The organism is Arthrobacter sp. B0316-5-4 (assembly GCF_059090325.1).
In genome coordinates, this window is sequence record NZ_JBNHFN010000004.1 from 456,772 (window position 1) to 570,000 (window position 113,229).

At 62.5% G+C, this 113,229-nt stretch carries 111 protein-coding genes and 1 pseudogene; 48 read left to right on the forward strand and 64 right to left on the reverse strand.

The annotated features are described in order from the left end of the window. Positions 1-27: 27 nt before the first annotated feature. From AC5RU9_RS14060 to AC5RU9_RS14070, 3 genes are all read right to left on the reverse strand, one after another. Positions 28-789, reverse strand: a complete 762-nt coding sequence (locus tag AC5RU9_RS14060; RefSeq protein WP_494016912.1) for a tyrosine-protein phosphatase — start codon at positions 787-789, stop codon at positions 28-30. A gap of 91 nt (positions 790-880) precedes the next feature. Then, positions 881-1,327, reverse strand: a complete 447-nt coding sequence (locus tag AC5RU9_RS14065) for a GNAT family N-acetyltransferase (protein WP_494017135.1) — start codon at positions 1,325-1,327, stop codon at positions 881-883. Positions 1,328-1,391: 64 nt separating this feature from the next. Then, positions 1,392-2,234 carry a carbon-nitrogen hydrolase family protein gene (locus AC5RU9_RS14070; RefSeq protein WP_494016913.1) on the reverse strand — a complete coding sequence of 281 codons (843 nt, stop codon included), beginning with the start codon at positions 2,232-2,234 and terminating at the stop codon, positions 1,392-1,394. 332 nt (positions 2,235-2,566) lie between these two features. Here AC5RU9_RS14070 and AC5RU9_RS14075 point away from each other — a divergent pair, with 332 nt between their 5' ends. The 6 genes from AC5RU9_RS14075 (at position 2,567) to AC5RU9_RS14100 (ending at position 10,269) form a co-directional block, all read left to right on the forward strand. Further along, the gene (locus tag AC5RU9_RS14075; protein WP_494016914.1) at positions 2,567-3,757 is read left to right on the forward strand and encodes an ROK family transcriptional regulator; all 1,191 of its coding nucleotides are present in this window, start codon (positions 2,567-2,569) and stop codon (positions 3,755-3,757) included. 130 nt (positions 3,758-3,887) lie between these two features. After that, positions 3,888-5,444: a multiple monosaccharide ABC transporter ATP-binding protein gene (gene mmsA / locus AC5RU9_RS14080; protein WP_211713049.1), complete on the forward strand. Its 1,557-nt coding sequence runs from the start codon at positions 3,888-3,890 to the stop codon at positions 5,442-5,444. 45 nt (positions 5,445-5,489) lie between these two features. Then, entirely contained in the window at positions 5,490-6,758 is a 1,269-nt protein-coding gene (gene mmsB, locus AC5RU9_RS14085) for a multiple monosaccharide ABC transporter permease (protein WP_211713048.1), read from the forward strand. 53 nt (positions 6,759-6,811) lie between these two features. Further along, positions 6,812-7,909 (forward strand): substrate-binding domain-containing protein, encoded by a 1,098-nt coding sequence (locus AC5RU9_RS14090; protein WP_211713047.1) that lies wholly within the window; start codon positions 6,812-6,814, stop codon positions 7,907-7,909. A gap of 195 nt (positions 7,910-8,104) precedes the next feature. Then, on the forward strand, positions 8,105-9,574 hold the full coding sequence (locus tag AC5RU9_RS14095) for an ABC transporter permease (protein ID WP_494016915.1): 1,470 nt from the start codon (positions 8,105-8,107) through the stop codon (positions 9,572-9,574). A gap of 2 nt (positions 9,575-9,576) precedes the next feature. Then, positions 9,577-10,269: an ABC transporter ATP-binding protein gene (locus AC5RU9_RS14100; protein ID WP_309990690.1), complete on the forward strand. Its 693-nt coding sequence runs from the start codon at positions 9,577-9,579 to the stop codon at positions 10,267-10,269. Here AC5RU9_RS14100 and AC5RU9_RS14105 read toward each other — a convergent pair. Genes AC5RU9_RS14105 through AC5RU9_RS14115 form a run of 3 tightly spaced genes read right to left on the reverse strand, consistent with a single transcriptional unit; the run spans position 10,247 to position 13,235 of the window. Then, a complete protein-coding gene (locus tag AC5RU9_RS14105) occupies positions 10,247-11,428 on the reverse strand; it encodes an ABC transporter permease (protein ID WP_494016916.1) in 1,182 nt (393 codons plus the stop codon). The two genes, AC5RU9_RS14100 and AC5RU9_RS14105, sit on opposite strands and share 23 nt — an antisense overlap. After that, positions 11,425-12,147 carry an ABC transporter ATP-binding protein gene (locus AC5RU9_RS14110; RefSeq protein ID WP_494016917.1) on the reverse strand — a complete coding sequence of 241 codons (723 nt, stop codon included), beginning with the start codon at positions 12,145-12,147 and terminating at the stop codon, positions 11,425-11,427. Before AC5RU9_RS14110 ends, AC5RU9_RS14105 begins: the two co-directional genes overlap by 4 nt. Positions 12,148-12,152: 5 nt before the next feature. Continuing rightward, positions 12,153-13,235 carry an efflux RND transporter periplasmic adaptor subunit gene (locus tag AC5RU9_RS14115; RefSeq protein ID WP_494016918.1) on the reverse strand — a complete coding sequence of 361 codons (1,083 nt, stop codon included), beginning with the start codon at positions 13,233-13,235 and terminating at the stop codon, positions 12,153-12,155. A gap of 566 nt (positions 13,236-13,801) precedes the next feature. Here AC5RU9_RS14115 and AC5RU9_RS14120 point away from each other — a divergent pair. Continuing rightward, complete coding sequence (locus tag AC5RU9_RS14120; RefSeq protein WP_494016919.1) at positions 13,802-14,872, forward strand: Gfo/Idh/MocA family protein; 1,071 nt, start codon at positions 13,802-13,804, stop codon at positions 14,870-14,872. A 46-nt stretch (positions 14,873-14,918) separates the two neighbouring features. On the opposite strand, the gene AC5RU9_RS14125 is transcribed toward AC5RU9_RS14120, so the two are convergent. After that, a complete protein-coding gene (locus AC5RU9_RS14125; RefSeq protein WP_494016920.1) occupies positions 14,919-15,356 on the reverse strand; it encodes a DoxX family protein in 438 nt (145 codons plus the stop codon). A gap of 193 nt (positions 15,357-15,549) precedes the next feature. Here AC5RU9_RS14125 and AC5RU9_RS14130 point away from each other — a divergent pair, with 193 nt between their 5' ends. After that, entirely contained in the window at positions 15,550-16,659 is a 1,110-nt protein-coding gene (locus AC5RU9_RS14130) for an FAD-dependent oxidoreductase (RefSeq protein WP_494016921.1), read from the forward strand. Positions 16,660-16,730: 71 nt separating this feature from the next. Here AC5RU9_RS14130 and AC5RU9_RS14135 read toward each other — a convergent pair whose 3' ends face one another. Next, a complete protein-coding gene (locus AC5RU9_RS14135) occupies positions 16,731-18,950 on the reverse strand; it encodes an NADP-dependent isocitrate dehydrogenase (protein WP_494016922.1) in 2,220 nt (739 codons plus the stop codon). A 215-nt stretch (positions 18,951-19,165) separates the two neighbouring features. Between AC5RU9_RS14135 and AC5RU9_RS14140 the strand changes: the two genes are divergently transcribed. Continuing rightward, positions 19,166-20,272 carry a trypsin-like serine peptidase gene (locus AC5RU9_RS14140; RefSeq protein ID WP_494017136.1) on the forward strand — a complete coding sequence of 369 codons (1,107 nt, stop codon included), beginning with the start codon at positions 19,166-19,168 and terminating at the stop codon, positions 20,270-20,272. A gap of 103 nt (positions 20,273-20,375) precedes the next feature. On the opposite strand, the gene purH is transcribed toward AC5RU9_RS14140, so the two are convergent. Continuing rightward, entirely contained in the window at positions 20,376-22,046 is a 1,671-nt protein-coding gene (gene purH, locus AC5RU9_RS14145) for a bifunctional phosphoribosylaminoimidazolecarboxamide formyltransferase/IMP cyclohydrolase (RefSeq protein ID WP_494016923.1), read from the reverse strand. A gap of 382 nt (positions 22,047-22,428) precedes the next feature. Further along, complete coding sequence (locus AC5RU9_RS14150) at positions 22,429-22,983, reverse strand: endonuclease domain-containing protein (protein WP_494016924.1); 555 nt, start codon at positions 22,981-22,983, stop codon at positions 22,429-22,431. A gap of 695 nt (positions 22,984-23,678) precedes the next feature. Here AC5RU9_RS14150 and AC5RU9_RS14155 point away from each other — a divergent pair. The 3 genes from AC5RU9_RS14155 (at position 23,679) to AC5RU9_RS14165 (ending at position 26,969) form a co-directional block, all read left to right on the forward strand. Further along, positions 23,679-24,629 carry an N-acetylglucosamine kinase gene (locus AC5RU9_RS14155; protein ID WP_494016925.1) on the forward strand — a complete coding sequence of 317 codons (951 nt, stop codon included), beginning with the start codon at positions 23,679-23,681 and terminating at the stop codon, positions 24,627-24,629. After that, positions 24,604-25,554: an N-acetylmuramic acid 6-phosphate etherase gene (murQ, locus tag AC5RU9_RS14160; RefSeq protein ID WP_494016926.1), complete on the forward strand. Its 951-nt coding sequence runs from the start codon at positions 24,604-24,606 to the stop codon at positions 25,552-25,554. Before AC5RU9_RS14155 ends, murQ begins: the two co-directional genes overlap by 26 nt. A gap of 62 nt (positions 25,555-25,616) precedes the next feature. Continuing rightward, entirely contained in the window at positions 25,617-26,969 is a 1,353-nt protein-coding gene (locus AC5RU9_RS14165; protein ID WP_211713033.1) for an MFS transporter, read from the forward strand. 65 nt (positions 26,970-27,034) lie between these two features. Here the strand turns inward: AC5RU9_RS14165 and AC5RU9_RS14170 are convergent, their stop codons facing one another. Beyond that, on the reverse strand, positions 27,035-27,970 hold the full coding sequence (locus AC5RU9_RS14170; protein WP_494016927.1) for an endonuclease domain-containing protein: 936 nt from the start codon (positions 27,968-27,970) through the stop codon (positions 27,035-27,037). A gap of 153 nt (positions 27,971-28,123) precedes the next feature. Next, on the reverse strand, positions 28,124-28,687 hold the full coding sequence (purN, locus tag AC5RU9_RS14175; protein WP_494016928.1) for a phosphoribosylglycinamide formyltransferase: 564 nt from the start codon (positions 28,685-28,687) through the stop codon (positions 28,124-28,126). Between the two features lie 11 nt (positions 28,688-28,698). Here purN and AC5RU9_RS14180 point away from each other — a divergent pair, with 11 nt between their 5' ends. Beyond that, positions 28,699-29,148, forward strand: a complete 450-nt coding sequence (locus AC5RU9_RS14180) for a hypothetical protein (protein ID WP_494016929.1) — start codon at positions 28,699-28,701, stop codon at positions 29,146-29,148. Positions 29,149-29,179: 31 nt separating this feature from the next. On the opposite strand, the gene AC5RU9_RS14185 is transcribed toward AC5RU9_RS14180, so the two are convergent. Next, on the reverse strand, positions 29,180-30,511 hold the full coding sequence (locus tag AC5RU9_RS14185) for a cell division protein PerM (protein ID WP_494016930.1): 1,332 nt from the start codon (positions 30,509-30,511) through the stop codon (positions 29,180-29,182). A gap of 512 nt (positions 30,512-31,023) precedes the next feature. On the opposite strand from AC5RU9_RS14185, the gene AC5RU9_RS14190 reads away from it, so the two are divergent. Next, on the forward strand, positions 31,024-32,502 hold the full coding sequence (locus tag AC5RU9_RS14190) for a flotillin family protein (protein WP_494016931.1): 1,479 nt from the start codon (positions 31,024-31,026) through the stop codon (positions 32,500-32,502). Positions 32,503-32,506: 4 nt separating this feature from the next. After that, positions 32,507-32,737, forward strand: coding sequence for an NfeD C-terminal domain-containing protein (locus AC5RU9_RS14195; RefSeq protein ID WP_494016932.1), 231 nt, complete (start codon positions 32,507-32,509; stop codon positions 32,735-32,737). 20 nt (positions 32,738-32,757) lie between these two features. Here AC5RU9_RS14195 and AC5RU9_RS14200 read toward each other — a convergent pair whose 3' ends face one another. The 3 genes from AC5RU9_RS14200 to AC5RU9_RS14210 form a co-directional block, all read right to left on the reverse strand. Next, a complete protein-coding gene (locus AC5RU9_RS14200) occupies positions 32,758-33,135 on the reverse strand; it encodes a hypothetical protein (RefSeq protein WP_211713028.1) in 378 nt (125 codons plus the stop codon). After that, positions 33,132-33,533 carry a J domain-containing protein gene (locus AC5RU9_RS14205; RefSeq protein ID WP_494016933.1) on the reverse strand — a complete coding sequence of 134 codons (402 nt, stop codon included), beginning with the start codon at positions 33,531-33,533 and terminating at the stop codon, positions 33,132-33,134. Before AC5RU9_RS14205 ends, AC5RU9_RS14200 begins: the two co-directional genes overlap by 4 nt. A gap of 227 nt (positions 33,534-33,760) precedes the next feature. Further along, positions 33,761-34,183 carry an Hsp20/alpha crystallin family protein gene (locus AC5RU9_RS14210; protein WP_494016934.1) on the reverse strand — a complete coding sequence of 141 codons (423 nt, stop codon included), beginning with the start codon at positions 34,181-34,183 and terminating at the stop codon, positions 33,761-33,763. Positions 34,184-34,326: 143 nt separating this feature from the next. On the opposite strand from AC5RU9_RS14210, the gene AC5RU9_RS14215 reads away from it, so the two are divergent. Then, positions 34,327-34,767, forward strand: coding sequence for a MerR family transcriptional regulator (locus AC5RU9_RS14215; protein ID WP_494016935.1), 441 nt, complete (start codon positions 34,327-34,329; stop codon positions 34,765-34,767). Between the two features lie 85 nt (positions 34,768-34,852). On the opposite strand, the gene AC5RU9_RS14220 is transcribed toward AC5RU9_RS14215, so the two are convergent. Together AC5RU9_RS14220 and AC5RU9_RS14225 are read right to left on the reverse strand one after the other, a co-directional pair. Continuing rightward, positions 34,853-35,497, reverse strand: coding sequence for an excalibur calcium-binding domain-containing protein (locus AC5RU9_RS14220; RefSeq protein ID WP_494016936.1), 645 nt, complete (start codon positions 35,495-35,497; stop codon positions 34,853-34,855). 135 nt (positions 35,498-35,632) lie between these two features. Then, positions 35,633-37,534, reverse strand: a complete 1,902-nt coding sequence (locus AC5RU9_RS14225) for an FG-GAP-like repeat-containing protein (RefSeq protein ID WP_494016937.1) — start codon at positions 37,532-37,534, stop codon at positions 35,633-35,635. A 157-nt stretch (positions 37,535-37,691) separates the two neighbouring features. Between AC5RU9_RS14225 and AC5RU9_RS14230 the strand changes: the two genes are divergently transcribed. The 3 genes from AC5RU9_RS14230 to AC5RU9_RS14240 all read left to right on the forward strand — a co-directional run bounded on the left by AC5RU9_RS14230 (position 37,692) and on the right by AC5RU9_RS14240 (position 41,129). Next, positions 37,692-38,858: a glycosyltransferase family 4 protein gene (locus AC5RU9_RS14230; RefSeq protein WP_494016938.1), complete on the forward strand. Its 1,167-nt coding sequence runs from the start codon at positions 37,692-37,694 to the stop codon at positions 38,856-38,858. Continuing rightward, a complete protein-coding gene (locus AC5RU9_RS14235; protein WP_494016939.1) occupies positions 38,855-40,252 on the forward strand; it encodes a UDP-glucose dehydrogenase family protein in 1,398 nt (465 codons plus the stop codon). Before AC5RU9_RS14230 ends, AC5RU9_RS14235 begins: the two co-directional genes overlap by 4 nt. 199 nt (positions 40,253-40,451) lie before the next feature. Continuing rightward, positions 40,452-41,129, forward strand: coding sequence for a hypothetical protein (locus tag AC5RU9_RS14240; protein WP_494016940.1), 678 nt, complete (start codon positions 40,452-40,454; stop codon positions 41,127-41,129). A 54-nt stretch (positions 41,130-41,183) separates the two neighbouring features. Here the strand turns inward: AC5RU9_RS14240 and AC5RU9_RS14245 are convergent, their stop codons facing one another. The 3 genes from AC5RU9_RS14245 to AC5RU9_RS14255 form a co-directional block, all read right to left on the reverse strand. Next, the gene (locus AC5RU9_RS14245) at positions 41,184-41,852 is read right to left on the reverse strand and encodes a nucleoside/nucleotide kinase family protein (RefSeq protein ID WP_494016941.1); all 669 of its coding nucleotides are present in this window, start codon (positions 41,850-41,852) and stop codon (positions 41,184-41,186) included. Between the two features lie 258 nt (positions 41,853-42,110). Further along, positions 42,111-43,382, reverse strand: a complete 1,272-nt coding sequence (locus AC5RU9_RS14250) for an APC family permease (protein ID WP_494016942.1) — start codon at positions 43,380-43,382, stop codon at positions 42,111-42,113. A 78-nt stretch (positions 43,383-43,460) separates the two neighbouring features. Beyond that, complete coding sequence (locus AC5RU9_RS14255) at positions 43,461-46,016, reverse strand: helix-turn-helix transcriptional regulator (protein ID WP_494016943.1); 2,556 nt, start codon at positions 46,014-46,016, stop codon at positions 43,461-43,463. 938 nt (positions 46,017-46,954) lie between these two features. Here AC5RU9_RS14255 and AC5RU9_RS14260 point away from each other — a divergent pair. From AC5RU9_RS14260 to AC5RU9_RS14270, 3 genes are all read left to right on the forward strand, one after another. Next, positions 46,955-47,509: a hypothetical protein gene (locus tag AC5RU9_RS14260; RefSeq protein WP_494016944.1), complete on the forward strand. Its 555-nt coding sequence runs from the start codon at positions 46,955-46,957 to the stop codon at positions 47,507-47,509. Between the two features lie 121 nt (positions 47,510-47,630). Next, complete coding sequence (locus tag AC5RU9_RS14265; RefSeq protein ID WP_494016945.1) at positions 47,631-48,212, forward strand: ABC transporter ATP-binding protein; 582 nt, start codon at positions 47,631-47,633, stop codon at positions 48,210-48,212. After that, on the forward strand, positions 48,151-49,146 hold the full coding sequence (locus tag AC5RU9_RS14270) for a hypothetical protein (protein WP_494016946.1): 996 nt from the start codon (positions 48,151-48,153) through the stop codon (positions 49,144-49,146). The genes AC5RU9_RS14265 and AC5RU9_RS14270 overlap by 62 nt, the downstream gene beginning before the upstream one ends. Positions 49,147-49,215: 69 nt before the next feature. On the opposite strand, the gene cspE is transcribed toward AC5RU9_RS14270, so the two are convergent. After that, positions 49,216-49,419 (reverse strand): transcription antiterminator/RNA stability regulator CspE, encoded by a 204-nt coding sequence (cspE, locus tag AC5RU9_RS14275; RefSeq protein ID WP_011773907.1) that lies wholly within the window; start codon positions 49,417-49,419, stop codon positions 49,216-49,218. Between the two features lie 395 nt (positions 49,420-49,814). On the opposite strand from cspE, the gene AC5RU9_RS14280 reads away from it, so the two are divergent. The 3 genes from AC5RU9_RS14280 (at position 49,815) to AC5RU9_RS14290 (ending at position 52,400) form a co-directional block, all read left to right on the forward strand. Beyond that, the gene (locus tag AC5RU9_RS14280) at positions 49,815-51,074 is read left to right on the forward strand and encodes a flavin-containing monooxygenase (RefSeq protein ID WP_494016947.1); all 1,260 of its coding nucleotides are present in this window, start codon (positions 49,815-49,817) and stop codon (positions 51,072-51,074) included. A gap of 21 nt (positions 51,075-51,095) precedes the next feature. Beyond that, positions 51,096-51,470, forward strand: coding sequence for a TfoX/Sxy family protein (locus AC5RU9_RS14285; RefSeq protein ID WP_494016948.1), 375 nt, complete (start codon positions 51,096-51,098; stop codon positions 51,468-51,470). 78 nt (positions 51,471-51,548) lie between these two features. Further along, positions 51,549-52,400: an SDR family NAD(P)-dependent oxidoreductase gene (locus AC5RU9_RS14290; protein ID WP_494016949.1), complete on the forward strand. Its 852-nt coding sequence runs from the start codon at positions 51,549-51,551 to the stop codon at positions 52,398-52,400. A gap of 16 nt (positions 52,401-52,416) precedes the next feature. Here the strand turns inward: AC5RU9_RS14290 and AC5RU9_RS14295 are convergent, their stop codons facing one another. Together AC5RU9_RS14295 and AC5RU9_RS14300 are read right to left on the reverse strand one after the other, a co-directional pair. Beyond that, positions 52,417-53,808, reverse strand: a complete 1,392-nt coding sequence (locus AC5RU9_RS14295) for an APC family permease (RefSeq protein WP_494016950.1) — start codon at positions 53,806-53,808, stop codon at positions 52,417-52,419. Positions 53,809-54,246: 438 nt separating this feature from the next. Next, positions 54,247-54,864, reverse strand: coding sequence for an Rv1352/Rv1906c domain-containing protein (locus AC5RU9_RS14300; RefSeq protein WP_494016951.1), 618 nt, complete (start codon positions 54,862-54,864; stop codon positions 54,247-54,249). Positions 54,865-55,256: 392 nt separating this feature from the next. Here AC5RU9_RS14300 and AC5RU9_RS14305 point away from each other — a divergent pair, with 392 nt between their 5' ends. After that, positions 55,257-55,448 (forward strand): hypothetical protein, encoded by a 192-nt coding sequence (locus AC5RU9_RS14305; protein WP_494016952.1) that lies wholly within the window; start codon positions 55,257-55,259, stop codon positions 55,446-55,448. Here AC5RU9_RS14305 and AC5RU9_RS14310 read toward each other — a convergent pair. The 3 genes from AC5RU9_RS14310 to AC5RU9_RS14320 all read right to left on the reverse strand — a co-directional run bounded on the left by AC5RU9_RS14310 (position 55,429) and on the right by AC5RU9_RS14320 (position 62,922). Further along, positions 55,429-56,676, reverse strand: coding sequence for an McrC family protein (locus AC5RU9_RS14310; RefSeq protein ID WP_494016953.1), 1,248 nt, complete (start codon positions 56,674-56,676; stop codon positions 55,429-55,431). The genes AC5RU9_RS14305 and AC5RU9_RS14310 overlap by 20 nt on opposite strands. Next, positions 56,676-59,603, reverse strand: a complete 2,928-nt coding sequence (locus AC5RU9_RS14315; RefSeq protein WP_494016954.1) for an McrB family protein — start codon at positions 59,601-59,603, stop codon at positions 56,676-56,678. Before AC5RU9_RS14315 ends, AC5RU9_RS14310 begins: the two co-directional genes overlap by 1 nt. A gap of 247 nt (positions 59,604-59,850) precedes the next feature. Then, a complete protein-coding gene (locus AC5RU9_RS14320; protein WP_494017137.1) occupies positions 59,851-62,922 on the reverse strand; it encodes a DEAD/DEAH box helicase in 3,072 nt (1,023 codons plus the stop codon). Positions 62,923-63,129: 207 nt separating this feature from the next. Between AC5RU9_RS14320 and AC5RU9_RS14325 the strand changes: the two genes are divergently transcribed. Beyond that, positions 63,130-63,636, forward strand: coding sequence for a DUF6650 family protein (locus AC5RU9_RS14325; RefSeq protein WP_494016955.1), 507 nt, complete (start codon positions 63,130-63,132; stop codon positions 63,634-63,636). 359 nt (positions 63,637-63,995) lie between these two features. Here AC5RU9_RS14325 and AC5RU9_RS14330 read toward each other — a convergent pair. Next, positions 63,996-64,361, reverse strand: a pseudogene (locus AC5RU9_RS14330) (DUF8548 family protein); the annotation flags it as partial. Positions 64,362-64,410: 49 nt separating this feature from the next. After that, positions 64,411-64,719, reverse strand: coding sequence for a DUF8548 family protein (locus tag AC5RU9_RS14335; RefSeq protein WP_494016956.1), 309 nt, complete (start codon positions 64,717-64,719; stop codon positions 64,411-64,413). 209 nt (positions 64,720-64,928) lie between these two features. On the opposite strand from AC5RU9_RS14335, the gene AC5RU9_RS14340 reads away from it, so the two are divergent. After that, positions 64,929-65,303, forward strand: coding sequence for a hypothetical protein (locus AC5RU9_RS14340; RefSeq protein WP_494016957.1), 375 nt, complete (start codon positions 64,929-64,931; stop codon positions 65,301-65,303). A 176-nt stretch (positions 65,304-65,479) separates the two neighbouring features. After that, positions 65,480-66,070, forward strand: a complete 591-nt coding sequence (locus AC5RU9_RS14345; protein ID WP_494016958.1) for a hypothetical protein — start codon at positions 65,480-65,482, stop codon at positions 66,068-66,070. A 69-nt stretch (positions 66,071-66,139) separates the two neighbouring features. On the opposite strand, the gene AC5RU9_RS14350 is transcribed toward AC5RU9_RS14345, so the two are convergent. Together AC5RU9_RS14350 and AC5RU9_RS14355 are read right to left on the reverse strand one after the other, a co-directional pair. Continuing rightward, positions 66,140-66,334 (reverse strand): hypothetical protein, encoded by a 195-nt coding sequence (locus tag AC5RU9_RS14350; protein ID WP_494016959.1) that lies wholly within the window; start codon positions 66,332-66,334, stop codon positions 66,140-66,142. Between the two features lie 9 nt (positions 66,335-66,343). Next, complete coding sequence (locus AC5RU9_RS14355) at positions 66,344-66,796, reverse strand: hypothetical protein (RefSeq protein ID WP_494016960.1); 453 nt, start codon at positions 66,794-66,796, stop codon at positions 66,344-66,346. A 207-nt stretch (positions 66,797-67,003) separates the two neighbouring features. Between AC5RU9_RS14355 and AC5RU9_RS14360 the strand changes: the two genes are divergently transcribed. The 5 genes from AC5RU9_RS14360 (at position 67,004) to AC5RU9_RS14380 (ending at position 69,791) form a co-directional block, all read left to right on the forward strand. Continuing rightward, positions 67,004-67,336: an ArsR/SmtB family transcription factor gene (locus tag AC5RU9_RS14360; protein ID WP_494016961.1), complete on the forward strand. Its 333-nt coding sequence runs from the start codon at positions 67,004-67,006 to the stop codon at positions 67,334-67,336. Beyond that, the gene (locus AC5RU9_RS14365) at positions 67,329-67,736 is read left to right on the forward strand and encodes an SRPBCC family protein (RefSeq protein WP_494016962.1); all 408 of its coding nucleotides are present in this window, start codon (positions 67,329-67,331) and stop codon (positions 67,734-67,736) included. The genes AC5RU9_RS14360 and AC5RU9_RS14365 overlap by 8 nt, the downstream gene beginning before the upstream one ends. Before the next feature lie 104 nt (positions 67,737-67,840). Next, the gene (locus tag AC5RU9_RS14370; RefSeq protein ID WP_494016963.1) at positions 67,841-68,908 is read left to right on the forward strand and encodes a hypothetical protein; all 1,068 of its coding nucleotides are present in this window, start codon (positions 67,841-67,843) and stop codon (positions 68,906-68,908) included. Between the two features lie 45 nt (positions 68,909-68,953). Then, entirely contained in the window at positions 68,954-69,505 is a 552-nt protein-coding gene (locus AC5RU9_RS14375) for a hypothetical protein (protein WP_494016964.1), read from the forward strand. A 46-nt stretch (positions 69,506-69,551) separates the two neighbouring features. Next, entirely contained in the window at positions 69,552-69,791 is a 240-nt protein-coding gene (locus AC5RU9_RS14380) for a PLDc N-terminal domain-containing protein (RefSeq protein ID WP_494016965.1), read from the forward strand. Positions 69,792-69,857: 66 nt separating this feature from the next. Here AC5RU9_RS14380 and AC5RU9_RS14385 read toward each other — a convergent pair whose 3' ends face one another. Then, a complete protein-coding gene (locus AC5RU9_RS14385; RefSeq protein WP_494016966.1) occupies positions 69,858-70,163 on the reverse strand; it encodes a winged helix-turn-helix domain-containing protein in 306 nt (101 codons plus the stop codon). After that, positions 70,160-70,603 carry a hypothetical protein gene (locus tag AC5RU9_RS14390; protein ID WP_494016967.1) on the reverse strand — a complete coding sequence of 148 codons (444 nt, stop codon included), beginning with the start codon at positions 70,601-70,603 and terminating at the stop codon, positions 70,160-70,162. Before AC5RU9_RS14390 ends, AC5RU9_RS14385 begins: the two co-directional genes overlap by 4 nt. 182 nt (positions 70,604-70,785) lie before the next feature. Between AC5RU9_RS14390 and AC5RU9_RS14395 the strand changes: the two genes are divergently transcribed. Beyond that, positions 70,786-71,973, forward strand: coding sequence for a TerC/Alx family metal homeostasis membrane protein (locus tag AC5RU9_RS14395; RefSeq protein ID WP_416405055.1), 1,188 nt, complete (start codon positions 70,786-70,788; stop codon positions 71,971-71,973). Positions 71,974-72,031: 58 nt separating this feature from the next. On the opposite strand, the gene AC5RU9_RS14400 is transcribed toward AC5RU9_RS14395, so the two are convergent. From AC5RU9_RS14400 to AC5RU9_RS14425, 6 genes are all read right to left on the reverse strand, one after another. Further along, the gene (locus AC5RU9_RS14400; protein WP_494016968.1) at positions 72,032-72,484 is read right to left on the reverse strand and encodes an SRPBCC domain-containing protein; all 453 of its coding nucleotides are present in this window, start codon (positions 72,482-72,484) and stop codon (positions 72,032-72,034) included. Positions 72,485-72,486: 2 nt separating this feature from the next. Next, positions 72,487-72,825, reverse strand: coding sequence for a YciI family protein (locus AC5RU9_RS14405; protein WP_494016969.1), 339 nt, complete (start codon positions 72,823-72,825; stop codon positions 72,487-72,489). A 29-nt stretch (positions 72,826-72,854) separates the two neighbouring features. After that, the gene (locus AC5RU9_RS14410; protein ID WP_494016970.1) at positions 72,855-73,835 is read right to left on the reverse strand and encodes a TIGR03086 family metal-binding protein; all 981 of its coding nucleotides are present in this window, start codon (positions 73,833-73,835) and stop codon (positions 72,855-72,857) included. Between the two features lie 22 nt (positions 73,836-73,857). Then, a complete protein-coding gene (locus AC5RU9_RS14415; protein WP_494016971.1) occupies positions 73,858-74,211 on the reverse strand; it encodes an ArsR/SmtB family transcription factor in 354 nt (117 codons plus the stop codon). 193 nt (positions 74,212-74,404) lie between these two features. After that, on the reverse strand, positions 74,405-75,769 hold the full coding sequence (locus AC5RU9_RS14420) for an MFS transporter (protein ID WP_494016972.1): 1,365 nt from the start codon (positions 75,767-75,769) through the stop codon (positions 74,405-74,407). A 132-nt stretch (positions 75,770-75,901) separates the two neighbouring features. Next, complete coding sequence (locus tag AC5RU9_RS14425; protein WP_494016973.1) at positions 75,902-76,639, reverse strand: ANTAR domain-containing protein; 738 nt, start codon at positions 76,637-76,639, stop codon at positions 75,902-75,904. 269 nt (positions 76,640-76,908) lie between these two features. Here AC5RU9_RS14425 and AC5RU9_RS14430 point away from each other — a divergent pair, with 269 nt between their 5' ends. Both AC5RU9_RS14430 and AC5RU9_RS14435 read left to right on the forward strand, forming a co-directional pair. Then, a complete protein-coding gene (locus AC5RU9_RS14430) occupies positions 76,909-77,319 on the forward strand; it encodes a hypothetical protein (RefSeq protein WP_494016974.1) in 411 nt (136 codons plus the stop codon). 157 nt (positions 77,320-77,476) lie between these two features. Then, on the forward strand, positions 77,477-77,977 hold the full coding sequence (locus tag AC5RU9_RS14435) for a GNAT family N-acetyltransferase (protein WP_494016975.1): 501 nt from the start codon (positions 77,477-77,479) through the stop codon (positions 77,975-77,977). 22 nt (positions 77,978-77,999) lie between these two features. Here the strand turns inward: AC5RU9_RS14435 and AC5RU9_RS14440 are convergent, their stop codons facing one another. Continuing rightward, positions 78,000-78,689, reverse strand: a complete 690-nt coding sequence (locus AC5RU9_RS14440; RefSeq protein WP_494016976.1) for a hypothetical protein — start codon at positions 78,687-78,689, stop codon at positions 78,000-78,002. Between the two features lie 90 nt (positions 78,690-78,779). On the opposite strand from AC5RU9_RS14440, the gene AC5RU9_RS14445 reads away from it, so the two are divergent. The 3 genes from AC5RU9_RS14445 (at position 78,780) to AC5RU9_RS14455 (ending at position 80,521) form a co-directional block, all read left to right on the forward strand. Further along, positions 78,780-79,211 carry a VOC family protein gene (locus tag AC5RU9_RS14445; RefSeq protein WP_494016977.1) on the forward strand — a complete coding sequence of 144 codons (432 nt, stop codon included), beginning with the start codon at positions 78,780-78,782 and terminating at the stop codon, positions 79,209-79,211. Beyond that, positions 79,208-79,705 (forward strand): DinB family protein, encoded by a 498-nt coding sequence (locus tag AC5RU9_RS14450; RefSeq protein WP_494016978.1) that lies wholly within the window; start codon positions 79,208-79,210, stop codon positions 79,703-79,705. Before AC5RU9_RS14445 ends, AC5RU9_RS14450 begins: the two co-directional genes overlap by 4 nt. A gap of 63 nt (positions 79,706-79,768) precedes the next feature. Further along, on the forward strand, positions 79,769-80,521 hold the full coding sequence (locus tag AC5RU9_RS14455; protein ID WP_494016979.1) for an ArsR/SmtB family transcription factor: 753 nt from the start codon (positions 79,769-79,771) through the stop codon (positions 80,519-80,521). Positions 80,522-80,591: 70 nt separating this feature from the next. On the opposite strand, the gene AC5RU9_RS14460 is transcribed toward AC5RU9_RS14455, so the two are convergent. Both AC5RU9_RS14460 and AC5RU9_RS14465 read right to left on the reverse strand, forming a co-directional pair. After that, positions 80,592-81,593, reverse strand: coding sequence for a nucleoside hydrolase (locus AC5RU9_RS14460; protein WP_494016980.1), 1,002 nt, complete (start codon positions 81,591-81,593; stop codon positions 80,592-80,594). 82 nt (positions 81,594-81,675) lie between these two features. Then, positions 81,676-83,151: an MFS transporter gene (locus AC5RU9_RS14465; RefSeq protein WP_494016981.1), complete on the reverse strand. Its 1,476-nt coding sequence runs from the start codon at positions 83,149-83,151 to the stop codon at positions 81,676-81,678. Between the two features lie 135 nt (positions 83,152-83,286). On the opposite strand from AC5RU9_RS14465, the gene AC5RU9_RS14470 reads away from it, so the two are divergent. The 4 genes from AC5RU9_RS14470 to AC5RU9_RS14485 all read left to right on the forward strand — a co-directional run bounded on the left by AC5RU9_RS14470 (position 83,287) and on the right by AC5RU9_RS14485 (position 85,699). Continuing rightward, complete coding sequence (locus AC5RU9_RS14470; RefSeq protein ID WP_309990498.1) at positions 83,287-84,060, forward strand: GntR family transcriptional regulator; 774 nt, start codon at positions 83,287-83,289, stop codon at positions 84,058-84,060. A 23-nt stretch (positions 84,061-84,083) separates the two neighbouring features. Beyond that, positions 84,084-84,974: a ribokinase gene (locus tag AC5RU9_RS14475; protein WP_494016982.1), complete on the forward strand. Its 891-nt coding sequence runs from the start codon at positions 84,084-84,086 to the stop codon at positions 84,972-84,974. Between the two features lie 69 nt (positions 84,975-85,043). Beyond that, positions 85,044-85,310 carry a type II toxin-antitoxin system Phd/YefM family antitoxin gene (locus AC5RU9_RS14480; protein ID WP_235519096.1) on the forward strand — a complete coding sequence of 89 codons (267 nt, stop codon included), beginning with the start codon at positions 85,044-85,046 and terminating at the stop codon, positions 85,308-85,310. Beyond that, entirely contained in the window at positions 85,307-85,699 is a 393-nt protein-coding gene (locus AC5RU9_RS14485; RefSeq protein WP_494016983.1) for a type II toxin-antitoxin system VapC family toxin, read from the forward strand. The genes AC5RU9_RS14480 and AC5RU9_RS14485 overlap by 4 nt, the downstream gene beginning before the upstream one ends. A 5-nt stretch (positions 85,700-85,704) precedes the next feature. Here AC5RU9_RS14485 and AC5RU9_RS14490 read toward each other — a convergent pair whose 3' ends face one another. From AC5RU9_RS14490 to AC5RU9_RS14500, 3 genes are all read right to left on the reverse strand, one after another. Beyond that, positions 85,705-85,989 carry an acylphosphatase gene (locus AC5RU9_RS14490; protein WP_494016984.1) on the reverse strand — a complete coding sequence of 95 codons (285 nt, stop codon included), beginning with the start codon at positions 85,987-85,989 and terminating at the stop codon, positions 85,705-85,707. Positions 85,990-86,082: 93 nt separating this feature from the next. Next, a complete protein-coding gene (locus tag AC5RU9_RS14495) occupies positions 86,083-86,961 on the reverse strand; it encodes a pullulanase X25 domain-containing protein (RefSeq protein WP_494016985.1) in 879 nt (292 codons plus the stop codon). 155 nt (positions 86,962-87,116) lie between these two features. Next, positions 87,117-88,148, reverse strand: a complete 1,032-nt coding sequence (locus AC5RU9_RS14500) for an adenosine deaminase (protein WP_494016986.1) — start codon at positions 88,146-88,148, stop codon at positions 87,117-87,119. A gap of 82 nt (positions 88,149-88,230) precedes the next feature. Here AC5RU9_RS14500 and AC5RU9_RS14505 point away from each other — a divergent pair, with 82 nt between their 5' ends. The 3 genes from AC5RU9_RS14505 (at position 88,231) to AC5RU9_RS14515 (ending at position 90,603) form a co-directional block, all read left to right on the forward strand. Then, the gene (locus tag AC5RU9_RS14505) at positions 88,231-89,139 is read left to right on the forward strand and encodes an MSMEG_6728 family protein (RefSeq protein ID WP_494016987.1); all 909 of its coding nucleotides are present in this window, start codon (positions 88,231-88,233) and stop codon (positions 89,137-89,139) included. Positions 89,140-89,248: 109 nt separating this feature from the next. Further along, entirely contained in the window at positions 89,249-89,611 is a 363-nt protein-coding gene (locus tag AC5RU9_RS14510) for a DUF1622 domain-containing protein (RefSeq protein WP_211712963.1), read from the forward strand. Further along, a complete protein-coding gene (locus AC5RU9_RS14515) occupies positions 89,608-90,603 on the forward strand; it encodes an alpha/beta hydrolase (protein WP_494017138.1) in 996 nt (331 codons plus the stop codon). Before AC5RU9_RS14510 ends, AC5RU9_RS14515 begins: the two co-directional genes overlap by 4 nt. Here AC5RU9_RS14515 and AC5RU9_RS14520 read toward each other — a convergent pair. The 5 genes from AC5RU9_RS14520 to AC5RU9_RS14540 form a co-directional block, all read right to left on the reverse strand. After that, positions 90,600-93,173, reverse strand: a complete 2,574-nt coding sequence (locus AC5RU9_RS14520; protein ID WP_494016988.1) for a DUF4132 domain-containing protein — start codon at positions 93,171-93,173, stop codon at positions 90,600-90,602. The two genes, AC5RU9_RS14515 and AC5RU9_RS14520, sit on opposite strands and share 4 nt — an antisense overlap. A gap of 5 nt (positions 93,174-93,178) precedes the next feature. Continuing rightward, positions 93,179-93,580 (reverse strand): hypothetical protein, encoded by a 402-nt coding sequence (locus AC5RU9_RS14525; protein WP_494016989.1) that lies wholly within the window; start codon positions 93,578-93,580, stop codon positions 93,179-93,181. Positions 93,581-93,696: 116 nt separating this feature from the next. Further along, a complete protein-coding gene (locus AC5RU9_RS14530; protein WP_494016990.1) occupies positions 93,697-96,138 on the reverse strand; it encodes a Tex family protein in 2,442 nt (813 codons plus the stop codon). Positions 96,139-96,309: 171 nt separating this feature from the next. After that, the gene (locus AC5RU9_RS14535; protein ID WP_211712958.1) at positions 96,310-96,744 is read right to left on the reverse strand and encodes a CBS domain-containing protein; all 435 of its coding nucleotides are present in this window, start codon (positions 96,742-96,744) and stop codon (positions 96,310-96,312) included. Between the two features lie 95 nt (positions 96,745-96,839). After that, positions 96,840-97,292, reverse strand: coding sequence for a nucleoside deaminase (locus AC5RU9_RS14540; protein WP_494016991.1), 453 nt, complete (start codon positions 97,290-97,292; stop codon positions 96,840-96,842). A gap of 98 nt (positions 97,293-97,390) precedes the next feature. On the opposite strand from AC5RU9_RS14540, the gene AC5RU9_RS14545 reads away from it, so the two are divergent. After that, positions 97,391-100,981 carry a TM0106 family RecB-like putative nuclease gene (locus tag AC5RU9_RS14545; RefSeq protein WP_494016992.1) on the forward strand — a complete coding sequence of 1,197 codons (3,591 nt, stop codon included), beginning with the start codon at positions 97,391-97,393 and terminating at the stop codon, positions 100,979-100,981. On the opposite strand, the gene AC5RU9_RS14550 is transcribed toward AC5RU9_RS14545, so the two are convergent. From AC5RU9_RS14550 to AC5RU9_RS14615, 14 genes are all read right to left on the reverse strand, one after another. Further along, on the reverse strand, positions 100,965-101,768 hold the full coding sequence (locus AC5RU9_RS14550) for a triose-phosphate isomerase family protein (RefSeq protein WP_494016993.1): 804 nt from the start codon (positions 101,766-101,768) through the stop codon (positions 100,965-100,967). The two genes, AC5RU9_RS14545 and AC5RU9_RS14550, sit on opposite strands and share 17 nt — an antisense overlap. 2 nt (positions 101,769-101,770) lie before the next feature. Then, complete coding sequence (locus AC5RU9_RS14555) at positions 101,771-103,120, reverse strand: MFS transporter (protein WP_494016994.1); 1,350 nt, start codon at positions 103,118-103,120, stop codon at positions 101,771-101,773. Positions 103,121-103,265: 145 nt separating this feature from the next. Further along, positions 103,266-104,030, reverse strand: a complete 765-nt coding sequence (locus AC5RU9_RS14560) for an SDR family NAD(P)-dependent oxidoreductase (RefSeq protein WP_494016995.1) — start codon at positions 104,028-104,030, stop codon at positions 103,266-103,268. Between the two features lie 20 nt (positions 104,031-104,050). Further along, entirely contained in the window at positions 104,051-105,040 is a 990-nt protein-coding gene (locus AC5RU9_RS14565; RefSeq protein ID WP_211712952.1) for a 3-hydroxyacyl-CoA dehydrogenase family protein, read from the reverse strand. A gap of 2 nt (positions 105,041-105,042) precedes the next feature. Beyond that, a complete protein-coding gene (locus AC5RU9_RS14570) occupies positions 105,043-105,525 on the reverse strand; it encodes a ribose-5-phosphate isomerase (RefSeq protein ID WP_211712951.1) in 483 nt (160 codons plus the stop codon). Between the two features lie 2 nt (positions 105,526-105,527). Next, entirely contained in the window at positions 105,528-107,276 is a 1,749-nt protein-coding gene (gene dhaL / locus AC5RU9_RS14575; RefSeq protein WP_494016996.1) for a dihydroxyacetone kinase subunit DhaL, read from the reverse strand. Positions 107,277-107,280: 4 nt separating this feature from the next. Next, complete coding sequence (locus AC5RU9_RS14580; protein WP_494016997.1) at positions 107,281-108,282, reverse strand: sugar phosphate isomerase/epimerase family protein; 1,002 nt, start codon at positions 108,280-108,282, stop codon at positions 107,281-107,283. A gap of 271 nt (positions 108,283-108,553) precedes the next feature. Then, positions 108,554-109,246, reverse strand: coding sequence for a GntR family transcriptional regulator (locus AC5RU9_RS14585; protein ID WP_494016998.1), 693 nt, complete (start codon positions 109,244-109,246; stop codon positions 108,554-108,556). A 142-nt stretch (positions 109,247-109,388) separates the two neighbouring features. Further along, on the reverse strand, positions 109,389-110,459 hold the full coding sequence (locus AC5RU9_RS14590) for an alkene reductase (protein WP_494016999.1): 1,071 nt from the start codon (positions 110,457-110,459) through the stop codon (positions 109,389-109,391). Between the two features lie 79 nt (positions 110,460-110,538). Continuing rightward, on the reverse strand, positions 110,539-111,189 hold the full coding sequence (locus AC5RU9_RS14595; protein WP_494017000.1) for a hypothetical protein: 651 nt from the start codon (positions 111,187-111,189) through the stop codon (positions 110,539-110,541). A gap of 73 nt (positions 111,190-111,262) precedes the next feature. Then, positions 111,263-111,886, reverse strand: coding sequence for an SIS domain-containing protein (locus tag AC5RU9_RS14600; RefSeq protein WP_307843811.1), 624 nt, complete (start codon positions 111,884-111,886; stop codon positions 111,263-111,265). A gap of 27 nt (positions 111,887-111,913) precedes the next feature. Next, a complete protein-coding gene (locus AC5RU9_RS14605) occupies positions 111,914-112,390 on the reverse strand; it encodes a hypothetical protein (RefSeq protein WP_494017001.1) in 477 nt (158 codons plus the stop codon). A gap of 110 nt (positions 112,391-112,500) precedes the next feature. Continuing rightward, positions 112,501-112,926 carry a hypothetical protein gene (locus AC5RU9_RS14610; RefSeq protein ID WP_494017139.1) on the reverse strand — a complete coding sequence of 142 codons (426 nt, stop codon included), beginning with the start codon at positions 112,924-112,926 and terminating at the stop codon, positions 112,501-112,503. A gap of 86 nt (positions 112,927-113,012) precedes the next feature. Then, positions 113,013-113,216: a hypothetical protein gene (locus AC5RU9_RS14615; protein WP_494017002.1), complete on the reverse strand. Its 204-nt coding sequence runs from the start codon at positions 113,214-113,216 to the stop codon at positions 113,013-113,015. Positions 113,217-113,229 lie beyond the last annotated feature (13 nt).

The window sequence follows — 113,229 nt, forward strand, 5'->3', positions numbered from 1 at the left end:
CGACGAATTCAGGCGGTTGCCACAGCTTTAGATCGCAGATCCTGCAGGACGGCAGTCGACGCTACCGCGCCAGGAAGCAAGTGCTGCGCGGTCTTCGTCATTAAGCCCTGCAGCCGTAATAAAAACGTCCAAGTCGAAGCCAGCCAGAGCGGCTCGAAACGCTCCCTCTGTGGTCGTTCCGTGGCGCACGCAGAGTTCATTGAGCTCGGGTTCGGCACTGTTTCGATTGCTGCTGGCAGAACGTATATCCCCAAGTCTCACGGTTTCCAGATAATCGTGAACAATAGCCTCGTGTTGGACCCTCACCGCCGACAGCAGAAGCATGGAGATAATCCCGGTTCTATCCCTGCCGCCCATGCAATGGAAAAGGACGCCGCCTGATGGCGCATTCAGGATCGAAGAAAGAGCTGAGCCGGCACGTTCAGGCATTGCCGTGAGATACGGCAGGAAATAGAGGGCCGTGCCCACCAAGCCGCTGTCCCAGTAGCTTGCCCAGAAATCCGTGTTCTCCAAGCCGTCGAGATCAACGTGGACGGTTGTGAGCCAAGGGGGTCGCTCCTTTATATCCATCTCCCGCTCCCGTTGTTGGCGCAGGTCGACCACTGTGCGGATCCCGGCGTCGTAGATGGATTGCCACCCGCTTACGGTGAGCAAGTCGACATTTTCACTGCGGAAGAATATCCCACGAGGCGTCAAGGTCCCGTCGGCACGCTGGAGCCCTCCTAGGTCACGGCCATTGAGTAGCCCGTCAGCGTGCAGGGTGCGGTCTTCGCCAGCGGATTTTTCCATGCCCCCAGTAAAGCAAGCCAACCCGCTCAAACGGAGTCACGCACCGCGACCCTAAGCGGATCCCTATTTTGGGATGAGCGGACGGATGCCGTCAGTCGAATCTGATGAAGGCTCTGACCGATCCTCCTTGGAATTCCTCGGCCTGGGTGTAGCCGAGCGCTTCGTAGAACGCTTTCTGCTTCGGCTCGTCGTCGGTGATCAGGACTTTCTGCCGCACATGCGGGTACTCCCCCAGTGCCCGTTCAGCGAGGGCTCGTCCTATACCTCTTCTCTGATGCGACGGCCGAACAAGAATGTCCTGGAGGTAGCAAATCGAGGCACCATCGGAAATGACACGCGCCAGTCCAACCAGCGTCTCGCCGTCATGAGCCGCCACGAGTGTGGAAGATCCTTCCAGCGCTCGTACTAGATTGGCAGGGGCCTTCGTGTAAGTAAGCCATTCCACCGCACGGTATAACTCAAGAACTTCACTGAGTGGCAGGTCTTGGGCCCTAACTACGTTGATGGCAGTCATGCTCCATCCAAACACGCAGCACATTGGTGGGGCGACCTCCAACAGCGCACCCCTAAGGCGGTTCCCGAGACGCTACACAGCACTCCGTCTAGGAACCGCGCTGCTCCCACCGGCTGTAGAGGTCCGGGCGGCGTTCGCGAAGGTACGGAACATCATCCCGGGAAGCTTTTACCGTCTCTGTGCCCACCTCGGCGAACAGCAGCGCGGCGGACTCCCCCGCGGCGGCGAGCAATGAACCATCCGGTCCGGCCACCACGCTGCCGCCCAGGAAGTTGTACACGTCCTCGTGCCCGGAGTGGTTGGCATAGGCCACGTTGAGCTGGCTTTCCAAGGCGCGGGCCCGGATGAGGACCTGCGGGACGTTCTCGAATCCGGCGGACAGCGCCGTCGGCACGAGCAGGAGTTCGGCACCCCTTGTTGCGGCGGCCCTGACGGCTTCCGGGAATTCGACGTCGTAGCAGATCAGCATCGATGTCCGGATTCCATTGAAATCGACGACGGCGGGAGGTTCTTGGGCGCCCACGAACGCCTTGTGTTCCTCCGGGCCGAAGAGGTGGACCTTGGCATAATTGAGGACCTCGGAGCCGGTTGCGTCCAGCAAAGTAGCCGTAATATTCCAGGCGCTGTGAGCAGCACGCGACTCTGCGCCGTCGTGCGTTTCCTCCCCCGACGCCAGGGCGGGAAGGCTGTAGACCAGGCCAATGCCGTGGGACCGGGCGATCCCGGCGAGGCGTTCCCGGATGCCAGGCAGTGTGGCGGGGTCCAGTTCAGCGTGGAGTCGCAGGGGTGCGTATCCAACGGGGAAGAGCTCTGGTGTGAGGAGCAGCCCGGCCCCGGCGTGGGCGGCTCGCTGCGCGGCGTCGTCGATGGTGCGCAGGTTCGCCTCGACATCCATGACGGAAGCGTTTGCCTGCAGGACTGAGAGCAGCATCTTTACCACCTAGGTTTTCGCCTCATCCCGACGCTCATCCGAGAGCCCCGGGCTTTTCGTGATTCAAGCTTAGGCTCGTGGGCCGTGCGCAGGCTGAGGCGATTGGACCCGCGCACTTCCAAAATGGGACGCATTGCCCGCTCCCGTCGCGTTGTGAGGCCCACTCTGCACGCTACGGCGCGAACTTACCCTGCAAAGCGGGCCCCGCAACGCATAGAGAGCTTCACAAGGGGTACATATCCGGTGTTCTTGTGTTGGAGTATGTCGGGGAAGGTTGACTCGCTGTGTTCACTTCTTGACTACAAGGATGCTTGTGGGGCAATCTTCTTGTCATGCCCGCTACACAGCGCTCAACGAAGAGCCACCCTCGAAAACCCGGCTCGCAGTCGGCGCTCCGCCACCTCAATCAACAGCGCATCATCGAGTGCTTGCTGAGCGGGCCATCCACGCAGGCAGAGCTTTCCCGCCAGACCGGCCTCTCCACGGCAACGGTGTCCAACATCGTGAAAATCATGCAGGACGCCGGCTTGGTCTCCACGGAGCCCACCACGAGTTCAGGCCGCCGGGCAACCAACGTGAGGCTGAACAGCAACGGTGCGGTCGCCGTCGGAATCGATTTTGGGCGCCGTCACCTCCGGGTGGTCCTGGCGTCACTGGGCTATCACGTCATTGCCGAGGATTACATCGAATTGCCGCTGGGTCACCAGGCAGAAGAAGGCATTGAAGCGGCGGTCCAGCTGCTGGAAAAGCTGCTCCACGAAAACGGCATCGACCGCACCGCAGTGGTGGGAGCGGGCGCCGGGATTCCCGGGCCAATCGACCGGCGCACAGGCACCGTGGCCCAAGGTGCCATCCTGCCTGAATGGGTGGGCATCGACATCCTCCACCGGCTGGAGGAAGCACTGAATTGCCCCGTGTTTGTTGATAACGACGCCAACTTGGGTGCGTTGTCCGAGGTGACCTGGGGACCGCACAGTGGCGTCTCCAACCTGATGTTCCTCAAGATCGGATCCGGCATCGGCGCGGGACTGATTCTCAACGGTTTTCCCTATTACGGCAATGTGGGAATTACCGGCGAAATCGGCCACGCAACCATCCACGAGCACGGACTGGTGTGCCGGTGCGGGAACAGGGGTTGCCTCGAAACGATCGCCTCCACAACCACCATGATCGAGCTGCTGGGACGCGGCCAAGAGACGCTCTTGACGCCCCAGGACATCGTCCGCAATTGCCTTGCCGGCGACTCGGCGACACAGCGGGTGGTGGACGACGCCGGCCTGGCCGTGGGCCGCGCTTTAGGCAACGTGTCCAACCTGATCAACCCCGAGGTGATCGTGGTCGGTGGCCCGCTTGCCGGGCTGGGCGACCTGTTGCTGGACCCGATCCGGCGCGGCCTCGTCAGGCACGCCGTGCCCGTCGTGGGCGAGACAACACACCTCGCCATGTCCTCGCTGGGGGCACGTGCAGAGGCCTTGGGAGCAGCCGCTTTGGTGTTCCAACACGCGGGTATTACCGGCAGGTAACGAAATCGTTAGCTGGATGATGCGTTCAAGTCTTGACGACAAGCCGGGTGATCCAGTTTACTTTTTCATCAGACAGCTCCGCCGTTTGCGGGGCCGACAACGAAGTCATGCATTGGAGGCGTAAGGGCTGATGACATCCCTCGACACGCAAGGTGATCCCATCCTTTTGGAGATGCGATCGATCACGAAGGAATTCCCGGGCGTGAAGGCCTTGTCGAATGTGAGCCTCCGAGTGATGGCCGGCGAAATCCACGCCATCTGCGGTGAAAACGGAGCAGGGAAATCCACCCTCATGAAGGTCCTCTCCGGCGTTTATCCGTACGGGAGCTACACGGGCGACATCGTTTACCAGGCCCAGACACAGCAGTTCAAGGACATCCGCGCCAGCGAGGCAGCGGGCATCGTGATCATCCACCAGGAATTGGCACTGATCCCCGAACTGTCCATCATGGAGAACATCTTCCTGGGCAACGAACCCACCAAATGGGGCGTCATTGACTGGGCGGAAGCGCGCAAGCGTTCCCTGGAACTGCTGGCCCGCGTGGGCCTGCGGGACGACCCCGATACCCCCATCAAGGAAATCGGCGTCGGCAAGCAGCAGCTCGTGGAAATCGCGAAGGCGCTCAACAAGTCCGTACGCCTGCTGATCCTTGATGAGCCCACCGCGGCACTGAACGAGTCCGACTCGCAGCACCTGCTGGACCTGATCCTTGGCCTGAAGGGCAAGGGCATCACCTCGATCATCATTTCCCACAAGCTCAACGAGATCGAACAGATCGCCGATGAGATCACCATCATCCGCGACGGCAAGTCGATCGAGACCTTAAACGTCAAGCGCGACGGCGTGGACGAAGACCGCATCATCAAGGGCATGGTGGGCAGGACGCTCGAATCGCGCTTCCCGGACCACGAACCCAAGATCGGTGAGGTCTTCTTCGAGGTCAAGGACTGGACCGTGGGACATCCCCAAATCCAAGACCGCCTGATCTGCAAGGGCTCCAACTTCTACGTACGGCGAGGCGAGATTGTGGGCTTCGCTGGCCTGATGGGCGCCGGGCGGACCGAGCTGGCCCGTTCCCTGTTCGGCCACTCCTACGGCCGCTTCATCAAGGGCCAGGTCTACAAGGATGGCAAGCCGGTGAACCTCCGCAGCGTTCGGGCAGCGATCGACGCCGGACTCGGTTACGTCACCGAGGACCGCAAGTCCCTGGGCCTAAACCTGTTGGATGACATCAAGACCACCACTGTGGCAGCGGCCCTGGACAAGATCAGCAATTACTCGGTGGTGGATACCCGCAAGGAGTTTTCCGTCGCGGAGGAATACCGCAAGTCGCTGCGCACCAAGACCCCCTCGGTTGAGGAAGGCGTAGCCAAGCTTTCCGGTGGTAACCAGCAAAAGGTGGTGCTGGCCAAGTGGATGTTCACCGATCCGGACCTCCTGATCCTGGACGAACCCACCCGTGGAATCGACGTGGGCGCCAAGTACGAGATTTACGGCATCATCCAGAGGCTCGCGAACCAGGGCAAGGGAGTGATTGTCATTTCCTCGGAGCTTCCTGAGCTCCTGGGCCTGTCCGACCGTATTTACACCATCTTCGAAGGCGCCATCACAGGCGTCCTGGACAAGAACGAAGCAGACCAGGAAAGCCTCATGAAACTCATGACTTCCGCCCGCAAGACCGCCTGACCCGTTGGCCCAGACTTACCCCTTCCTGACACAAGGACCAAAACAATGAACGCGCTCAAGAAGCTATTTGGTGGCAATACCCGCCAGTTCGGCATGATCTTCGCCCTGGTGGCACTTATCGTCTTCTTCCAGATCTTCACCGAGGGACGCACGCTGACCCCCGGCAACGTGATCAACCTGTTCAACGGCAACTCCTACATCCTGATCCTGGCCATCGGCATGGTGCTGGTCATCATCGCCGGCCACATCGATCTTTCCGTAGGCTCGGTAGCCGCTTTCGTGGGCGTCTTCGTGGCTCTCGCGATGCGGGACTGGGGCTTCCCCTGGTGGGTCGGTGTGCTCTTCGGCCTGTTCCTGGGAGCGGTGATCGGTGCCTGGCAAGGTTTCTGGGTGGCCTACGTGGGTATACCTGCCTTTATCGTGACCCTGGCCGGCATGCTGCTTTTCCGTGGCTTCAACCAGTTCGTGGGCAAGTCCAACACCATTCCGGTCCCCAAGGAATTCCAGTTCATCGGTTCCGGTTACCTTCCCGAGATTGGGCCGAACACCGGCTTCAATAACCTCACAGTGCTTATTGGCCTGGTAGCCGTCGCCTTCGTGATCATCATGTCCCTGCGTGCCCGTGCCGCCGCCAAGGCCCTTGGCGCCGAAGTTCCGGAGCTCTGGGTTGAGGTCACCAAGCTGGTCCTGATCTGCGGCGCGATCCTCTACGCAACGTACTTGTTCGCCACGGGCCGTCCCGGCACCTCCTTCCCCATCCCCGGCCTGATCCTGGCTGTCCTGGTCCTCATCTACGGCTTCATCGCCGACAAGACGGTCCTCGGCCGCCACGTCTACGCGGTGGGTGGCAACCGCCACGCAGCCGAACTTTCCGGCGTCCAGTCCAAGAAGGTCAACTTCATGGTCATGATGAACATGTCCATCCTGGCTGGCCTGGCCGGCATGATCTTCGTAGCCCGCTCCACCGCATCGGGTCCGTTCGACGGTGTCGGTTGGGAACTGGATGCCATCGCCGCAGTCTTCATCGGTGGTGCTGCCGTTACCGGTGGTGTTGGTACGGTTATCGGCTCGATCGTCGGTGGCCTGGTGATGGCTGTCCTGAACAACGGCCTCCAGCTCCTCGGCGTTGGCGCCGACCTCACCCAGATCATCAAGGGCCTGGTCCTCCTGGCAGCCGTCGCCTTCGATGTCTACAACAAGTCCCAGGGCAAGCGCTCCATCACCGGGATGTTGATGAAGAACTTCCAGCGCAACAACGAAATCAAGCCCGACGAAGCCACCTCCACCAAAGAGGTCATTTCCAAGGAAGCCTGACCGGTTTCCGCACGACTCGCTCCACCCCACCCACACAGAAAGTGAACCAAGATATGCGAATGTTTGGTAAAGCAGGAAAGGCAGCAGCAGTCGCTGCCATCGCGGCACTGGCGCTGACGGCCTGCGGCCGCACTGACAGCGGCTCAAGCAGCAGCACAGCTGGCGGGGAAGCGTTCCCCAAGGACTCGCTGATCGGCGTCGCACTTCCGCAGAAGACCAGTGAGAACTGGGTCCTGGCGGAGAAGCTGTTCAACGACGGCCTCACCGGCGCCGGCTTCAAGGCCGACGTCCAGTTCGCCAACGGCGGCGTGTCCGAGCAGCAGAACCAGATCAGTGCCATGGTCACCAAGGGTGCCAAGGTGATCATTGTGGGTGCCATCGACGGCGCCCAGCTGGGTACGCAGCTCAAGCAGGCCAAGGATTCCGGCGCAACGGTCATCGCTTATGACCGCCTGCTCCTGAACACCGAGAACGTGGACTACTACGTGGCCTACGACAACTTCAAGGTTGGTGTCCTCCAGGGCCAGGCCCTGCTGGACGGCATGAAGGCCAAGAAGCCCTCCGGCCCGTACAACATTGAGCTCTTCGCCGGTTCCCCCGACGATGCCAACGCGAAGGTCTTCTTCGACGGCGCCATGAGCGTCCTGAAGCCGAAGATCGACGACGGCACCCTCAAGGTAGTTTCCGGCCAGACCTCGTTCGAGCAGGCTGTTACCCAGGGTTGGAAGGCTGAAAACGCCCAGCGTCGCGCTGATACGCTGCTCACCGGCAGCTACGGCACCGCTTCACTGGACGGCGTCCTGTCCCCGAACGACACCCTGGCCCGTGCAGTGCTGACGTCCGTCAAGGCCGCCGGCAAGCCGCTCCCGGTTGTCACCGGCCAGGACTCCGAGGTTGAGTCCGTCAAGTCGATCATGGCTGGTGAGCAGTACTCCACCATCAACAAGGACACCCGCAAGCTCGTTGAGCACGCCATCACCATGGTGAAGGACCTCCAGGCAGGTAAGCAGCTGGAGATCAACGACAAGGACTCCTACAACAACGGCGTCAAGACCGTCCCGGCCTTCCTCCTGCCGCCACAGATCGTGACCAAGGAGAACGTCAAGACCGCTTACGTTGACGATCCGGTATTGGGCCCGATCACCAAGTAACACCGCAACACAGCAAGCCCGGTCCGCCACACAGGCGGGCCGGGCTTTTGCTTTGGCAGCCCACGCTTTCAACGCCCACGCTTTCACAGCCCACGCATAGCTTCGGCTGGTGCGCCGCACAGCAGCGCTCAGCAATGTTGGACCTGCGGCCCGCGCTCGAGCGGGCCGGACAATCTGCAGGTCCAGAGGAGAAACGTGAGCGTCCTTGCCCGAAGCGTAGGCAATGCCTTCCGCAACAAGATCAGAACGGCGGCGGTTGTTGCCGTCCTGGCCGTAGCCATCGGCTTGGCGTTGGCCATGCTCGTGGCCAATCAGGCCGTGGGTGCCAAGGTCCAGGAGCTCAACGCCTCCGTGGGCACCACCCTTACCGTCAACCCGGCAGGGGGCCAGGGCTTCGAAGGCGGCGGTGAACCACTCACGACGGCGGAAGCCCAGACCGCGGCATCGGTCGCCAACGTGACATCAGTTGTGGGAACCAAGGCGCTGCGGCTCCAGACCGCGGGCACGACGACGGGAAGCACCGGAGCGACCACCGGCACCACCCAGCAGGCCGGCCCGGGTGGCGGGTTCGGTCCGGGCGGGCAGCAGGCAACAGTGAGTACCAACCTGACGGCCGCCGTCGACGCCGGTACTTTGGGCACCCGCAACAGTTCCACCGGAACAACAGGCACTAGCGGTACCACCACCCAGCCGACCCGCACCTTGCCCATCACGGCAACTGGTATCGGCGCCGAGGTGGACACCACCGGCAAGGCCTTGAACCTGACCAGCGGAACCGGCCTGGGCGACTACAGCACAGCAGCAGCCACCGCATTGGTGGGCACCTCCCTGGCCCAGAAGAACAACCTCACCGTGGGCTCAACCTTCACTGTCCAGGACAAAACGTTCACCGTCGCTGGCATCTTCGACGCAGGCACCACGTTCGGCAACAACGCCGTCTACGTGACGCTGCCCGAAGCCCAGGCGCTGGCCGGAACCCCGGATGAACTCTCCACCATGATCGTCACGGTCAACAGCATGGAGAACGTGGACAGCACCAAGACCGCCGTCCAAAACGCACTGGGCACGGACAAAGCGGACGTCACCCAGGGCCAACGCAACCTCGAAACAGCCGTCAGCTCCCTGGACAGCGTCAAGAACATCTCACTGATCGCCTTCATTGCCGCCCTGGCGACAGCTGGAATTATCATCCTGCTCATCATGGTGATGCTGGTCCGCGAGCGCCGCCGCGAGATCGGCGTCCTCAAGGCGATCGGCGCCCCGAACCGGACCATCGGCCTGCAGTTCGTACTGGAGTCCCTGGTGCTTGTGGCCCTTGGCAGCGTGGTGGGTGCCGTCATTGCTTCACTGGCCAGCGGCGGCATCGCTTCCGCGCTGATCAGTTCCAACACAACCACGACGGCGGCCACCACCACCCAGCGCGGCGGCGGGCTCGCCGGAGCCGTACCGAACGGTGCAGTGCCCGGTGGCGGGTTCCCGCGCGGCGGGCAGGGCGGTCCGTTCGGCGGCGCATCCCAGTTGCTGACCTCCGTTACGGCAAGCGTCTCCCCCGGCGTCCTCGCTGCCGGCATTGCAGCTGTGTTCGCCGTGGCAATCATCGGCGCCCTGGTCCCTGCCCTGCTGACCGCCCGCATCCGTCCCATCGAAGTACTCCGAGGAGAATAGCCGTGATTGTAGTCAAGGACTTGGTCCGTCAGTTCAAGTCCGGCGACCGGACCATCAAGCCGGTCAACGGCGTGAGCTTCGAACTTGAAAAGGGTTCGCTAGCATCCATCGTCGGCAAGAGCGGCAGCGGCAAGAGCACACTGTTGTCCCTCCTCGGCGCGCTGGACAAGCCCACTTCGGGAGACGTCGTCGTGGACGGCGTCAGCCTGGCGGGCCTACCGGACGGCAAACTGACCGAGTACCGTCGCCGGGACATCGGTTTTGTGTTCCAGCAGTTCAACCTGATCCCCAACCTCAGCGCCGTGGACAACGTCATGCTGCCCATGGAGTTCGCCGGTGTCCGAAAGTCGGCCCGTTTGCAGCGGGCCAAGGAGCTGCTGGAGCAGGTTCAACTGGATCCGGAGAAGCAGTCGCGCAGGACCAACAGGCTCTCCGGCGGCGAGCAGCAGCGCGTGGCCATTGCGCGGGCGCTGGCCAACGAACCCAAGCTGATCCTCGCCGATGAGCCCACCGGAAACCTTGATGAGCAAACCGGTGAGCACATCATCGAACTCCTCAGCTCACTGAGCCGCGACCACAACACCACCATCCTGGTGGTTACCCACGACCGCAGCCTGGCACAGAAGACCGAACGCTGCTTCCGGCTTCAGCAGGGTCGGCTCACGGAGGAGGCTAGAAGCGGATCGCGTCGATAACCTTGACGCGCACCGCCACCAGGGCAGGAATTGCTCCGGCGAGTGCGCCCACAAGGACGGCGGCACCGAACCCCAGCAGTGCTGCGTCGATGGGAAAGGCCGGATATTCGGTGAGTCCCGGCGCCACCTTCGATTCGATCCAGGGGTGTTTGACCACCGCGACGGCGAGCATCACTCCGGCGATCCCCGCAACAGCGGTGGCCACCACGGATTCCATCATGACGCCAACGAAGATGCGGCCCGATGTCGCTCCGAAGCTGCGCCGGATGCCGATTTCCCGCACCCGGTAACGAACGGTGACCATGGAGATGTTCAGCATGCCCACCGCGCCAAGCAGCAGCACCAGCCCGGCAACTCCGCCCACCACCAACTGCACGGGAGCCAACGGGTCGCCCCAGGCCGCGTAGTCAACCCGGTTGGCTTGGGCGTAGTAGCCGGGGAACTGTCCTTGGAGGTCGGCGGTGATTGCTCCCATGAGGGTGTCCGCTTGTTCCTCGCCCACCCATAGTTTGAACTCCGACATTTGCGGTTGCATGCCCGTCATGGCCGCGCCTTCGGTCAGGATGAACGCCGCAGGTGGCATGTCCGGATAGACGTCGGGCACCACTCCGATGATCACGGCCGTTGCCGGCTGGTCCCCTGGAATGGTGACTGTGGGGTGGGTGGTCAGGTTGGGCCTGCCCGCTTGGTTGTAGAACGCTTCGGAAACCACGACGGCGGGGGCCAGCCTTTGGCCGTCATCGGCAGCGAACCAGCTTCCTTGCAGGAGCGGGACGCGGTGGATGGTGCCATAGCCGATGTCCACGATGGTCATGCTCACCGGGGTCACTCCGCGGGGAAACTGGAACCCGGCCTGGGTCTGGCCCATGTGGGTGGAGGTGGTGATGCCGTAGCGCTGCTGGATCCCCTGGTACACCTTTTCGATCTTTGCCGGGTCCGGCGGGGTGGGGCCGTTGACGCTCAGGGCCAGCGTGGCAACCCTTCCCCCGTTGCGCTCGGACTGCACTTTGTAGCCTTCGCGGGCCAGGTTTCCCACGCCCACCACGGAGGTCAGGGCAGCTACGGACAGGGCAACACCCATGAGTGCCAGAAGGATTCTTACCTTGTTGATCCGGAGTTCCTGCCACGCTTCAACCAACGTGGAGACGAGGCCCGTCATGCGGACACCCCCGCTTCAGCGAGCGTGAGCGGGCTGAGAACCCCTGCATCCAGGCGATAGCAAGCCCGGGCCAGCGCTGCCACGTTGGTGTCGTGGGTGATGGTGACCAGGGCCGCGGCGGTTTCCGTGGCGACGGTGTCCAGCAGCGCCATGACCGACTGACCGGTCTCAACGTCCAGGGCACCCGTCGGCTCGTCGGCAAGGATGAGCCGGGGCCGGCGGACCAAGGCCCGAGCAATGGCAACGCGCTGCTGCTCACCGCCGGAGAGCATGTTGGGCATGGTGTTGGCACGGGCCGCGAGACCCACCCGGTCCAGCATGTCCATGGCCAGTTCCCGTCGACGCCAGAACTCCCGTCCTTTGGCGTAGAACAGCGGCGTGATCACGTTGTCCAACGCGGTACGCCCCGGCAGCAGGTTGAACTGCTGGAACACGAAACCTACGGTTGATCCCCGGAGGCGGGCGCGGGCGTTGTTGCCCAAACGGTCAGCGGGCTGGCCCAGGAACTCCAACTCCCCCGACGTCGGAACGTCCAACAGGCCCAGAAGGTTGAGCAAGGTGGATTTGCCGCACCCTGAACGACCCACGATCGCTGTGTGGTCTCCGCTGTGGACCTCCAAGTCGATGCCCTTGAGGATGTGAAGTTGTTGTTCATCCGGCAAGGTGACGGACCGGGTGACCGACCTGAGGCTGACGAGTGTTTCCTTGAGTTGTTCCATTGCCGCTAACCCGCCGGGGCCACGGCAACCTGCCCCGGACCCATAGGCCCTTGGACAGCCGGCGCGCCGGGTACGAATTCAAGAACCTGCTCGCCTTCGGCCAGCCCCGAGGTCACTTCCACCACCGAGCCGTCATTTAGCCCCAACTGGACCGTGCGCTGCTCGGGTGCGGCCCCTGCCCCAGCCGGCCCTGCGATCCAGACGATCCCGTCCTTCACGCTTCCCTTGACCGAGGTCAACGGGACAGTGACCACATCCGGCGCGACGCCCGCGCTGACTGTCATGGTGGCTCCCAGGCCAGCGAAGACCTGTTGGCCGGACGGGACGGCACAGCTCAGCGTTCCCGTCGGAGTGCCGCCCTCCTCGGGTTGGCTCGGCGCGCCCGGGCCGGCAACAGCCATGCCCACCCCCATTCCAGCACCTCCACCGCTGGCGACGGAACCGCCCGAGCCGGTGCCGCCGTCGTCGGACGCGTTGTTCTTGAGCGTCACTTCGGTGCACTGGAACGGCGCCGGGCCGCCCACCAAGGCGATTTCTGCCGGACCGGGCTTGCCGAGGAGCCGGTACTGCTGGGCAGCGGTCACTGAACCCGCCACGGTGTAGGTGCCGGGATCGATCTTGCCCACGGACTCACCAACGGTCACTTGCTGGTCGATGAGCGTGGAGAGTGACTGCAGGGTTCCTGCGCTGGGAGCCAGGATGTCCAAGTAGTCGTAGACCGGCTTCGGCGGGGTACCGTCCTTGGAAGGGGCGGCGTTGACGGCCCGCTCGGCCTTGACCTGGAACAGTGCGTCGCCCTTGGCAACGGTGGCACCCTGATCAACGAAGACCTTGATGACTTTACCGGCCGAGGTGCTGCGGACGGTGTCGGCTGCGTCGCTCTGGACTGTGCCCTTGATCTGTACGGTGTTAGTGACCGTGGCCCGCGTGGCCGGGACCACCGGAATGTCCACTTGGGCCAGCGGTGCCGGCTCGGATGCCGCAGACTCCATGCCATCAACAAAAGCGATCTTGACCAAGGCCACCGCGATAATCGCGAATACGGCCAACCAGGCAACCGGCAAAATGACGCGCCGAAAAATACCCATCCCTGCTCCATTTCGGTAACTCCCCACAGAACCTCTGCGAGGGATGATGGCCTAAGCCTAGGCGAGGAAATTCGCGTCGCCGGGCATTCGTGTGACTTGACAGAAGGCTTACCGTGTCGCGATCGTCCCGGACTGGTGCACCCGTTCCCGCCGGGCGCACCCCACATTCCCCGCGAGCGCACCCGTTCCCGCCGAGCGCACCCCACGTTCCCCGCGTGCGCACCCGTTTCCGCCGGGCGCACCTCACGTTCCCCGCGGGCGCACCCGTTCCCGCGGAGCGCACCAGAGGTTACGGGGGCGAGGGGCGCGAAAGGGTGCGGCACCCGCACACACGAACCCACGCACACACGAAACCCCGCACACTCCAAACCCCGCACACTCCAAGTCCGAGCCCCGCCCTGCATCGTGCGAGCGCACCCGTTCCCGCCGGACGCACCCCACGTTCCCCGCGGGCGCACCCGTTCCCGCCCCGTGCACCAGAGGTTACGGGGGCGGACGGCGCGAAAGGGTGCGGCACCCCATTGGCTTAGCCGCCAACCCTCGCCCTGAATGAGAGGATGAATCGCATGACTCTCCCCATAGCCAGGCCGTGGCTGTTCGAGCAAACCAACCAGGATCCACAGGCAGCTACAGGCCGTCCATTGCGGTGGGGTGTGGTGTCCACGGGCAACATCGCCAACAGCGTGTCCCAGGACCTGGCGCTGCTGGAAGACGCTGAGCTGTACGCAGTAAGTTCACGGACCCAAGCGGCGGCGGATACGTTCGCCGGTGCGCTCGGCTTCGCCAAGGGTTACGGTGACGACGGCGGTGTTACCGGCTACCAGCGGTTGTTCGCCGACCCCGCAGTGGATGTGGTGTACATCGCCACTCCGCATGCCCAGCACTTCCAAATCGCCTCGGCCGCGCTCCGGGCCAGCAAGCACGTCCTCTGCGAGAAGGCCCTGACCATCAACGCCCGCGAAGCGTCCGAACTGGTGAAGCTGGCCCGGGAAAACAACGTGTTCTTCATGGAGGCAGTCTGGAGCCGCTTCCTCCCGAGCATGCAACGCGCCTTCGAGATCGCCGCCTCCGGCGAGCTTGGGGACATCCAGTGGGTCAGCGCAGATCTGGGGTTCCCGGCACCCTACGATCCGACCGCCCGCATCTGGGCCCTCAACGATGGCGGCGGGGCGCTCCTGGACATCACCGTCTATCCCCTGCTCTGGGCACTTGGCACGCTGGGCTTCCCGCAGTCGGTCACCGCCGTCGGGTCGCTGAACGAGGATGGCGTGGACACCCAGAACGCCCTGACGCTCGGGTACGCCGACGGTGCGCAGGCGCAACTGACGTCGTCCCTGATGGCCCACGGGCCCCGCACCGCCACTGTTGCCGGCGGATTGGGCTTCCTGCAGACCGTCGGTTCGGTGAATAACCCGCGTGAACTGCTGGTCAAGGTCGGTTGGGACGAGCCGCGGCACGAGCACTTTGATGTGGTGGGCATCGGCTACACGTACGAGCTCCGCGAAGTAACGCGATGCGTGCAGCAGGGCCTCACGGAAAGCCCTGTCATGCCGCTGGAAGACTCGGTCAACGTCATGCGCCTTTTCGACGGGGTGCGCTCACAGCTGGGCATCCGCTACCCGAACGACGCACGGTGACTGCCCGCGCGGGTGACTGCCGCCGTCGTGATTTAACCCGGGTGCGTTAACGACCCCGCGTCGGCTGACGCGCTAATTTACGGTCCAGGGAGAGCGCGCCGGGACCCAGGAACACGAACGCCACCGAGATCGCGAAATAGATGATCAGGAGTTCGGCCGTCACGCCGGACGCGTCGGTCAGCAGCGGTTTGCCCGCCTCCGTCACGAACCAGATCGACGCGAACAGGATCGCAGCGAGGAACCCGGCCACCCGGGTCAGCGCACCCAGGACCAGCAACGTGCCAAGGCCGAGTTCTCCGGCGATGACCAACCAGGCGATGAGTTCGGGCTTCTGGACACCCATGGCGGCCACGGACGCGGCGAAAGCTGCGTGTCCGGCCATGAGCTTCTGCAGGCCGTGGACCACCATGAGCGCACCAAACACCACGCGCAGGATGGTGACGCCGCGGGAGGATGACTGGGGAGAGGGGTGAAGGAATTTCACGCCTACCAATCTTCCATGTCCTCGGCCAAGGCGCCAACCAAGCAAACCCCGCCCCACCCAACTGAGTGGCAGCAGAGCGCGTTTTCAGCTCTCAAAACGCGCTCTGCTGCTACCCAGTTGGGTGAGTAGGGGCAGAATGGAACGAGGCCCACGCTTGGGCATGGTTTTGTGGTGAGTGACGGACGGAGCGGGAATGCAGGTAGACGTTGTAGTTGTTGGTGGAGGAGCCATGGGATCGGCTGCCGCGTGGCAACTGTCCCGTTCCGGACACTCGGTGGTCCTCCTGGAACGGTTCGAGGCCGGCCACCACATCGGCGCGTCCCACGGCGCAACCCGCAACTTCAACACCGCCTACGCCGAGGCCGACTACCTGGACCTCCTGGCTGAATCCAAGACCCTCTGGGACGAACTTGCAGCGGAGTACGGCGCCCCGCTGCTGGACCTGGTGGGGCTTGCGAACCACGGCAACATCCCCAAGCTGGAGGTAATCCGCGAAGCCCACCAGGAACGCGGCATCGAGAGCTATTTCATTTCCGCGGACGACGCCGCCAATCGCTGGCAAGGCATGAACTTCGCCACCGACGTCCTCTTCGTGCCCGGGTCGGGGCGGATACGCTCTGCCGATGCCTTGGTGGCGCTGCGGCAATCCGCCGAAGCACACGGCGCCGTTTTCAAATACTCGACGCCGGTCCGGGACATCCGCGTGGACGGCGCCGAATCGGTGGTTGTGGTGACCGAAGAAACCGAATACAGGGCCAACCGGGTGGTGGTCACGGCCGGGGCATGGACCCCCAAAGTCATCAAGGACCACGCCAAACTCCCTGCACTGGTGGTCACCCAGGAGCAACCCGCCCATTTCACCCCGACGGACAACACCCTGGTCTGGCCCAGCTTCAACCACAACCCGGACCCGGATCCCAACAATGAGCTCTACGAATACTGGTTCAGCCCCGTGTACGGCATGCTCACCCCCGGCGAAGGCGTCAAGGCGGGCTGGCATGGTGTCGGCCCCGTCATGGACCCCGATGAGCGCACGTTCGAGCCCATCCCCCAGCAGCTCGAAGCCTTGGTGCGCTACGCAGAAGAGTGGCTTCCCGGCGTCGACCCTGCCACCGCGGTTCCCATCAGCTGCACGTACACCACCACCCCCACCGAAGACTTCGTGCTGGACCGCTTCGGTCCGCTGGTGGTGGGCGCCGGTTTCTCGGGCCACGGCTTCAAGTTCACGCCGGCTATTGGCCGGGTGTTGAAGGACATCGTCGACGGCGGGACGGCACCCGCGCGGTTCCTCGCCGACCGCTAGGAGTAAACCCGGCGGCGGACGCGAAAAGACCCCGCAAGCATGATGATGCTTGCGGGGTCTTTTTGCGTGGCTTAGCCCAGGGTCGCGAGGACCTTGTTGAACGTAGCCGACGGGCGCATGATTTCAGCGGCCTTGGCAGCGTCCGGACGGTAGTAACCGCCCAGGTCGAGGCCGGGACCCTGTACTGCGGCCAACTCGCCAACAATGGTGTCCTCGTTGGTGGTCAGGGCTTCAGCGATTGCCGCGAAGTCCTTGGCCAGCTCTGCGTCCTCGGTCTGCTTGGCCAGTTCCTGGGCCCAGTAAGTGGCCAGGTAGTAGTGGCTTCCGCGGTTGTCCAGCTCGCCGACGCTGCGGCGCGGGGACTTGTTTTCCAGCAGGAACGTACCCGTGGCGCGGTCCAGCGTGTCAGCGAGAACCTGTGCGCGGGCGTTGCCCGTGGTGGTGGCAAGGTGCTCGAAGCTCACGGCCAGGGCAAGGAACTCGCCCAGGCTGTCCCAACGGAGGTGGTTTTCCTTGACCAACTGCTGGACGTGCTTGGGAGCGGAGCCACCGGCGCCGGTCTCGAACAGGCCGCCACCGTTGATCAGCGGAACGATGGAGAGCATCTTGGCGCTGGTACCGAGCTCAAGGATCGGGAACAAGTCCGTGAGGTAGTCGCGGAGGACGTTGCCCGTGACGGAGATGGTGTCCTCACCCTTGCGGATGCGCTCCAAGGTGAAGGCCGTGGCCTCAACCGGGGAGAGGATCTCGATCTGCAGGCCCTCGGTGTCGTGTTCCTTGAGGTACTCGTCAACCTTGGCGATCAGGTTGGCGTCGTGCGCACGGGTCTTGTCCAGCCAGAACACGGCCGGGGTCTGGGACGCGCGGGCACGGGTGACAGCCAGCTTGACCCAGTCGCGGACCGGGACATCCTTGGTCTGGCAGGCGCGCCAGATGTCGCCCGGGGAGACTTCGTGCTCGATGAGGACCTTGCCGGCGCTGTTGACCAGCTGGACCGTGCCCGGAACCTCGATTTCGAAGGTCTTGTCGTGGCTGCCGTATTCTTCGGCGGCCTGCGCCATGAGGCCCACGTTGGGGACGGTGCCCATGGTGGTGGGATCAAACGCACCGTTGGCGCGGCAGTCATCCAGGACAACCTGGTAGACACCGGCGTAGGAGCTGTCCGGAAGGACGGCCAGGGTGTCGGCTTCCTTGCCGTCCGGGCCCCACATGTGGCCGGACGAGCGGATCATGGCGGGCATGGAAGCGTCCACGATGATGTCGGAAGGGACGTGCAGGCTGGTGATGCCCTTGTCGGAGTCCACCATGGCCAGCGCCGGACCATCTTCGAGGCCCTTGGTGATGGCAGCCTTCACGCCTTCGCGGACGTCTTCCGGGAGGTCTTCGAGACCGTTGAGGATGGCGGCCAGGCCGTTGTTGGGGCTGATGCCGGCGGCAGCGAGCTGCTTGCCGTAGGTGTCGAACAGCTCGGAGAAGTAAGCCTTGACCACGTGGCCGAAGATGATGGGGTCGGAGACCTTCATCATGGTTGCCTTCAGGTGGGCGGAGAAGAGGATGCCCTCTTCCTTGGCGCGGGCAACCTGTGCTTTGAGGAATTCGTCCAATGCTGCTGCGCGCAGGACGGTGCCGTCCACGATTTCGCCGGCCAGGACCGGGAAGTCCTTCTTCAGGACCTTGACGGAGCCGTCTTCACGGACGAGCTGGATGGTGAGGGAGTCATCCTTGTCCAGGACAACGGACTTCTCGTTGGAGCGGAAGTCATTCTCGCCCATCGTGGCGACGTTGGTCTTGGAATCGGAGCTCCAGGCACCCATGGAGTGCGGGTTCTGGCGGGCGTAGTTCTTCACCGACAGCGGCGCGCGGCGGTCGGAGTTGCCTTCGCGCAGTACCGGGTTCACTGCGGAGCCCTTGATCTTGTCGTAGCGCGAGCGGATGTCCGTCTCGGTGTCCGAGGAAGGGTTGTCCGGGTAGTCCGGAAGGGCGTAGCCCTGGGCCTGGAGTTCGGCGATGGCAGCCTTGAGCTGCGGCACGGAGGCACTGATGTTGGGCAGCTTGATGATGTTGGCTTCCGGCTGCTTTGCCAGTTCACCAAGTTCAGCAAGGGCGTTGCCGGTGCGCTGCTCTTCGGTCAGGAAATCGCCGAAAACGGCGATGATGCGGCCGGCCAGCGAAATATCGCGGGTCTCCACCTCTACACCTGCGGTCGAGGCATACGCTTCCACAATCGGCAGGAATGAGTAGGTTGCCAGCATCGGCGCTTCGTCTGTGTGGGTATAGATAATCTTGGCCATTGGCGGGGTTCTCCCTGAAAGTCTGCAGATTTCAACATCTCTAACTTACCCGAGCAGACCGTTTTGGCGGCTCTTCGTGTCCGGGATCACTCTGCGCGTTACCGCCCGGGAAAGCGATTTACGCCCGACGGCGACCTGACCGCCGCCGCTGCCGACCGCCGTCGTACGCCCCCTCCAGTAGCACGACAAGAAGTGACAGCAAAATATCACAAACTCTGAAACATCTCTTTACAAACTTGTCATACGCGCGATACCTTCGATTCCGTCAGTCGGCGGTCGCCATCACTGGCCGCCTCACTCCCTCGATAGGTAGGAACAACGTGACGAAAACCAAGACCCTGGCCACAAGCCTGCTGAGTCTGTCTGCTGCCGCGATCCTGGCGCTGGTTGGAACCACCAGTGCAAACGCGGCACCGGTCAACACCACAGACACCAGCGGCGCTGCGGTCAGCAGCCATGCAGCGTCCGACGCCGGCGCTGCAGACTACTGGACGCCGGAACGCATGAAGAACGCCAAATCCGGCGACATCCTCGCGGCCAAAGCACTGGACCGCGGAAAGCTCCTCAACCTCGGCAAAGCCCCGGTCACCGAAGCCCCGGGCGCCATCAGCAGCATCGAAGGCCAACAGGCCGCCACCGACTCCAAGGCCATCAACCTGAAGGTCAACCAGAGCGAAACACCGGTCAAGCACATCGGCAAGATCTTCTTCACCCTGGGCGGCGCCAACTACGTCTGCTCCGGCAACTCCGTGACCGCGGCAAACAAGAGCACCGTCTCCACCGCCGGCCACTGCGTCAACGAAGGACCCGGCGCTTACGCCACCAACTTCGTGTTCGTACCGGCATACCTCAACGGCGCAGCACCTTACGGGAAGTGGACGGCAAAGGCGCTGTACTCCCCCACCCAGTGGGCCTCCAACGGCAACATGCAGTACGACACCGCGTTCGCCGTCATGAACACCCTCAACGGCCAGAAGCTCGCCGACGTCGTGGGCTCCTCCGGCGTCCAGTTCAACGCCGCACGTGGCCTGAGCTACAAGTCCTTCGGCTACCCGGCCGCCTCCCCGTTCAACGGCGAATCGCTCAAGAGCTGCTCCGGAACCGCCACCAACGACCCCTACAACCCGCAGTTCGCAACCCAGGGAATCCCCTGCAACATGACCGGTGGCTCCTCGGGCGGTCCGTGGTTCATCGGCAACAGCTCCACCGGCTACCAGAACTCCATCAACAGCTACGGCTATGGCAGCAACTCCACCACCATGTACGGCCCCTACTGGGGCACCGTGATCCAGTCCACCTACAACACCGCGGCGGCTTCGTAACCGAATTAGCAAGTCCCTGTTAAGTACGACGGCGGCCGTCCCCTTCCGGGGGCGGCCGCCGTTGCGTTGTGCTGCTTTTCAGGCGCGCCAGGCGCCTGGTGTCCTAGTGGAAGAAGTGGCGTGCGCCGGTGAAGTACATGGTGATCCCGGCAGCGTTGGCTGCGGCGATGACTTCCTCGTCACGGACGGAACCGCCCGGCTGGACGACTGCGCGGACACCAGCGTTGATCAGGATCTCCAGGCCGTCGGCAAACGGGAAGAACGCATCCGATGCCGCAACGGCACCGCGTGCGCGCTCAGGTGCGTCGGCACCGCTGGCGTTGGACGCGCCGCCAGCACCTTCGACGTCGGACTCCACCGAAACGCCCAGCGTGTTGGCGCGCTCGACGGCCAGTCGGCAGGAATCCAGGCGGTTGACCTGGCCCATGCCGATGCCCACTGCGGCGCCGTGGTTCGCGAGCAGGATGGCGTTGGACTTGGCTGCGCGGCAGGCGGTCCAGGCGAAGGCGAGGTCCGCGAGGGTTGCCTCGTCGGCAGCTTCGCCAGCGGCGAGGGTCCAGTTGGCGGGGTTGTCGCCGTCGGCGTCAACCTTGTCGGACATCTGGACCAGGACACCGCCGGAAACCTGGCGCATCTCGGACGGGTAGCGGCCGTAGCCTTCAGGCAGGGCGAGCAGGCGGATGTTCTTCTTCTTGGAGAGGATCTCCACGGCTTCGGGCTCGAAGTCCGGGGCGATGACAACCTCAGTGAAGATGTCCGCGACCGTGCGAGCCATGCCGGCAGTAACCGTGCGGTTCGCTGCGATGACGCCGCCGAAAGCGGAGACGGGGTCGCAGGCGTGGGCCTTGGCGTGGGCGTCGGCGATGGGGTCTGCAGCGTCGGCGGAACCAACAGCTACGCCACACGGGTTGGCGTGCTTGATGATCGCGACGGCTGGCTCAGCGAAGTCGAAGGCAGCGCGGAGGGCGGCATCGGCGTCGACGAAGTTGTTGTAGCTCATGGCCTTGCCGTGCAGCTGGTCGGCCTGGGCGATGCCGGCGGGGGCAGCCTTGTCCACGTACAGTGCGGCCTGCTGGTGCGGGTTTTCGCCGTAGCGGAGGACCTCGGAACGCTCCAGCGCGAGGCCGGCGTAGGCGGGCCAGTCGATGATGCCATCCCCGTCTTCGTCCAGGAACTGGCTGGCAGTCCAGGAAGCAACAGCATTGTCGTAGCTGGCCGTGTGCGCGAAGGCCTTGGCAGCCAGGCGGCGACGGGTGTTCAGGTCGAAGCCCCCGTGAGCTGCGGCATCGACTACTGCGCCGTAGAAGTTGGGGTCCGTGACAATGGCGACGGCGGCGTGGTTCTTCGCTGCCGAACGCACCATCGCGGGGCCTCCGATGTCGATCTGCTCAACAACGTCGTCCTGCGCTGCGCCGGACTTCACGGTCTCGACGAACGGGTACAGGTTCACCACCACGAGGTCGAAGGTTTCGATCTCCATGCCTGCGAGGGTTTCCATGTGCGCCGGGACGCGACGGTCGGCCAGGATGCCGCCGTGCACGCGCGGGTGCAGGGTCTTGACGCGGCCGTCCAGCATTTCCGGGGAGCCGGTGACTTCTTCGACTTCCTTCACCGGGATGCCTGCGGCGGCGATCTTCTTGGCGGTGGAGCCGGTGGAAACAATGGCGACGCCGGCTGCGTGCAGGCCCTTCGCGAGCTCCTCCAGTCCCGTCTTGTCGTAAACCGAGATCAGTGCACGGCGGATGGGAACACGGTCAAGCTGCGTCAAGCTCACAAAAGTCTCCGTCTTAGTTCGCGTAGATGTCGCGGGTGGTGTCGCGGGTGTGGGATACGGAGAGTTTATCGCGTTTCGCTCGTTGGCTCGTTTTTGCGTCCTTGGGGCCTCGGGGCTCTTGCGTTGCGAGGCCCGCTCCGCAGGGCAACCCGCCCCATCCCCTGCACACCAGGCCCCACAAGTCGGGGCTCTTGCGTTGCGAGGCCCACTCCGCAGGGCAACCCGCCCCATCCCCTGCACACCAGGCCCCACAAGTCGGAGCCCCTGCGTTGCGAGGCCCACTCCGCAGGGTTACCCCGCCCCATTCCGTGCACACCAGGCCCCACAAGCTGGGGCCCTTGCGTTGCGAGGCCCACTCCGCAGGGCAACCCCCGCGAGAGAATTACGACGCCGGGCCTCGCCACCCGCGCGACACCAACGCATCGCGCACCTTACGTTCGGCGTTGGCCCATCCACCTTTCATCTGGACATCGGAGAACCTGAGCACGATCCAGCCCATAGCTCGAAGCCGGTCGTCACGTTCGATGTCTTTTCCCCACTGCACGGGGTCGGAGCGATGATGGTCCCCCTCATACTCCATGGCGATTTTGTACTCCATGTACTGGAGGTCCGGCGTGGATACATACCGCCCGTGTTCATCGAAGACGGGTTGCGTGACTGCTGGCTCCGGCAGACCGGCGTCGACGATTTTCAACCGCAGCCGGGATTCCTGCGGCGAGTCGACCCCAACGCGGAGCAACGGCAGTATCTCCCGGGCCATCCTGATTCCCTTGACCTTCGGTCGCCGGTCGATGACTTCCTGGATCGCCTCGATCGAGGACAACGGATTCCCCCGAGCCAACAAAAAGTCGCCGGCAGCCACCAGGGAAGACCGCCCCATATGCCGGGCCAAATCCAACCAGGTCCACTCGGGCGACGTCAGCTGGACCCCGTTCACTACACGAACATCCTTGGCCAAGAGCGGAGCCCGATGACCCACCACACCGCGTCGCTTTACCCTGCCAATCTCGTGTCGTCGCGTCACATGAATAACGCCGTTGTTGCCCTCTTCCTCCAGATATATCGGAAGCGGGATCGACCAGAGGAGCGCAGAAGTCACATGGCTGACCGCACATCTGGGCGTGACGGCCGTGTGCAGCCGTGCGAGTAGCGCCACATTGGGACTATCGCTTCGATTAAGCCTGATGCCCCGGCTGGGTGTGACCAGGCCTGCCGACTGAAGCCTCCCGCGTGGCACGCCAGCCGCGTACGCATCTCTGACAAGGAAGCCTGCCGGGTCGATCTCCGACGGCAGAGGCATGGGTTTTCGCATTGGACCATGCTTGCCGGAATCGGTCAGCGGCGTTCTGTTATCCACAGATTTGGCCCTGAGGGGCGCTGTGACTGTTCCTCCACAGAAATCGCGCCCCCGTTGCGAGGCCCACTCTGCACGCTCAGCGCGACCCAAACCCTGCAGATCAGGCCCCGCAACGGAGAGCCCAAGCACTGCGAGGCCCACTCTGCACGCCAAGCGCGGCCCATACCCTGCAAAGCAGGCCTCACAACGGAGAGCGCGCGCACTGCGAGGCCCACTCTGCACGCTAAGCGCGCCCCAAACCCTGCAAAGCAGGCCCCGCAACATAGGGTTGTGCCATGGAAGACCCCCAGGATGTCGTTCTTGTTGCCGATGTAGGGAAGAGCCGGTGCCGCGTGGAGTTGCGCCGCGGTTCGGAGTTGCTGGGCGCCGCGGACCAGCACGGCTTCCCGGGAGTGCATGTGGACAACGGCCCCACCCTCGCGTTCGATCTCCTGCTTGAGACCGTTGCACTGCTCCCGCCGGGCCTCCCCCTCACCACGGTCACAGGCATCGGGGCTGCCGTGGCCGGCGTCGAAGCCTCTGCACAGAAGTCACAGGAGCTCGCCACCATGTTGTCCCAACGTTTCGGCGTCCCGGCAGCGGTCCTCTCCGATGCCACCGCCGCCCAACTCGGCGCGCTCCAGGGCGCCCCCGGAACCGCGTTGATCGTGGGCACCGGTGCCGTCGCTTTCCGCTTCGACGAGTTGGGGGTCCTCCACCGGGCCGACGGCTGGGGTCCCTACCTCGGCGATCGCGGCAGCGGCCGTTGGATAGGCCAGCAGGGTCTTCAGGCAGTTCTCGAAGCGCACGACGGCGGCCCGGCCACATCGTTGTCGGCCGCGGCTGGCCCTCTGGTCGAGTCCCCGGAAATGCTCCCGGGATGGCTTGCCGAACAAGAAAACCCCTACAGGGCGATGGCCCGTTTCGCGCCGCTGGTTCTGCAGGCAGCGGAGGCGGGTGACGCCGTCGCACTTAACATCGTTGGTGAGGCGTGCGGCATCCTGACGGCGACAGTGCAAAGAGCCGCCAGCGACGGTGCGGGCAATAAACAGCGTGTGGCGCTGCTGGGCGGAGTGGTGGGATCGGACTTCTTCGCGGCGCTCTTGCGCAAGTCCCTCGCTTCGGCTGGGATTGAGGTGGTGGTCCCGCTGGGCGATGGCTTGGACGGTGCTGCCCTCGCTGCGACGCGCCGCGGGCTCATCCAGGAAAGGTACATCCACCGTGACGGAACAAACTGGCCCGACTGACGCCGACAAACTTGCGGGCCTGCGCACGGAACTCGCCGGATTACAGACCGAAGCCACCGCCGAGGGCCTGGAGAACCTGGACATCCTGGGCACCGAGGAACTCGTGGCCGCCATGCTGGCACACACTGCAGGGGTGCACGCTGCCGTTGAAGCGGCCAGTCCCGCGATTGTCCAAACGGTCGACGCCGTTGCGGAGCGACTCCAGCGCGATGGTCGCCTTTTGTATGTGGGCGCCGGAACGGCCGGTCGGCTGGGTGTGCTCGACGCGAGCGAGTGCCCGCCAACGTTCGGCACGCCGCCGGGTCTGGTGGTCGGACTGATCGCCGGGGGTACCAAAGCGATCCAACATCCGGTGGAGTACGCCGAGGACAACGCAACTGCCGGCGCGCGCGACCTGCACGATATCAGCGTGACCGAAGCGGACGCCGTCGTCGGTATCACTGCCTCCGGGAGGACGCCGTACGTGATCGGCGCGCTTGAGGAGGCACGGAAGCGCGGTGCGTTTACGGCGTCGCTGGCGTGCAACAAGGGTTCGGCAGTGAGCCATGTGGCCGATGCGGCGATCGAGGTTGTGGTGGGTCCGGAGTTCATCGCCGGCTCAACCAGGCTGAACTCGGGCACTGCCCAGAAACTTGTCCTCAACATGATCAGCACGTTGGTAATGGTGAAGCTCGGCAAGACGTACGGGAACCTCATGGTCGATCTGCGTGCCACGAACGAGAAGCTGCTTGCCCGATCGCAGCGGACCGTGCAGCACGCCACCGGCGTTTCGGCGCAGGAAGCGGCTGCGGCGTTGGACTCCGTTGGCGGCTCCGTTAAGGCAGCAATTCTGGTGCTCCTCACGGGCATCGAAGCCTCCGCGGCGAAGGGCGCGCTTGAGGAAGCGGGCGGTTTCCTGCGCAGGGCCATCGAGAACCAGAAGTAACGTTGGCCGGGAGGGCCTAAGGTGTTGGCCGGCAGGGCCTAAAGTTGCATGCAGGAGGCCCTATGAATACATACACAACCGTGCCCAGCGGCGAACAAGTGGTGCAGGAACTGCCGTGGCGGTGGAAGGTCCAAGGCAAGATCTTCGTCATCGGCGGCCTTGGATTCATGTTCGACGCCTGGGACGTGACGCTCAACGGCATCCTGATCCCGTTGCTGTCCAAGCACTGGTCCCTGCAACCCGCTGACGCTGCCTGGATTGGGACAGCCAACCTGATCGGGATGGCTGTGGGTGCGTTCGCGTGGGGCACCATTGCCGACACCATCGGGCGCCGGAAGGCGTTCACGGCCACCCTCCTGATCTTCAGCATCTTCACGGTTCTTGGCGCATTCTCACCGGACATCGTGTGGTTCTGCATTTTCCGTTTCATGGCTGGATTCGGCCTGGGCGGCTGCATCCCCGTTGACTACGCCTTGGTGGGTGAGTTCACGCCACGCAAGCAAAGAGGCAAAGTCCTCACGGCCATGGATGGCTGGTGGCCGGTGGGGGCGGCGCTGTGTGGTTTCCTGTCTGCGTGGCTCGTGGCAGCTTTCGGCGACTGGCGGCTCACCATGCTGATCATGGTGCTGCCCGCGTTGCTCGTGTTCTGGGTGCGCCGATCGGTCCCCGAGTCGCCGTTGTTCCTGATCCGCAAGGGCCGGCGTGCTGAAGCTGCGGCTGTCATCGACGGCTTGGTCGACGCCACGGGTGCCGAGCCGCGGGCCTACAGTTTGCCGGAGCCGCAGGCCGCACCACGGCTCTCGGCCGGCAGCGCGTGGACGCAACTTCAAAAGATCTGGCAGTTCAACTGGAAGATCACCACCACGGCCTGGGCCTTGTTCTTCTCCGTGCTTCTTGTCTATTACCTGTCGCTGACCTGGATGCCACGGATTCTCATCGGCGCCGGGTTCGAGGAATACAAGGCGTTCGTCACGACGGCGGGTATGGCCGCCGTCGGGCTTTTGGGCGTGGTGGTTGCTGCGCTGCTGGTGGAGCGGGTGGGCCGCAAGTGGATCCTGGCCATCACCGGTCCCCTGTCCGCGGTAACGCTGGTGATCGTGGCGCTTGTGGTGGACGTTCCCTCGGCTGCCGTGTTCTGGCTGCTGGTGTTCGGGTTCGTGGTCCAGGTGGCCATACCGGTGCTGTACGCCTACGTGTCCGAGCTGTATCCCACCGAGCTTCGCGGCTCCGGCTTCGGCTGGGCCTCGACGTTCTCCCGCATCGGCGCGGGCTTTGGGCCCCTGGTGTTTGCGTCGTTCTTCTGGCCGGAGTTTGGGTTGGCGACGTCGTTTGCCCTTGCCGGCGGCCTGGTGCTTGTCTCCGTGCTGTGGATGGCGTTCTTCGCGCCGGAAACCAAGCAGCGCACCCTCGACTAACCTGCCCACCCAACTAGGGGACAGCTATTGCTCTACTGAGTGCCCAGAAGGACGTTTGCTGTCCCCTAGTTGGATGGCCACCCTTGTTGTTCCAGCGCCCGCCGCACCTTGCGCACCGCGGTGACTGCGCCCGTGGACATATGCCGCTTCGAGATCCGAACCAGGATCCACCCCGCGCGGCTGTAATCCTCTTCGCGGGCAATGTCCCTGACGATTTGCTCCGCGTCCGAATGCCCCTCCCCCTCGTATTCGACGCCGACCCGCCACTCGCGATAGCCGAGATCAGGTTGACGTACGACGCCGGGACCCAGTTCCGTACGAACGTTGACTTGCGCCGTGGGCAGCCCAGCCCGCTCCAGTGCTAGCCTCAGCCGCGTTTCAGGAGCGGAATCGGCACCCACTACCGCCTGCTCCAAAGCGAGGCGGGCCTTGCGGATTCCCGGTGTCCCCCAGTGTCGGTCCAGCATCTCTTCAAGGCCATCCGTGGTGCAATATGGCTCCGATCGGTCTTCGAATTCCGGCCTCGGAATACGGAGCAAATGATCGGCCACTACAGTGATTTCGTCGATGTCCATCTTCCGGGAGCAGTCCAGCCATGTCCGGGCTCGACTGGTAACGAAAAGTCCGTTGAGCGTGGTGATTTCGTCCTCGAAGAATTGTCCCTTGTGCGCAATGACACCCCTGCGGCGTACTCGCCCCAGTGTGTCGGGCCTTGAAATGTGAATGCCTGGTTCATGGCTCTTGGGAAGGAATCCGGGGAATTTCCAGAGCAGGAAGGCCGTGGCATGCGAAGCCGCGGAGAACCGGGTCACCAAAGTCAGGGGCCGGGTACGATCAGCGAGCGACGTTTCTCCGCCTGCCTGGGGAACGCGGATCTGCCGGCTCGGTATTTCCAAGTCTCTGTACTTCAGGCGCCCAACTGATACACCGGCGTCGAGCGCTTCCTGACTGGTGAACGGCGCGGAAGCCAAGTTCAGCGGCAGCGGCTTGGGGATCTTCATGAGCCCATGCTGGCAAAAGTGCCGAGTGCGTGGGGCGTTATCCACAGGCCCAGGGCCACAACGGGAAACTGGGGGACAGCTCCGGCTCCATTGGGGGCTCAGACCGGCGTTATCTGTCCCCTAGTTGGGCGCGGGTGCGGGTCCGGGTCCGGGCTAGTGAGCGGCGAGGTCTGCGAGGGTTTGGACCAGCAGCCGGCGCTCCACGATCTTGATGCGCTCGTGCAGGGTTTCCTCGGTGTCCTCCGGAAGCACGGAGACGGCTTCCTGGGCGATGATGGGGCCCGTGTCCACGCCGGCGTCGGCCCAGTGGACGGTGCAGCCGGTGACTTTCACGCCGTAGGCCATCGCGTCGCGGACACCGTGGGCGCCAGGGAAGGACGGGAGCAAGGCAGGGTGGGTGTTGACGTACTTGCCACCGAAGGCATCGATGAAGTCGGCGCTGACGATCCTCATGAATCCGGAGGAAACCACCACGTCCGGGCTGTAGGAAAGCACCTTGTCGCGCAGGGCAGCGTCCCACTCCGCGCGGGTTTCGAAGGAGTTGAAGTTCACCACGAACGTCTCGATGCCCGCTTCGTCGGAACGCTCCACGCCGTACGTGTCGGGCCGGTCCGCACCCACAGCGGCGATCTCGACGTCCAGTTCACCCGACTTCACGGCGTCGATGACAGCCTGAAGATTGGAACCGGTACCGGAGACGAGGACAACAATGCGCATTGCACTAGCTTATGGGCGGCTCGCGTAGGCTGGAAAACATGAATCCCGACGTCGGTCCCAAGCCGAGCCAGCAATCCCGCTCCGAGGCCGAAAAGTCCACGCTCGGCGTGACCCAGATCCTGTTCCGCGCGTTCCTTTTGACGGCCCTTGGCGCGTTCTTCGTGTTCTCCCTGAACGTGGATTACGTCTGGCTGAGCGCCATCCTCACCCTCGCCGCCGGGGTGTTGGGCGTGGTGGTGCTGGTGCGGACAGTGAAGTTCAAGCAGCCCCGCCTCATCCTGTTCGGGACCATCTCAGGCCTGATCGTCACCGCCGTGATGTGCCTGCTCATCCTGACGTCGGTGCTCTTCTTCAACCAGGTCAGCACGTACCAGGATTGTTCTCGTAGTGCCCTCACGGAATCCGCGAAGACGCAGTGCCTGACCCAGTTGGAAAAGTCCATGCCGGGCCCGATGCGCTGACCGGCGTCCGCTTAAGCGGCCGCTGACCCGCTCAGGCGTGTTCGTCGTCGTACGCTGCTTCGTCGAGGTTCGCCTCGCGCAGCTTCTGGCGGCGTTCCAGCCAGGGCCCCACTGCGTAACCAATCACGACGCCGATCCCCACTTCGGCGGCCAGCCAGACTGCCGTCCACAGCGGGTGGGGTCCGATTTCCGTGAGCCGGCCAATGCCCGCGGAACCGCGGGCGATCCACGCCATGGCCCCGCCCAACAGCCCTGCGACAGCGCCAATGAACGCGCCGAGGAACAGCGTTGATGCCGCCGCGGTGAACCAACGGGTTTTGATCTTGATGGAGAGCCATTCGTCGAAGTGGTTTTCGCCTTCGCGCAGGAACCACCAGCCTGCCAATATTCCGGCGACCACCGGCAGCGCCAGGGCGGCTGAACCGAAGTCGAGCTGTCCGGCCGGGAGCCCTCCCAAAATGGGTACGGCGGGGAGCGGTCCAACCACGGTGCCCAGTGGACCTGCCGTGGAGCCGACCCCCAAAGAGAAGCCCGCGCCGGAGGACCAGGAAAGCGCAAAGATGACGAGGTTTGGCAGAAAGCCGAGCTGCGCGATCGTGAGTACGGCACCGCCCAGTGCACCGGCCTGGATACCCTCGTAGACGGCAATAATGTCCGTCCAATGCCACACGATGGTGACGGCGAGCAGTACCGCCGACAGGCCCACGGCGGCCATGATCGCCACAAAACCGGCCTTCAACGCGGAGCCCACATAGGAGCCTGCCCACCGTGAATGCTGGCTGGTCTTCGAGAGCCACGCGACGGCGTCGACGCCAATGAGCCGGCTCCAGGAACCGGCCTCGCGGCGGGCACCGACGATCATGCCCAGGGCAAAGGAAATCAGCGGGATCATCATGGCGTACCAGAGGTTGATAACCACTTCCGGTGTACGGCACACGAACCCGGTAGCCGTCCCGAACGCGGCGTACACCACGAACGCGCCCATGAATGCCTGCCACAGCTGGTCCGTGTACGAGGCACGGGCAAGCCGACGGCCCGCACGCCAAGCCAACAGGAACGGGATGAGCGTCAGACCCAGCGGGTGCAGGGACAACAGGCCCGATCCCGGTTGCGCCGCCGTTCCCATGTCCACATGCGCGAGTTCCAGGGGCACACCGTGGATCAACAGCCAGGCTTGGCCGGCCAGACGGGCCAGGGAGTCGACGTTCCGGTCCTGAAAACCGTCGGTCGCCCACACCCCCACCAGCGGCAACACCACAACAATGGCCGAAATGAACGCCGACTGAGCCGCTTCCAAACCGCCCTGCAGCCAAAGGGGCATTGGGAGGCCACGGTTTCCGGTCTGATCAGCGCGCAGTTTCATCGTGATCTATCGTGCCATGGTGGGCAGCACTCGCCCGTCAGACTCCCCCGAAATACCGCGAATTCCTGCGCTTTTTCCCGTGGGCCGCCGTAAGATGGGAGGTGTTCTCCCGGGGCAGATGACCGCCCCCAACTGATGTTGAAAGACCCGGAAACAATCGAAGCCGGGAACTAGGAGCGGCCAATGGATAGGTGTCACAACTTCTAAACGGAAAGTCGTACTAGCAGCTGGTGCAGCCACCTTCGGATTCTTTTCCCAGGCTGCACCAGCCTTCTTTTTCCCTGGCCCTCCCTTCCTGGCCTCCGCTGCTTCGTTGAGGGGTGACGTCTCGCCGCTTCGCCGAGGGGCGACGGCGTCGCCGCTTTGGGCTCACCAAGTAGCCACACAAATGACGCACAAATGTGCTGGACTTCCCTGCTTCAGCGCAACGAGACTGTGTACACGAGCAACCATTTGGCCTATTGGGGGTCAACCAAAGTGTGTCGCTCACACCGTCTGAAGGGACAAGGTCAATGGACGACCTCGCAGCTTTCTTTCCCCTGATCGCCATCATTCTGGGCGTGGTGCTCGTGATCGGCTTCATTTGGCTGGCCACCAAGGCGATGTGGAAGGTGGCGGAACCGAACGAGGCCCTCATTATCTCGGGGCTGACGCGCGGAACCCTCGAAAATACCGACGGCATGGACTTCAAAATCGTCACCGGCAAGGGCGCATTGGTGGTCCCGGGACTGCAGACGGTTCGCAGCCTGGCCTTGACCCTGAACGAAACCGAACTCAAGGTTTCCTGCGTGACTTCGCAGGGCATCCAAGTGATCGTGGACGGAGTGGTGATCTACAAGATCGGCGACGCTCCCCCGTTCATCGCCAACGCGGCCCGGCGGTTCCTGGGCCAGCAGCCCAAGATGGAAAGCCAGGTCTACAACGTGTTCGAGGGGCACCTGCGCTCAATCATCGGCAGCATGACCGTGGAGGAAATCATCCGCGAGCGTGACAAGCTCGCCTCTTTGGTTCGCAGTGCCAGCGGGGTCGAGATGGAGAAGCTGGGCCTGGTGGTCGATTCACTGCAGATCAAGGACTTGCAGGATCCCACGGGCTACATCCAGAACCTGGCCAAGCCGCACATAGCGCAGGTCAAGATGGAGGCCCGCATTGCCGAGGCCACCAGCAACCGGGAAGCGGCAGAGAAGGAAGCAGAAGCGGCGGCCCTGATCGCTGATGCGCAGAGCCTTTCCGCCATCAAGCAATCGGCAGCCCAGGCGAACGCGGAGCAAGCCCGTGCCCAGGCAGCGCAAGCAGGGCCGCTGGCCGACGCTACCGCCCGGCAGCAAGTGGTGGTCCAAGAGACCGAAGTGGCCAAGCTTGAGGCCGACCGCGAAGAGCAAAAACTGCAGACCACCATCCGTAAGCCCGCCGACGCCCGGGCCTACGCCCAACGCACCGACGCAGAGGCCAAGAAGGCAGCTGACATCAGCGCCGCGGAAGCACTGGCTAAGCGCACCGAACTCGAGGCCCAGGCCAATGCCCGCCGAGTGGAGCTCGAAGCCCAGGCCAACGCGGGAGCGGCGGCAGCCATGGCCGGCGCAACACGCGTCACGGGTGAAGCCGAAGCAGCGGCGACGACGGCACGCGGCAATGCGGCTGCCTCCGCCGTGAAGGCCAAGGCGTTGGCTGAAGCTGAGGGCATCAAGGCCCGCGGTGAAGCGCTCGAAACCAACCAGGACGCCGTCATTTCGCAGCAGATCGCTGAGAACATGCCGGCTATTGTGTCGGCAGCGGCGGAGCCGTTCTCACGAATTGGGCAGCTGACCGTACTCAATGGTGGCGAGGGGCTGAACAGCATGGTGGGTGGCATCCTGTCCCAGGTGGGGAACTTCCTGCCGTCGCTGGCCTCGGCGTTGCGGGGCAAAGAGACGCCCGCTGCTGCTCCCCGTCCAGCTCCCGTGAAAGCTCCGCCGGCGCCAGCTCCCTCCGCCAAGGACCCAGATGCATAGAGAGGTGGATCGTAGCCTCACCGGAAAGATCGGCCGGGTCACGGGCACGGTCGCGCCCGGGACCATCGGTGAAGTCATGCTTCCTTTCCACGGCGGCACCAGTGCGTTCTTCGCCTACCCGTTTGATAAGACGAGCGTTTTCCCCGTCGGGGAGAAGGTACTGGTGATCTACTTCGAGCCGCCGCAATCCGTGTACGTCGACGAGCTGCCGGACGTCCTCCAGGGTAAGGGGTAGCCGCCTCGCGAGGCACGCGGTCACAACTGCGGCCCGTAGATGAACTCCTTGGCGTGGTTGACGGCCTTTTTGAAGGCGTCGTTCCGGAGTGACACCTGTTCCTGCGATCCCCCAGCACTTGGCTCAATGAAGGTGGTGGGCCCTGGGCGGAGCATCCAGATGTCCCCGGCCGGCGGCAAATAGAAGACGCCGAAGGAACGGTGTTCCGGGTCGTCGGTCCAAATGGGCACCACGGCCACCGCGGCACCTGTATCCGGGTTGATCCACTGGGCGCGAGGCATCGGTTGCTCCAGCACTTCAGGGTCGAGGAACGGCGCAGTCCCCCTTCCCCAGCGCTTCTCGAACCGTTCGTAGAACGCTGGAATGATGTGGCCGTCGTAGGGACGCCATGCGCTCATGAATGTCTCCTTGGAAGTCGGGTACTTCGGGGCAGGGGCTCCCATCGGGCCGGGCCAAACGACAGCGGCCCCTGCTCCGAGGTAGGACCGGGGGTAGCTACTGGCGATCGATGGAAACGGACCTTCACAGGCGTCCCGCGATCACCGGATGGAGCACTGGACCGCCGCTCACGGTCGTAAGCCGCCCGCTTTCCTGGGTCCGACAAAACGACGTACGCCTGCATGATGGCATGCAGTTCCTGGACGTCGCCCGCTGAGGGGGTGCCGCCGTCGTCGGCTGCTTGGCGCGTGTCCGGGTGGTGGGTGCGCAGCAGCGAGCGGTAGGCGCGGGCTATCTCGCGCGGGGTGGCATCGGGCGTCACGTGCAGGGTTGCGTAGTGGTCTGGCTGGGTGTTCACTGCTGGTTCCGGGTGGGATGCGGTGGATGGGAGATGGCCCCCGGCCGAAGCCGAGGGCCATCCGATCGGGAGGCGACGTCAGGGGCCGCGTTTTTCTCTGCGCGACAAGCGCTGTGGCGTGGCACGAAGCCTGCGCCCATTTTTCCGATGCTGCGGCCGATCCGAAGCTCCCGTCCTGCACTCCGCTGAGGGCCACCCCCGGGCGAACCCTCAGCGGAGAGGGCGGACTATGCGTTGATTTCCTGTCGTTGCTCGTTGGACGTGATTTCGATGCGCCGGGGCTTGGCCTTCTCGGCGACGGGGATGCGGAGTGTCAGCACACCTGCGTCGTAGCTGGCCTTGACGCCGTCGGTGTCCAGGGTGTCGCCCAGGATCAGTTGGCGGCTGAAGACGCCTTGGGGGCGTTCGGCGGCGATCAGTTCGGTGTTCTCGCCCGCTGGCGACTTACGTTCTGCCTTGACGGTCAGGACGTTGCGCTCGACGTCGAGGTCCACCGATTCAGGGTTCACACCGGGCAGGTCGAAAGCGACCACAAACTCTTCGCCGTCCTGCCAGGCGTCCATCGGCATGCCGGCGGGGCGTGCTGTTGTGCCAAAAACCTGTTGGGCGAGCCTGTCGAATTCGCGGAACGGGTCAGTGCGCATCAGCATTTTGTTCTCACTCCTTAGATCTTGATGCTGACTCTTCTATTGCGCCAGCCTTCCTGATCTGTGTTGGCTGGTATAGATTTTTTATAGCACTGGTGAGAGAGTGGTGCAAGTAGGTTTTCGGAAGAATTTTGGAGAGGTTTCGGATGGCTGCTTCGGACAGTTCCGCTGGAGGGCACGACGGCGGATTGGGCGCCGCTGTTGCCGGCGGCGGCACTGGCGGCGCTGATGGCCGGGACGCCCGGGGCGTCTACGCGATCTCGGTGGCGGCAGAACTCGTTGGCACGGGGCAGCAGAACATCCGCCAATATGAACGCAAGGGCCTGCTCACCCCGGGCCGCACGGACGGCGGCACCCGTCGCTACAGCGAGGACGACCTCACCACGTTGCGACGGATCGGGGTGCTCCTGGATGAAGGGCTGAACCTGGCCGGCGTAAAGCTCGTGCTGGAGTTGGAAGCTCAGAATCGTGGGCTGACGAAGGACAACCATGGCCTCACGCAGGACAACCGGGAACTACGGGCGGACAACAAGGGGCTGCGGAAGGATTTGAAGGCTGCGCGGGAAAGTTCAGCTGCTGTCGAATGATCGGGCAGGCGGCTCAGCACTGATAATAAAAAGTGGCCGCCCCAGAAAAGGAGCGGCCACATTCATCGTTCAGTCGACGTACTACTTACTTTTCGCAGCCCACGCCGTCGCCATCTTTATCGAGGTGTGACCCGTAGCCAGGCTGACCCACTCGAATGGGAGCAGCACCGGCGGCACGAACTGCCGCGCAATTCTTGTAGTACGTCGCGGGCGGTGCCACCGGCGGCGCTACAGGCGGCGCTTGGACAACGGGAGGCTGAGCAGGCACAACCGGAACCACCGGCGGAGCCTCGACGACTGCCGGAGGCGGCACGACGACTGCCGGAGTTTCAACTACGGGCGGAGCGACCAACTTGACCGGTTCCTGAATCGGAGTTGGCGTCGGTGTGGGAGTTGGTGTCGCAGTTTCGTCCGTGAGATGGCGCACCCCAAGTTTCACCTTGGAGTCTTTCGCAACCTGGACGGCTGGCAGCGGATCCTGACTGACAACCTGCCAGTTCTTCTTGGACAGGATGGTCTTACCGTCGTTGACGTCCTCAGCATCTACTTTGAGGCCGAGGTCTTTGAGCTGATCAGTTGCTTTGTCGAGGGTGAGTCCGCCAACGTCGGGCATGGTGATCGTCTGCTCAGCGACAGCTGTAGCACTCGCCGCGGACTGGGCGGATGTAGCTTTGCTACAGCCAGTCAGCGCAATACAAGTGAGCACGAAAAGTGCAAATAACTTCTTCAAAATGTCCCCTTTTTTGAAGCGATGCCAAAGCTCTTGAAAGGCCTGAGTGCCAAACTTCGGAGGGCTCGCTCGGTCAAAAGGTAACAGTGCACCGCCCGTTTAGTGGCGGTGCACCAAAACTACGCGTAACAAATGTCAGATTATCGCTGTCATCACATTCCACCCGGCCCCAACCTGCTTCGCCGTGGGCCACGCCGATCCCCCTTGGCCGGAGTACAACCACAGGCCACCGCCGGAGTCCCGGGCCAACAGATCAGCCCGCCCGTCGCCGTCGAAATCACCGGGGCCAACCAGCGAGTTCATCGCGTTCCAGCCTTGGCCTGTCACTTGGCGGGGCAGCCATCCGCCGGTTCCCTTGGGCGGGTACAACCACAAGGTCCCAGCGCTGTCGCGGGCCACGAGGTCGGTCACGCCGTCGCCGTTGAAGTCGTCGGCACCAGTGATTTCAGACAACGCCGACCAGCCCGAATCGGCCCACATCCTGGGCAACCAGCCACCCTTTCCGTCGCCGCGGTACAGCCACAAGGCCCCGCCACGGTCGCGGGCCACGACGTCCCCAAAGCCAGCGCCAAAGAAGTTGATGGGCTCGATGGCGCTCATGTTTTCCCAGCCGCTGCCAACCAGCACCCGGGTTCCGAGTCCGCCGGCACCGTTGCCCGGGTAGAGCCACAGGAGACCACCGCCGTCGCGCGCCAGAACGTCGGCAAACGAATCGCCGTTGAAGTCGCCCGGCGCGATCAGGGCCGTCATGACATTCCAGCCCTGCCCGACCTGGACGCGCTGGAGCCATCCGCCCGATCCGTTCCCCGGGTACAGCCACAAAGCCCCTGACACGTCCCGCGCCAACACGTCAGGATGCGAATCACCGTTGAAGTCGTTCTTCACGGGCGCTGCAACAGAGCCGTCAATCACGGACACGGAGGCACTTCCGTTGTTGGAGACGTAGACCTTGCCGGTGTTCGGGTTGACCGCGGCGTCCAGGGGATCCTGTCCGGAGAACACGGCGGAGAAGCGGTTGTCGCCATCCACCACGGTGACTCCCCTCCCTTGCAGGAGCGCGTAAGCCTTGTTGCCTCTGGTGTTGACCAGCATGTCGGTGACGCGAGAGGGAGTTCGCAGTTTGGCGACTTGTGTCTTTGTGGCTGGGTCAATGACCTGCACGAACCCGTCGAGGCCCCCGCTGTCCCCGGCGACGTATACGGTGTTGGTCACCGGATTCACTGCCAGTTTGCCCACGTTGTTAGTGGTCGGAATCGTGTCAGTAATGGTGTCCGTCATGCCGTCAACCACGCGCACCCCGGCACCATACTTGCCCAGGGTGGTGAAGTAGATCTTGTTCGTGGTTTCGTTGATGGCCAAGTCCAAGATGCCGCCGGGGCCGATGCTGATGGTCGAGGTCACCACACCACCAGCGCCAATCACCTTGATGACTCCGCCACCCAAAATGTAGACCTTGCCGGTGGTCGAGTTCACCGCGATCTCCTGGGCGCCGGCTACCGGCAAAGCAGTGGCGGTGAGGGTGGCGCCGTCGATCACTTTCACGCCGTTCTGCCACGCTACGTAGGTCTTGTTCGTCACCGGGTTCACTGCAAGCTTGCCCGGGTTCGCGCCGACGGGAACCGAGGTCGCGGCACGAGTAGCACCATCGACCACGGCCACGGCCCCACCGATTTCGCTGACGAAAACCTTGTTCGTCACCGGGTTCACCGCGACGTCCACCGGCATGTCCCCCGAGTACAGGCGGCCACTGGAGAGCTCGCCGTCAACCACCTCGACACCGTCAAAGGTGGCCACATAGGCCTTGTTGGTGGCCGGGTTCACGGCGATACTCGTGGGACGCTCGCCGACGGGGACAACGCGGGTGAGATCGTCCGCTATAGCGGGCGAACCCAAGGTTCCCGACAACAGCCCCAGCGCCAGTCCGACGGCGACAGTTCCCGCCGCTGCCCGGCGTCGCCGTCGTAAGCCAACCCGCCGTCGTGAGCCCAGTCGCGAACCCTCAAAAGGCGCGCGCGAAACATCCCCAGCAGCAACCATGGCAGAACCCCCAGATCATCGACGCCCCAGTACGTCGTAGAACGCCAGCCTACAACCGCGCACGGACAAAACTAAGAACCACCTGTTAACCAACTCTTCCTCCACAGGCCACCCGATCGAACCCGCACCGCCAACCGCCCCGACCACCGTTGAAGGCGTGAGGATCGCAATCGTCGCCGAATCATTCCTGCCGCTGATGAATGGGGTAACCCACTCGATACTGCGGGTGCTGGAGCATCTGCAAGAGCGTGGGGATGAGGTGATGGTGATCGCGCCGTCGACGTCGGACACTGATGTTTCGAGCGTCGAGAAGGGTGCGTATGTGCACCGGCTTCCCTCGGTGCCGCTGGCCGGTTACACGAATGTGCGGGTTGCGTTGGGTGGTGTGAATCGGGTCAAGCGAATCCTTGCCGATTTCTCGCCCGACGTGGTGCATCTCGCTTCCCCCTTCGTCCTCGGCTGGCGCGCCGTGCAGGCCGCCCACCAGCTCGGCATCCCGAGCGTGGCGATCTACCAAACTGAGGTTCCCAGCTACGCCGCCCGGTACGGCGTGCCGTTCCTGGAGAACTGGGCATGGAACCGCGTGGACAACATCCACCTCCTGGCTACCCGAACCCTTGTGCCGTCCACTTTCGCGCTGAACCAGTTGCGCGGACGCGGCATCCTGCGCGTGGACATGTGGCGACGCGGTGTGGATACCGCGCGTTTCAACCCCACCAAACGTTCGACGGCGTGGCGCAGCTCAGTAGCGCCCGACGGTCACCGCATCATCGGCTACGTCGGCCGGCTCGCCGTGGAGAAACAGGTTGAGGACCTCGCCGTGCTCGCGGATTTGCCGAACACGAAGCTGGTGATTGTGGGCGATGGACCGCAGCGTGCCTCTCTTGAAGCTGCGTTGCCCGGCGCTGTGTTTACTGGATTCCTGGGCGGCGATGCCCTCGCCGAAGCCGTTGCCTCCTTTGACCTTTTCGTCCATCCCGGCGAGTTCGAAACCTTCTGCCAGACCATCCAGGAAGCCATGGCTTCAGGCGTTCCTGTGGTGGCTACCGGACGCGGCGGCCCCTTGGACCTCGTGGAAAACTCGCGCACCGGCTGGCTCTACGAGCCGGGAAACCTCAAACAACTGCGCGACTACGTGCAGGACCTGATGGGCGACGACGCCAAGCGCCGTGCGTTCGCAACGGCAGCAACCGCGTCGGTCCAGGGCAGGACGTGGCCTGTGCTCAGCGCCGACCTTGTCCGCCACTACAACGAAGTCATCGCCTCCTTCTCCCGGGAAAACGGCCCCACCGAATTGACCTCCAGCAAAGGACCCACCTCATGAAGATTTCCGTGATCGGCTGCGGCTACCTCGGCGCAGTTCACGCAGCGACGCTCGCTTCGATGGGCCACACTGTGGTGGGTATCGACGTCGACTCCTCCAAAGTGGAACAACTCAACAAGGCACTGGCCCCCTTCCACGAGCCGGGCCTGGACGAACTCCTCCGTGATGGCCGCACGACCGGACGGCTCCAGTTCACCACGGACTTCTCCCTCGCAGCGGATGCCCAAGTGCACTTCCTCTGTGTGGGCACCCCGCAGTCCAAGACCTCGGACACCGCGGACCTGTCCTACCTGATGGGCGCCACGAAGAGCCTCCTGCCGCACCTGGCCAAGGGAGCCGCCGTCGTCGGTAAATCGACGGTGCCGGTAGGCACGGTGGAGAAGCTGCGCGACCTGCTGGCACGACGCTCCGACGTGCTGCTCGGCTGGAACCCCGAGTTCCTTCGCCAAGGCACTGCCGTCAAGGACTCGCTGGTTCCGGATCGGCTGGTTTACGGCGTCCCGGGTGGCAAGGACGCCGCTGCCGGGATCCCCGTCACCGCCGTGCTGGATGCCGTTTACGAACCCCTGATCAGCGCCGGGATCCCGCGCCTTGTCTGCAACTTCGCGACCGCGGAGCTGATCAAGTCGGCGTCGAACGCGTTCCTGGCCACGAAGGTCAGTTTCATCAACGCAATGGCTGAGCTGTGCGACGCGTCGGGCGCCGACGTGAGCGAGCTCAGCGAGGCGATGGGCCTGGACCCCCGCATCGGCAACCGGTACCTGCACGCCGGGCTCGGCTTCGGCGGCGGCTGTCTGCCGAAGGACATCCGGTCGTTCCGCGCCCAGGCACGTGAGCTTTCGGTGCCTTCGGTGGACGAGTGGATGGCATTGGTTGATTCGGTGAACCTCGATCAGCGCTCCCGCGCAGTGGAAGTCGCCCGCGAAATGTGCCGCGGCTTCCTGTCCGGGCGCACCGTGACCATCCTCGGCGCCGCCTTCAAGCCCGACACCGACGACATCCGCGACTCCCCCGCCCTGGACGTCGCCCAGCAACTCGCCTCCGCCGGCGCGCACGTCACCGTCACCGACCCCAAAGCCATCAACAACGCCTGGATCCGCTACCCGCAAATCCGCTTCGAAGCCTCCACCAAACGCGCCCTCGAAGGCGCCGAGCTGGTGCTGCTGCTCACGGAATGGGACGAATACGTCTCGCTGTCGGCTTCGGTTGCCGGATCACTCGTACGACGCCGGATGGTGCTGGACGCTCGCAACGTACTGGACGCTGAAGCCTGGCGGAGCGCCGGGTGGACGGTCCGCGGGTTGGGCACGGGTGCTGGTTTGGCTGAAGAGCGTGGGGCTGGGGCACCTGCGGCTGATCAGGCTGGCGGGCGGCGGAAGCACGCGAGGGCTTGATGCGCGGACTGTACGGAAGCAGTCGCTCGTAACTTTCGCTCCATGCAAAGTCATAGATAACTTCCTCTCCCTTTGCCGTTCAGCCGGTGTTATGGTCGCAACACGCGCCATCGCATCGGCGCATCTAAAAGGGGGCATTACATTGAAAAAGGGTGCAATTCGCACGTCCAAAAATAAGCATTTCCGGCGCAAGTCTTCCTTGACCCAAGGCAGTAAATCGCTCGCGCTGATCGCCTTAGGCTCTGTCATTGTCCTGCTGACGGCCTGTGGACAAGGGTCCACAACCACCGCCAGTTCGGTAAGCACGTCCAAGTCCTCGCCATCGTCAACACCGACACCAACTCCGAGCAAGGTCGCCGGAACAACCTGCACAACAGAGAAGGCCACGCAGGTGGGTGCCGGTGACACCTATGTATGTGGCACGGATCAATCCGGAAAATTGGTGTGGTTGGACTCAGCAACTGCCCGCAAACTTTCGGATCAGCGCGCTGCCGAAGCAGCAACCAAGGCTGCAGCGGACAAGGCCGCCGCCGATAAAGCAGCTGCTGATAAGGCCGCGGCCGACAAAGTCGCTGCGGACAAGGCAGCAGCGGACAAGGCGGCAGCAGATCAGGCCGCAGCCGCCCAAGCTGCGGCGGCTAAGGCGGCTGCTGACAAGGCTGCAGCCGCGGTAGTTCCCAAGGCCGTTGTCCCAGCACCACAAGCCCAGAGTGGCTGCGATCCGAACTACAGCGGCTGCGTTCCTATAGCCTCGGATGTCGACTGCGCAGGCGGCAAGGGCAATGGTCCCGCGTATGTTCGGGGTCCCGTGACGGTCATTGGCTCGGACATCTACAAGCTCGACTCGGACGGCGACGGGATCGGCTGCGAAAAGTAGCATTTTCTGTGGGGCGGGCGTGGCTTCAATAGCCATGGCCGCCCCACACCGCCATCAGCGTCGGCTCGTGGCTGCATCGCTCACGGATATGAGCCTGGGCTCGTCCGGATAAGTGTTGTCGATAACTCTGGTTGCGCGCGACCACGGCTCCGCGTTCTCAAAGTAGAGACGCTGCCCGCCAACATAACGGCGCATTGATGGATGTTCCGGGTCAGGGTTGCCGCCGTCCCGTATGGACATACGTCGTGCTGTCTCGGTGAAGGGGACATCGAGGAAGATCGAGTAGTCCCACTGGCCCATCAGCTCGTCCCGGTGAAGGAACATCCCTTCGACCAGCACCAACGCGTCCTCCGGTGCTTGCCGTCGAGGCAACTCAAGTCTTTGGTTCCGACGGGCATCTGTGACTGCGGGGCGATACATTCCGTCCCCGCCTCTTCGCAGCGGAGTCAGAACGTTGTCCTGAAAGGCCGCATAGTCGTACGTGTCGAGCCAGAACCCTTCCGGCGACGTCCGTCCTCTCCGGTGCCGGGCTTCCTGCAGGTTGAGGAAATCGTCGAGGTGGATAGTCACGACCGGCCTGCCCCGCATCACGGACACAAGTTCATTAGCGAACGTTGTCTTGCCGCTCCCGTCGGCCCCATCAACGGCAATGAGGCGCCGGCCCGCGCCGAGCTCCGCAATTTCTCTTGAGAGGAACTGCAGTAGTTCCGCTCTGCCAGCCAAGACGCTTTCCCCAATCATCGGACCATCGTGGCACACGATGACCTCATCCCCCACCACCTAGGGAAGCCAAATCTCTACTCATCTTGGGCTAAGAACCACACAGGCCAGGCATGATCAGCACCTATTTGCCGCTTCCCACCACCTAGCCCGAGGAACCAGCCATAGTCTCTTCATGTGCCTCTGGGGCGGGATCCCGGTGTCCGGCGGGAAACCCCACCCGCCCCGGCGTCGGAGGTACAACGGCACGGCTCCACCCGACTACCCCCAGGTGGAGTCGTGCCCAGCCCGTCGAAGTCTAAGCAGTCGGTACACGATGCCCACCACGAATATGAGGACACCAAGCCCCACAGACAGCGGGGGCAGCGTCGCCACAAGCACCACGCACGCTACGGCTCCAGCGACCTGCAAGACCTTCGGGTAGCGGCGATCCGCGGCCGGCTGGGTGAACGCCGCGATGTTGGCTACCAAGTAGTAGAGCAGCACCCCGAAAGAAGAGAACCCGATGGCACCCCGCAGGTCGGCTACGGCAACGATGATGCAGATGACCACCGCCAGCGTCATTTCGGCACGATGCGGGACCTTGTATTTCGGGTGGACGGCGGCGAGCGCGTGCGGCAGGTCGTGCTCACGGGCCATCGCCAGGCTTGTCCTCCCCAACCCGGTGATCAGAGCCAGCAACGCGCCAAGCGAAGCGATCGCAGCTCCGACGCGGACCACGGGAGCAGCCCACGCAAAGGTTCCCTGTTCGACGGCGGCGGCGAGCGGCGTCGTATTTTCCGCGATACCGTCAGGACCGAGCGCGGCCAACAGCGTGACAGCGATGACCGCGTAAACCAGGATCGTGATCCCAAGCGCGATGCTGATGGCCCGTGGGATGGTGCGGCGTGGCTCCCGAACTTCCTCGCCCATCGTTGCAATCCGCGCGTAGCCAGCGAAAGCAAAAAACAGCAACCCGGCAGACTGCAGAATCCCGTACCAGCCGTGTGCCAGCAGCCCGTCGCCCACCAGGTTGCCGAAGTCCGGCCCGGAGCCGCCCCACACCGCACCTACCGCGATGGCCAGGGCAATCAGCACGGCAACCACCAGGATCCGGGTCAGACCCGCTGTTCGGGTGACGCCGTGATAGTTCACTGCCGTCAGAAGCACGACGGCGGCAATCGCCACCGGGCGTTCCCAGCCTTGGGGTGCGGCGTAGGCAGCGAACGTCATCGCCATTGCGGCGGCGCTGGCTGTTTTGCCGATGACGAAACCCCAGCCGGCCAGGAACCCGTACCACGGTCCCAGCCGTTGACGGCCGTACACGTAGGTGCCGCCGGATGTCGGGTAGGCGGCGGCGAGTTGAGCGGACGACGTGGCGTTGCAGAAGGCCACGAATGCTGCCACTACCAGGCCCACCAGCAGCCCCGATCCTGCGGCTGCAGCAGCGGGTGTGAAGGCAGCGAACACGCCGGCGCCGATCATGGAGCCGAGGCCGATAAGCGAGGCATCGAAGGTGCCGAGTCTGCGGGCCAAGGCTGGGGAATTGCTCACTGAAACCCTTCACGCGTTGGGAGGCTGATAACGCCGCAAAGGGGCGTTGATCAGGAGGTACTCCGAGAGTATCCCGGGTCAGCGCGGTGGAAGTGAATTCCCCACGAGCATGAAGAGACTGTTGCGCGACGTCGCACCGGTCTTCCTGAGTGCGTTGGAAATGTGGTTTTCCACTGTTCTGGCGCTGATGCCCAAGTGTTCGCCAATCTCGACATTTGAGCGGTGTCCCGCCAACACAGCCACCTCGATCTCCCTTTCAGTCAGTGGTGTGGTCCTGAAGGTGTTGAAGGACAGTTGTTCATTGGCCGAAGGGAAGCGAACGGCGAACATCGACGATGCCTGGGCAAGGGCGTCGGCTGCGACACTGTCCCCTTCGACGACGTGGCGTTTGAGAGCGCCGCGGAGCAGCATCCCTATTTGGTAGGTGTCCGGGTCTGGTTCGTAGTGCTTGAGGAGGAGACCCAGCAGCTGATGGTCCCCCTCGACAACTGCGGCGGCAATGGCCAGGAGTTTGTCGTGGACGGATATGCCGCTCTCCCTGAGGATCTTCTGCAGCAGGTCCAATACCGGCCGCCCGGGACACAGGCACGTGCACAGCAACGCCGTCATCATGGCTTCGAGGACGTATCCGCTCTTCAGTTGTCGTTTGACGAGTTTGGTTGCCTTGCGATCGAACGTTGCGGGTTGGGCGCTGCTGTGGGCGATGAGTTCGTAGGCGCCTTTACCAATGCCGGGAAGCGGTCCGATGTCGTGCACGTCTTCCCGCGCCTGGGCGGCGATGGAGAATGCCGGGGAGACCACGTTGGTTGCGTGTCTGAGCCCGGCGAGCCGCAGCATGGCGTCGTACAAGGAGTCGACCACGAACCCGGGCCGGCCCATGGCGAAGACGCTGCTCATGAGGTATTCGGCCTCTTCGAAGTTGCCGCGGTAGAGCAGCCCGTGGGCAGCAATGTAGCTGCTGGTGACAACGCCGAACTGGTCCAGGTTGTTACGGGCCTCGGCACGCCAATCCAGGGCGAAGACAAGGGACTCATCCACCCTGCCGGTGGCGAACAGTGCGTAACCTCGGATGAAGGGGCGGAGGTGCGGGAAGGCGTCCTCATCGCCTTCCCCCTCGACAGCCTTGAGCGCAACGTCGGGCCGCAGGCGGTATAGCTCCAGTAGCCCGCTCACCAGGTTCCGCATACCCGGCTGCGGATCGGAACCCTCTGGATTCTGCCCGTCGGTGGGCTGAACGCGACCATGGGATGCGCTGAGAAAGAGAACGGCATTAGCGATGTCCGTTTCGTATTCCGGGTTGGTCGCGGCCCAGGTCTGGAGAATTTCGACGGCGGCGCCTGGGCCTTGGCCTGTATGGATAGCGAGCATCGCCTCGGTGATGGTGAGGAACAGCAGGTCTGTTGCCTCGGCGTCGGCGGTTGTTGTTTCCGCACAGACGCGGACGGCGCGATGAACGTTCACTGGAGCGCCCCAATACGTGCGGAGGAGCGCCACCGCGTTCGCGGCCGTCTTGTTACCTTCCCAGCGTTCGAACCGCGTGCGTTCGCGTGCTGCGTTGTGGTCGTGGATGTGGCGAGCGGTCACCGCGTCGTCGTCGCCCTTTTCCAGGCGGAGTTCAGCGAGAAGTTGGGTGAGGCAATCGGTCGTCGAAGAATTTTCGCCGGTCACCTGGGGTGCGGTCTCGAGTATCCCCGCGATTTTGCTGCGCAGCAGGTGCCGGTCGCGGAGCATCTTCTGTCCGCGAAAGTAGTCGGCGATGACCGGTGGACTGATGGCGGCGATCGCCCCGCTGTGGTGATCGTTCATCACGGACAGAAATCCGCGGCGCTCGAGGTTTTCCAGGATTTCCGGGGTGATGACCTTCTGCAGGATGTCGATACGCGCCGTGCCCAATATCGCCATGATGTGGAGGGCGGTGAATTCCTCGGGGGTGAGTTCGGCCAGCAGAGCTTCCAAAGTTCCCCGGAGGTGTTCGTTCCAGAGGGAGTGGCTGGTCATGCGCCATTGTTTGTCCCGCAGAACCAGGAGGTCACTCATCGACGCCGTCTCGGCGATCCGGACGATGAGCCGGGGGTTTCCCGCTGACTTGGTGAGGATACGGGCCGTTGCCTCCGCGTCCGCAGGCGCGCCAAGTACCTGGGCAACCAGCATGTGGACCTGCTCGTAGTGGAGGGGGTCCAGCTGCAGGTGAGCCTCGCGGCCTTGGTTGAGGACGGCGAGTTGGCCCTTTGAGAACGCCCACGTCTCCGGTGCGGTGGCCACCATGGGGCAGTCGGACCGGCGCCGGACGGCTTCCAGGACAGCCAGAGACTCATTGTCTACCAGGTGGATGTCGTCAGCCACCATCAGGTGCTTTCCGGGTTTGGCCAACTGTGCGGCAAAGACGTCCGCGATATCGAAGACACCGCTTCGGCCCGGGCGCATGTCCAGGCCCAGCCCTTTGATGGCCGAGTAAGGGATACCGCGGTGGGTGCGCATTCCGCTGATGAGGTGGACGGAGACGCCAGTCTTCTCCAGGTTAGCGATCACGTTATTGACGACGGCGGTCTTGCCGCTTCCAGGGGCGCCGACAACGCGCACTCCTATGCCGCGTGCAACGAAATCGAGGATTCGTTGAACCTCTGAATCGAACACTCGACCTGACCTTCTGTTTCTGTGGACGCCCGACATGCGGCTCACTTCGCAGGCTAGATCGAGGAAACAGGACTAGGTGGCAAAACGGCCTTGCACAGGCCATTTTGGGGGCTTCTAGGTGGTGATTCGGATGAAACTAGGTGCTGAGCGGCCTCGTCTAGGTGGTGGGAGGCCGTTGCTTTAGTGCTTGAGCGCGTGCTCGGGGTGTTCATGTGGATCCCTCGCGTAGTGGGTGATTGAGTCCCACGCTACGGACGGCTGGCGGCGAATTACATGGGTGTAATTCGCTATGTGGATATGTGTTCGAACGTCCGCTTGTCTAGTAGTACATATATCCACTTGGGCAGACAAAGAAGCAGGTCCGGTCAGTGACCGGCCTTGCTTCTACGTCGAAGGAACCCTTCTGGTTTTCTTCGACGGAGCGATACGCCGAGGAGTTGATCGCCGAGTAGTGAGCTACCACCGCCCGGCACGCCGACGTGGTGCCCCGCTCACCACGGCGTAGTCGCCAGATCATCGAAGCTCGAGAATCATATCGCCCTCACGATCTTTTATGAATCAACGTATGCAGCTCTCTTCGACGGATAGAGCGAGAAAAGTGAACTAGGTGGCAATTCGTCCTTGCACAGCCCGTTTTCGGGTGCTCTAGGTGGTGATTTAGCCAAAAGTAGGTGGTGGCGCATCTCCCCTAGGTGGTGAACGCGTTGCTGGTTCTATGATCGCGGTGAAACAACCCTTGGATTGTATGTGTTGCTCCCAACGTACACGTTTGACAAATGCAGATCCGGGGTTGAGAGTATTGCTCAATCACTTGAATGATTAGCGGAACAGCAACCGTAAAAGTGAAAGTGATTTCCATTGCATCAACTGGTTAATGCACTCAAACCAAGCTCAACTCCCGTGAGGGTGTTGGGAAACGTTCAATCAAGTATGCCTATGTGGCTCTTGAGATCACGTCCATTGGGGGACACAAGATCATGAAACTTCGTAGTAGCATCACAGCAATATGCTTGTCAGTATTCATCGCAGCCCTGGCAAGTCCAGCCCATGCAGCTGATGAGCCCGACAGCACGCAGACACTCAAAGACATCACCGCGCCAAGATCCGCCTCAAGCGACGGAACCGCAAATCACTTGAGTCTCAAGAAGGGCGAACCGACATTTTCAACAACAGCTGTCGGATCGCGCCGTGCCAGTCTTTACTCCGGAAACTGGATGCTCTTCACGGAGGAAAACGTGGATTTCTACTACGACTGGAGCCGGGTGACGAGTAGTTACGGCTATCAACGCGTTGGCGCTTTCGGGTTCAACACGGTTCAGGCATTGGGCATCAATCGAAGTTATGTGAGCAACTGGCAGCACTCCTTCAGAGCACTGACCGACGCAGGCGTTGGCACGCCCACCCCTTGGGGAAATGTCAACGTCTATCACTCCACCGTCATCCAGAGCGCAAACGTGTACGGCGACGGCGCCTGGTATGCGTGGCAGGGCTAGTCAACTGACTCATAGCCCATAGGGGCCGGTCCTGAGCGGCCGGCCCCTCCATAAACGAGGACTCATGTTACGGATAACAGATCTTTCCAAACGGTACGGCCGCATAAACGTATTGCACAACGTGTCATTGACTATTCCTTCGAGTGGCATATACGTACTTCGAGGTGAAAACGGCAGCGGCAAGACCACCCTCCTGAAGTGTTTGGCTGGGCTTGAACGATACCAAGGAAGCATTCTCTGGCACAGAGATTCATTGTCGAATAACATTGCGGCAGCCTTTGATGATTCCACAGTGCACGGTCGACTCACAGGTTTGCAGAATCTGCGAGCCTTACTTGATTCTTCTTCAAAAGTCATTGAGGAAACTCCTGCAGTTCGGATGTTCTTCAATATTGATCTTCTCAAGAAGAGGTCTGCGAACTACTCTCTCGGACAACGAAAAAATATCAAGATAGCAGCTGCTTTCGCAGCACGGAAACCCTGCATCTTGTTAGATGAACCGCTGTCTGGCCTAGATAAAGCCGGTCGAGAGGGCCTGCTGCAATTGCTGGAATCCAGCGCCGACACCAACTGTGTGCTGATCTCAGATCACGAATCCGCGTTCTACCGCAGCGTTGCCTCATCTGAGTTCACCATTCGACATGGCAAGATCCATCGAGATCCAGGCAACCAGGCTTTCAGGATCGATGATTTTGATGAATAGCCTACTTCGTTCCATAAGAACCGAACTGCGATATCAGCACTGGAGCAGAATGCTCTTGCTTCCCTTCGGTGCTCTCGCCTTGGCTCTCGTAATCGCTTTCACCGGGAGTGTCAGCAACGTTGGTGCCAGCATGACTCGTCTTGAGGCGACGGAGGCACAAGCAGCAGCCAACGGACTGTCCCTGGCTCAGGCCATGGAACAGCCCATGAGCTTGGTAGTTCAGGACGGTCAGAAGCTGGTGGACAATCCACTTCGCTATGACTATGAAAGGGCCTACCTTGCTTACCAAGCCCTCGAAGGAACGAATGGAGTCGGAACCGGACTTGAAATGATCACTTTCCTGGTCATCCCGCTACTCTTTTTCGTGTACGGGTGCGGCGTGGCGGCCGGCGACACCCGCCGTCGTATTTTGAAGGATCGAGTGGTCATACAAGGCGCAACGTCATACGTCGTCGCCAAGGTGGCTACTGTCGTGGTCGTTTCCTTGGCTGCGATCCTGATCGCGGCGACGCTGAGCCTTGCTGCGGCGCCTATAGTCAGAGCCGCCTTTCTACCTTCTGTCGATGGCAGCTTTCCCTACCCTGTGGCAACAGTGGCTGCTGAAAGCCCCGCAGTCCAAATCGCATTCAGCGCGTCTACGGCAATCATGTTCGGGCTACTGGGTCTGTTTGTCGGACTCGTGGCCAGAAGCATGCTGATACCGAGCTTGGCCGCCGGCGGGCTGCTTATGGTGGCACCTTTCGCTGGGCCCTACGATCCACGAAATATTCTTACCGCCGCCGGGGAGGGCGTCTTCAACTACTGGGGTGGGTTCAGTCCACGCCCGCCATTCCCAGTGCAGGTCGAACTCGGCCTGGCCGCCATGGCCGGAGGCTTGGTCTTTGTTGCCCTGGTGTCCGTCGTTATCTGGTCACGGATGACGAAATTTGTGTAACGGCCCACTTGGGCAGACAAAAAAGCAGGGTCGGTCAGTGACCGGCCCTGCTTCTTAGTTATCCGAAGACTAGATAGCCTGGATGTTTACTGCCTGGGGACCCTTGGGGCCCTGCTCGACGTCGAAGGAAACCTTCTGGTTCTCTTCGAGGGAGCGGTAGCCCGAGGAGTTGATCGCAGAGTAGTGAGCGAAAACGTCCTGGCTGCCATCTTCAGGAGAGATGAAGCCGAAGCCCTTTTCGGAGTTGAACCATTTCACGGTACCTGTAGCCATTTTTTTCAGTCCTTACTGAAGGTGGAGATGCTCCCGACTTTCGGGTCTCCGGTGTGGGGTGTTCTCCACCGTTACTTCAGAAGGTCACGATCCAGAGGGACCGTGGGGACTGCCTGAACTACCAAATGCCAAACACAACAACACCGTCAAGTCTACAGAGTTTTGAGCAGATGGCTAGTGCTGGGAAATATTTATCCATCGGGTGTGTTCTGGAGACGCTCCTGGCAGCCCCAGTTGGCCGCTACTGCTAGCGCCGCTACCACCCACGTTGCGACATCGAGTGCCCGAATCAAGCTTGTGGTCGACATGTGCAAATCATCGCCCCAGAGTGCCTTCCCGAAAGCCCACGTCTCCGCCCATCCCCAAACGCCGCCCCCGAGCGTAAACTCCACCCCATGGGACCGACCCCTGACACGGTCATCATCGGCGCAGGCCAGGCGGGCCTCACGACGAGCTACTGGCTCACGCAGTTCGGCGTTGAGCACCGAATCCTCGATCGGCGCGCCACTTTGGGAGGTGCCTTTCAGGACCGCTGGGACAGCTTCTACATGAACACCCCTAACCTCGCGCTGGACCTGCCGGGGATGCCCTACGACGGCGATGATCGGAACGCGTTCATCTCCCGTGACGCTGCGGTCAACCTCTTCAGGCGTTACGCGGATCTGATCGACGCGCCTGTCGACACAGGCGTCGACGTGACTCGACTATCGGCAGCGCCGGGCGGCGGCTTCAACCTCGAAACGTCGCTTGGGAACCTAGGGGCCCGGAACGTCGTCCTCGCCACCGGCGCCTACCAAGTGCCCAAGGTCCCCGCCCTCGCCGCCAGCTTCCCCGAGCGCATGGTCCAGCTCCACACTCACGATTACCGCAATCCCGAGCAGCTACCGGACGGTGGCGTGCTCGTTGTCGGGACCGGACAGTCAGGTGGCCAGATCGCCGAGGAACTCCACGCCGCCGGACGCGAGGTCCACCTCGCGGTTTCGATCGTCCCCGAAGCGCCCCGCCGGTACCGGGGCCAGGACCTCATCTATTGGATGCTCGAAACTGGCAAGCACGGACCCGAATTCGGCGTCAACGGGCTCACACGCGAGGCGCTGCCCTCCCCCGCTGCGCGGTTCGCCCCCAATCCCCTGCTCTCCGGCGTCGACGGGGGCCACAGCATCCATCTTCGCGAGCTCGGCCGCCGCGGCATGCACCTTCACGGCCACTTGGAAACCGTCGACGACGGCGGCATCACCTTCAGCGACGACCTCCCCGAACGCCTGGCAACAGTTGAGACGGTCTTCGCGCAGCGCTCGGGAAACGCAATAAATGCGTACATCGCAGCGGCTGGGATCGATGCCCCGGAGCAGCCATCTTTGGCAGCGGATGACTGGCTGCAGGTTGAGCCGGCGCGGGTGAACCTCGCCGATGCGGACATCACGTCCGTGGTGTGGGCCAGCGGGTACAAGCTCGATTTCGCGTTCGTGGACCTGCCCCTGATCGATGAATGGGGCTACCCCAAGCATTCATCCGGAGTCACCGAGTTTCCGGGTTTGTATGTGGTCGGTCTCCCTTGGCTGACCCGGCACTACTCAGCGATAGTTGGTGGCGTGGGCTTAGATGCCAAATATATCGCTGAGCGAATTTCCGGTCTACTTTTCCAAACGCAGTAGCGCTCCCAGGAGGACGAGTCCATGCAAATGCCCAAGCCCTCAGAGGCGGACAAACAACGCTTCCGCTCTGCCGTCCCCGAAAATCGGGACGTGGAGATCAAGCCGATGTTCGGGAACCTCGGTGCTTTCGTTCATGGCAACATGTTTGCCGGCCTGTTTGGCCCGACCATCGGCGTGAAGCTCTCCGAGGCCGACCAGCGAGAACTGGAGGCCAATCACCGGACTCAACCCTTCGGTCCTGCAGAACGCCCTATGGGTGGATACGTCGGCCTTCCTGAGTCGTGGCAGGACGACGCCGAACAAACCGCGGAATGGGTGGTCAAAGCCTTCGAGAACGTAGCTGCGTTGCCGCCTAAAGCACCGAAAGCACCGAAGGCAAAGCTGCCCAAGAAATAGGCAATTCTGCACCCAAAAGCCCTCGCCAAACGTGTCCGGAAGTGCTGTGATCCTGCTATGGCATCAATGAATGGGCGAGTGTCCCTTGTGTCGGGCGCTACGGGCGGCCTCGGCAAGGCCATCGCTACTGCGCTGGCCCGCGAAGGAGGGACCGTCGTCGTGCTTGGCCGTTCGGAAGCGCGGGCAGAAGGCGCGATTCGCGACATCCAGGCTGTGGTCCCCAACGCGGCGCTGGAGCCGCTTGCGTGTGACCTCTCGAGCCAGGCCTCAATCCGGTCGGCAGTTGATGAATTCCATACCCGCCACCAAAAACTCAACGTGCTCGTCAACACTGCTGGCGTGTTCCGCAAGGAACGACAAGTGACCGCGGACGGCCTCGAAGTCACGTTCGCCACCAATGTGATGGGCTATTTCCTGCTCACCAATCTGCTTCTGGATTCGCTGAAACGCGGCGCAAGTGCAGACGATGCCTGGACGTCGCGGGTGGTCAATATCGCGTCGAAGTATTCGGGTGGGCCGTCGGTTACCAAGATCGATTTCGACGACCTTCAGACCGCGAAGCGCAAGTACAGCTACATGCGCGCAACCCCGCCCACCATGCTCGGCCGGGTTCTGTTGACGCAGGAGTTCGCGGAGCGTCTTCGGGGCTCGAACGTGGTGGTGAATGCCGTGCACCCGGGCCTGGTTAAGAACACGGGGCTGCTGCAGGACGTTGGCGGACCATTTCGCCGGCTGACAAACGCGTTGGGCAAGCCTGCCGAGGAAGCGGCCGATACGCCGGTTTGGCTGGCGACTTCACCGGAGACTGCTGCGGTGTCCGGCAAGCTCTGGGCGAAGCGCAAGGAACTGCCGACGCCGGGCATGGGGTCGGACCCGGCGGCGCGGCAGAGGCTGTGGGAGGAGTGCGCCCGGCTTGCGAAGGTCCTCTGAGCTTTCGCTCAGAGAACTACGCCTCCTTCAGGTCCAGCTGCGGCGCAGGTTTCCGGAACCCTCGTGTCAGGAATGCCAGGTAGGCCAATCCCACACCGGCCCAAATCAATCCGAAGGTGAACGACAAGCCACTCAGGCTCGTCCACAGCCAGATCGTGAGCACAAACCCAACGCCTGGAAGCACAAGGTTGTGGATCACGCCGCGAGCTCCGCGGGCCTTTTGGTCGAAGAAGTAGTGCTTGATCACGGCCAGGTTGACCACGGAGAACGCGACCAGGGCACCGAAGCTGATCAGCGAGGAAATCGTCAGCAAGTCCAACACGAACGCCAGTAGCGACACCGCGGAGGTCAGCAGTATGGGCAGCACGGGGGTGCCGAATCGGGGGTGCAGCCGCCCCAACGCTGCCGGGAAGACCCCGCGGCGACCCATCGAATGAATGATGCGAGATACCGATGCCTGGGACGTTAGGGCCGACCCGAGGCTGCCAGCGATGTAAGCGGCTGTGAAGAATGCGACCAACAGATTGCCGCCGGCTGCGCCAATTACTTCAATTGCGGCAGCGTCGACGTCGTTAAAGGTGCTGACGGGGAGAACCAGGTGGCTGATGTAGGCGAGTCCCAGGAAGATCATGCCGGCCAGAACCGTGGTGATCATGATGGCGCGGGGCAGATTCCGCTTTGGATCCTTGGTTTCCTCGGCGAAGGTTGAGACGGCGTCGAACCCCAAGTAGGAGAGGCAGAGGATTGCTGAGCCGGCGAAGACGGGCGAAAGGCCTTCGGCACCTTCGGCCCCGGTGAAGGGCGCTAGCAGGTCAACGCTGCCGGTTCCCGTGATTGAGGAAAGTCCCAGAGCCACGAACAACGCGATGAAGAGCGCTTGGAGGCCCACCACCACAAAGTTGGCCTTGGCAATCGCAGTAATGCCAAGGATGTTCAGCACGGTCACAGCCACAATCGAGACGATCATGAACACCCAAGCCGGGATAGCCGGGAAGGCGGCTTCCATATAGATGCCGATCAGCAGGTAGTTGATCATCGGCAGCAACAGATAGTCCAGCAGGAGCGACCATCCGGCCATGAAACCAAGGCCCGGCCCGAAGGATCGGGTTGCATAGGTGTACGCGGATCCCCCGAACGGGAACGCCTGCGACATCCGGCCGTATGAACGTGCCGTGAACAGCATGACCACCAGGGTCACGGCATAGGCAGCCGAGAGCCGCCCGCCAGTCAGTTCCACCACGATGCCGTAGGTGCTGAAGATGGTCAGCGGCACCATGTAAACCAAGCCCAGCAGGACCAGTGACGGGACGCCTAGAACGCGGCGCCAACCCTGGTTCGCCGACTCCGTGGACGTCGGCCCCACAGGCTTCTCGCCTGCCGGTGTATCAGTTTCAAACGTAGGGGTCATTGGGGATCCTTGGTGCTCGTGCTGAGGTGTGCTTTGAAGCTGCGACGCTGCAGAACTTCGTAGCGGCGACTGGGTCTGCGGGGTTACCGGGATCCTGACGTGCTGGGGGTGGCTCGTGGGCGCTCGATGGAGGCCGCTGACCGTGCAATACGAGGTGAAATGAATAACGTTCATTTATTGTCGCGGTGAGGCGGGTCACAGTCAATATGTGACGCGCACCCTCTGTCGTTGCACGCCTAATGTTGGCGCGGGCCGCAGTCACCGAGCAGGCGGGGCTATAGGCCGTGGGGTTACCGTGGCTGACTCGGCACTACTCGTCGATCCCGGGCGGGGTTGGGCTCGACGCGAGGTTGGTTGCCGGCAAGATAGCCTGATGTAAGAAATTCCGAGCGCTGAGGAGCCTGAAGTTGGATCAAGCGTGGGATGGGCACCCGAGACTTATTGCTTAGCCCAGTTTCCGCAGTGTTCCGTTTCGAAGGTTTGGCCTTCGGCAAGAGTTACCATGGGGAACCCACCCTTGACGTAAAAGTCATAACTCAGGTAGTCCTTGCCGTTACTTCCAGTGCGAGTTATAACCCAGGAGCAGTCGGCCGACACTTCCGCGGTTGTCCTGTAGACGCCAGGAACTATGTCTTTGCCAACGGTCCAGATACCTTCTTTGATCGCGGTTGAGGTTGCGGCGCCCTCTGCTGCCGTCACAGCCCCTTCCCGGGCTTTCAAAGCCTGTTCTGCCTTCCTAACTTCTTCCTCCCGCTTTGCGAGATCGGCAGATACGTCGGCTTCCAACTCGATTGCCGTCTTGGGCTGGGCGGTCAGCGCAACCTTTTTGGATCCGTCGACGCCCGCCGCGATTCCGCCGAGCAGTAGCGAGCAGATCCCCGCGGTGGTGACGCAGACCGCAGCGGTTCGGCCCGGCAACGCGGCCCAGGACCGCCGTTTAAAGATGAGCGAATACAGTCCGGTTAGAAAGGCAGCGAGACCCAAGAAGATCAGAATTGACTCACCGTGGCCTAAACCAGCATCAACAATTGCAATAAGACCAAGCAGTGAACTCATTATCCAAAACGACGCCCCAAAGTCTTTCTTCGGTTTCCCTGACCCGTTTAGGCCTTGAGGTTGACGCGGTGGAGGCGTTCCACCGAAACCCTGGAACGGGAGTGGTTGGGGGTTGTAGCTTCGCGGCTGCGCTCCGAACGGCTGAGGCCCGCCCGACATGCCTGAGTGCGGTGGTTGGTTCGGATCGTGCGTCATTGATTCCCCCGTGGAACGTGCGGAGCGGTTCGGTGTCGCCGAAAGATTAGCACCCCTGCCCAGCAACCGATCCATTGTCTGGCCCGCTGACATTCCCAGTCGTTGCAAAAGATGGAGAAGATGTCACAAATCCTCAGCGAGCCTCCTTATTTGGCCACATCCGTTCAAAGCTGAGCGGACAAGATATCGTCTGGGTCATGGCTGAATACAGAATGGTATGGGTGCGCGATTACGTCATGACCGGTCGGGGTGAGATGTTGGTTGACGTCCCGAATGCGACGCACGTGCTCAACGAGTGGTGCAACGCTGGCTACGAGGTAGTTTCCATGGTTCCAGGCACCAATGCCCAGACCCATACGGGAATGTTCATCACATTCCGCAGGAATTAGCTTTGGACTGCACCTCGCCCCTCTGGAAAGTGCCACGAAACGCCCGGTCCGCCAGCTCCGCAATTCTCCTCAATAGCGCCTCCGGTTCCTGCGATAGATCCAACGGGAACTCCACCACGGACACCCCTGTATTCAGTACTCGGCGGGAACGGGGCTTTCCCGCACCTGCGTAAACGAGCCAAGCAAGCGGCACCCCAAGCGCGGTGCAGTAAGCCAGCATTTGGTAATGGTCCGCATTCGGATAAGCTCCACCAACAGACGCGGCCTTGTACTTGGCATCAAAGATCATCGCCGGCAGTCCGCGGACGGAGTGCACCACGTCCACATACATCCGCACTCTGTCGCTGCTCGGATACAAGGGCTCTGCTTCGTCCATGAACGCTTCGTATTGCCACTCCGTCAGCCCTGGATATGGCTCCAGCGCTTCCCTCAGCGCGGTCGCAACAAAGTCCTCGAACACGGTGGCCATATTCACCACAAAAGACGCAACTGCGCGGTGACCCATTCCAGCTTCGGCGGACATGGTCCGAAGGATGATCTCGGACAACCTCACCGCCGGCACGTAATGCCCGTTGATACGAGATTCGCTCCACAACGGCAGCGGAGCTCCATGGTTCAGGGCCGAAACGCCGTCGAGCTTTGAATCCAGGTGCGCCAGTCGCGCAACAAGTGAATCAGTCAACCGCGGAATGTGGAGCATCATCCGAATTGCCGCGCGAAGAATCTGGTTTTCCGCTACGTCCGAGGTGTAGTCGTCATAGGACACTTCTAGCGGCAAGAGCATCCCCGGTCGACGGGTCATCTGATCGCCGACGCGGATGCGCCCTCTTACTGTCCGCAGCGATTCTTCCATGTGCACGTAGCCGTTGAGCGGGCCCCGTTCGAGTGCCCGTTCGCCGTGCCTTGCAAGCGATTCGCCCAGCGCAACAAAGAGATCCTCATCCTCTTCTGCAGCCACGTTGTCTGGCCTAAACCCTGGGTCGGCGGCGTAGCCCAGCAAAAAGAGGAGCCTGCTGAGACCTACCTTTTCCTTGGGGTTCACCCTGACCAGAAGGTCATCGATCTGGACGGCTCCAACCTTGCCGGAAGGCAGAATTGTCCAAGCACCGTTGTGCGCCGGGACGACGGAAACCAAACCCGTCTCCCGCAGGGTGGCCGCTACATCGCGTTCCAGCACTACGGGCTCCGGGTAGCCCTGAAGCTCGTCGAGGATGATCTCCGTCTGCATTAGGCTCGGGCGTTGCCAGGTTCCGAAACATCGGCATCCAGCCCGACGGGACCACTCGCCCTGCGCCGAATGGCGGCGAGGCCGAACTTCTCACGGATCTTTTCCCGACTCATTTGTCCGAAATAGTGTTCCTCGAGCAACGGCAACAGCTCGTACTTCCAGATTTCAGCCAGGCCTTGATCAGTTTCCGCATGCTCCTTCATGAAGTATGAAGGCCCGATCATCAAGTCGCGCTTCGTGTCCCCAAGCTCGCTATTCAGTGCATTCAGCAGGTCAGCGCGCAAGGCTGGTTGTCCAGTCGTTTCCAGGAAGCGCTCCAGCATGCCCGAGATCATGCCCTCTTGCGGATGAAGCTCCACAAAGGCGAACCGGCGTCGAATCGCGGCGTCCACCATCGCAATCGAGCGGTCGGCTGTGTTCATCGTGCCAATGATGAACAGGTTCGGCGGCAACACGAATGTCTGCTGCGGGTTGTACTGAAGGTTGATTCCTTGGTCACGGTACTCCAACAGGAAATACAGTTCACCGAAAATTTTGGCCAGATTTCCACGGTTCATCTCATCGATGATCAGGAAATATGGCTTGTCACGGTTCCCGTCCAGCGAAGCCTCTGCGGCGATTCGCCGCAAAGGCCCGGGTTCAAGACTAAAGCCAACATCCCCGCCGTCGGACTTCGCGGGACGATAGCCCTCAAAGAAGTCCTCGTATGCATAGGAGGGGTGGAACTGCACCGTCTTAACGTGGTCCCCATGTTCCTCACCCGCGAGGAAGCGTGCGATCTTGCCCGCCAGGTACGTCTTGCCGGTCCCGGGAGGACCGTAGAAAACGATCTGCTGACGCGTCTGCAGCAAACGAATGACTTCCTGAATATCGTCGCGCTCGACATGCAACTTGGTTGCGAGATCGGCGGTCGCCTCGCGCAGTTGAGGTACGACGGCGGCCTGCGTCAGTGTGGGCGGCTCCGGTTCGGTGCCACCCTCGGTTTCGGTCCCAAACCATGCACCTATGATTGAGAGCCCATCAGTCAGGTCGACGACGGAGCCCTGCTCCTCCAAGAGACGCGGCAGCGGTGCAGGAAGCTCCGCGTTGGGAATGGCTTCCTGCCGCCAGGCAACCTGCCTGCGCAGACGGGACGTCTCATCGTCGGCGTATTCTGCTTCGCCGGTAATGATGCCCAGGTAAAGGTTGCTCTCGAAGGCAGTGAGAACCAGGTCGCCCACTTTCATCTGGGTGAGAAAGCGGTAGAACTCACGCGCTCGGACTTTCCGTTCCGCGTAATCGATGTGCTGGTAGCCGGCATTCACGGCAGCCTGTACTTGGTCGAAACTGCTTTGCGGGGAAGGCGAACCGAGGTGCTGGGCACGAAGGGAGACGAAGTCTTTTCCGAGCCAGGAATCCACCATCGCAACGCCGCCTTGGTTTTGGCGGACCAGCCAGGCTCGTCGCTCGGCGTGGTCGCCCGAAGGCTGCCACTCGCTCAGGTACGGCTCTTCATACCATTCGACAAATTCGTCCGAGTCGCCCTGCTGGGCTCTGCGGATGTTTAGCAGGTCCTTGGCAATGTCGAGGTCCGTATCGCCGGTTGGCCCTCCGATGATTCCGGCGAAAGCATTCCTGATTTTGATCCTGTGCTCTCGGCTCACAACGGGCTGAAGCTGATCCGGCCACGCCAGGAACTCTACGCTGTAGCGGATTGTTGGCCAGTCCTTGGGGACCTTCTGAGTCAGGCCAATGAATGCCCAAGGGTCTTCCAGGACCGCAATAGTGAGATCTTCCGGCTGCTCTGTCACAAATTCCACGAACCGGCTGAGCCAGCCGACGTGGTCTGCGACTTGAATGTTGAAGCCTACTCCCCCGTTGAAGGCACCCTTGGCTCGAAGGCCCTCGCGCAGTTCCTCCGGCAGCTCAACGTTGGCCCCGGGCACCCAGGAGAGGACCTTCTCCACCCGAGCGATCTTAGTTGCGGCCGTCACATTCTCGAGGGGAAAAACTTGGAGATAAACCAGTTCAGCCGCCAGAAGGACGGTTGCCCTGGGGGCGCCAGCCAGCTGACGCTCCAGTTTGGCCATAAAAGTACCAGGGCCAACATCGGTGTTCGAGCTCCGGTACGCTAGGTCCTTCGCCGCCTCCGACGTCCAGGTGTGCGTGTGTCCGTCCAGGGGCGAAGGCTCGCCTCGAAGACCCGCACTGATGATCAGCCTCGCTGGCGTTTCGGTCTGCTCGGCGTCGCCGGATTTGATTCCAGTGCCCATCTTGTCGCCCCTCCAGTCCCGGAATGCAGCGCTGTCCCCCGGCCCCCATTTATCCGTCGGATCCACATTCATCACAGTCCACATCAAGCCCTGCGCGTCCAAACGATCGCGAAGTTGAATGCCATGCTCGGGAGCCAGCCGGATGATTTCGTCGAGAGCCTCCAGCAGAAGTTCATAGCGGCGCGAAGGGTCTCCATTCGCACCCCTGTCATCCCAGCCAACCAATTTCAGAAACTTCTTGGCTGCCTGAGCCCGGTAAGGCGGGAAACGGTACGGGTCCCGTCCCATGAGCAGGAGGGAAGCGAAACCGATGATGCCGCCAACGGAGAACTGCTCTTGGTTGTATGGACGGAGAGCAAGCGCGAACTCGTCGATGCGCCCGGTATCCAAGTCACCATCCCACAGCAAGGCAATCACTTGCCACAGTTCACCGGGCTTTGTCCGGCCCAGGTCGATCAGTCGCATCATGAAGTATCGATTCATCAACCCGGATGACGCGATGTCCCGCCGTAGCGCTTCGAACCATTCCTGATCCTGTTCGAGGAAGGTTTCCCGGGTTCTCCGGAGTCGCTCGGCAACTGCAATCTTGTAGCTGTACTCGTCAGCGTCCAGATCGACAGTCTTAGCGAAGAGCGCACCGAACTCCATGAATTGCTGCCATTTAGGATCGCTCACGCTGCGTCCGTCCTAAATAGCACCAAAGATTCGCACTCTACAAAACGGGACATCCACGACTCCGATTTCTGCTCAGTCGGCGCCACGACATGCGCCTGGGCCGCGGAGCCACAATAGGGCTGATCTCAGCTCAACATTCACGACCATCTATATATCTAGCACCGCTTATGCGCGAATGCGGAGAAGACACAGGGGCACCTGATATGTGACGAGGATGGCTGCCATTAGGGATGTCGCTGAAAAATCTCTACTTCGCCACGGCGGCAGCTGTTGCGAACACATCTGCCGGCATGGGGCGATGGAGTTTCCACGTGACAGCAATTGGCTTCTCCCCCGCGTGCTGCACATAGTCGACCTGCCCAAGGCACGTGTAAGGAACGGTAAGCCCGGTCTCGTCTTCCGCCGTGTTGCGAGTAAAGAGGACGAGGTGGGATCCATGAGCCCGGCGATCCAAGTACCGCTTGCCAGTTCGGCTGGTAGTCGACGTCGCATTCTGCGACTCCCAATGAAAAAGCTCCGGACTGATGGCGTAGTCCTTGTACATCGTCGTCGCAGAGTGCTTCCGATCGTCCTTGTTTAGCGTCACGAAAAATGCATCTGTCGCGGTCGAAGGACACCAAGCCACGCCCTCGCGATGCTGCACGTTCTTCCCAAGTTCCAGCGAGCCATACTGCAGGGCCGCGAGAACTTCTTCTCGCCGGTACGTGGCATGAGTCAACAGCGGAATGTGCTGAAGGCCAGCACCGAGACCCTTGGGGGCATGCCTGGATGATGCGGCTCCCAGGCTCACGATTTGCTTAATCTCACTGCACACAAAGCCGTAGGTGCGAAGGTGATCCAGACCGTCGTCGTACGTCTTGAAACCGCCGCCGTCATCCCAAAGCGTGTAGAAAAGCATTCGCGCGAAAGTCTGCTCGCGGGGGCCCAGCTCCGCGTAGCGGGGCGCGTCTACAGAAACGAGCATGGCGTAAGCATCCGCTCGTTCCTGATCGTCAACGTGGATGAGGGCGGCCATTCGTCCGAGCAACTTCTTCTCTTCAGCACCAGCTTGGTCGTGATGGGCGCCTTTCAGCGCTGATTCAAGCGGAGAGAATCCTTCTATCAGTTGCGCTTGACGTAGGTAACCGGTCCACGAGTCACGCGTTGTCCTATAAATAGTCTTCAGATCGTTGCCCGACTCCCGCAGATATGAGGCAAGTTCGACTTCTCCGTATGAGTTGATGTCGGTGACCAACTGGTTCCGGTTGAAGCGAAGCTGGGCCTTGATATTGTCCAGTACGACTTTCTGTGCCACGCGATCCAGCACAATTTGGGATCCCGATGGAAGGTACGGGAATTCTTCTTCGACAGCCTTTTCCAGTTGTTTGCGACCGTAACCGGTGAGTGCCCTATAGCGCAGATCGAAACGAAACTCTCGACGCTGCTGGCCAATGAAGTCCAGGACCGTGAGCACGGCCTTGTCGTCGGCTCGGCGCAAGCCACGCCCCAACTGCTGCAGGAAGATCGTGGCGCTCTGCGTCGGCCTCAGCATGAGGATTGTGTCCACCTCAGGGATATCGAGCCCCTCGTTGAAAATATCGACGGCGAAAATACAGTTGATCTCGCGGTTACGCAACAGATTGAGGGCGTCGGCTCGTGCTGCCTCATCCGTACCGCCGTCGACCGCAGCTGAGCGAATGCCGGCGTCGTTGAACACTCTGGCCATATACCGGGCATGCTGGACCGAAACGCAAAAGCCGATCGCCCGCATGTGTTCCGTACCGACGACTTTGTCCTGAAGTTCTCGGATGACCTTTGCCGCACGAGCGTTGTTGCCCGTGTATATCTGGTCAAGTTGAGCAACGTCGTATCCACCATTGCGCTTCCAATTTAGCTGGCGGAGATCTACGTCGTCAGAGACGCCGAAGTAGTGGAATGGGACGAGGAGATCCGCGTCTAAGGCGTCCCAGAGCCGGAGCTCGCTGGCAGTTCTCCCCTCAAAGAATTCTTTGGCGACGTTGCCTCCGTCGCCACGCTCCGGGGTTGCGGTTAGTCCTAGAAGTTGCTGGGGCTGCAGGTAATCAATCAGCTGGCGGTAGGTGGGTGCCAGGGCGTGGTGGAACTCGTCGATGACGACGACGTCGAACTGGTTGGCCTCGAATGTCTGGACCCCAAGGGACGCCAGCGACTGTACTGAGGCGAAGAGATGCGTCCAGTGTTCGGGCTTATGATCGCCGACATAAAGCTCACCAAAGGATCCGTCGTGCAGAACATTGCGATATGTACGCAGGGACTGCCTGAGGATCTCTTGCCTATGAGCAACGAACAGCAAGGACAATGGCCTTCCGGCCGCTTCACATAAGCCTTTGTAGTCGAGTGCAGCGATGACCGTCTTTCCTGTGCCTGTTGCGGCGACAAGAAGGTTGCGGTTGAACCCCTTTGACCTTTCAGCTTCGAGATCCTCAAGCATTTCTTCTTGGTGAAGGAACGGAACGACCTCGAGCCCCGTGATGGTATTGGGGGCGGCCGTTCGCTTCCCGCCATTGCGTTCCAGAGCAGCGTCGAGTTTATCTCCGTCGCGGTTGGGATCGTAAGCTTGGAAGGCCTTCTGCTCCCAATAGCTGTCGAAGGTGACCTCGAACTTCTTGAGCAGATCTGGCGTTGCGATTGAGCTGAGTCGGACGTTCCATTCCAGACCATCTAGCAGGGCTGCCCGGCTGAGGTTCGAGCTGCCGACGTATGCGGTGTCAAAACCAGTGTTCCGCCTGAAAAGCCAAGCCTTGGCATGGAGTCGTGTGGCCTGGGTTTCGTAGCTGATCTTTACCTCGGCGCCGTAACGTCGGACGAGCTCATCAATAGCTCGGCGTTCCGTGGCCCCCATGTAGGTGGTGGTGATGACCCTGAACTTCACACCACGCTCGTGCAGTTGCTCAAGAGCTGGTTCGAGAAGCCGCAGGCCCGTCCAACGGACAAACGCACAGAGCAGATCCACGGTGTTTGCCGACTCGATTTCCGTCCTCAGCTCAGCGGCGAGGTTTGGCTCGTCCTTGCCGTTCGTTAGGAGTGCCGACTCACTGAGCTTTGTGGTGGGCCGTCTGAGCTGACGCCGCTTGAGCGCGTCGGGCTTATGGAGGGAAAGCAATTGACGTGGACCGGGCGTGACCTGGCTCTCAGGTTGCAGCTGCGACAGCAGCTTGTTGGCGAGGGCCACCCGGTCTTCCGGCTTCGTGGCGGCCAGCGCATTCCTAACAGCTTCGGCGATGTGGCGGGAAAGTACTTCGGGGCTCTCGTCCGGATCAACGTCGTCAACGATCGAGTCGAAGTCGGGCAGCAACGACAACTTAGACTCAATGCCCGTGGTGTGCAGAAGCTCGTAAAGTCCCTCGGGAAGTACTTCCCGGCCGGTTCCCCCATCAAATGTGTTCACTGCGCCAGGGTATTGGGCGGGCACAACATCCACCAATCAGCACGGGTTGCTTGGCATCGACTGCTAGCACGAGACTCGTCACAAACAACGTGGATTGTGAGTGCCGCTTAGATTTATTCCATGTGGGATAGCTTCTGGGCAGATGTCGTGGTTGCCGTGATAGGCGCAGTCTTGACCGTAGGAATCGCATATGGCACCTTCTGGGTGCAAGTGCGGCACAACGAAAGACGCGTTCTCCGGCATCTCATCTGGGATCTTCAGCATCGACGCGCGTTGTCAGTTGAGGTTCCAGCCGAGATACCAAACGCCAATACCCTAGAGGACTACAATCGCGCAAACCTCAGCGTAATCGATATGCGAGACCGTGTTCGACACGCTGTGGACCAAGTTCGCCCTAACTCCAAGGCTCAGGAGTGGCTATCGGACATGATGACTGCCTGCCACCATTATCTTGAAGACGCCGACTCAGAGCCCAATTTCTATGCCGTTTTCCTTGGTGACTTGCAGCATGACCTAAACACAGCTGTACAAGGCGTTGCCACCGTTGTTCGTGGGGTTGAAGCCCGAGAACCGGGGTCGGCGGCATATGCAAACCGGCCACACCGTGCAAGAGTCATGCCAAACTGAGACGTCAGAAATAGCAGCCACCACAACTCAGCCCCACTGCTCGGAGGTCGTTTACAGTATGGGCAGGTTTTACCGTTGGTCTATCTCGGATTCTCATGCTCGAGACGGAATAACGAAATCATCCCGGCGCGAGGCATTGTCGTCAAAATATGGTCAGCTTATTGGCTTCGGTGGAGTACAAAGTAAGCCATAAGGGTGTTCAGCTCAGTTGCTTCCTCGAGGGTAAGTTGTCGCTTGTCAGGGACGGTCCTATTCTTCGATATGGATGAAAAACCATGCCGTCTGGCTGCACGGACTGGTGTCCTGAATGAAGGGAGGTTCGAGGCAGTGCGAGGCTGCCTCCGGCACCATGAGTTACGTCAAGTCAACCGCCCGAAAACTTCCCGTCCCGGCACGTACCGCCAAATCACGTGGTCCAGCTTGCGGAGCTCGGTCGGGTACAACTCGGCCACCTGAGTTATCAGGCCCGCCGCTTCCTTCGGCGTGAGCTGACGCCCATCGAGGTCTGCGTGCTCCTCAATGAAGCGGACCACCATGCGGTCAGGTTTCACGGACTGCAGCCCAGCGAGGATCAGCAGATAATTGGACGTCACACCCGACGACTGACTAGGTAGGCGTAGCCACGCCTTCTTGATCCTTTGCAGCTCCGGATCGACAGGGAACTCCCTTCTTATGTCCTCGGCGGTCTCTATTGCGCCGCCTTCAAGTGACGCCATAGCCAGCGCAGCTCCACGAACAACTTCTGCCTTAAGAAGTGCTCCTGCTCTCGTGTACTCAGGCTTCCGGGTTTCTTACGGCGTCAGCCCACCCTGCGCTTCCCCCGGCCGACTCGAAGGAGGCCAACAGCTCTGTGGCGCCGTCGGTATTAGGATTTCCACCTTGGGCTCGCCTCATTGCACGATATGCAGTGATCACGTTCACGACGCTGGAGTAATGGGACCCTGTTGAAAAGATCGAGTCCACGATGCACAGGGCAAGGCTGCTCGGATAGCCATCGGCTTCAATCCAGCTGGATTCGTCCTGAAAGATGGTGCGGCATACATCGGCCAGCTTCGCTGCTGATTCATGGAGTTCGGCGGTCATGGACGGACTCTAACAAGCAGCCGCCTCTCATGGGTTTCGAACATTGTGTCGCGCCAACAGAACCCGTGGGTTTGTATCACGTAACAAATGGTCGACCAATTACTTGAAGATTACACTTCCATGGTGCTCGCAGCCCGAGAGCGAAATGGGGGCAATGGCTACGGCCGTCGGTTTTGAAATGGGGAAAATTGAAGAAATCCGCTCTTGCAGTGGTTTTGTCCAGCCTGGCCTTGGCAGGCTGCGCAGGATCACCTGCAGCCGCTCCGACAGTGACGGCTACCGTAACCGCCACGGTCACGGCGACGGCGACGGTAACAGCCGCACCGGCTCCGGTAGTTACACCTGCTGCCGTGGTAACAACTCCAGCCGCTGCAGCAACTGCCATCATCCCGGCAAATGTGGCTGGAATGAATGCACAGGCACTCGACGACGATTTGGAAGCACTCGGTTTCAAGAAAGTCGTCTACAACGCGGATACGGGAAAGACCGTTCTGCTTCTAAGCAACTGGACAGTTACCGGCATCGACAATCCCGGAACAGAACAGGCAACGAGTAGAACGGTAGTTGTGCACGTCACGAAGTGATTGCATAAGCAGCGCACAGTATCAAGGGCGTGACAGGTAAGACCACGGCAGCCGGGGTGTGCCGGAATGAGGCCCCACCCACGATGCCGTGGTCTTCCTCCTGCGGAAGTCCGTTCCGGCAAGTAACGACGGCGAGACTTCCCGGAAAGACCGCGCCAGTCGTGCAAGGATGAGGCGTGGACACTTCCTCCGAAAACCTGGCCATAGCAATCGGAAAAGCCTTGGGCGGAGGACAAGCGAGCGCCTATGAAGGCACCGTTTTCTGCCAAGGCCTCAACCATCAGATGAGTTATGCCATCTCTGTGCACCCGAGGGCCTTTACGTGGTCCGCGAAGGAGTTGCCGGACGGACCTACGCGCGCGTTCGACCCCCGACGACTGATCATCCAGACCGACGGCGTGGATGATGCCTATGGCCTCTCAATTGAGCGCATCCCGTTTGCTTTTCCCGAAGCCGTCCAGCTCTCATTCCCTCTGTCTTTGCCCATCTGGGGCCGACACCTGGACGACTATCACCCGGTCGCCTCCGAAGTCCATGGCTTGGAAACGACACTCCTGCTCAGGCATCGCATGGACCCGACGATTTTTGGATCCTTCACTTTCGAGACCGAAAGCGGTATCGCCAAAAGCTTCTTCACTCCCTCCACGGCGATGAAGCTGGAGCGTGAGACCCGGCCTGACCATGGAGACTACGACTTCGGTTTCGTAGCCGGCTCCGGAGACGCTGACTTTCAGAATCGCTTTCGCCCGGATCAAAACACCCGCTAACAAGGAGACGGCCAGCAGACGTCAGTCCGCAGGCCATCATCAAAGCCCGAGTCACTCAGTGCCTCGAGGCTACGCCCTGGAATCAGGTCGTTTGCTCCGCCGCAACACGTAAATGCCGTAGCAACCGAACCCCAGCATCACCACCGCCCCCAGGCCCCGCCACCAAACAAAAGGTTGCCAGCTGGCGAAGATCACGGCCAACGCAAAGAACATCACTACCTGCAACGGGGACGGAATCCTTTTCATCGGGCTGCCCTCAGTCATCACGGCACGCTACCAACCGGCGCAGCCCATTAGCGTCAGCCCTATGCTCGACAACGTCCCCGCGAGCGCCCACCCGACAACTGCACCGCCCGGCGCGAAAATGGTGACCATGCTGACTCCCACGCCCAACGCGCAGCTCCACAGGACCGACCCCGGACTTCCACCGATGTTAAGGTGCGAGACCTGCTGCCCACCGATGTACACGTCCAAGTACCCGGGACAAGTGGCGGGATCGTTGGTGGTCCAGTTGAACGACATGCCCAGGTTGGTGCAAAACGAGTAGTACTGCCCGGCCGGCTCCGGCGGGGCCGGGCTGTTCACCTCGGCAGGTATTTCGACGGCGGCCGCATGGGTCTGCGCCGTCGGCTCAGCTGCGGTGGCCGGAGCCAAGCCAGTGAGAACCAACGCAGCGCTTGCGGCCAGGACGATTGCTATCTTGCTGATGTACTTCAGGATCATCATTGCTCCTAGTGAAGAACGATCTTGCTTGACCCGCACAGCCTGCGCCGAGGAACCACCGGCTAGGTGCCCAAAAGCCCCAAACTAGGTGGCGGCCCAGCCAAAATAGGTGCTCAAATGCCCGAAGATGAGTGGCTGAGCACTCCCCCTAGGTGCCGGCAATCATCCCCGACCTTGTCATTTCGGAAATTTCCGACATATCATCATCAGGTGCTTCCCGACGTCTTCGGTGCCCTGGCGAACCCCTCGCGGCGCACCATCCTCGACAGCCTCCTCGGAGGTCCCCTGACCGCGGGCGAACTGACGGGTCGATTGGAACTTAGCCGCTCATCGGCGTCGGAACACCTCAGCGTCCTCAAGGAAGCAGGCCTGATCCAGGAGGAAAGGCAAGGCAGGCACAGGATCTACCACCTCCAAGCCGCCGGGTTGCAGGAAGTCAGCGGCTGGCTGAAGCACTACGAGCAATATTGGAACCAGCGGCTCGACGCCCTGGCCGACCTACTGGACGGCCAATCTACTGAACAGGAAAACACCGATGACTGAAAACGCGATCCGCCTCGAACGCACCTTCCCGCACCCCCAGGACGCCGTGTGGGCAGCCCTGACAACGCCCGACCTCCTCGCCCGCTGGTGGGCACCCGGCGACATCGCACCCGTGGTCGGCCACCGGTTCACCATGGACATGGGCGGCTGGGGCCAGCAGCCCTGCGAAGTCCTCGCGGTCGAGCCCGGCACCTCCATCAGTTTCAGCTTCGCCGAAGGCACGTTGGACACCACCATCACGTGGACACTGAAAACGGTCGACGCCGGGACCACCCTCTACTTTGAACACGCCGACTTCAACCTGGACTCACCAATGGGACGCCAGGCCATCGAGGGCATGGGCAACGGCTGGCCCGGCCTCCTCACCCGCATCGACCAGGTCTTGGTCAACGCCGGCTAGCCCCGGCACCCAAGGCGAGTGCCGCCGTCGTACTTTCCTGCACTGCGTCCGACGTAGATCCGGCACCAACGGCGAGCACAGCACGGCCATGGCAGGATGGGCTGATGTTGCCCGATGCCGAGTCCTTGCTTGCAGGTCCCCGCGGAAGACGACTGTGCCTGGAGCTCGCCATGCAGGCCGACCCGGCGATACGGCTGGCGGTGTTCCATATCGGCTACAACCTAGATCCGGCGGCCGGTAGGTCGAGGGTCATGTACCCACTCAGCTCGTCGGAGGAGCCCGAGCCCGTTCCAGCTGCTCCGACCATCGCCGAGTTGGTTACCCGCATAGGCGCATTGGACTTGGAAACCGTGAATTCCTTGGTGCCATGTGCCCTGCAGCGAAGCGTGGACACCGCCAGGTACTGGCAGGAACCCGACGGTGAGGACGCTCTCGCCGCCACGGATGCGATGACTGCTGCGTTGGCACACGTCGCAGCGGGCGTATTGGAATCACCCGCGTCGCAATGGTGGTGGGACGGCTTCCGTCCGGGGCAGTGGGCCATCGACTGGCGTTCCGCAAACGACCCAGCTCCACTCCCCCGAAATCCCCAGCAAATCCTGGCCGAATGGGCACGAAACCAACGGACCGGGGAGGTTCGCGCCGCGTGGGAACGCCCTGCAGACATTAGGGCCCAGGTGGGCGGAGAGTGGTGGTCCATCCCGCATGGGCTCGTGCAAACTGTCCCGCGAATCCCCGAAGGGCTCAGCCTCGTGGAGGATTCCCTCGGGTGGGAAAACGCGACCGCTATCCCTGTGAGCGGGGCCGGGCGTGTTCTGGAGATACGCACGGCCACGGATTGGACCGATCTTTGCCGGGCCTACCCGCTGGAGGTCACTGCATCCCGCCGCCATGACTGGTTCCGAACTACCGGTCGGCACGGGCGCTGGCTCATCCCTGACTGGGAGCGCGCCGCATTGGAATGGGACGCTGTGCACCTCACCGTCGCGGGCTACCTCAGCGCGGCAGGTCGCGCAGTCCGCATTGATCCGGACACCGCAACTGTGATCGCGGGTTGGGACCCGGGCAGCACAATCTGGCTCACGGACGTGGCCCGCGAATCCGATCAGCCACGACAGTTCTGGCACCGGCCCAATAACCAAGACGAATGGCTCCAAGTACGCGCGGACTAGGCGATATCCCCGCCGGGACCCGAATCAGGGTGGAGAATCGCGGGTATGGGTGGATCAATGTACCAACTGGCAACGGACAATCCGGCTCGGGATGCTGCCCGGAAGCAACGCGCAGCCCGCGCGGACGACTTCGGCGAGTTCGCCGCAAACTGGTCACACGCGGGTCCGGGCCCGTCCTCCATTTCCGGCCCATCTGAGGTCGCAGCGGGAATCATGGTCTCTGCGAACTTCGCCGACGCGAGCAAGGGCGAGCATTGCCTGATCACCCTCAAACCGGCGCAGAACCTGCCCATGCGGAGCGCGCACCTTGTCGAACTTTTGGCAAAGGAACTCACAAGCTTCGCGTACAGCCACATGGTTGCACACGGAGGCGACGTGCCAGCCGCCCTGGAACACGCAAGCGCTCAGCCCACGTCCATCCAAATAAACGGGATCGATACTGCTGGGTGGAGTCTGCAGCATCATGAGCTGCGTGGCATTGTCGCCCGATCTGGAAGCCGCGTGTATATGTGGCTCACCACGCGCGCCCCCGCAGAACCTTTGGCCCTACTCACCGAGGACTTCGGCGCACATCTCAGGGCGATGCGCGGCAAATAAGACCAGTGGTACCGTGCATGAATTCGGCCGGTTCTAGGGGGACGGCATGGAAGCTTGGCAGTGGATACCGGTGATTCTGGCGGGAGCATCAGCGCTCTATGTCACCGGGCTTATCGTTTGGGGCGTATTTGATGTCCTCCGTGAGGACCGACTCGACCAGCTCACCCGCGCGTTATGGATCCTGTTTCTCTTCGTCTTGCCGATCTTTGGCATCCTGGCGTGGCTCTACGCCAAACCGAGGATCGTCGGTGCGACCAACAGTGTCCGCCTTAAGAAGACGCTCTAAGAGCGCAAACTAAACCCAGGCCGCCAAGGCGCGCCCCGCCGTCGTACCTTCTCGGAGCGCGGGCCGTCAGCCACCAGCAATCTCCCGCAAGGTCTGCAGGTGGGCCGCCCACACTCTACGTCCAGCAGCCGTCAGGCTTGCCGACGTCCGGGGCATTTTCCCGGCGAAGCTCTTCTTGATCTTCACGAACTCGGCCTTCTCCAGGATGGCAAGTTGCTTGCTCAGTACGGAGTCGCTGACCTGGATTGCGTCCCGCAAATCCTTGAAGTCCAGCGACTCGGCCTTGGCCAGCGCGGCCATGATCGAGAAGCGGACCGGCGAGTGGACGAGTTCGTTGAGCTTGTGGCGCGGGTGTTCGTCGGCCGTGCTCATGCGCGCAGTTCCCGGAAGGCAGCCGCAAGGCCAATCAGCGCCAGTGCGACCGCGGCCGGAATGTAGAACCATAGGTTTCCGTCGGGGAAGAAGTACGTTCCCCCAACGAGCGCCACGACATAGAGGGCAAAGTATGCGAAGAGGGACGTCAGGAACCGCTTGGTGTAACCGGCTTTCGTGGACCGCTGGAACATGGGCCAGATGGAAGCCCTGATTGCACCCCACGCGCCCACGGAACACGCCAGTAGCGCAGCACCGTAGCCGGTGTGGGCCACTATGTGCATGCCTATCATCAGCAATGAACCCATGATCGCGAGGCTGGTGAAGAGGACAGCCACAGGCCAGGCTGCGGCATTGGTTGTTGTGGCGCCAATGGAGTCCGCCTTGGCCAACAGTTCCCGCGCTTGCGCTGCCGACATACTGCCAGTGTTCTCGTTCATGATTCCCCCAAAATTGTGTTGACTGACGTTGTCAGCCTAAGAAAGTACTTTCCAAAGTGTCAAGTACTTTCCACCACACAACGCCGTTTACCCGCCAGCATCCCCAACCCGGTAAATTTGATTCCACGAGTTTGACCCTCGGTGAGCAACACCACTCGCGCGCCTCACGAAAGCAGGATCATATGACCGTCTCTCCCCTCATCTGGGGCATCACCATCGTCGTCATTCTGGCGCTTTTGGCCTTCGACTACTTCTTCCACATCCGGAAGGCCCACGTCCCATCGCTGAAGGAAGCGGCCATCTGGTCCTCCATTTATGTGGGGCTCGCGATCGTCTTCGGCATCCTGGTGCTGATTTTTGGCGGCGGCCAGATGGGGTCCGAGTACTTCGCCGGCTACATCACGGAGAAGGCCCTCTCGGTCGACAACCTTTTCGTGTTCCTGATCATCATGGCCAGCTTCCGGGTGCCTCGTGAGGATCAGCAGAAGGTCCTGCTCTTCGGCATCGTGTTCTCGCTGATTGCCCGCACCGGCTTCATATTCCTGGGTGCCGCACTGATCAACTCGTTCGCCTGGGTGTTCTACATCTTCGGCCTCATCCTGCTCCTCACGGCAGGCAACCTGCTCAAGCCCGGTGACCACGGCGACGACCAGGCCAACAACTTCATCATCCGCGTGGCCAAGAAGCTCTTCCACACCACGGATAAGTACGACGGCGACAAGCTCTTCACCATGGTCAACGGCAAGCGTGCCCTGACTCCCATGCTCCTGGTGATGGTCGCTATCGGCGGCACGGACATCCTCTTCGCGCTCGACTCCATCCCGGCTATCTTCGGCCTGACGCAGAACGTCTTCGTCGTCTTCACCGCCACAGCGTTCTCGCTGATGGGCCTCCGCCAGCTGTACTTCCTGATCGACGGCCTGCTCGACCGCCTCATCTACCTCTCCTACGGCCTCGCAGCGATCCTGGCGTTCATCGGCGTCAAGCTGATCCTCCACGCGCTGCACGAGAACAACCTGCCGTTCATCAACGACGGTGAACACGTCAACGTCGTCGAAATCACCACCGGCCTCTCGCTGAGCGTGATCATCGGCGTCCTGGTCATCACCGTGGTGCTTTCACTCATCAGCCCAGCGGGCAAGGCCCAGACGGCCATCAACAACGCCCGCCGTCACGCAGTGGACTACCTCGATCTCGACTACACCGCCGACGCCAACGAGCGCGAGCGCATCTACCGCGCCCTGACCGCCGAGGAAGCGCAGATCGTTCAGATGCCGCTGAAGTACCGGAACAAGGCCAAGGACGTGGAGAAAATCCGCGAGCAAGTGGCCGAGGCCCACCGCCAGCACGAGGCGTTCCTCAACCGCTAGTCCTCCCCCGGGCCTTAGGCGTGCCGAACGCCCGGGGCAAGTGCCGCCGTCGTGCGTTCTATTCGGTGCCCTGTTCGGCGGCCACCTTCAGGTCGGCAGCAAACTGCTCGAAACTGGCGTCGAAGGACGGGATCTTGTTGGCGAACAGCGGGAAGACCGGGCCGCCGATGCGTTCGGTCATGTCGAAGAGCGTTTGTCCGTCGTTGGTTTCCGTCAGCGTGTACACCCGTGTTCCCAAGGCATCGCCCCAGGCGAGCCGACGGGTGGGCTCGAACTCCTTGACCTTGAGTTTGAACGTCCTGCTGGGATCGAGGGTGGACACGAGCTCGATCTTGGAGCCGGCCGCGATCTCCCCCTTCATGGACACGACGGTGGAGTTCCACTGCGGATACTCCGCCGCCGTGGTCAGCAAGCGCCACACCGTCCCTGGGCTCGCTGCGATACTGGTAGACACCTGCGTGCTGCGGCTGAACGTCTTACTGACGGTGGTGGCGGTTCCTTGGGCGGCCATTCCTACATCCCCGGAATCTGCTGGGCTTCGTGCACTTCGATCTCGCAGCCACCGGGCATCTTCAGGTGGGGGTGGTCCTTTGCGAGCTGCAGCGCGGCTTCCATGCTCTCGGCTTCGATGATGCTGTACCCCGCAACCTCACGCTGGCTCGGCGCGGTTCCACCATCGGAGGCGACGCGGACTCCGTTCGCCAGCGGCGTTCCGAAGTCCACCATCCCATCGCCCACCTTGGCAGCCCAAGCGTTCCACTCCCCCATGACCGCTGCCATGTCCTCGGGAGCCGGAGGCGCCGCTTCTGCCGGAGTCATCGGTGCGTGATAGATAAAGACAAACCTGGACATGATGGTCCTTCTTTCCTGTGGTGGTGAATTTAGAGGGTGACACTCCGGCCGGTGAAAGCGAGCAAGCGCTCCAAGCTACCCGCAGTCTCCGCCGTCGGCTGCTCCGGCGCGAAACTCCCGTTGGCGCGGACCTGCTCGGAAATGGTCTGGCGCGCCAGTTCCGTGACGTAGTCACTCACGACGTCGGACACGGCCACCTGCTGGTCGGTCGCCTTCGCGAAGTCCCAGGCGTGGACGAGGAGCTCGAGGTTGAGAATTCCGGCCACGATGGTTGCGGGGAGTTCGGCGAAGCCCATGTCCACGGCACCTTCAACACCACGGCGGGCGAAGGCTTCCAGGGTGGGCTGGGCCAATTCGGCGATCCGGACCTCCGGCGCTGCTTCCTTGCGATCAACTGGATCCGCCCCGAGAGCGCGCCCAACGGTCACGAGCGAGCCCGCCAAGTGATCCAGCAACTCCGCGACGTTGAAATCTTCGCAAGGGGTGGCCTTTGCGGCGTCGTCCGAGGTGATGTTGCGAAGGACTCCCAGCAGGATTGCCAAGGAAGCATCGGCGGACGTGAAGTGGTTGATGGGATCGGGAGCCCAGGCCCACTCATCCCCACCAGCACCCTTCGCCGAGGACGTTTCAGCAACGAGCCGATCCAGGTAGTGGTTCCAGCCCATTGCATGCGCTGCTGCATGCTCCTCGGTAAGCCCGTCGTGAACCAGCCGCAGGGACGTGCCATCCGCTTGGGGTTCCAGGGTGATGGTCACCGTTGATGCACCCGGCGGCAGGTCTCCTCCATCTTCCCAACCCCAGGTGAAGACAACCCGCTTTCCCGGTTCGATCTCCTGGAATGTTCCGGCTGCGTTATGGCCAGGGGTAACCGTCCAGCGATACTCCCCACCGACGCGAAGGTCCACTCTGGCTGCCACGGTCTGCCAGCGACGAAGCCGCTCGGGCTGGGTGATGAGCGCGAACGCTTCATCGACTGTGACCGGGAGGTAGATCGTTTTGTCGAAACTCATGTGCGTCCTCGTCTTGAAGTGGCTAGTTGTCGGCGTGTTCTTGTGGACCGCCACGCTGCTCGGCGATAGCGGCAGCGTCGGAGGCCAGAAGGTCCAGCTCGTGGGTCCAGAACTGCGAAACAAGTTCACGAAGGCGGCCCATCCCTACCGGATCGAGCCGGTAGTACCTGTTCCTCCCTTCCTTGCGCGCGGTTACCAGGCCCGCCTTTTCCAGCAACAGCAAGTGCTGCGAAATGGCGGAGCGGCTGACATCGAACCGGGCAGCCAAGTCGGTGACAGCCTGTTCAGTGCCTGCCAGGAGGTGCAGGAGCCGACGCCGATGGGGCTCGGCAGCGATCTCCAGGGCATCCAACACAATGGATACGTTAGTGATCACTAACGTATTAAGCAAGGGTCCTGATTCGGATCCACGATCCACCGCCCTGCGGTACCCACCCGGGCTCACGCCGCACTCGTGATGCCTGCCCGGCGCGGTGGGACTGCTGAGCCCCGTTTCGATGACTCGCTGCGTATAAGACGGTAGGAAACGTCGAATACGCAGCGATGCATCGAAATGGCCGGCCTGAACTTTAAGCCGCGGGCTTCCGCCACATCACAGCCAGCACCAGTACCAACACACTCAGCCCCAGCATCACCAGCACCATCAGCCCCCAGTTGGCCTGGTTCACACCCGGGCCGTAGAACACGCCGATCAGCACCGTCGCCGTGATCGCGCCAAGGTAGCGGCAGGTTTGGAAGATTCCTGCTGCCACTCCCCTCTCCTCAGGCCGGGCGGAAACGTACAGGCCCTGGTTGGATGCGGTGCTCACCACTCCGTAGGGAACACCCATCAACGCGGTCAACACGAAGACCAGTGGAGCCCACAGCGTCAGCGTCAACGCACCCAACGTTCCCGCCGCGAGGGTCAGAACCAACACCCCGGTGATCAAAACAGGCCGGACACCGAACCGCTCGATGAACCGCACCGTCAGTGGCGTCACCACAACCGACAACGCCGCAAGGGGCAGCATCAGCAGGCCTACTATGCCGGCGTCGTAATGGCCTGCCTCCTGCAGCAACTGCGGAAGGCCGAAGAACGCAAAATAGTAGACCCCACTGAAGACAATAAACAGCAGGTACACCAGCAGGAGCGGGCGGTTGCGTCCCAGCAGACGCAGATCCAGGAACGGTGGCCGGAAGCGCAGCTCCCGCCAGGCGAAAAGCGCGCCGATGACGGTAGCAGCGGCCAGGAGGTGCCAGCGGTAGCCAGGCATGACGTTCAGGAGGGCCATCATCGCGAGCATGAGGGAGATGACGAACGCGAGGATGCCGGGGATGTCGGAGTCGCGAATCAGCGTGGACAGTTTGCCGGTTTCGCGGCCCGCGTCCCGGGGCGCAGTGCGGCGGACCACGAACAATGCAAGCAAAGCGATGGGCACATTGATGGCGAACAACGCCTGCCACCCAATGAGGCTCACCAGCAAACCGCCCACCACCGGGCCGACCGCCGCGGCCGACGTGTTTGCCATCTGGATCCGGCCCAGTGGGCGCGTGGACGGCAGGTTCGCCAGCCGACTCAGCTCGGTGACCATCACGACGGCGGACGGGTACGCCGTCGCGGTTCCGACAGCCATGAGCGCGCGGGCCACGCAGACCAGCGCGAAGTTGGGCAGGAACGGGGCGATCGCGCAGGTGACCGCCACCAGCGCCATGCCGAACATGAAGAGTCGGCGGGGTCCGAAGCGGTCGGCGAGCCTGCCCATGAGCGGCTGGCCGGCGGCGGATGCCAGGTAGAACGAGGTGATCACCCAGGTGACCGTTGCGACGTCGAGCGAGAAATGCTCCCGCAGGACCACCAACGCGACGGCGATCATGGATGAGTTCAGCGGGTTCAGCGCCGTCCCTAAGCTCAACGCAGCAATAGCCAAGCCGGGGCGGGGGTTATTGGCAGTCACCTACCCAAGTTTGCTCCATGGTTGCCTCGGGTCACGAAACGGGATCACAGGGCGGACCAACGACGACCCCCCTGCCCCAGGTATCCGATATGGCGAATACGGGATTTAGGGCCCAGCAAACGATTGCCGGCGTTACTCCTCGAAGTGAGTTGTGACCTTACCCGAGGAAACCGCCGCGATGATGGACCGGGCCAGGTGCCGCAGCTTGATGTTGCGGTTGCTCGACGCGGTGCGGAGGATGGTGAACGCCTCTTCCTGGCTGCAATGGTTCTGGGCCATGATGGCGCCCACCGCAAGGTCGATGACGGTGCGCGACTGCATCGCGGCGGCGAGGTCGTTTCGGGCATCGCTGAGTTGGGCAATCTTCAACGCAAGGCGAAGCGACTTAGCGGCGTGTGCCGCGAAAACCTCTGCCCTCTCCACGTCATCCGCGCCGAAAGCGTGGGTGCGTTCCGAGTAGAGGTTCAGTGCGGCACGGGTGTCGCCCTCAACCAGGAGCGGCACGCTCAGGATGGATCCGAGGCCCTGCTGCGACGCGGCTTCGACATAATCCGGCCAGCGATGCTCGCGGGGTAGGTCCGGGACCAAGACAGACGTGAGTTTATCCATAGCCGTCAAACACGGGCCGTCATATTCGCTCTGCAGCTCATCCATAACGCGGGCACGCTCGTCGCTGCTGGCAGCTGTGGCTGATTTTTTCCGACGCAACACGGTGATTCCGCAAAAGACAGGGGCGGTGCCGTGGGAGAGGCTCTCGGAGGAGAATGCCGCCAGATCTGTGAGGAACGCCTCGACATCTTCGCTGCCGAGGACCAGATCAAGGAAGTATCCGTTTCGGAGAGCTTCCTGCTCGGGGCGTGGGTTAGACATATGACACGTTCCTACTGACTGAAATGCGTCCCCAGCAGACAGCAAAGGAGCGAAACTTGCCGCCCTCTGCAAAACGGTCTTGCATAACCATAACGTCCAACGATCGACGGTACAAAGTTCAGCACGGGACGCCCTGACCTGCAGCGACGCGACCTGCTTACAGTCTTCATGTCAAGCCCGGCCAGGGTGTCACATTGAGCGATAACTAAGTAGGCTTACTATGTGAGCCGGGTTCGATATCCGGACCATTTCTGCAAAGGAGTCATCACATGGGCGTCGAAGACAGCATCCGCAAGGCCACCGAAAACGCAATGGAAGATCTGGCCGGCACCTCCAAGCCAGTAAACGACCAGCAGGTTCCCGAGCCGGGCGAGAAAGATGACGACATCCAGGTCCACTCCTCCATCAGCGAAGGCTCCAACGCAATGGACGAGGACCTTTCCCCCAAGCCCACTGGCCGCCGTCGCGCACCAGGAGAACCCGACGGCGGGACTCGCGCCGCGTCGTCGGATTCCGACGGCGGGACTCACCGGGGCGACGACGCCACCTCCCCCGCGGGCGACGCCTCTGCTAGTGACGTCGCGGGCCCAGCCGGCCTGCCCAGCGGCGACCCCGACGACCTGCGCGCAGACCCCTCCGAGGGCAGCGGCGACCCCTCGACCAGCATGGGCCGGGACTAACGGCTTCCCGTCGCAAGACCTCTGTTCCTCCACCACCCACTTTGAACTGGCATCCCCCGCCCGGCAACCCATTCCGGTTGCAGCAGGGGGTCCGAACTCCCAAAGCGGGTGGTGAAGGAACGTCCCGCCTGGGAAATTCGGTGGGTAGGCTGAAAGCGTGCCCCCACAACCGACCACGCGGCTGCGCTTCCGCGAGATGACGACGGATGATCTCGACGCCATGAGCGCCATGCTGGGCGACCCCGACGTCATGACGTATTACCCGGCGCCAAAATCCCGGGACGAAGCAGCGGCCTGGATCGAATGGAACCAGGCAAACTATGCGCAGCACGGCTATGGACTCTGGATTGTGGAAACGCACGCCGGCGATTTCGTGGGCGACTGCGGGCTGACATGGCAGAACGTCAACGGCCGGTCCGAGCTCGAGGTTGGTTACCACGTGCGCTTGGACCTCCAAGGCCGGGGTTACGCCACGGAAGCAGCTACGGCCTGCCTTGAATTTGCGCGAAACGTGGTCGGGGCGCACTCACTTGTCGCCATCATTCACCCCGAAAATGCAGCCTCCCGCCGGGTGTCCGAACGGATCGGCATGCGCCATGTCGACGACGGCACGGATGGGCCGGTAACCCGGACCGTGATGGGAATAGGGCTGGCCTAGCCGCCGCTTCCGGACTACCCCATCAAGCGAACCGAACGTCCGTGTCCGGGTCCTTGCGGGCGTCCAACATCCCGGCGATCTTCCCTTCCAGCGCCGCGACCGTGGCCTCGGGGAGCACGATCAGGCCATCGAGTTCCTTGCGGGCACGCTTGTAGGCGGTCTGTCGTTCGGCTGGAGTGGCGGCAGTGTCTTCGGCGATGCGCAGCAGTTTCCTTGCGGTTGCCAGCCGCTGCCGTTCGGGTCCGCTGAAATTGCCGTCCTTGATGCGTCGGGCTTCGCGCTCGGCAACATCGAAAGCCAGTTCAAAGTTGTGGACGGCTGCCCGATACTCGGCGAGCCGGGCCGGCGTCGTGATGTCCTCAGGCGCTGCGGGCCGTAAGCCGTCGGCTTCCTTCTTGGCTTTGAGGAAGGCCACCGTGAGTGGCTCGCGAACATCGGTCATAAGCGGGAAGTCGATGAGGTTGCCGACGTCGAGTTCGTAGTCCAGCCACCGGTGGTTTACCGAATCGTGGGCGGCTATCAGCGAGACCACTTCGGCTTGGTTGGCTTCCTCATGCACGGCGAGCTGGTTCTTCAGCTTGAGCAACTCCACCTTGCGGCGGTGCCGCTCTTCGCTGGCCTTGGACCACGACCGCGCCCAGCCACCAGCCATGCCGCCGATGGGAAAGATGAGCCACCAATAATGACCAAGGAAATCGAAGAGGGGTTCCACTGCTCCATCCTCCCACCGGCCCCGACGGGCACTCAACAGGACGGGCACTCAACAGGACAGGCCGCCGCAACCTCTCGCTACTATTCCCCTATGGACCAGCAACTGCACTTCATCACATTTGCCACGCCGGACCTCGACGCCGCCCGCGCGTTCTACAAGGTGGGCCTCGGGTGGGACCCGCTCATGGATGTCCCCGGCGAGATTCTCTTTTTCCAGGTTGCGCCGGGGCTGATGCTCGGCCTGTTCGACGCCGCAAAGTTCGATCAGGACCTCAACAACGCCACCGCCACCTCCGGAGTCAGCGGGGTCACGCTCTCCCACAATGTCGCCAGCGCGGCGGAGGTCTCCACCACCATCGATGCCTTGGCGGCTGCTGGCGCCACGGTGGTGAAACCCGCCCAGGCCGGCGCGTTTGGTGGCATCTTCCACGGCCACGTCAAGGATCCGAACGGCATCGTCTGGGAAATCGCGCACAACCCCGGTTGGAAGATCAACGACGACGGAACGGTGGTTTTCGGATGAGCACGCCAACTTCGACGGAGGACGTCATCAACAACAGCGAACGGGTCCAGTTCGATACCTTTCTGGACGAACACCGTTGGGCGCTGAACACCAGTCTCGAGGGGCTCACCGAAGAACAGGCACGACGGCGGCTGGTCCCCTCCCGCACGACGCTGCTGGGTTTGGTGAAGCACGCCACCTTCGTGGAAAAGGTGTGGTTCGACGAAGCAATCACTCGCAGGTCCCGCGCGGACATTGGCATCCCGGCGTCGCCTGACGAGTCATTCATCCTGGATGACCAGGACACCGTCGCCAGCATTCGGGCGGCTCATGTGGAGGCGTGCGAAGCATCCAGGAGAGCGGCGGCGCAGCTGGGCTTGGACGATCTTGTCCTCGGAAACCGCCGTGGTCCGCTCCCGCTGAGATGGGTGTACCTGCACATGTTGCGGGAGCTCGCGCAACACTGCGGGCACGCGGACATCCTGCGCGAACAAATCACCAGCGCTGACGCCTAGGCCGAATCGAGTTCGCACCCAAACCCGTTGACACGTGACCAAACAGTCACCTATTCTGAAGCCATGGACACCGTGTTCAAAGCGCTGGCAGACCCCACCCGCAGGGAACTCCTGGACGAACTGTTCCGCGAGAACGGCCAGTCTGCCTCCGCCCTCGGAGCACGATTCGAGATGACCCGATTCGGCATCGCGAAGCACCTCAAGCTGCTCGAAGATGCGGGACTGGTGGTTACCCGCCGTCGTGGTCGCGAAAAGCTGCACTTCCTGAACCCGGTTCCCATCCGCCTCATCCACGACCGCTGGGTGAGTAAATTCGCAGAACCATGGGCCGCTGCACTCAGCGACCTCAAATCCAGATTGGAAAGTCCCATGGAAAAGATCTTCGAGATTTACATCAAGACCACGCCGGAACGGCTGTGGGAGGCCATCACCAACAGCGAGATCCGCAGCAAGTACCAGTTCGGGAACACGTTGACTTCGGACTGGACTCCGGGCAGCCGCTTCGAGATGCGGAACCCCAAAGCTGATGCGCCGCTCGGCGAGGGCGAGAACATCGAGGTTGATCCTCCGCGCCGGCTCGTCCAGACCATGACTGCGTTGTGGGGCGAGGATGTGAAGGCGGAGGGCACGTCCAGGATCACCTGGGAGATCGAACCTGTCGGCGATTCGTGTCACCTCACCGTCACGCACGATCAACTCCGCGAGGGCGCCAACGACCAACTCTACGGCGGCTGGCCCATGATCCTCTCGGGCTTGAAGACCTGGCTGGAGACCGGCGAAACACTCACCACGCCCGGCTCCCTCATGTACGCGTAACCGACGTAAACAACGACGACGACGGCGGGCCGCTGCCGCCGTCGTCGTCGCTGCTTCAGTCTCCCGCCGGTCAGGCGACGGGCAGAACCGCGTCCTGAGCCTGGGCGTCAGTGAGCCAAGCCGCCCGCAGGGTGCCCAGCAGGTGCGGAGCAAAGTCCTCGCCGATGGACAGCACCACCCGGCAGCGCGCGCCCCGTTGTTCCGGGAATCCGGCGTATTGGCCGCGAAGGTCGCACACCGTCTGGCCACGTCCCGGGCCGTCCGTGGTATCCACCTGGACGCGAACGGTGGGAGCCACAGCGAGCTCCACTCCCCTGACGGCGATGGCCGCGGCCAGGGGGTCGTGCATGGCCGAACATGCCCGGCCGAAAATGTCGACGTAGAAACCGAAGTAATAGCCCAGCATTTCACCGAGGGCCTGCGAAACCGGGTGATCGGTCGCGAGCAGTTCCTGCCGGTGGTTTTCCTCAAGGACGTTGGTCATGGTGACGTCCAGGGGCACCAGGGTGACTGTCCAGTTGGCGGCCAGGACTTCGGCTGCAGCTTCGGGATCGTTGGCGATGTTCGCTTCGGCCACGGGCGTGATGTTCCCCGGGGCCAACGCAGCGCCGCCCATGATGGTGATCTCCGCGACCAGTTCCGGGAGCTTCGGTTCCAGTCGCAGTGCTTCAGCGATGTTGGTCAGCGGACCGATCGCGACCACCCGCAACTCCCCTGCGTACTGGTGTGCCAGTTGGACCAGCAACTCCGCCGCCGAGGCCGTCACAGGGTCACGATCAGAGGGCGCCAGGTCCACCCCACCAATCCCGTTGTCGCCGTGCACGTGCGGAGCGCCACCGTGGAACGTGCCCACCTGGGGATCGTGCGCACCCACGGCTACGGGGATGTCCGGGTAACCGGCCAGGTTCAACAGGTCCAGCGTGTTTCGTGCCCCACCGGCGGCAGAGACGTTCCCACTGACGGTGCCAATGCCCACGAGCTCCGCCCGCGGGGTTGCCAGGAGGTAAGCGAGGGCGAGGGCGTCGTCGATGCCGGTGTCGCAGTCAAGGTAGAAGGGGGCAGGCTTGGTCATTGAGGTCTCTCGATTCGGGTGAAGTGGACTGTGGTGAAGCGGTAGCGGGCGGTCTGCAGCAGGTGCTGCCCGGCGTCGTGCGTTAGATCTTTTCGCCTTTCGGCGCTGCGATGAACAGGCTAACAATGAACGCCAGCGCGGTGATTGACACCGAAATCCAGAGTGCCGTTGAGTAGCCGGCTACGGTGCCTTGGCCTGCGAATGGTGCAACGATCACGACGCCGAGGCTCGCCCCGATGCCGAAGGACGCTCCGTTGATGCCCGGCAACGCGGCGGGTGCTTCCTTGGGCGAGAGCAGGACGGACAGGCCGTTGATGGCGGTGAGGAAGAAGCCGTTGTAGAAGATGCCCAGCGCGGCGATGGCGATGAGGACTGTGATCTGGTTGTGCGCGAACAACGCAGCGATGATCGCGCAGGCGAGGCTGGTGGCGGTTCCCACGCGGACTGTCTTGATCCAGCCGCGGCGGTCGGCGATCCAACCGGCCAGCGGAGCAGCGAACACACCGATCAGCGCGGCCGGGGTGAGGAACAGGAGCGCCGCGACAGATGCCGAGAGACCGAAGCCGTTGTTCTTGTCCTGGCTCAGCAGCACCACGGTGAAGTTGATGATGGCGAAGATCCCAGCGAGCGTCAGCACGGTGGTGGCGATGACGGGCCAAACCTGGCGCGAACGGAGGTGGTGGACTGCTACCAACGGGGTTTCGCGCCTCTTTTCGATCAGCCAGAAGGCCGTGAAGGACGCGATGCTGCCGGCCAGCAGGCCCAGGGCTGCCGGTGAAGTCCAGCCTGCGGAGGAACCCGTGGACACGAAGTACGTGATGAACACCAGGAACACGGACAGTGACCCCGCTCCCCACCAGTCCATCCGGCCCGGGGCGACCGCGGACTTACCGCCGGGAACAACTTTGATAACGCAGACGACGGCGATCGCTGCCAGCACCAGCACGGCGACGAAAATCGACTGGAAACCCAAAGTCTCTGCCATGAGGCCGCCGAAGTAGCCGTCCACGCCACCCACGCCACCGTTGATGGCCGCGATGATGCCGATGGATGTGCCGAAGAGCCGGGCTGGCAGGTACTCGTTCAGGACGATGTAGGAGAGGGCGAAGATGGCGCTCGAAACACCCTGCATGAAGCGGCCGGCAACCAGCAACGGCAGGCTCGGCGCGAAGATGCAGAGCACTGTGCCGGCTCCCATGATCGCCAGGACCAGGAGGAGAGCGTTGCGGCGGCCGATGAAGTCACTCCAGCGCCCAATGACGGGGCCGGAGATGGCGCCGGCCAGGAAGAACATGGACTGAACTTGTGCCACAGCTTCCGGGGACTCTCCGAAGAAGGAGCCGATGTGAGGCAGGGCCGGGGTGATCATGCTGGCGTTGAGCTGGAACGCCAGGACAGCGAGCACCAACGTGGCGATCAGCAGGGCGGCGGCCTTGCCCTGGGCGCGACCCGCGTCAGTCTTTGTGCCGGCTGCTCCGGTGTCGACTGAGGCTGGGGACTGCGGGTCTACAGGCTGCGTGCCTACAGGCTGCGTGCCTGTGGCGGTGGGGATGTTCACATCAAACTCCTTTGTCCGAGGGCGCGGGGCGGCGCCACGAGATGTGAGTTGTTATACAAGCATGTATTACGAGCTTGTGCAACCTGTCACATCGATCCGGTACAGTATCCGTAACCCATCCCAAGTGAGGCACCCTTGACAGACAACGCCGTCAAATTCCTGTCCCGACCCATCGCCACCCAACCAGGGCAGCCGTTGCGTGTCGCGGCCTACTCCCGCATCGCCGAGGCCATCAGGACCAAAATCCTGCCGCCGGGCTCGCTGCTTCCCACGGAGACCGAGCTGGGCACCATGATGGACGTCAGCCGTACCGTGATCCGCGAAGCGCTGATGCTGCTGGAAGAAGACGGACTCACCCGCGCACGCCGAGGGGTGGGCCGCTTTGTGGCAGATTCACTGCCGCGGATTGGGATCGAACACATCCGGCCCTTCGATCAGCTTCTTGGCGGCCCGGACCAGGACATCCAGGTCAAACGGGTAGCGGCGATCAAACAGCCGGCCTCGGAATTCGTGGCGCCAGGTGTGGGCGTGGAGCCGGCCCAGGATGTCTGGTTCTGGGAAAGCGTGCTCATCCGCGACGGCGAACCCGTGGCCCACCTGCAGGAAAACGTGTCGCAGGAAATACCCGAAGCGGCTCCCCTGGCTGAGGCCGCCGAAGCACCAACACTTTCTGCCTCCACACTGCTGGAGGTACTGAGCGAGCTACCCGGCGTGACCCTCGGCCCAGGCGAATGCGAAATCAGCCTCAGCACTGCAGGTCCAAGCCGAGCCAAGCTACTGGGACTCCGCCCGTCCGATCCCGTACTGGTCCTCACCCAATACGTGCGCCGAAACGGCTCCCCGTTCTACCTCGCCAAATGCCTCGTGGCCGCCAAGGCCGGGCACCTTTCCGTCATCCAGTCCTCCTGAAACCTCCCCGAAAAGGACCCCCCATGAGCACGCCCGTTCAGTCCTCCGCGCCCACCCTCACTGTGGTGGGCAGCATCAACCTCGACATCACGGCCACCGCCAGACGTCTCCCCTCGCCCGGCGAGACTGTGGGAGGAGCTGTCCTGCGGCAGCAACCCGGCGGCAAGGGCGCCAACCAGGCAGTCGCAGCTGCCCGGCTCGCAGGCAGCTCCCGCATGGTGGGGGCCGTCGGCCAGGATGACGCGGGCCGGAAACTCCTGGACGCAATGGCTGGCGCCTGCGTCGATATCAGCGACATCGCCGCCGTCGACGAAGCTACCGGGACCGCGCTGGTGCTGGTGGACAGCGACGGCGAAAATCAGATTGTGGTGTGCCCCGGCGCCAACGCGTCCGTGAGCCTGCGGGACGTGAGCTTCGGCGATGACGAGGCCGTGTTGTGCCAGCTGGAAGTGGACCAGGAAGTTGTCCTCGAGGCAGCACGGGCCACCAAGGGATACTTTGCGCTGAACGCAGCCCCCGCGGCGCCCATCCTTCCGGAGTTGCTGGAGCGCTGCGACCTGGTGATCGTGAACGAGACCGAATATGAGTTGATCCCCGCCCTGAAGCACGCTCCGCTGGTCGCCGTCACGTACGGTGGCGACGGCTCGGCGATCTTCGTCGACGGCGAACGGGTGGCCGAAGCTCCCGCCGTGCGTGTCACGGACATAGCCAACACCATCGGAGCTGGGGATGCCTTCTGCGCCGCACTGGTCCTGGCCCTGCAGGCTGGGCTTGACTACGCCCACGCCCTTGCGACAGCGAATGCCGTGGGCGCGGACGCCGTGCGCGATGCTTCGTCCCAGCCTGCCCTGAAGCCGCTGGAGCACTACATCGACGCGACGCTCCAGCCGGCGTCAGGTTCCGCAGCCAAGTAGTCCGCCAATTCGGTCGATGCCATCGACCCTCCTCGCCCTCAGCTGCTACGATTGCTACGGAGGCTAACCATGACAACTATTCCTCATCGCGAACTGCGCAATCAGAGCAGCAAGATCCTCGAACGCGTCAAAAACGGTGAGGTTATCGACGTCACCAACAACGGCGAGGTCGCCGCTACGCTCATTCCGCCGTCCGCATCCCCGTTCGAGCGTCTCCTACGAGCAGGCAGCGTGCGGCCAGCCTCTGATTCGCCGGTCGATTTCCGCATCCTGCCGCGGGTTCAGAGTGAAATGTCCACGGCCGAGATCCTGGCCGACCTGCGTGGCGATCGGTGATCATCTACGCCGATACATCCGCGATCCTGAAGCTTGTGGTGGAGGAGCCCGAATCCGAGGCACTGGCCGCCCACCTCTACGACGTCCGGGCGGCCGGAGGCCATTTGGTGACGTCGATGCTCCTCTATACCGAGCTTCATTGCGCAGCACGCCGCCGCAACCTGCCCTTTGACCAAGTCAACACTGTCCTCACGGGCATTAATCTTGTTGATGTGACCCGGTCGGACCTGATGTACGCCTCAGCCCTGCCCGGGCAGCTCAGGAGCGCAGACGCAATCCATCTCGCCACCGCCATCAGATTGCAGGCGGACGCGTTGGTTGCTTATGACCAGGAATTGCTCCTGGCGGCCAAGGAATCCGGGCTGATGACTGCGTCGCCGGGAAACTAGGGCTGCTACCCAACAATCCGGAAGTCGTTGAACTCCCCGGTGGCCTCGGAAACCTGGAAGTCCACGTTCTCCACCCGGCCCGGGGCCTGCGCGGAGTGGAGCCAGCTCGTGAAACGCTCCACACGTTCCACGGATCCCTCGGCCACGAGTTCCACCGAACCATCCGGAGCGTTCCGCACGGTCCCTGTGAGCATCAGTTCGTCGGCCTTCCGGGCAGTCCAGTAGCGAAAACCCACGCCTTGCACCACGCCCGAAATGCGCGCGGTAACCCGGACCGTGTCTGCCTCCATGGACCCACCTTAACGAGTCCCGCCCTTGTCCGTCACGCACCCCGTACAACGGGTGGCACAACGAACAAGGGCGGGATCCGGCAAAGGAAAGAGCTAGCCGACCACGATGTCCCGGGTCACGTGGCTGTACGTGATGGTGACGGGACCGCCGTCGTGATTCAACTCGTGGTTGGCACCGTCACGGGCGCCGAACGCACCGTAGTTCTCATCCCACGAACGGTTGAGGGCGATCTTGTAGGTGTAGTGCCCGGCCGGAAGATCGGCCGTTAGCGTCCACACCTGAACCAGCGGGTTGAACTCCATCTGGGCTTCGTCGTACTGCGGCGCCCAGTCCTCGGGCGCACCCAGGATGGTGTTGAAGTCGCCCGCCACCGCGACGGCGTCCGGCTGCGGCACGGTCTCGACGGCGGTAGCTGCCGCAGCTTTGGCCGGCGCCTTGCGGGGTGACTTCTTCGCGGCCGGCTCAGCCTTTGCAGCAGCCGCCTTGGCCTTGGGCGCGGAGACCTTGGCAGCGGCAACCTTCGGCTCAGCCACTTCATCAGGAGCCGCCTTCTTGGCTGCAGCCCGCTTGGTGGCTGCCTTCTTCACCGCAGGCTTCACTGGTGGGGCCGTCGGAACCGGAACGTCGGCTGGTACCGAAGTTCCGGCGTCGAGCGCTGCCGCGAAAGCCGCCACGTCAGGGAATGCGACGGTGGCGCGCAGGCCGTCCTCGGGAATGGTCCAACCGGATCGGCCCTTGACCAGCCACCCGGCCTTGACCAATTTCGCCGAAGCCGACGTCAGGGTCTTGTGGCCGCGCGGGATGCCGCCACTCAGGAGCTCCGCTTCGTGGTCGTTGAAGGGAACGCGGGCAATCGCCTCAGCCAATACCTCCCCGGCGTTCAGTGAAGTCCCGGACCACACGCTTTCAGCGAGGATGTCCAGTACGGCCTTCAGACGAAGGTTGGTGTTTTCGGCGGTGTTCGCGCCCATGCTTCTCCTTCAACGGTGGTTACTCCACAGCAGTTTGCCAATGATTTGTTAATTCCCACGACTGCTGAAGGTAAACACCGTGTGTCGTGACCGAGTGTGACATCACAGCCGCCGCAAGTGATCTACGGGTCTCGGCTGCCGTGCCCAAGTGAGCCTCAGGGGTGCGGCACGGAGGCCTTGACCCACTCCGTGACCTCGTCCAACAGCGCCGCTTTTCGGGCGTCGCTGGCGAACGAGGACCGGATGGAGTTCGCGGCCAGGGTTGCCTGCTCCGGTACCGAGAATTCCAGGACCTTGACCAACTGCTCAAAGTTGTCATCCACGTACCCACCGAAGTGGGCGGGGTCATCTGAATTCACGCAAACGTTCAAGCCAATGGCGAGCATCTCCGGGAGCGGATGGTCTTCCAGCTTGTCCACCGCGCGCAGGCGGACATTCGACAACGGACAAACGGTCAGCGGCACCTGCTCGGCGACGAGTCGCTGAACAACGTCCGTATCTTCCATGCAGCGGATACCGTGGTCGATCCTCTCAACGTGGAGGACGTCCAGCGCCTCCGTGATGTACGACGCCGGTCCTTCCTCACCCGCGTGTGCGATCCTGCGCAACCCGGCCTCGCCGGCCCGCTGGTACAGGCGTTCAAATTTCGACGGCGGGTTACCCACCTCTGCGGAGTCCAACCCGATGCCGGCGATGGGTGCGTGCATGGCGAGGAGCTGGTCCAGCACCTCAAGGGCTGAATCCTCGGACATGTCCCGCAGGAAGGCTGCGATGAGCAGGGTCGAAACGCCGAAGTCCTCTTCGGAGGTTGCCAGGGCGTTGGCCACCCCGTTCACGCAGGTTTCCAGTGCAACACCCCGGGAAACGTGGGCCTGGGGGTCCATCATGATTTCCGCATGGCGCACTCCCCCGGCGGCTGCGCGCTTGAGGTAGGCGCGGGTCATGTCGGTGAAGTCCTGTTCGGTTTGCAGGACGGCCATGTTGGCGTAGTAGAGGTCCAGGAAGGATTGCAGGTCAGTGAACTCGTACTTTTCCCGGAGTTCCCCGATGTCTTCATACGGCAGTTCAATGCCGTTGCGTTCGGCCAAAGCAAAGATCAGCTCTGGCTGGAGGGTCCCTTCGATGTGCAGGTGCAGTTCGGCAACCGGGGGCGCCGTGGTTGTAGTTTTCTCGCCAAAAGTTTCCACCCGACAACTCTAGGCCCCATCGCCGTACGTGTCCCGGAGCACTCAACTTGGTTCTCAAGCCCGGCACCCTCAAACTGAAAGGATGCAGACTTTCCTCCCTTTCGCCGATTTCCGTGAGAGCGCCGCGGCGCTCGACACCTCAAGGCTCGGCAAACAGCGCGTCGAAGCACTCCAAGTCCTCCGCGCGCTGGTGATCCCGGAGTACGGTTGGCAGTCACACCCGGCCGTGCGCATGTGGATGGGCCACGTCCCGGCGCTCACCCTGTACGGCTTGGCGACGGCCGACGAGTGGATGGAGCGCGGCCACCCGGACAACACCCGCGCCAACATCGCGGAGTTCGCACCCCAGGCGGCCCACCCGGACTACGCGTCCAGGATCATCATGCCGCCATGGCTCGGCCACGAGGACCTGCACCTCAGCCACCGCTCCAAGCTGATCGGCAAGGACCCCAAGTTCTACACCCAGTTGTTCCCCGGCACCGATGAAAAACTGGAATACGTGTGGCCGGAACCCAAGCACGAGTTCCACCCCGAGGAGCCCGAAGAGGACAGCCTCTGGATCCTGCGCGCCCCCGTGGAGGAAATCCGCCCGGAGCAGCTCAGCACGGTCAGCATGCCCCCGCACGGCAAGGCGAAGCCCGTTACGGACCCCGACGAGTACGAATTCGTGTACGTCGAGGAGAAGTCCCGCCGGCAGGTTGGTGGGCCCAAGAAGCGTCCCGCCGCGCCGAAGGAAAAGAAGCCCACGCGGAAACGCCAGGCACAGGAGCAGGCGTTCAGCACCCTGCCTGGCAAGACCGAGATCGCGGTTCCGTTCGACGGCGGCCAGGTCTTCGCCGTCGGCCTCATCCAGGGACGCCCCATCACCGTGGACGGTCGCTTCGCCCGCAACTTCGAAGTCACCAACGTGATCAAGCGCTCCGATTTCGACTACCCGGCGCTCCTGCAGGATCCCCGCGTGTTTTTCCGGGTCCCGGCGCCCGCGCTGTAGCGTTTGCTGGTTCACGACGGCGGCAGTCAGGTTCGGTAGCACCGGAACCTGGCTGCCGCCGTCGTTGGTTTGTGAGACGGTGGAGGCACGCACCTAACCGGGGAGGGTCATGGATTTCCAGCACATCATCGAAGCAGTCGGCCGGTACATGGACTTCGCCGGGGTGGCGGTGATGGTGATCGGCGCAGTGGTCTCCCTTCCGCTGGCTCTGCGCGGCTACCAACCCAAACGCGCCAGCGGCCTGGAACCGTTCTCCCCGTACCGCGCCTACCGGCAGTTGTTGGGCAGGTCCATCTTGCTGGGCTTGGAACTGCTGGTGGCGGCCGACATCATCCGAACCGTCGCCGTCACCCCCACGTTCGAGAGCGTCGGGGTGCTGGCGATCATCGTGCTGATCCGGACGTTCCTGAGCTTCTCGCTGGAACTCGAAATCACCGGGCGTTGGCCGTGGCAGAAGGAGAAGACTTCGTGACCGGGCCATGGGTTCCGGACATTCTTGGTGACGGTTTTGAGCAACAAACTTTAGAGCTCGACGGCGGTGCTTTCGCCACCTTGGTCAGGTACGTCGGCGGCGGTTCCCACGCGCAGCCTGCCCTGGACGGGCGCAGTTTGGACGCCGATGTCCTGTACGTGCACGGCTGGTCCGACTACTTCTTCCAACGCCATGTGGCCGAGTTCTGGCACGACGCCGGCGCGCGGTTCTTCGCTCTGGACCTGCACAACTATGGCCGCAGCCTCCGGCCCGGACTGGTACCTGGTTTCGTCACCAACCTCGCCGACTACGACGCCGACATCGGCGCGGCGCTGGAGGCCATGGGCCACTCGGGGGTTTCGGAACGGCCCCTGATCCTGCTGGGGCACTCGACCGGCGGGCTGACCCTGAGCTTGTGGGCCCACCGCCATCCCGGAGCAGCTGCAGCACTGATCCTCAACAGTCCCTGGCTGGAGTTCCAAGCCACGGAGCTCGGCCGGCGGGCGATTGCACCCTTGCTCGGCCTGCATGCACGGCTGCACCCGCTAACCCCACTGCCGCCGGTGGACCCGGGAATTTATACCCGGGTTGTTTCCGCTGCGTTGGACGGCGAATGGGACTACAACCTCGAGTGGCGCCCGGACCGGGGGTTCCCCCTCACCCCGGCGTTCCTTGACGCGGTGTTCCGTGGACAGGCGACCGTCGCGGCGGGTCTGGGCATCGACGTTCCGGTGTTGGTGATGCTCTCGGACAAGAGCTACCTGCAGCCAAAATGGTCCGCCGACGCGCTCACCGCGGACGTTGCCCTGAACGTCGACGCCGTAGCCCACCGGTCACTTTCCCTGGCGGACACCGTCACCATCAGCCGGCTGCCGAACGCGCTCCACGACATCTTCCTGTCGCCCGAGTCCATTCGGCGGGAAGCCTTCGTGCGGATCGGTCGCTGGCTTCCCGCAGCGCTGGGAACTGGCACTGATACGGATCAGTCTTAGGGACTGAGCTCCGGCTGGGAGAGGCTGTGGCGGGCTCCATGAATTTGGCTGAGTATCGAGGGGTCCGTGATCTTATGGTCGTTCATGAGCATGAAGGCTTTGGACAGGATTGAGGCTAGCCTCCCGGCCTTTTCTTCGAAGGGCAGGAAAATTCGTGCGGAGCGTGCGCCGGACGCCTGAACAATACAAAGGTAGGCGTCATCCGGGTCCATCAGGATATTTCCCGATCCGAGATGGATTTTGTAGGAGCGGTGGGTGCCGCGCACGATGAGGTGACGATCAGTCAACTGCGTGCACTCAGACAGGGCTGTTCGGGGAAGGATTTCGCTGAGGTATTCGTGTCGCGACTGCGCTGATTCCGAGAGCGGCGCAGTATGTGAGGTAGTCCAGTAGTCCCTGATCTGGCCGTTAGGGTGGTCCGCCCAGTCCAGGTCCGGCCCGATTGCTGCCACTGCGGTAAACAGGTCAACGTCCCGCATAGCCTCACTGAACACACCCTGCGGTACATCGGCCAAGTCAACGGATTCCCAGGTGTCCCTCGCGACGCGCCGCTCGAACCACACCCTGTTGGTGGAGCACAAGGACGTGCGCTCTTCCTCCAGATCGAGAGCTTCGATGCTGAATGCCGCCCTGAGCCTTTCGTCATGGAAGTCGAGGTACAGGTGGGTGTCCTGCCCGCCGTCCCAGGAACCCAGTTGCGCACCGTGCCAACCGCGTTCCTTAGCGAGCGCCTGCGCCCGCGGATAATCCAGGACATGCGCCGCGAACCGGTTGGAATAATGCCTGGTCTGCCGCTCGGCTGGAGTCAGAAGGTACAGCTCCCTGTAGATCTGCTTGAACGGCTGCCTCGACCGATCCCTGACGACCTGAGACCGCCACAAACGCACTTCTTCTGCGTCCCGTTCCCAAGGTTTCCAAAGTACGACGACGTCGTCGTCGTCGATTGCACGGCTCTCTCCTCCTGTACCCATAAGCACCCAGCCGGCGGCCTCCTCGGTCTGCCGCGGATATCCTGAAAACTCAGGTTCGTGGGACTTGATGGTCCACAGCAAAGCGCGCGCGGTGGCTTCCACAATGGGATGTTCCAGATATCGGGTACGGAAATCGGCTCCGGACCAAGCACGGTCGGACGCCATGAGCCTTTCGATACGGCCGCGTTGGCTTGCCAGAGCCCTTCGTGTTTCGCTTACTGCCCGCTGAACGGCTGCCAGTTGCGGCGTTTTCTTCAGCTCGGCCGGAATATCAACCGCGGTTCCCTCAGCTGTGAACCATTGGACGTCAACGGCAGACCCAGTTGGTCCCTGGGTGAGAACCAGCCGTGCTGTGTACCCATCGACCGCGAAAGTCTTAGTGCCATCCCGATCGAACCCCAAATCAGGAATTGCAGTTTCCAGCAGCTCCGAAGGGGAAATCCCCCGCTCAATGGAAAGTTGATCGACCACGTTGACCAAGCGCTTGTGCAAGTGCTTGTTTTTGACCACGTCCCGGATCCGGGTCAGGGCACCGACGATTTCTGTGGTGGCCTCCGGATGCCTTTTAGCGATATCCAATAAAACTTCCACACCAGCGTTGGCTCCAGTGGAGGACCGGCAGACTCCGTTGCGGCCGTTATGGCCCGCGCCCAGATAGGTGGCCGCATCACGAAGGAGAGTGATATGTGCGGGAACATCAGGTTGAAGCGCGAGCATCCAAAACGAAGCGCGAAGGAGACTCCCTGTGTGCGGCGTCAGGCACGAAATTTCGCCACGGTCCGTCGTCGCTGTCCGATCCGCAGCAAGACCCAGCAAAGCCCTGGCGACCAACAGCGTGGCAGGATCCTCCGCAACCCGGAGGGCCGCTTCGCGTTTCCACTTCGCTGTGGGCTTTGGGCCGGTCAGCTCACTCATGAAAAGAAACAGGCGGGCGCATCGGCGCTCGGGCAGCAGGGGGTGGACCAGCTCGCTTACCGCAGGCCCGATGTCATCCGCATCCGTCACATACTGCAGTGGGATGCGGCCCTCGTCACCGTTGTCAGCGAGCAGGAGTTCATCAAATTCGCGAACCTCAGGGGGCAATCCCGGCCCATCCCGGAAGTCAACAAGCAGCACTGATTCCATCCGGCGCGTAGCCGCGGGAACTTTGCAGCGCTCAGCGGGTTGAAGCGCCACTAGAGGGCCATGGAAGGCGCGGCGCCAAGAGGGGTAGATGTACCTGGAATAAGGCACATGAGCGAGCATCCAATCGAGTTCCGCGGCACTCCAGTCCAGTGGAGCCAGCTCGGATAGAACGTGCAGTGCGTGTTCAATCGCCGGCAACATGTAGATGCGACCGGCCGGGATCCCATACGGTTCGTAGTGTTCGTCGGCGATCCCGTACTTATGGTCTTCGATGTGACGGAAGGTGAACGCGAAAGCACCCTTACGTCCACCAGTATCAAGGCGCTCAAGGTACGCAGCGAACCGCTGCCTGTACTCATCAACATCATGCGGTGAAAGCTTCGTTTTAAAGAACTTCATGAGCGGACGGCGTTGCTTATCGGTGATCCGTCGCAGGCTTTCGGGCATTCCAACAGACCCTGTGGTTTGGTCCATAGTACTTATCCTCCGACCAGTGGCACGAGCTTGATGAAGGTGGCTTCGGTTGCTTTCAGAACGTCAATCTCATCGGTCAATTCGCATACCTGTCGGTTGTCTACCATCACGAAAAAGGCATTCCGTTGAAAACCCTTGACAGCGATGTCAGCCTGCTGTTCCCAGTTCAAAGGCGGACGAACCGTGTTGCCCCGCCCCGGGACATTTAGTTCACGTTCCCGGGCGGATGGTTCAACCAGCCCCGCAACTTTGGCATCACCGTGCGCGTTGTAGCGCGCGACCTCCTCGCGCACGCGCCACCGGATCAGCGCCTCAACCGTCATGACGTTTGGCAGCCCTGACAGCTCATGTTGATCCACTGCCCCACTTCCGGGCAGCCTCTCATCACTAATCCGCAACGTAGTCACAGTCACCCCTCTGCTTTGCCATCTCCGCAGCTTATAGGCGCGGGCCGACAATCAATGGCTACTGGAGCGCCATAGTCTGACGGCTAGCTAAAATCCTTGTGGGCGGCGGCTTCCAGTTACTTCCCCAGTCCTGCCCGGCGCAGCGCCTCGGCCATTGCCGTGTTGGCGGGAGCGGACGGTGCCTGCTGGGGCTTGCCCTGACGCTGCCCACCCTGCTGCGGGCGGCCCTGGTTACCGCGGCGATCGCCCTGACCTCCAGCTCGTTGACCGGGTTGGCCGCCGCGCTGCCCCTGCTGTCCCCCAGGACGCTGGCCATCACCCGAAGCACGCCCACCTGAGGTGCGGCCGCCCCCGGTGCCGGGTTCGTCGTCGAGCCTCAACGTCAATGAGATGCGCTTGCGCTCGGGATCAGCCTCAAGGACCTTGACCCGGACAACCTGGCCGGACTTCACGATCTCGCGCGGATCCGACACGAACTTGTTGGACAGGGCCGAGACGTGGACCAAACCGTCCTGGTGCACTCCCACGTCCACGAACGCGCCAAAAGCGGCAACATTGGTGACAGTGCCTTCCAGGATCATGCCGGGCTTGAGGTCGGAGATCTTCTCGATGCCTTCAGAGAACGATGCCGCCTTGAACGCGGGACGGGGATCGCGGCCCGGCTTCTCCAGCTCGGACATGATGTCCTTGACCGTGGGAAGGCCGAACGTGCCATCAACAAAGGCCTGCGGGTCCAATGCCGTGGCAGGTCCGCCACCGGCAGAGACCAGGATCTTACGGGCTACGGAGTACGCCTCGGGGTGGACGCTGGAGGCGTCCAGAGGCTCCGCTCCCCCAGTGATTCGGAGGAATCCTGCGCACTGTTCGAAGGCCTTCGCGCCCAGGCGCGGCACCTTTTTGAGGTCGCTTCGCTTGGCGAACGGGCCATTCTCGTTCCTGTAAGCCACGATGTTCTCGCTGAGCAGCGGCCCGACGCCGGCCACCCGGCTGAGCAGCGCAGGCGAAGCAGTGTTCACATCCACGCCCACAGCGTTCACGCAGTCCTCAACCACGGCATCCAATGAACGGTCCAGCTTCGCGGCGGTGACGTCGTGCTGGTACTGCCCCACACCGATGGACTTCGGCTCAATCTTGACCAGTTCCGCCAGCGGATCCTGCAGGCGTCGCGCAATGGACACAGCACCTCGGAGCGACACATCCATCCCCGGAAGCTCAGAAGCTGCGAGCGCGGACGCGGAGTACACCGAGGCTCCGGCCTCAGACACCACGAGCTTCTGGATACCCTTGGACCCGGCGGCCTCAAGGGACTTGATGAGTTCAGTTGCCAGCTTGTCTGTCTCGCGGGAAGCCGTTCCGTTGCCGATCGCGACCAATTCCACGTTGTACTGTTTGGCGAGCCGGCCGAGGGTGGCCAGTGCTTCATCCCACTTCTTTGCGGGTGCGTGCGGGTAGATGGTGTCGGTGGTGACCACCTTGCCGGTTCCGTCTACCACCGCGACCTTTACTCCGGTCCGCAAACCTGGGTCCAAGCCCAGCGTTGCGCGGTTTCCGGCCGGTGCGGCGAGCAGGACATCGCGCAGGTTGGCAGCGAAGACGCGCACGGCTTCATCTTCCGCGTCAGCGAACATGCGACCACGAAGGTCCGTGGTGAGCCGATCCAGGATGCGTCCGCGCCAGGCGAGCTGCGCGGTCTGCGTCAGCCAGGTATCGGCGGGCCTGCCCTGGTTGGAAACCCCCAGGCACTTAGCCACAGCGTTCTCGTACCGGCCGCGGGCGGCGGCCAGGGCGTCGTCGTCGGCGGGGTCCGCTTCGGCGAGGTCCAGCTCCAGGACGCCGTCCTTCTCACCACGCAGCAAAGCGAGGACGCGGTGCGACGGCATCCCCGACGGCACCTGGGTGAACTCGAAGTAGTCCTTGAACTTCTGGCCTTCAGCCTCCATTCCCTTCTTGACGCGGGAGACCATGCGGCCTTGCTTCCAGAGCCGTTCGCGGAGGTCCTCAGCCAAGTCCGCATCCTGCCCGACGCGCTCTACCAGGATGGCCCGCGCACCCGCGAGCGCAGTGGTGGCGTCGTCGATGGATTGCTCTGCGTTCAGGTATTTGGCGGCTTCGGTGGTGGGTTCCAGCTGCGGGTTGGCCAGCAGCACATCGGCGAGCGGTTCCAGCCCGGCCTCGCGGGCGATCTGGGCTTTGGTCCGGCGCTTGGATTTGAAGGGAAGGTAAATATCCTCCAGCCGCGCCTTTGTATCGGCACCGACGACGGCGGCTTCCAGTTCCGGGGTCAGCTTGCCTTGGGCGGCAATCGCCTCGAGGACGGACTTGCGCCGTTCTTCCAGCTCCCGCAGGTACCTGAGGCGTTCTTCAAGGTCGCGGAGCTGGGTGTCGTCGAGCGTCCCGGTGGCTTCCTTACGGTAGCGGGCGATAAACGGAACGGTGGATCCGGCGTCGAGCAGTTCCACGGCGGCCTTGACCTGCCAGGCCTTGACGCCGAGTTCTTCGGCGATCTGGGCGTGGATAGCGGAGTCGGCTGACTGGTGTTGGAGATTTGAAGTCACCATGACAGTTTGCCTCACCCGGCCGACAGTTTCAGGTCCGGCTTCCTGCAGGGCCTATCCCTGCGGCCCTGTTAGTGGTGTAGTTGGAGCAAAAGACGGGCCGCGAGGCGTTCCTCGGAAGGAGTGCCTCGCGGCGGCTGGGGTTGGTGGCAGGCTGCCAGTGATAGGGCCGGCCTAGTGGGCCATGTGCTCCTTGGCGGAGATGTGCTCCACCATTTCACCGAGGCGATCTTCTGCGTAGTGGTGGCGGGCGATGTCGCCCTGGCTGATGATGCCAACCAGCTTGTGGTCGCTGATGACGGGCAGGCGGCGCACCTGGTGCTCTTCCATCATGGCAATGGCGTCATCGACGTTGGCATCTGCGTCAACCCAGTAGGGCTTTCCTGTGGCGAGGTCGCCGGCACGGACTTCCCGGGCGTCCTTGCCCTCAGCCAAGCACTTGACCACAATGTCGCGGTCGGTGATGAAGCCTGTGAGCTTGCCGTCGTGGCCGCAGATGGGAAGTGAGCCGCAGTCCAGGTCCCTCATCAGCATGGCGGCATCCTGAAGAGTTTTGTCCTCTTCGATGCACTGGCAGTCCGTTGACATGAATTCACGTACGACACTCATGGATCCTCCTTCATCGATTGGATTACCGACGCGGGGCCTTTGGGGATGAGTCTTTCGGCTCAGCGCCGATGAGGCCTAGCCTACGCTCGATTCGCCTATTCAGCGATGTCCTCAGCCCACAGTTCCGGGTGCCTTTCCTGGAAGGTCCGCATCATGTCGACACACCGGGAATCATCCAAAACCACCACTTCCACGCCGCGTGAACGGAGGAGATCGAACTCGCCGGGAAAGGTCTCCGCTTCGCCCACTACAACGCGTGGAATCTTGAACTGGATGATGGTCCCGGTGCACATCGCACACGGCGCCAACGTGGTGTAAAGCGTGGTGTCACGGTAGCTTTTCTGGCGTCCGGCGGCGCGCAGTGCGGACATCTCCCCGTGCGCGATCGGGTCGCCATGCTGCACGCGTTCGTTGTGGCCACTTGCGATGACAACACCGTTGCGGGCCAAGGCAGCTCCGATGGGGATCCCGCCCTCGCTGAGACTCTTCTGCGCGGCCTGGAACGCGGCTTCAAAAGCGGCGTCTGCGGTGCGGGCTGTTTCAGTCATGGGTGAAGTCTAAATTGCCCGCACACTAAATTGTCGGGGCCCGCTGATAGCTTGGCTGCAAGGGTTTAAACCATGGCACGGAAGGAAGGTGGGTTGCGGTGTTCTTTCTCGATTCCGAGACCGCAGGCGCCCCGCAGGACCTGGTCTTCTCCGCCAGCGACCTCGTCATCGCTGCCACATGCGAGTACCAGTTGCTCCGGAAACTCGATGAAAAGCTGGGCCGGACCCCCAAACCGGACTTCCCGCCAGACGCCATGCTCGAGCGCACCGCACAGCTGGGAGACGTCCATGAGCACAGGGTGCTGGATGACTTCGTGGCTGAGTTTGGGCACTGGGATCCGACGACAGGAAAAGGCGTTTACGACGTCGTTCCCGCCGACGCGATGGACCGCACCACCCTTTCGGCCAAGCACGCGGAATCCATCGACGCCCTGAAATCCGGCGCGGATGTCGTGTTCCAGGCCGCCTTTTTCGACGGCCAGTTCCATGGCCGCTCTGATTTTCTGGTGAAGCGTCCCGGTGGCATGTACGCAGTCTTTGACACCAAGCTGGCCCGCCATACCAAGGTCACTGCCCTCCTGCAATTGGCCGCCTACGGAGATCAGATGCTGAAGGCCGGCATCACGCCTGACCCTACGATCACCCTGGTCCTGGGCAACCGTGTCCACAGCGACCACCCTTTGTCGCAGGTCCTCCCGGTATTCAGGGAACGCCGCGAACGATTCCTTGGCATGACCGCTGCGCACAGGGCTGATGATGGTCCGGTTGCCTGGGGCGATCCCCGCTACTCCGCATGCGGCCGCTGCGATTACTGCGCCGAACAGGTCCAGCTCCACCGGGACCTCCTGATGGTGGCAGGGATGCGCATCAGCCGGCGGAAGAAGCTGATCGAGGCCGGGATCACCACCATCGACCAACTGGCAGCAATGCCGGCTACGGGTGACTCCACGTTGCTGCGGCTCCGGGAGCAAGCCCAGCTGCAAACCGGAACGGGCACACCTGACGGAACCGTCAAATACACGGACAAGGCCGGCGAAGCCAAGTCGGTGAGTTACACCGTGCTTCCCGACAACACGTTGGGCAGGCTCCCCGTGCCGGACCCGGGCGATATCTTCTTTGACTTCGAGGGCGATCCTCTCTGGCAGGACCCGATCACCGGCAAATGGGGCCTTGAGTACCTGTTCGGCATCATCGAGAACCCTGCAGAACCCGGGGCCGCACCAGTGTTCCGGCCTTTCTGGGCCCACTCGCGTGCCGAAGAAGGCCACGCATTCGTGGATTTCCTGGACTACGTGGCCAAACGCCGCGCGCAGTATCCCGGCATGCACATCTACCACTACGCTGCCTACGAAAAGACGGCCCTCAGGAACCTTTCCCTGACACACGTGGTGGGCGAATCCGCCGTCGACGATCTCCTGCGCGAGGGCGTCCTGGTGGACCTTTACGACACCGTGCGCCACAGCATCCGGGTCTCCGAAAACTCGTACAGCATCAAGAAGCTTGAGCCTCTCTACATGGGCCAGCACCTGCGCTCCGGTGACGTCACCGACGCTGGCGCCTCCGTGGTTGCCTACGCGGACTTCTGCACGGCGCGGGATACTGGTGAGGCTGAGGCTGCGGCAGCAATCCTCGAGGGCATCCGGGACTACAACGAATATGACTGCCTCTCAACCCTGGAGCTGCGCAACTGGTTGCTGGAGCGGGCGGCCGAGCGCTCCGTTGAACCGGGCAGTTTGGTTGATGTTGTGGCCAGTTCGTCGGAGGACGCCGCGCCGAAGTACGAGGCCGCTGCTGAGGAAACCGCCTTGTTCGAGTACCTGTCGGGGCTGCCGGAAGATCAGGCTGCCACTGCGGATGCCCGCGCCATTGGCATCGTCGCAGCTGGGGTGGGCTACCACCGCCGTGAGGACAAACAGCACTGGTGGGCGCACTTCGACCGTTTGGAAAAGCCAACGTCGCAGTGGCCAGACGAGCGCGACCTCTTCGTGGTGGATCACGCTGAACTGCTCCAGGACTGGGCCAAGCCGACCCCTCGGAGCAACCCGGCACGGACGGTGAAGCTCTATGGCCGCTCGGGGGACGGAGCAGGGCTCGAGGCCGGCAAGAAGTACTTCAGAATGTATGGGTCGCCGCTTCCGGACGCCTTGCGGGGGAAGGAATCGGCCGTGCTGGGCCGGGCCGGCTGGAACGGGACCTCGGTCGCCGAGGTTGGCGAGGACCAGGACTTCGAAACGGTCACCATCACCGAAAGCCTTCGCAAGGACTCCACTGCGTTCAGCCAAGTCCCCATGGCGCTGACTCCGGATCCGCCCATTGCCACCAATGGGCAGCGGGCAGCCCTCGCCGCGCTGGCAACGCAGCTCAAGGACGCCCTTCCGGACTGGCCACAGGACCCGGCACTGGACCTGGTGCGGAGAAGGCCGCCCAAGCTACGGAGCCTGGAGGCCCTGCCTGGTGTGGAGCCCGGGCCTAATGGATACATCGACGCCATCACTGCGGCCGTTACCGACCTGGACGATTCCTACCTGGCCGTCCAGGGTCCTCCGGGGAGTGGCAAGACCCACGTCGGTGCCCACGTCTTGGCGCGGCTCATAGCCAAAGGCTGGAAGGTGGGCGTTGTGGCGCAGTCGCACGCCGTGGTGGAGAACATGCTGTGCGCCGCCGTGGAGAAAGCAGGGGTAGATCCGCAGCGGGTTGCCAAGGAAGTCAAGCACGATAACCCCGTGCCGTGGATGCACTGCGGAAAGGGCAACGTCGAGGGCTTGCTCGACAAGCCGGGAGGTGCCCTGATCGGCGGGACCGCCTGGACCATGGTTGGCAAGGAAGTCCCCGCCGGTTCCTTGGATTTGCTGGTCATCGACGAAGCCGGCCAATTCTCGCTGGCCAACACCATGGCAGTGAGTCGTGCAGCCAAACGGCTCCTGCTCCTGGGCGATCCGCAGCAGCTGCCCCAGGTCACGCAGGGCAAACATCCGGAACCCGTAGATGAGTCGGCACTTGGCTGGCTCTCCGATGGCTACAACACCTTGCCGCCGGAACTGGGCTATTTCCTGGCCCTGTCCTGGCGCATGCATCCCGAACTCTGCAGCGCAGTTTCAGAGCTCTCGTACGACAACCGGCTCGAGGCAGCGCCTGCCGCCAAGGAACGCCACCTGGAAGGGGCGAGTCCCGGGATCTCCTGCGTCTATGTCCCGCACTCCGGGAACTCGAGCAACTCGCCCGAAGAAGCCGCCGAAGTGGTCAGGCAGGTCCAAGCCCATCTGGGACTGGAATGGCTGGACCCCTCGCAGGCCCTGGATCCCAAACCCCTCCAGGAATCCGACATCCTGGTGGTCGCGGCCTACAACGCCCAAGTCCAGCTCATCAAGCATGAGCTCCGGGCCGCAGGCCTTCTCAGCGTGCGGGTCGGGACAGTGGACAAGTTCCAAGGGCAGGAAGCACCGGTGGTCATCGTGTCCATGGCCGCCTCGGCAGCCGCTGAGGTTCCCCGGGGCATGGAGTTCCTGCTCCTGCGCAACCGGATCAACGTGGCGGTGTCGCGCGGTCAGTGGCGTGCCGTCGTCGTGCGTTCGCCCGAACTGACAAACTACCTCCCGACGCATCCGGAGGGACTGGAGAACCTGGGCGGCTTCGTGGCCCTCTGCCAACGGAGTGTTGGCTCAGCGGATGGCCCTAAACAGGCCCGTTAAGGACCTCGGCCGTACTGAAGCTCAACGCTTCGTCCAGCACCAGGCCGAAATTCGCGGCGTCGTGCGCAAAACGGCCCAGGAACAACCCCGACACGCCTGAGAGCTGCGGCAGCAGCCCTGGCTTGGCCGACCCCCCATAAATGATGGGCAAATCAACCACGCCGCGCTGGGCCAGGGAAAAGCGCAAGGACTCCACCACCCGCGAGACGTAGACAGCCGACGCCGGCTCAGGAGCACCGATGGCCCACACCGGCTCGTAAGCAATAATGAGCCCGGAAGCGACGGACCAGTCACCGGATACGGCTGCCTCGATCTGCCGAAACACCAACTCCGCAGCAGCTTCTGGCGTGCTGAGCTGAGGCTCCCCCACGCACAGCAGCGGCGTGAGGTCGGCATCGATGGCGGCCCTGACCTTGAGGGCCACCACACGGTCGTCTTCGGCAAAGTGGCGTCGCCGTTCAGCGTGGCCGATCTCGACGAGCCCAACACCGAGCTCGGCCAGCATCGAAGGAGAAACTTCCCCCGTCCATGGCCCGTCAGCCCATCCACAGTTCTGCGCGCCGAGCAGGAGGGGAGAATCCGCCATCGCCGCGGCTGCGGCGGGCAACACAGGAAACGACGGGATCACGAACGGGACCACCCGCCCGGCCGCAAGGGCCGGGCGGGCGTCCACTTCAGCCACCAACTGCTCCAACCATGCCAGGGACTGTGCGTAGCCCATGTACATCTTGGTGCTGACTCCTACGTAAAGGACGTCAGGCGAGGATGGGGAGGCAGCTTGGCGCATGTTTACTTGTCCAGCAGTTCGTCGGCTTTGTTGGTGAAGGCGCGGGTACCGAACATCATCAGTGCCGCCACGAATGGCAGGACACCCAAGGCGTAGACACCCATGGTTCCCGTGTCGGAAGCCGTGACCTGGTTGACGGTGGTGCGCAGGATCGGAGCCACGAATCCGCCCAGGTTTCCGAGCGAGTTGATCAGCCCGATGCCCGCAGCGGCGGCAGTTCCGGCGAGGAACGCCGTCGGATATGACCAGCAAATGGGACCGGTGGACAGGAAGCTGCACACCGCCAAGGTGATGAAGATGATGCCGATGGCCGGCATGTGGTTGGCACCGGCCCAGGCGGAGCCGAAGATGCAGAGACCCGTGGAGATAAACAGCGCGGTGCCCCAACGGCGTCGGCGGGCAACAGTGTTGGCCGCTTTGCCAATGAAATAGCAGGCAAAGATGCCGAAGAACCACGGGATGGCTGCCATGAGCCCGACGGCGAGGCCCACCTTTTGGCCGGTCAGCTGCGCTACCTGCTGCGGCAGGTAGAACGTCACCCCATAGACGGCCACCTGCAGGCAGAAGTAGATGACGGTGAAGTACCAGACCCTGCCGTTGCGCATGGACGCCAGGACGCCCCGGGGGCCGGACTCTTCCTTGACCGTGTCTTCCATGGCCATGACATCGGACAGCGCCTTCTTCTCCTCTTTCGAGAGGAACTTGGCGTCCTGCGGGCTGTTGATAAGGAAGAAGTAGGCGGCCACACCGGCCAGGACAGCGAGCATGCCTTCAACGAAGAACATGACCTGCCAGCCTGCGACGCCCGGAACCTGGTCCCCGATGTTGATGAGCCAACCGGACAGCGGCGCACCCATCATCTGCGAGAACGGCTGGGCCAGGTAGAAGATGGCAAACATCTTCACACGGACCTTGTTGGGGAACCACGCCGCGAGGAACATGATGACGCCGGGGAACAGGCCAGCTTCGGTGACGCCCAGCAGGAAGCGAAGGATGATGAAGGACGTCTCGCCCTGCACGAACGCGAAGCAGGCTGACACGATGCCCCACGTGATCGCAATACGTGCGAGCCACACTTTGGCACCGAACTTGGTGAGCAGCAGGTTGCTGGGGATTTCAAACAGCGCGTACCCGATGAAGAAGATGCCGGCGCCCAGGGCGTAGGCCCCTGCCGTGATGCCCTTGTCCATTTCCAGCGCGGCTTCGGCGAAGCCAACGTTGGTGCGGTCCAGGAAAGCCACGACGTACAGGATGACGAGCATCGGCATGAGCCGCCGGGATGCTTTGGAGATCGCCGATTTGAGGACCGGCGTATCCAGCAACTCCTTAGTGGAATTGGTGGTTACTGACATTGAAACTCCTCTTTGAGTGACAGCAATTAGATGGGTGCGGCGCTATCAGCGCGGGAAGAAAATGAGCACCATGCCCACTGCGCAGGCGAGAATGCCCACGGCAAGGTAGATCTTGCGTTCTCTGGTCCAGGTCCGCATGGCTGTCCTAGTGCATGTACAGTCCGCCATCCACATTCAGCGTCTGGCCGGAAATGTATCCGGAGTCCTCGCTGATGAGGAAGGCGATGGCGGCTGCGATGTCCCGGGTGGAGCCCACGCGGTTCACTACGAGGTCCTTGGTGAGTTCGTCCTTGCGCTCCTGGCTCAGCGTGCCGCCCATAATGTCGGTGTCGATGGGGCCGGGACAGATGGCGTTGACGGTGATGTCGTACTCGCCGAGTTCGCGGGCTGTTGCCCGGGTCAGGCCGATGACGCCGGCCTTGGCTACCGAGTACGGGGTCTTGGAGAAAGTGCCGCCGCCGCGCTGCGCGGAAACGGAGGAGATATTCACGATCCGGCCGATCCGGTTCTTGACCATGGATTCGGCCACGCGACGGGCGGCGTAGTGGACTCCGTTGAGGTTGATGTTGAGGACCCGGTCCCACTCGGCTGCTTCGAGTTCGAGGTAACCGATGGGCGAGCTGACGCCGGCAACGTTGGCCAGGGCGACGATCTGGGGCAGTTCAGCTTCGAGTTCGTCTATGGCCGCGCGGACTTCGGCTTCGCTGGCCACGTTCGCGCCCACGCCGTGGGCCTGCACGCCGAATTCCGCGGCGATTTCCTTGGCGGCCAGCTTGCAGGCAGCGTCGTCAAGGTCGATGATGCCGATGTTCCAGCCTTGGGCTGCCAGGTAGTTGACGGTGGCACGGCCGATGCCGCGCTCGGACACTGCGCCGGTGACAATTGCGGTGCGTGATGCGGGGAAAGTCATGTGTCTTCTCCTGTGAAGTCTTAGTGGATGGGGGCCGGGCCGAGCTCTTCAATGAGCTTCTGCATGGCGACGTAGGCCTTGTTGCGGTAGGCGATGAGTTCCGGCGTCCGCTCGGCGGGAACGTTGAGGAAACCGGCGCCGGTCTTGGTGCCCAACTTGCCTGCCTCGACAAGGTCGGAGAGGATTTTCGGCGTCGCGAAGCGTTCCGGGAAGCCCGTTTGCAGCGACTTGTAGCAGAAGTTGTAGACATCCAAACCGGCCATGTCCGCAATCGCGAACGGACCAAAGAAGGGCAAGCGGAAGCCGAACGTCGTACGCACCAGGGTGTCGACGTCGTCCGCTGTTGCGATCCCCTGCTCAACCAGTTGAGCAGCTTCGTGGAACAGCGCGTACTGCAGCCGGTTCAGCACGAAGCCGGTGACGTCCTTGACGACGGCGGTCTGCTTGCCGGCTGCGTGGACGAGGTCGCAGGACGCGGACACCGTAGCGGCAGAGGTACCTGCGTGCGGGATGACCTCGACGCCCGGGATGAACGGTGACGGGTTGGAGAAGTGGACGCCCAGGAAACGTTCCGGGTTGGTCACGGCTTCGGCCAGGTCCGCAATGGAGATCGTGGACGTGTTCGAGCCGATCAGGGCGTCCGGCCGGGCCGCGGCACTGATCCGCGCAAGGGTTTGGTGCTTGATCTCGAGGACCTCGGGGACGGCTTCTTCGATGAAGTCGGCATCGGCCACGGCTTCTTCAATGTCCTTGGCAGCCCAGAGGTTCTGCTTGAGGATTTCCGTGGACCCGGCCGGGAAAAGCCCGTCGGCAATGAACTGCTCCGACTCCTCCAACAACCGGTCGTAGTTCTTCTGCGCCACCTCGGCGGAAACATCGGCCAGCGCCACGCGCGCTCCGCCGAGGGCCAAGACCTGGGCGATGCCGCCGCCCATGTAGCCGGAACCGACGACGGCGATCTTCCGGGCAGCGTTACTGGCCGGGCCTGCGTTTGCTTCAGAAATGGTCATGTTCAGACTGCCTTCGTGTAGTCGGGCTCATAGGAGCAGATGGCGTCCACCTTGGCGGCGGAGGATGAGGTTTCGTCGAAGCGGTGGTCGAGCCACTCTCCTACAAGCTTCTTGGCCAGTTCCAAGCCAATCACCCGCTGGCCGAGCGTCAGGACCTGTGCGTTGTTGCTGAGGACTGAGCGCTCCACGGAGTAGCTGTCGTGGGCGGTGACTGCCCGGATGCCGGGAACCTTGTTGGCCGCGATTGCCACGCCGAGTCCCGTGCCGCAAATCAGCAGTGCCCGGTCGGCTTCGCCTGCTGCCACCTTGCGGGCGGCGTCGACGGCAACGTGCGGGTAGGCCGTGGAGTCATCAAAACCCACGCCCACATCCGTCACGGACGCCACCCGCGGATCTGCTTCCAGCAACTCTTTCAAGGCGTTCTTGTACTCAACGCCGGCTTCGTCATTGCCGACGACGATGCGCCAGCCTTGGTTGTTGCTCATGCTCAGGCTCCGTTTCCGGCCGGTGCCGCTGTTGTGGCGGTGGCCAGTAGTGAATCGATGTGGCTGGAGATTCTTGTGGCAATCAGTCCGAAGGAGACCGCGCCTGGATCGGGATGGCCGAGGCTCTTTTCCGCAAGCGGACGGGCACGGCCCTTCAGCGGCCTCAGTTCAGCGGTCTTCGCGGCAGCGGACTCGGCCGCCGCTGCGGCGACTGCCAGCGCCCGGTCAACGGGGGCACCGCCGTCGAGCTCTGCCAGGAGGGTGTCCCGGAATGGCAGAAGCGCGTCCACCATGGTCTTGTCACCGGGGTCGGCCTTGCCGAGTTCGGTGATCGCCCGGACGAACGCTTTCACGGCGGCGGCCGCGTCCTCGGCACTGTACGAATCGCGGTTGCCGAGCGACTGTCCCGCGGCGATCACTGCCGATCCCCACAGCGCGCCCGACGTTCCGCCGGCCCGCTCACTCCAGGCTTCGCCGGCAGCGGTCAGAACGCGGGCAACGGACGAACCAGCTGCGGCCTCCCCCGCCGAAGCGGCAGCGTCGACACCACGGCGCATGCCGATTCCGTGGTCGCCGTCCCCTGCGATCGCGTCCAGCTTGCCGAATTCCTCTTCATGCTCGACGACGACGTCCCTCACCTGGGCGAGGATGGCCACGGCCTGCCGCCCGAGTTCGGCGGCCGCTGCGGTGGGCTGTTCGACGTCGGCCGTCTCGGCGTCGTCGACCGCGGCCTCAGCGCGGGGTGCACGCGGGGCCATGCTGCCCTTGCGGAACGCGGGAGTATCGGCGGGCGCTGCCCAATACTGTTCCAGTTCCCCGTCGAACCACAGCAGTGTCAGCGAGAGACCGGACATGTCCAGGCTGGTCACCAGCTCACCACATTCGGGTTCCACCACAGTGAGTCCCGCCGCGGTGAGGAGCTTCTCGACCTTGCCGAACAGCAGGAAAAGTTCGTCGTATTTCACGGTTCCCAGTCCGTTGACGATGGCAACGACGCGGTCACCGGCGTCCTCGGGCTTGTCGGCGAGCAGCTTTGACACCAGGAGTTCGGCAAGCTCGGATGCCGTGGGCATGGGGTGCTCGGAGATCCCGGGTTCGCCATGGATACCGAGTCCCAGTGACATCTGCCCGGAGGGCACATGAAACAGCGGATCCTTGGCACCAGGGAGCGTGCAGCCGTCGAAGGCCACGCCGAGGGAACGCGTGCGGTAGTTGGTCTTGATGGCCAAACGCTCGACGTCGTCAAGGTCCAGTCCCGCTTCGGCCGCAGCCCCTGCGATCTTGAAGACGGTGAGGTCTCCGGCGATGCCGCGGCGCTTCTCGAGTTGGTCGATCGGGGCGCTGGCAATGTCATCGGTGACTGTGACGGTGCGGGTTTCGATGCCTTCGGCATTGAGTCGCAGCTGGGCTTGGCCGAAGTGGAGGACGTCGCCGGCGTAGTTGCCGTAGCTCAGGAGGACACCGCCGCCGGCGTTGGCTGCCTTGGCTACCCGGTAAACCTGTCCCGCTGCCGGTGAAGCGAACATGTTGCCGCAGGCGGATCCTGTCGCCAGTCCCGGGCCGACCAGTCCGGCGAAGGCCGGGTAGTGTCCCGAACCGCCACCAACCACCAGGGCTACCTGGCCGGAGGGGACTTCGGTGGACCGGACCACGCCGCCGTCCACCCGGGCAACGTAGCCACGGTTGGCAGCAACAAAGCCGTCCAGGGCTTCATCGGCGAAGTCTGCCGGATTGTCGAAGATCTGTGTCATTTTCCTAGACTCCTGCCAGCTGGGTGGCTGGTTCCTGGCGTCCCTGTGCAACCTGGCTGGTGCCCAGCGCGTAACCGTCGGACTTCGGCAGGACGTGCCTGCGGAGGTAGTCCTGGTTGCTGGCGGTGACGCTCAGGCCGTCGCCGCCGTAGTGCTCGGTGCAAAGGATGCCCTGGAATCCAACGGACAGCGCGAATTTGAAAGCCTCGCGGTAGTTGATGAGTCCGCTCTCCATCGGGGCCGGCATGGTGATGTAGCTGTCGCGGGCCACGTCTTCGTCCCGGATGTAGTTCTTCATGTGCCAGTAGTTGGAGTACGGGAGGGTCTTGGCCACCATTTCGCGCCAGTCCTCAATGGGCCTGTGGAGGCGGATCAGGTTGCCGAGGTCCGGGTTGAGGCCCACATTGTCCAAAGCAATGTCCTGGACCAGCTGGACGGAGGAGTCAGCGGTGCCCAGGTACGTGTCCTCATACATTTCGAGGGAGACCAGGATGCCGGCGTCGGCCGCGTGCTTGCCCAGTTCGCGGATGCGAGAGACTGCGTTGCCCCACGCTTCCTTGTCCCCCGCGGGGTCCTTGTAGCCCTCGACGGTCCAGAACCACAGCTGTTTCTGCTGCTCCGGGGTGATGGCTTGGTGCAGGCCGAACGAGACGACTTCGCACCCGAGCTCCGCGGCGGCGTCGATGGTGCGGTGGCTGTAGGCGAGGTTGTCTGCCCAGTCCGTGTGGTGGATGACGCTGCGTCGGATGGCGGAGATGACGGGAACGCCTATGCCTACGTCGGCGGCGGTCTGCTTGAATTCCGCCAGGCGCTCCTTGCTGAGGTCGCCGGGGCGGACCCAGCTGTCGGTGAGGTCGGCGTTCGCGAAACCTGCGTCCTTGACTTCCTGGAAGACCGAGGCCCAAACCGAAGCGTCGGCGTCGTTGACCTGCGTGCCCTCGGCGTCAGTGCCGGGGAATTGCAGGAGGGCCGCTGTGATGGGCCAATTCTCGGCGGTGTACGCCATGATGATCACTCCTTCGTGGAATCCTGTTTCCTATAGGATTTACGAAGCAAGCAAAGCTGTCAACCCCTTTCGCGAAACTTCCTAGATCCTATATGTCTTACATATGCATGTGAAGGGGGTCACGCCTTGTGCTGAGTGTGCTTCGTGGGGGGCACCCTTTCCGCCCGGCGCACCCGTAACCACGGGCGCGCTCGGCGCGAAAGGGTGCGCCGCCAGCCACAAACGGGTGCCCACGGCGGAAACAGGCGCGCAGCCCGAAAGGAACGCGGACTTAGTCCTCGGGCGCGTCAGCCATCGCCCGGCCGCGCACCTTCTCCACGTGATCGACCATCATGTCCGCAGCCTTCTCAGGGTCGCCGCTCAGCATGGCGTCCAGCACGGCTTGGTGCTCGGCAATCGCCTGCTCAGCATCCGTGATGCCCACTCCCCCGAACAGCCGGAACCGTTGGATCTGGCCGCCCAGGGTGTTGTAGGCCGCCAGCAGGAACTGGTTGTTGGCCTGCGCGGCAATGAGCTGGTGGAAGCGTTCGTCGGCTTCGAGGTAGCTGCGGTACTCGGCGAATGTTCCACCGCGGGGCGCCGTTTTCAGGTCCTCCACGGCTTGTTTCAGTGCGTCCAGGCCCTCGGGTGTCATGCGCGAGCAAGCCAGGCGGGCATTGACCGGTTCAATGGAAAGCCGCGCTTCCATGAGCTCAGCGAAATCCTCGCGGGTGAAGACTGGCGCCACCCGGTAGCCCTTCAAAGCGACGCGCCGGACCATGCCCGTGTGCTCCAGCCGGGCCAAAGCCTCGCGGACAGGAGTGGGCGAAACGTCGAGCTCCCGCGCCATCCCGTCGATGCTTACCGCCGCGCCAGGCTCCAACCGGCCGTCCATGAGCCATTCCAGGAGGGCTTCGTAGACGTGGTCAGCCAGCACTTGGCGGCTGACGGGGAAGCCGGCGCGGGCGACGGAAGGATCAGGCATGCCACAAATCCTATAGGAACGCGGACGTCTGGCACGGCAGGCGCCTCCGTCACATTGCGCCGGGAGCGCGCGTTAAACCACGACGTCGGCACCCGGGTTGGGTGCCGACGTCGGGAAAAACTGCAGAGGGTGCGCTTGACGCTTAGTTCGCGTAGAACGGGTAGTCCGTGTATCCCTCGGCGCCATCAGCGTAGAAGGTGGACGCGTTCGGCTCGTTGAGCGGCAGGCTCTCGCGCCAGCGGCGGGCAAGGTCCGGGTTGGCGATGGCGGGGCGACCCACCACTACGGCATCGGCAAGGCCGTCCTCGATAATGGCCACGGCTTCCTCGCGGGTGGTGATCTCGCTGAAGCCCGTGTTCACCAGGAACGTTCCGTTGAAACGCTCGCGAAGGTCCTGGACCAGGGCGCCCTTGGGGTCATGGTGCAGGATGCTCAGGTATGCCAGGTTGAGCGGGGCGATGGTGTCCACCAAGACTTCGTACGTGGCGCGTACGTCAGCGGCATCAACCTCGGCGATGCCCTGGACGTTGTGCTCCGGAGAAATCCGGATGCCCACGCGATTGGCACCGAGGGCTTCCACTACTGCATTGACGGTCTCGATCACGAAGCGGGCGCGGTTCTCCGGGGAGCCACCGTAGCTGTCCGTGCGCACGTTCGAGTTCGGGGCGAGGAACTCGTGCAGCAGGTAACCGTTGGCAGAGTGGAGTTCGACGCCGTCGAAACCTGCCTCAATCGCGTTCCTGGAGGCGGTGACGATTTCCTGGATGACGCCCGGGAGCTCGTCCGTGCGAAGTTCGCGGGGCACCGGGTAGGCCTGCTTGCCGTTGGGCGTGCGGACTTCGCCGTCGATGGCTACGGCGCTGGGGCCGACGATCTCGACACCGCCGGTGATGTCGGCGTGTGAAACGCGTCCGCCGTGCATGATCTGGGCGAACATGTGGCCACCCTCGGCGTGCACAGCTTCGGTGACCTGCTTCCAGCCGGCGATCTGCTCTTCAGTCACCAGTCCGGGCTGGCCCGGGTAGGACTGGCCCGCGGGGGTCGGGTAGGTTCCCTCGCTGACGATCAAGCCGAGGGACGCCCGCTGGCGGTAATGCTCTGCGATCAATGAACCGGGAATGCCTTGCTCACCTGCGCGAAGGCGCGTCAAGGGCGCCATCACCAGTCGGTTGGACAGTTCAAGCTCGCCGAGGGCCAGGGGGGAAAACAGCATGCGCGGATCCTTTCAGAATGAATCAGGTTCACTCTGGGCAACTGCATGGCGTCTGCAACTATTCCGCTTGAGGCGCAGATCACACAGCCGGGCTGCCATCCCACGCCGGGCGAGCGTCCAGGAGCTCTCTCACACGAGCCAGGAAGGATTCGCTGTGGTCCTTCGCGGTTTGCTGGTCAATGGAAAAATCAACCGGAACTTCAGCGGAGTCCTCCACGGTCAGCCGACAGCCCACAGCCATGGTGTCGAGACGGTAGGTGGTCCTCTGCGACACAGGGCTTGGTGGAAGGAGTGCTTGCGTAACCGCCAATCGCCCCGGAATTTCCTCGATGACTTCGATGACTTCAATCTGACCGTTCCGGAGGAAAAAACATTGCCGCTCCCCAGGACCATCTGGAAGCCCAGGCACGGAGACAGCCTGGATCACGTTCTCGCTCAGCAGCGTCGCTGATTCCGCAGGCTTTATCAACGCCCACACAACCTCGGAAGAATGCGGATACTCAGCCGTCGTGGTGGTGGTGACGGTCTTGAATTCAGGTTTGCGCGCGATAACTTTGCGTGGCTTGGTCTTGATGCTCTGTGTCACCGCCAGGACAAAGGTCATCAAAAGACCGCCCACGACGAGTGCCAAGACGCCTATACCTCGAGGGTCTTCCCTCTGAAGCAGGACAGCGCCGAGAACACTCAATGCCACGAGTCCGGACAGCGCCAGGATGGAAATATAGGTCAAAACGGCAGTCTTCACGAGCTCAAGATTGACAGAGCCACCCGGCAATCGTCGTGAAGCCCGCCCGCGCGGCGCGCTACTCCGGCTTGATGTTCTTCAGGGCGTCGTCGAAGCACTCGCACAGGGCCAGAACCGCCACCAGGTGCGCTTCCTCGGCGTGGGGTGGATCGGTGTTGATGCAGATGGCTTCATTCACCGAGTCTGCGAGATCCTTGGACTCCTGGCCGGTGAGGGCCCAGACCCGGGCACCGCCTGACTTGGCGGCCGCAGCAGCGTCCCGCAGGTCGTCGGTGATGCCCTTCGCAGCCAGGAGGACAACGATGTCGCCGCGGCGGACCTGGTCCGTGATCTGGGCGCTGATACTGGCAGAAGCCCCATCAGATCCGCTGGCGCCTTTTGGAATGTAGATGGCTTTGAAACCGGAGCCACCCCCGGGGTCGTGGGCGGCGAGCTCCGAAGTGAACCTTTGGGCTTCATGCGATGAACCGTCGCTGCCAGCAGCGAACACGGTCCCACCGCGTCGCCGCACGCGTGCCAGTTCCTCGCCCCATTCGGCGAGCCTGGAGGACTCCCGGCGCAGGGACGCTACCGCTGGGCCGATTTCGCCCAAGTGCCCCAGAACCACATCGACGGCGTGACGGCTCGCCTTGGACCCGGCCGCACGCACCTCCTGACCTGTTCGCCTCACCACGATGCTCACTTTCCTGCCTCCGTTTCCCCGTCGAAACTATAGGTTCCGATCGCCGTCGCGCGTTGAACCCTCCCGTACCGAACCGTTGCGATCGGACCTGTCCCGGGTCAGACGCTCCCCCTCCGCCGCGTTGGTGCGATCGGTGGTGGATTCATCCGAGTGGTCCGAGCCGTTGGAACGGTCGTTGGCGTTCGGGTCCAGCTTGTCTGCGTGGCGAAGGTGCTCTTCAACGCGTCCGCGGGCCTCGTCGGCTTTCTCCGAGTGGCGTTCGGCTTCCTTGCGGAGACGGTTGGCCTCCACTTCGGCCTGCAGGGCGTTGGCTTCGGCCTGCGCGGATTCAGCCTTGGCCTGGTGGGCGCCGATCGCTTCTTCGGCGGCTTTCTCCCGCAACTCTTCAGCCCGGTGACGGTTGACTTCGGCCTTCTTCCGGCGTCCGACGACTACCGCGATCACAACAGCGGCTATAACGACGACGGCGATGACGATGATCAGCACCAGTTGTCCTGTGTCCATGTGGATTACCTCCCTGGTGTGCGGCTTTTGGGGGCGCCGCCCGTTGCCCACGCTGTACTTGCTACCGAAGACGTACCCCGGGCGGGGTACTTCCAAACGATGTACATGGCCTAGGCCGGGAGTTCCATCCTGAAACCACAGCGGCACTGGAGTACGCGGGTTTTCAGGTAAACGTCCATGAGGCCGTCGTCTGTGTCTTCGGTGGAAAGGGGTGCATACACGCTGCGGGCCGACGTCGTGGAGAACTGCATCGGTTCGCCGCAGTGGAAGTACTGTCCACCAAATTGCAGCAGTCCAGAGACGGTTCCGTTGCGGTTCAGCACGGCAGCGACTTCATGGAACGCTGCGGTGTGCGCATAGGAGGATTCGCAGGCCAGGCAGGTGTAGGACACGGAGACCAGCAGCTCGCCGGAGTGCGGCTCTATGGACTCGATTGTCTCCAGGTCCAGGTGATCGGTGGACCCGCACTTGCCGCACAGCAGCGCCTGGGCTTTGGGATGCGGCGTTGAGCCAGGAATCAACGGATTTCTCATCATCGACAATCTGATCTCTCCTTGGTCAACTCTGTCCGATAACTCTCCCTGGCAATATCGTAACTAATGATCAGCTTGCTTACTAGTTTCTAGCTGCCTGTTGCTTCAGGATGCTCCCTCGCACGTTTCTCCTCGGGCGTCTCGCCGCTTTCATCGGGGATGAAGGTGGGGTCCAACTCGGTGGTAAAGTCGCCGGTTCCGGGCCCCTTTTCGCCATGCTCGACGGCGGGAGGAACCGCGGGTCCCCCGGCGTCGGAAGGCGGAGATTGGGTTTCGTTGGCTTCATCGCTCATATCCACAATGTAG

Bases quoted from the DNA above. Each gene is read 5' to 3' on its own strand.
- AC5RU9_RS14060 (WP_494016912.1), bottom strand. From the start codon at position 789: ATGGAAAAATCCGCTGGCGAAGACCGCACCCTGCACGCTGACGGGCTA.
- AC5RU9_RS14065 (WP_494017135.1), bottom strand. From the start codon at position 1,327: ATGTGCTGCGTGTTTGGATGGAGCATGACTGCCATCAACGTAGTTAGG.
- AC5RU9_RS14070 (WP_494016913.1), bottom strand. From the start codon at position 2,234: ATGCTGCTCTCAGTCCTGCAGGCAAACGCTTCCGTCATGGATGTCGAG.
- AC5RU9_RS14075 (WP_494016914.1), top strand. From the start codon at position 2,567: ATGCCCGCTACACAGCGCTCAACGAAGAGCCACCCTCGAAAACCCGGC.
- mmsA (WP_211713049.1), top strand. From the start codon at position 3,888: ATGACATCCCTCGACACGCAAGGTGATCCCATCCTTTTGGAGATGCGA.
- mmsB (WP_211713048.1), top strand. From the start codon at position 5,490: ATGAACGCGCTCAAGAAGCTATTTGGTGGCAATACCCGCCAGTTCGGC.
- AC5RU9_RS14090 (WP_211713047.1), top strand. From the start codon at position 6,812: ATGCGAATGTTTGGTAAAGCAGGAAAGGCAGCAGCAGTCGCTGCCATC.
- AC5RU9_RS14105 (WP_494016916.1), bottom strand. From the start codon at position 11,428: ATGACGGGCCTCGTCTCCACGTTGGTTGAAGCGTGGCAGGAACTCCGG.
- AC5RU9_RS14110 (WP_494016917.1), bottom strand. From the start codon at position 12,147: ATGGAACAACTCAAGGAAACACTCGTCAGCCTCAGGTCGGTCACCCGG.
- AC5RU9_RS14115 (WP_494016918.1), bottom strand. From the start codon at position 13,235: ATGGGTATTTTTCGGCGCGTCATTTTGCCGGTTGCCTGGTTGGCCGTA.
- AC5RU9_RS14120 (WP_494016919.1), top strand. From the start codon at position 13,802: ATGACTCTCCCCATAGCCAGGCCGTGGCTGTTCGAGCAAACCAACCAG.
- AC5RU9_RS14130 (WP_494016921.1), top strand. From the start codon at position 15,550: ATGCAGGTAGACGTTGTAGTTGTTGGTGGAGGAGCCATGGGATCGGCT.
- AC5RU9_RS14135 (WP_494016922.1), bottom strand. From the start codon at position 18,950: ATGGCCAAGATTATCTATACCCACACAGACGAAGCGCCGATGCTGGCA.
- AC5RU9_RS14155 (WP_494016925.1), top strand. From the start codon at position 23,679: ATGGAAGACCCCCAGGATGTCGTTCTTGTTGCCGATGTAGGGAAGAGC.
- AC5RU9_RS14165 (WP_211713033.1), top strand. From the start codon at position 25,617: ATGAATACATACACAACCGTGCCCAGCGGCGAACAAGTGGTGCAGGAA.
- AC5RU9_RS14170 (WP_494016927.1), bottom strand. From the start codon at position 27,970: ATGAAGATCCCCAAGCCGCTGCCGCTGAACTTGGCTTCCGCGCCGTTC.
- purN (WP_494016928.1), bottom strand. From the start codon at position 28,687: ATGCGCATTGTTGTCCTCGTCTCCGGTACCGGTTCCAATCTTCAGGCT.
- AC5RU9_RS14180 (WP_494016929.1), top strand. From the start codon at position 28,699: ATGGGCGGCTCGCGTAGGCTGGAAAACATGAATCCCGACGTCGGTCCC.
- AC5RU9_RS14185 (WP_494016930.1), bottom strand. From the start codon at position 30,511: ATGAAACTGCGCGCTGATCAGACCGGAAACCGTGGCCTCCCAATGCCC.
- AC5RU9_RS14190 (WP_494016931.1), top strand. From the start codon at position 31,024: ATGGACGACCTCGCAGCTTTCTTTCCCCTGATCGCCATCATTCTGGGC.
- AC5RU9_RS14200 (WP_211713028.1), bottom strand. From the start codon at position 33,135: ATGAGCGCATGGCGTCCCTACGACGGCCACATCATTCCAGCGTTCTAC.
- AC5RU9_RS14210 (WP_494016934.1), bottom strand. From the start codon at position 34,183: ATGCTGATGCGCACTGACCCGTTCCGCGAATTCGACAGGCTCGCCCAA.
- AC5RU9_RS14215 (WP_494016935.1), top strand. From the start codon at position 34,327: ATGGCTGCTTCGGACAGTTCCGCTGGAGGGCACGACGGCGGATTGGGC.
- AC5RU9_RS14225 (WP_494016937.1), bottom strand. From the start codon at position 37,534: ATGGTTGCTGCTGGGGATGTTTCGCGCGCGCCTTTTGAGGGTTCGCGA.
- AC5RU9_RS14235 (WP_494016939.1), top strand. From the start codon at position 38,855: ATGAAGATTTCCGTGATCGGCTGCGGCTACCTCGGCGCAGTTCACGCA.
- AC5RU9_RS14270 (WP_494016946.1), top strand. From the start codon at position 48,151: ATGGCAAGATCCATCGAGATCCAGGCAACCAGGCTTTCAGGATCGATG.
- cspE (WP_011773907.1), bottom strand. From the start codon at position 49,419: ATGGCTACAGGTACCGTGAAATGGTTCAACTCCGAAAAGGGCTTCGGC.
- AC5RU9_RS14280 (WP_494016947.1), top strand. From the start codon at position 49,815: ATGGGACCGACCCCTGACACGGTCATCATCGGCGCAGGCCAGGCGGGC.
- AC5RU9_RS14285 (WP_494016948.1), top strand. From the start codon at position 51,096: ATGCAAATGCCCAAGCCCTCAGAGGCGGACAAACAACGCTTCCGCTCT.
- AC5RU9_RS14295 (WP_494016950.1), bottom strand. From the start codon at position 53,808: ATGACCCCTACGTTTGAAACTGATACACCGGCAGGCGAGAAGCCTGTG.
- AC5RU9_RS14300 (WP_494016951.1), bottom strand. From the start codon at position 54,864: ATGAGTTCACTGCTTGGTCTTATTGCAATTGTTGATGCTGGTTTAGGC.
- AC5RU9_RS14305 (WP_494016952.1), top strand. From the start codon at position 55,257: ATGGCTGAATACAGAATGGTATGGGTGCGCGATTACGTCATGACCGGT.
- AC5RU9_RS14310 (WP_494016953.1), bottom strand. From the start codon at position 56,676: ATGCAGACGGAGATCATCCTCGACGAGCTTCAGGGCTACCCGGAGCCC.
- AC5RU9_RS14325 (WP_494016955.1), top strand. From the start codon at position 63,130: ATGTGGGATAGCTTCTGGGCAGATGTCGTGGTTGCCGTGATAGGCGCA.
- AC5RU9_RS14335 (WP_494016956.1), bottom strand. From the start codon at position 64,719: ATGACCGCCGAACTCCATGAATCAGCAGCGAAGCTGGCCGATGTATGC.
- AC5RU9_RS14350 (WP_494016959.1), bottom strand. From the start codon at position 66,334: ATGACTGAGGGCAGCCCGATGAAAAGGATTCCGTCCCCGTTGCAGGTA.
- AC5RU9_RS14355 (WP_494016960.1), bottom strand. From the start codon at position 66,796: ATGATGATCCTGAAGTACATCAGCAAGATAGCAATCGTCCTGGCCGCA.
- AC5RU9_RS14365 (WP_494016962.1), top strand. From the start codon at position 67,329: ATGACTGAAAACGCGATCCGCCTCGAACGCACCTTCCCGCACCCCCAG.
- AC5RU9_RS14370 (WP_494016963.1), top strand. From the start codon at position 67,841: ATGTTGCCCGATGCCGAGTCCTTGCTTGCAGGTCCCCGCGGAAGACGA.
- AC5RU9_RS14375 (WP_494016964.1), top strand. From the start codon at position 68,954: ATGGGTGGATCAATGTACCAACTGGCAACGGACAATCCGGCTCGGGAT.
- AC5RU9_RS14380 (WP_494016965.1), top strand. From the start codon at position 69,552: ATGGAAGCTTGGCAGTGGATACCGGTGATTCTGGCGGGAGCATCAGCG.
- AC5RU9_RS14385 (WP_494016966.1), bottom strand. From the start codon at position 70,163: ATGAGCACGGCCGACGAACACCCGCGCCACAAGCTCAACGAACTCGTC.
- AC5RU9_RS14390 (WP_494016967.1), bottom strand. From the start codon at position 70,603: ATGAACGAGAACACTGGCAGTATGTCGGCAGCGCAAGCGCGGGAACTG.
- AC5RU9_RS14395 (WP_416405055.1), top strand. From the start codon at position 70,786: ATGACCGTCTCTCCCCTCATCTGGGGCATCACCATCGTCGTCATTCTG.
- AC5RU9_RS14400 (WP_494016968.1), bottom strand. From the start codon at position 72,484: ATGGCCGCCCAAGGAACCGCCACCACCGTCAGTAAGACGTTCAGCCGC.
- AC5RU9_RS14405 (WP_494016969.1), bottom strand. From the start codon at position 72,825: ATGTCCAGGTTTGTCTTTATCTATCACGCACCGATGACTCCGGCAGAA.
- AC5RU9_RS14410 (WP_494016970.1), bottom strand. From the start codon at position 73,835: ATGAGTTTCGACAAAACGATCTACCTCCCGGTCACAGTCGATGAAGCG.
- AC5RU9_RS14425 (WP_494016973.1), bottom strand. From the start codon at position 76,639: ATGTCTAACCCACGCCCCGAGCAGGAAGCTCTCCGAAACGGATACTTC.
- AC5RU9_RS14430 (WP_494016974.1), top strand. From the start codon at position 76,909: ATGGGCGTCGAAGACAGCATCCGCAAGGCCACCGAAAACGCAATGGAA.
- AC5RU9_RS14445 (WP_494016977.1), top strand. From the start codon at position 78,780: ATGGACCAGCAACTGCACTTCATCACATTTGCCACGCCGGACCTCGAC.
- AC5RU9_RS14450 (WP_494016978.1), top strand. From the start codon at position 79,208: ATGAGCACGCCAACTTCGACGGAGGACGTCATCAACAACAGCGAACGG.
- AC5RU9_RS14455 (WP_494016979.1), top strand. From the start codon at position 79,769: ATGGACACCGTGTTCAAAGCGCTGGCAGACCCCACCCGCAGGGAACTC.
- AC5RU9_RS14460 (WP_494016980.1), bottom strand. From the start codon at position 81,593: ATGACCAAGCCTGCCCCCTTCTACCTTGACTGCGACACCGGCATCGAC.
- AC5RU9_RS14475 (WP_494016982.1), top strand. From the start codon at position 84,084: ATGAGCACGCCCGTTCAGTCCTCCGCGCCCACCCTCACTGTGGTGGGC.
- AC5RU9_RS14480 (WP_235519096.1), top strand. From the start codon at position 85,044: ATGACAACTATTCCTCATCGCGAACTGCGCAATCAGAGCAGCAAGATC.
- AC5RU9_RS14490 (WP_494016984.1), bottom strand. From the start codon at position 85,989: ATGGAGGCAGACACGGTCCGGGTTACCGCGCGCATTTCGGGCGTGGTG.
- AC5RU9_RS14495 (WP_494016985.1), bottom strand. From the start codon at position 86,961: ATGGGCGCGAACACCGCCGAAAACACCAACCTTCGTCTGAAGGCCGTA.
- AC5RU9_RS14505 (WP_494016987.1), top strand. From the start codon at position 88,231: ATGCAGACTTTCCTCCCTTTCGCCGATTTCCGTGAGAGCGCCGCGGCG.
- AC5RU9_RS14510 (WP_211712963.1), top strand. From the start codon at position 89,249: ATGGATTTCCAGCACATCATCGAAGCAGTCGGCCGGTACATGGACTTC.
- AC5RU9_RS14520 (WP_494016988.1), bottom strand. From the start codon at position 93,173: ATGGACCAAACCACAGGGTCTGTTGGAATGCCCGAAAGCCTGCGACGG.
- AC5RU9_RS14530 (WP_494016990.1), bottom strand. From the start codon at position 96,138: ATGGTGACTTCAAATCTCCAACACCAGTCAGCCGACTCCGCTATCCAC.
- AC5RU9_RS14535 (WP_211712958.1), bottom strand. From the start codon at position 96,744: ATGAGTGTCGTACGTGAATTCATGTCAACGGACTGCCAGTGCATCGAA.
- AC5RU9_RS14540 (WP_494016991.1), bottom strand. From the start codon at position 97,292: ATGACTGAAACAGCCCGCACCGCAGACGCCGCTTTTGAAGCCGCGTTC.
- AC5RU9_RS14550 (WP_494016993.1), bottom strand. From the start codon at position 101,768: ATGCGCCAAGCTGCCTCCCCATCCTCGCCTGACGTCCTTTACGTAGGA.
- AC5RU9_RS14555 (WP_494016994.1), bottom strand. From the start codon at position 103,120: ATGTCAGTAACCACCAATTCCACTAAGGAGTTGCTGGATACGCCGGTC.
- AC5RU9_RS14560 (WP_494016995.1), bottom strand. From the start codon at position 104,030: ATGACTTTCCCCGCATCACGCACCGCAATTGTCACCGGCGCAGTGTCC.
- AC5RU9_RS14565 (WP_211712952.1), bottom strand. From the start codon at position 105,040: ATGACCATTTCTGAAGCAAACGCAGGCCCGGCCAGTAACGCTGCCCGG.
- AC5RU9_RS14570 (WP_211712951.1), bottom strand. From the start codon at position 105,525: ATGAGCAACAACCAAGGCTGGCGCATCGTCGTCGGCAATGACGAAGCC.
- dhaL (WP_494016996.1), bottom strand. From the start codon at position 107,276: ATGACACAGATCTTCGACAATCCGGCAGACTTCGCCGATGAAGCCCTG.
- AC5RU9_RS14580 (WP_494016997.1), bottom strand. From the start codon at position 108,282: ATGGCGTACACCGCCGAGAATTGGCCCATCACAGCGGCCCTCCTGCAA.
- AC5RU9_RS14585 (WP_494016998.1), bottom strand. From the start codon at position 109,246: ATGCCTGATCCTTCCGTCGCCCGCGCCGGCTTCCCCGTCAGCCGCCAA.
- AC5RU9_RS14590 (WP_494016999.1), bottom strand. From the start codon at position 110,459: ATGCTGTTTTCCCCCCTGGCCCTCGGCGAGCTTGAACTGTCCAACCGA.
- AC5RU9_RS14605 (WP_494017001.1), bottom strand. From the start codon at position 112,390: ATGGACACAGGACAACTGGTGCTGATCATCGTCATCGCCGTCGTCGTT.
- AC5RU9_RS14610 (WP_494017139.1), bottom strand. From the start codon at position 112,926: ATGATGAGAAATCCGTTGATTCCTGGCTCAACGCCGCATCCCAAAGCC.
- AC5RU9_RS14615 (WP_494017002.1), bottom strand. From the start codon at position 113,216: ATGAGCGATGAAGCCAACGAAACCCAATCTCCGCCTTCCGACGCCGGG.